The organism is Rhizobium sp. BK661, assembly GCF_024808825.1.
Classification (GTDB): domain Bacteria; phylum Pseudomonadota; class Alphaproteobacteria; order Rhizobiales; family Rhizobiaceae; genus Rhizobium.
Genome location: NZ_JANTYT010000005.1, coordinates 280,470 through 369,766 on the forward strand (window position 1 = coordinate 280,470; position 89,297 = coordinate 369,766).

Consider the following 89,297-nt stretch of genomic DNA (forward strand, 5'->3'; position numbering starts at 1 on the left):
ATGCCTTCCGAATACAGTGTCTTGAACTGCGAGGATGAGGCAGCGCGACCTGCAAAACTGATCGTGTTCAATCCAAGCTCTGACATTTAAATAGTCCCTGTTGCACGCATCTACTTATGGTCAGGTAACGTCGACCGAAGGCAAAAGGTTCTCCGGCCGCTCTTTATGCTTTTAAGATGGTAGCTTTAGCGGAATTGCGCAAGGCGTTTCTTAAGAAAGGGTTAACTTCCACAGTTTCATGGAAATGGTCCCCAACGCAATAAAAAAGAAGAGCCGCAAAAGCGGCTCTCAAGGTAAAACAGGGAGAAAAATCAGACCAATTCACCGCATGGAAAACTGTCTGAGATCCAGAGAAGATCTGGATGAGTACAGTAATACCTTATAAAGCTTAATCGCGGCTTAAACCTGTCCCGGTTTAGTCCTTTCCGGCGGCATGATTTGCTGCTTTAGCCAACCGGCGATCAGGAGCGGAAGAGGCTTTCGGCCGCTGATCTTGTCGAGGTCTTGCTGGCCACCTCAGCTTCGATTCTCGCGATCTCGGCCTTGAGCAGCTCAATGCGCGATCTCAATTCGTCGACCGAGACGGCGGAAAGATCGCCACCGATCTCATGCGCAACCTTCTTCTGCGGCCGGTCGTCATCGATGAAGCTCATCTCAATCCTCCCTTGTCTGCCTCAGTTATATTTTAGGGCAGGATCGCCGGTTTCGGGAGTCTTGGCGGTTCCGCGGTCGGCAAGCGACATGCTTTCGGGCGTTAGCGTTTGTGAGGTGGCAGTCGAAAGAGTCGTAAACGCGTCGCGGTCGCCGACCGGAACGGCGGCGCGCATGCGGCTGCGGATGATGGCATAGGCGGTGATCAGCACATGGGCGATCGCCGTCACTAGGAAGAGGGCATGCGGGTTGATCATCGACATCACGGGCCCGCCGATGGTCGGGCCGATGATCGTGCCGATGCCGTAAAGGAGCAGCAACCCGCCGGAGACTTTTACGAAGTCCTCTGCGGAGGCAAAGTCGTTCGCGTGCGCAACGGCGATCGGATAGAGCGTGTTGGCAACAGCGCCATAAAGCACGACGAGACCGATAATGAAGTAGGGCGAGTCGGGGTGCAGGATCGCCAGCAGCAGGCCGGCGAGAGCGGCAATCGCCGACATTGCCGCCAAGACATAGCGACGGTCGATACGGTCCGAGAGGCGGCCGGCCGGCAGTTGCATCACGGCGCCGGCGAAGATCGTGGAACTCATCATGATCGCGATACTCGTATCGGACAGGCCAGCGCCAGCACCAAAGACGGCGCCCAGCGTACCGTAGGCGCCGTTGGCGATACCGACGAGGAGAATGCCAAGGCAAGAGACGGGAGAGTTGCGGTAAAGGGCCGGCAGATCGAGCTTGACGGCCTTCAGCGGCTGCGGGGAGGCCGCGGTCGAGAGCGTCGTCGGAAGCATCGCGATGCAGTAGAAGATGCCGCAGATCATGAAGAGCACGGGCGTGCGCACATCCTCCAGCGGAATCATCATCTGGCCGGCCACGACGCCGAAGAGCGTGATGGAGATATAAAGCGAGAAGATCGCGCCGCGGCTTTCGTTGGTGGCGCGCTCGTTCAGCCAACTCTCGATGATCATCGACGTGCCGGCTGTCGCAAAGCCGGTTACGGCGCGCAACAGGACCCACCAGACCGGATGGATGATGATACCGCTTACGAGCGCGATAATCGCGATAATCGCAATGAAGCCGGAGAAGGCGCGAACGTGGCCGACACGGCGCACCAGTTTGGGGGCAACGAGGCAGCCGATGACGAAGCCGGCCGCCCAGGAGGTGCCGAGCAGCCCAAGGGTGGTCGTTGCGTAACCTTCCAGGTTGCCACGCACTGGAAGCAGGATGCCCTGCAAGCCGTTGCCCATGAAGAGAAAGAGCGTCCCGAAAAGAAGTGAGGCGACGGACAGCAGATTTCTTTTCATATACCCAGACTCTATGCGTTGAATGTCAAAGGACATATGGCAACACACGGGTGTCGCCCAGCCTCGAGAAGATTGATTGTGCCCCCAAATGCCTTTACGGCATGAATAAATGCAGTCGTGACGCGAAAAAATGTCGGTCCTGTGACAATCAGAAGAGATGGAAAAATAAAGACATGACCAAGCTGATCGCCCTGCTGCTCATCCTGGCGATGGCGATCCAGTTGATCAAGCCGCTGGGTGTCCCAGGGCTGCGTCGGCGCATGGATTTCTGGAAGATCGCGCTGATCGCCTTCGCAATCTGGGCGCTGGCGCTGATCGGCCGCGACCTCTTCGTCTAATACGCGATTTCGCCGCGCATGACTGGCGCGCAGCTTCCGGAAATCGTGACGTCGGTGACCGTCCCCTCCTGCTTGACCACGTCGATCCCGATGAGGCTGCGGCGTCCCATTTCGACGCCTTGCTCTATGGTCAGCGAAACGCTCATAGTCGCATCCGGCTCCAGCGAAACGAGGTAGGCGCCCAAGGCTGCCGAGGCGCTGCCGGTTGCCGGATCCTCCGGCACGTTGTCGAGCGGCGCAAACATCCGTGCGCGGATCATCCACGGGTTTTCCTGCGAGCGGACGTAGACGAACAGCGAGAAGTCGTGGTTGCCTTCAATGGTCGACCCTGCCGCATCCTGAAAATATGAAAGGTTCGGTCGGGCGCGGCCGAGGGCGGCAAGGTCCGCGAGTTCGGCGACTACGAAACTCAGCCCAACCGATAGGACAACAGGTCCATGCGTGGACACGCGGATTTCGTCTGGTTCGATGGCGATGCAGCGGGCAACGGTGTGCCCCGAGATTGTGTCGCCGACAGCAAGCGGTCTCGGCGCGCGAATGGATGCGGACAGCACCTCGCCACGGTCCCGCTTGAGGTCAACTTCGACGAGTCCCGCCTTCTCCTCGAAGCGCAGCTTGTCTCCGGTGGGCCGACCGAACACCTCGCCCTGCCGCCCAAGCACATAGGCGGTACCAACGTTCGGATGGCCCGCAAAGGGCACCTCCATGGTCGGCGTGAAGATACGGATACAGGCGGTATTGGCGGGATCCTCCGGCGGCAGCACGAAGGTGACTTCCGAATAGCCGAACTCCGCGGCGATGCTCTGCATGTCGGTATCGGTCAGACCACGCGCGTCACTCATGACAGCCAGCGGATTGCCTTCGAAACGGGTGGAGGTGAAAACATCGACGGTCGTGAAGGCAACGGTTTTCATGGCGGCTCCGAACGGGCTGATGCCTTGATCCTTACTTGCGAACGGCTGGCTGCAGAAGCTGGAAACTTGTCGCTGTTACAATAGAAAAACCGGCCGCTTTGGGCGACCGGTTCTGTTTGTCTTGTAAGCCGAGAAGGGCTTAAGCGGCCTGTTCGAGGTCCTTCTTCCAGCTGCCCTTGGCAGCGAGGCTGTTCATCTCGGCGCGGTGGGCGAAGGCACGTTGTCCGGCGGCGACATTCTCCGCCTTGCCACCCCAGGCCTTGAGGGCCGTATCCTGCAGGGCGCGGCCATAGGAGAAGGTGACCGCCCAGGGCAGGTCGTAGCCCGAGTTGATCGCAGATAGATGCGCCGACGCTTCTTCGGTCGACTGGCCGCCGGAGAGGAAGGCAATGCCGGGAACGGCGGAGGGAACGGTGCGCTTCAGAACTTCGACGGTACGCTCGGCGACTTCGGCGACAGACGCCTTGCGGGCGTTCTTGCCGTCGATGACCATGTTCGGCTTCAGGATCATGCCTTCGAGGCTTACACGGGCATCGGCCAGTTCCTCGAAGACGGTGCGCAGCGTCCATTCTGTGACCTCCGCACAGCGGTCGATGTTGTGGTCGCCCGGCTTGCCATCCATCAGGCATTCCGGCTCGACAATCGGAACGATGTTGGCCTGCTGGCAGAGTGCGGCATAGCGGGCAAGCGCGTGCGCATTGGCCTTCATGGAGCCCCAAGTCGGCAGCGAGGAGGAAATTGCGATGACGCCGCGCCACTTGGCGAAGCGAGCGCCGGCTTCATAATACTTCGCCAGGCGATCTGCGAGGCCGTCCAAACCTTCGGTGATGGTTTCGCCGGGATAGGCTGCCATCGGTTTTGCGCCGATATCGACCTTGATGCCCGGAATGCTGTCTGCTGCGCGGATGATGTCAACGAAGGGCGTGCCGTCTGCGGCTTTCTGGTGGAGGGTCTCTTCGTAGAGAATGACGCCGGAAATATACTGACGCATCGCCTCGTCGGTACGGAACAGCATCTCGCGGTAGTCACGGCGGCTCGTTTCTGTCGATTCAAGTCCAATCGTATCGAACCGCTTGCCGATTGTGCTCGTCGATTCATCCGCTGCAAGCAGCCCACGGCCACCAGTTACCATACGCACGGCAATGTCTTCCAAACGTTCGCTCATATCGTTCTCTCCACAGCAAAGAAAAATCGTCAACCGGTGAATATAGGTCGCGGATAACAGAAGTTTATGGTCGGGAAAACGGCAGCAAAATTCTTTGAAACGTTTGAATTTTTTTTAATCGTTTGAAAGTTCGGGCTTTTGTTCTTGCTTTGAGCAAAAGACCGCGGCGCTTCCGCGCCACGGTCTATCTACATGTAAAATCTGTTAAATTCGACTGTTCGGATCATTTGGCCTTGTTGAGGACCGCGACGCCCGGAAGGACTTTCCCTTCCATCCATTCAAGGAAGGCACCACCCGCGGTCGATACATAGCTGAAATCATCGGCAACGCCGGCATGGTTCAGCGCGGAGACCGTATCACCACCACCGGCGACCGAAGTCAGCTTGCCAGCCTTGGTGCGCTCGGCCGCAAACTTCGCTGCCGCGACGGTTGCCTTGTCGAACGGTTCGATCTCGAACGCGCCAAGCGGACCGTTCCAGACGAGCGTATTGGCGCGCTCGATCCAGGCCTTGATCGCCTCGACCGACTTCGGACCGACGTCCAGCACCATCGCGTCGCTGGGGATCGCATCGATCGCGACCGTCTCGTTGGCGGCGTTTGCTTTGAACTCGCGGGCAACAACGCCGTCTTCGGGGAGAATGATGGCGCAGCCCGCCGTGGCCGCTTCGATCATGATCTGCTTTGCGGTGTCGGCAAGGTCGTGCTCGCAGAGCGACTTGCCGACATTCGTGCCACGCGCGGCGATAAAGGTATTTGCCATGCCGCCGCCGATTACCAGCGCGTCGACCCTCTTTACGAGGTTCATCAAGAGATCAATCTTGGTCGAGACCTTAGCGCCGCCGACGATGGCAACGACCGGTCGGGCCGGATTGCCGAGGCCGGTCTCAAGTGCTTCGAGCTCAGCCTGCATGGTGCGGCCGGCATGAGCGGGAAGATGATGGGCGAGGCCTTCCGTCGAGGCGTGCGCACGGTGGGCGGCGGAGAAGGCATCATTGACGTAGATGTCTCCCTGCGCGGCTAGCGCCTTGACGAAATCCGGGTCGTTCTTCTCTTCGCCCTTATGGAAGCGCGTATTTTCCATGAGCAGGATGTCGCCGTTCTTCATCGCCGCAACGGCGTCGCTAGCCACGGCGCCAATGCAGTCGTCGGCGGTCGAGACCGAGTGGTCAAGGACTTCCTCGACGGAGGGCGCGATCAGGGACAGCGAAAGATCTGGCGACGGGCCATCCTTGGGGCGACCGAAATGCGCGAGCAGGATGACCTTGGCGCCCTTCTTCGACAGTTCCAGGATCGTCGGGGCAACACGCTCGATGCGCGTGGTGTCGGTCACTTTGCCGTCTTTGACCGGGACGTTCAGGTCAACGCGAACGAGGACGCGCTTGCCGGCAATGTCGTTGAGGTCGTCGAGGGTCTTGAAGGAAGGCATGGAGAAGTCCGTTCGTTATTGCCCAAAAGATGCGGGGACCATACCAAGGATGACTGGAGACGCAAGGCGGTCATTGCCGCTTTTCATCACCCTTGCCGGACGTCGCTGCGGCGGCTGCTTCACGGTTCTTGCGACCTTTAAAGCGGTCACGGACGCGGTCGATGATGTCATGCAGATTAAGGAAGATCGGCAGGGCGGTGGCGGGCTCGAGAGCCTCGAGCGACATGCCGACCGAAGTGATGTGGTCCTGGTCGTCGAGATCGCGGACGATCAGGATAATGGAGCCGAGGCGCACCCGGTCGGCATAGTCGGCCTTGCCACCGAGACGATGCTTCATCAACTCGGCGATCGTCAGTCCCTTCTCGGATTCGTTCAGCAGTCCAGGGCCATAGGCGGCGTCGAGATCTGCGGCGGGGCGAGCCGGTGAAAGTGCGAAGGCGCCGAAGAAATCCGCATCGTCCTCCTCGACAGGAACTCGGCTGGCAAAGAGCTTGTCGAGCAGCCGCGAATAGGAGGGAACTACGAAGAGATAGACGAGATCGTTTTCGCGCAGCCGTCCGGCATACTGATAGCGCATCGACTTGCCATCTCGGATGACGAGCGAGGGCGTTGCCCAACGCGGGATACGCTCACCGCGCAAGACCGGGCTATCCTTGACGACGCGGTAGGAGAGAAGCTCATGGTTTGCCGCGCCCGGCAGATCTACTTCCACCTTGTCGACGGCACCCATCCGCGGTGGGGTGATGAGCCCGAGCTTCTTGGCAACCGGTTTGATCGTCCACCCCTGTACGAGCAGCGAGACGAGCACGATGATGAAGGCGGTATTGAAATAGACCTGGCCATTCTCCAATCCACCAAGGATGGGCATGATCGCAAGCAGGATCGACACCGCGCCACGCAACCCGACCCATGCGACAAAGCCAATCTCTTGCTGCGTGTAGTCGAAGGGCAGCAGAGACAACCAGATGGCAAGCGGGCGCGCAACGAAGATCAGGAACAGGGCAAGCAGTATCGCTGGAATGGCGATCGACGGAAACTGCGACGGTGTTGCAAGGAGCCCGAGAACGAGGAACATAATGATTTGTGCAAGCCAGGTCATGCCGTCCTGGAAGCGCTTGATGGCGGCATAACCGTGGAGTTTGCGGCTGCCCGCGTAGATGCCGGCAACGTAGACGGCGAGGAAGCCGCTGCCGCCGACTGCGCCTGTCGCTGAAAAGACCAGCAGCGCCAGGGCCAGCACGAAGATCGGTGTCAGGCCGCGATCCGTCTCCAGCCTGCTGACGATCAAAACGATCATCATGCCGCCGAGCAGGCCGAGGATGACGCCGAGGCCCATCTGCTGCACGAACATGGCAAGCATGCCGATGTTGATGCCGTGATACCGTTCGCCGCTAGCAAGAACCTCAACGAGCGCAATAGTCAGGAAGATCGCCATCGGGTCGTTGGAGCCGGATTCCACTTCAAGGGTCGACCGCACTTTGTCGCGGATATTGATGCCGCCGATGCGCAGCAGGAAGAAGACCGCTGCCGCGTCGGTAGAGGCAACGATGGAGCCGAGCAGCAGACCTTCCAGCCACGTAAAGTTCAGCAACCACATGGCGACGACGCCAACCAATGCCGCCGTTATCAGGACACCGACCGAGGCGAGTGTCAGCGAGGGCATGGCGGCGAGCTTGAACGACTGCACTGGCGTTCCAAAGCCGGAGTCGAACAAGATGATCGCGAGCGCGATGGAACCGAGGATATAGGCGAGATAGTTGTTGGTGAATTCGATGCCCAGGCCATCCGTTCCGGCAAGCAATCCGATCGCCAGGAAGAGCAGGAGGAGGGGCGCGCCGAAGCGGAACGCGAGCAGGCTGGAGAACGCGGCGAGGAGCACGAGCGTCGTCGACACCAGTACGACGATATAGAACGCTTCCATGCCTATCCCCTTACCTGCAATTCAATGCAGACCACCCCCGGTCCCGCAGCCCATTCCCAGTCACCCTTTCGTCGTCATCCAAGCTTGCTGCGAGTAAACGGCAAAACAAACGGGATGGGTAGGCCTTGCGGTCGAACCCCTGCTGTTTTGCGGCTTCATGCTGCTGTTTTGGCGTGCCGAACGGCAAAGCTGGATGAGCGCTCACGAAGGAGCTTGAAAGAGTGTATGAGCAAATCGGGCGATAGCAGGGCAGAAGCGGCGCTCGCGCGCTTTTCCTGGCGATCAGTTTCTTGTCGGAAGTGAACCGCGTCGAGGCCTCAGATCAGATGTCGTCGTCCTCATCGCCTTCGTCATCGCCGATGTCGGAAATTGGGACCAGGAAGACGACGAATTCGTCATCGATGGTGCGCTCCGGATCGTCGTCGAACTCGTAGGCGTGCTCGACTTCGCTCGCCTCTTCGGCGGTTGCCTTGCGCAGGCTGAGCGGAGCAACTCCGTCCCAAACCGGCTTGCCTTGAGATTGCAGGACCGTGAGATCCTCCCGGAAATCCTCAGCCTCGAAGAAGGTCTTGGCATCGTCGGCGTCCTCGGAGCGGAAGCTTGCGACTGGTTGTCCATCGATTTCGATCGTAAAGTAGTCCATCAGAATTCCTTCGCCTGCGCACCATCCGCTTGACAGCGACAGTACGGTGATCGAACACCCCGCGCCAGCACTATCCTTTAAGGATAACGATTATCGCGGTCCCATGACCTGCGTGGACGCCAGCAGCGGTTGCCCCTCCGCGATCTGCTTGGAACTGCGACCGCCAACGAGGCTCAAGCTCAACACGCTCGCGATCATACAAACAACAATGATCGTCATGAGAATTTTCATGGGGGACTCGTCGGCAATCCGGCATCTCTTATGCCTGTGACGCTAGCCAGTTTGACGATGGGACGCAAGCGGAAGGACCCACTCGCCACGGCCATCGGACTGGCCATAAGAAAAGCGGCCCGATTGTCCGGGCCGCTTTCCGAGATAATTCGGCAGGGCTGTTAGATGAGCTTCGCGAAAGCGACGGCCGTGTCGGACATGCGGCTGGAGAAGCCCCACTCGTTGTCGTACCAGGACAGGACGCGCACGAAGTTGCCTTCCATGACCTTGGTCTGATCGGTCGCGAAGATCGAGGAGTGGCTGTCGTGGTTGAAGTCGCGGGAAACGAGCGGCTCGTCGGTGTAGCCGAGAATGCCCTTCAGTTTGCCGTTTGCGGCCGCCTTGATCGCTTCGTTGATTTCGCCGACCGTCGTGGCCTTCTTGGCGACGAACTTGAAGTCGACGACCGAGACGTTCGGGGTCGGAACGCGGATCGACGTACCGTCAAGCTTGCCCTTCAGATGCGGCATGACGAGGCCAACGGCCTTGGCTGCGCCCGTCGACGTCGGGATCATGGACAGGGCTGCGGCGCGGGCGCGGTACAGGTCCTTGTGCATGGTGTCGAGCGTCGGCTGGTCGCCGGTGTAGGAGTGGATCGTGGTCATGAAGCCGTGGTCGATGCCGACCGCGTCATCGAGAACCTTCACAACCGGTACGAGGCAGTTCGTCGTGCAGGATGCGTTGGAGATGACCAGGTGCTCCTTGGTGAGCTGGTCGTGGTTGACGCCGAAAACGACGGTCAGGTCAGCACCGTCGGCAGGGGCCGAAACGATGACGCGCTTGGCGCCTGCAGCCAGGTGCAGGGCAGCCTTTTCACGCGAAGTGAAGATGCCGGTGCATTCCATCGCGATGTCGACGCCGAGTTCCTTGTGCGGCAGCGTCGCCGGGTCCTTGATCGCCGTCACCTTGATCGGCTTGCCACCGCCAACAGTGATCGTGTCGCCTTCGACCTTCACCTCGGCTGGGAACTTGCCGTGGATGGAGTCGTAGCGCAGCAGGTGGGCATTGGTCTCGACCGGGCCGAGGTCGTTGATCGCGACGACTTCAATGTCGGTGCGGCCAGATTCGACAATAGCGCGGAGAACGTTGCGGCCGATGCGGCCGAAGCCGTTGATGGCAACCTTTACAGTCATGTGCATTCACTCCCTAGAGATGGGGCTTGCGGATTGAATTGGAGAGCGCTTGTGCGCTCCCTTTATAGCTTTGCTTCTGCGGCCGCGACCACGGCGTCCGCGGTGATGCCGAAATGTTCGAAGACCTTCTTTGCAGGGCCCGATGCGCCGAAGCCCTTCATGCCGACGAAGCTACCTTCCGGACCGATGAACGCATCCCAGCCTTCGCGGACGGCGGCTTCAACGGCGACCTTGACCGGCGAGTTGCCGATGACTTCCTTGCGGTAGGCCGCCGGCTGGTCAAAGAACAGTTCCGTGCAGGGAACCGAGACGACGCGGGTGGAAACACCCTTGCCTTCGAGCGTTGCGCGGGCCGCAACGGCCAGTTCGACTTCGGAGCCCGAAGCGAAGATCGTCACCTTCGCGTCGGCATTACCAGCCAGCGTGTAGGCACCCAACTCGCAGAGGTTCTTTTCGCTGTACTCGGTACGCACCGGCGTCAGATTCTGGCGGGTCAGCGCGAGGGCGGACGGGTGGTCTTTCGTCTTGATGGCGATCTGCCAGCACTCGGCCGTCTCGGTCGGGTCGGCCGGACGGAAGACCCGCAGGTTCGGAACGGCACGCAGGCCGGCGATCTGCTCGACCGGCTGGTGCGTCGGGCCGTCTTCGCCGACGCCGATCGAGTCGTGCGTCAGGACGTGGATGACCCGGATGCCCATGAGGCTGGCGAGGCGGATCGGCGGGCGGCAATAATCCGAGAAGATCATGAAGCCGCCGCCATAGGGAATGAGACCGCCGTGCAGCGCGATGCCGTTCATCGCCGAAGCCATGCCGTGCTCGCGGATGCCCCAGTGCATGTAGCGTCCGGCGAAATCCGTTGGCGTGATCGAATGCATCTGGCTGGTCTTGGTGTTGTTCGACGGCGTCAGATCGGCCGAACCGCCGAGCGTTTCCGGTAGGAAGCCATTGATAACTTCGAGGGCGTCTTCCGATGCCTTCCGAGTAGCGATGACTGGCTTGGTCTCGATGAGCTTCTTCTTGTAGTCGCTGATCGCTGCGTCGAAGCCTTCCGGCAGGTCGCCGGCAAAGCGGCGAGTGAACTCAGCCTTGTGTGCGGATTTGGCGAGACCGTCTTCCCACGACTTGACAAGGTCAACCGAACGGCTGCCGGCTGCGCGCCATGCGTCGAGGATGTCAGAGGGAATGACAAAGGGCTCGTATTCCCAATTCAGCGCCTTGCGGGTGGCTGCGATTTCATCGGCGCCGAGCGGGTTGCCGTGGACCTTGTGAGTGCCCTGCTTGTTCGGAGCGCCGAAGCCGATGATCGTCTTGCAGGCGATGAAGGTCGGACGGTCGGATTTGTGGGCGGCTTCGATGGCGGCGGAGATGGCAGCCTGGTCGTGGCCGTCGATCTCGATCGTGTTCCAGTGAACGGCCTTGAAGCGGGCAATCTGGTCGGTCGAGTCAGAGAGCGAGACAGCGCCGTCGATGGTGATCGAGTTGTTGTCCCAGAAGAGAACGAGCTTGTTGAGCTTCAGGTGGCCGGCAAGCGCAATCGCTTCATGGCTGATGCCTTCCATCAGGCAGCCGTCGCCGCAGATCGCATAGGTGTAGTGATCCTGCAGTTCTGCCCCGAACTCCTCGCGCAGCTTGCGCTCGGCGATCGCCATGCCAACGGAATTGGCAATGCCCTGGCCAAGCGGTCCGGTCGTCGTCTCAATGCCGGTCGCATGGCCATATTCCGGATGGCCGGCGGTCTTCGAGCCGAGCTGGCGGAACTGCTTCAGGTCTTCGACCGTCATGTCGGGATACCCGGTCAAATAGAGCAGCGAGTACAACAGCATCGAGCCGTGGCCGGCCGACAGCACGAAGCGGTCGCGGTTTGGCCAATGCGGCTTCTTCGGGTCGAACCGGAGATACTTCGTGAAGAGGATGGTCGCTACGTCGGCCATGCCCATCGGCATGCCTGGGTGCCCGGAATTTGCCTTTTCGACTGCATCCATGGCGAGGAAACGGATCGCATTTGCCATCCGGTCGTTTTGTTCAGGAGAGGTCATGGCTGTTCCACGGGGTTCCGGTGTCGGGGGATGGCCTCAAGCCTGTGGAGACCATCAATGAGAGCGGGTGACACATAGCAGTTGGAACGGCCAAGTCAATAAAATGAAGGCGTAGCAAAAGCTGCTCCAATCGATTTTAGACATTTGACCATCAATTTTTACAAAAGTTGAATGCCACACGCGGCAGCGATTGATTTTTGTCATCCACAGAATAGGTCTGCGGCTGCGGTACCGGCTTTATTGACGCGCCGTTGGCGAGGTGCGTATCCTTTTGAAAATACTGAATCGGGCGCACGCGCCGATTCGCGGGTCTTGCGCGGGGAACCGGAGAGACATGACGCCTACAGGCAAAATCATGGAAGCGGCACTGAACGAGCTGCGGCAAGCGATATCGGGGCTCGAGAACGCAGTCGACATGCGTATCGAGCACCAGCGAGAGCAGGGCGAGGTCGAAGGCGAGGTTCGCCGGATCCACGCGGATCGCTCTAAGCTTGCCCAGGAATTGGACCAAGCCGAATTCCGCGCGAACCGGCTGGAAGAAGTCAATCGCGAGGTCTCGCGGCGGCTGGTGACGGCCATGGAGACTATTCGCGCGGTTCTCGACCGATAGAAAGGCGCGGCAGATGGCGCAGGTAACGGTAACGATCGACGGCAAGGCCTACCGGATGGCTTGCGAGGAAGGGCAGGAAGATCACCTGACGGATCTCGCAACGCGCTTCGACAATTACGTCGGCCACCTCAAAGGCCAATTCGGTGAAATCGGCGACCTGCGCATCACCGTCATGGCAGGCATCATGGTCATGGACGAGATCTCCGAGTTGACCCGCCGGATTGCGGACCTTGAATCCGAACTGGGCGCCTTGCGCAACAGCAGCGATACGGTGCTGGCGACGAACGCCCGCACCGAAGAGACGCTTGCGGCCGCGCTCGGCGAGGTGACGAGCCGCATTCGCGGTATCACCGACAAGCTGAACGGCAGAGCGCCAGCCGAGCTCAATTAAATCGGAAGGGCGCTCCGGGTCCCCTCTGGCGCGCCGCGGAAATCAGTCTTATATATCGGGTGCGGTCTGCGCCTCTCGACAGGAACCACAATCCCTGGGGCCATACTCGATCCAAAGGGAGCTGTCCCTGACCAGGCTCGTGGGCCTGGACACACGGTGCCCACCTACGTTTGTAGGCACCCAGGATCGTAAACATCCATCGGTTGCCGTGGATCGCGCTTCCCTCTCCATCTCCGTTGCTTTTTGCGCGTGTGCCCGCACGACCCGTTCGTCGAATACGGCATCAATCTGCGGGAAGGTTTCTTCCTCAGTGAGATGCGGGGCGAGCAGGCGACCGCGCCGGAATATTGAACGGCGAGACCGTGCCTCCCGCCTTGGAATTCTGTTGTTTCAGGTCGGTCGCCCGAATTGTCTGATCCATGCGACAGAGAGTTCGCTTGCTTGCTGCATAGCGAGTGCTAGTTTCCGCATCATATCGATTTAATTTCCAGGAGATTTGAGATGCAGCTTGGGATGGTAGGTTTGGGCCGCATGGGCAACTACATGGTTCAGCGATTGATGCGCGGCGGCCATGAATGCGTCGTCTACGACGCCAAGCCGGAGAGCGTTGCCGATCTCGTTGGCAAGGGGGCTGTCGGGACAGCCTCGCTTGAGGAATTCGTCTCGAAGCTGTCGCGCCCGCGCGCGATCTGGCTGATGCTGCCGGCGGCGATCACGGACAAGGTCATCGCCCAGATCGTGCCGTTGCTGCACGACGACGACATCATCATCGACGGCGGCAACTCGTACTATCACGACGACATCCGACGTGGCGCCGAACTCATCACCAAGGGCATCCACTATGTCGATGTCGGCACCAGCGGCGGCGTATTCGGTCTCGAACGCGGCTATTGCCTGATGATCGGCGGCGAGAAAGGAATCGTCCAGTCGCTGTCGCCGATCTTTGCATCCCTGGCGCCCGGGCAGGGAGATATTGCTCCTTCGGCGGGGCGCAGCGCGCATCCGGAGAGCACTGCCGAACAAGGCTTCCTTCATTGTGGTCCGCACGGCGCCGGTCATTTCGTCAAGATGGTGCATAACGGCATCGAATACGGCCTCATGGCCGCATATGCGGAAGGGCTGAATATCCTGAAACATGCGAACATCGGTGCGACGACCCACGAGGTTGACGCGGAAACCGCCCCATTGGCCCACCCCGAGTATTACCGCTATGACCTCAACCTGCCTGATATTGCCGAAGTATGGCGTCGTGGCAGCGTGATCACATCCTGGCTGCTCGATTTGACCGCCGACGCGCTGCATGCCGATCCGGTCCTCACCAAGTATGCCGGTCGCGTTTCCGATTCTGGCGAGGGCCGCTGGACGATCATGGCGGCAATCGATGAAAGCGTGCCGACGCCGGTGCTCAGCGCCGCGCTGCACGGCCGGTTCTCGTCGCGCGACAATGACGAGTTCGCCAACAAGGTGCTCTCCGCTATGCGCGCAGGTTTCGGCGGGCACGTCGAGAAGCCGAAGAGCTAGGTCGCAACTTTTCGTTTTCCACGCCCGCGCAGCGATGCCTGTGCGGGCTTTTCTTTTAAACAGCACGATATATTGTCGGGGGATCGCATCGAGGGGGCAAGGAATGATGGGTCCTGCAATTGGCGCACGCGGCATGATGCAGCTGCTGGTATCGATGATGTTCCTGTTCGCGTTTGCCGGCGCCTCCGCCGCCCAGACCGCTCCCGCTTCAACACCCTCCGCGGCGACCGCTGCCGAACCGCCGGCGGAAGTGCGGCAAATACTCGAACTGATGCAGAAACCGCAGGTGAAAGAGTGGATGGCGACGCAGACGAAGCCTGCGCCGACCGCACCCACACAGCCGCAGACCGGCGAAATGTCGGCGCTTTCCGAGCTTGTCGGTCACGCCCGCCGTCATGTCGAGATGGTCTCGGACGCGGCGATGGAGTTTCCTGGCGAAGTGGAAACCGCCTCTGAGGTCGTTGAACGCGAGGTCGTTCCCAGCGGCTGGCTGCTGATAACCGCGGAGGTCGTTGCTCTGTTCCTTGCCGGCTTGGCTGTCGAGCTGGTCTTCCGCCTTATCGTGCCCAAGCCACGGATCCGGCAGACAGACGACGGGGCTGTGACCGTTGCCCACCATGCAACGGCAAATCTGCTTTATCGCATTGTTCCGGCGATCGTCTTTGCCATTGCGACGCTTGTTCCGCTGCTTGCCTTCAGTTGGCCGCCGATCACGCGCTCCATGGCGATCGCAATCGCGATCGCGCTCATCGTCGCCCGCTTTACCGTCGCATTGGGGCGGCTGCTGGTAGCTTTGGTCACCTTGCCACGCGCGGATGGCGAACGCCAGATCTCACGGGCACGGGCGCTTTTCTGGTTCCGCCGCTGCGCGGTCTTCGTCATCTACTTCGCCTTCGGCTGGGCAGTGATCCAACTCATGGCGCCGCTCGGCTTTTCCGAAGGCGCGCGCTATTTCGTCGGCTACATCCTCGGTCTTGGACTGTTTGCTATCGCGGTTGAGGCCGTTTGGTCCCGCCCTGTGGAAGAGGGAGAGCACCGTAGCCTGTCCCTTTCCTGGGGGCTGACTCTCTATTTCGGTCTGCTTTGGCTTCTGTGGGTTTCGGGATTCAACGTACTGCTTTGGATCGGCATCTATGTCGTGCTTCTGCCGCGTGCCCTTAGTGTTGCGACGCTCGCCGTTCGTTCCCTACATCAGGCGGAGGCAGGCTTTCTTGCAGGGCGACGCATCGCTACTGTACTGCTTGATCGCGGCGTTCGCGCCCTCATCATCGCGGTCGCAGCTTTCTGGCTGGGGCGCATGATCGGGCTTGCCGCCGACAGGATGGCGGCGGGAGAAACAATGATCGATCGGATCGCCCGTGGTGCGATCGGTGGCATTGTCATCCTGCTTGCTGCCGATCTGCTGTGGCATCTGGCGCGGGCCTACATTAACGGCAAGCTCGACGACTCTCGTATCGACGGGGCGCTGACAGATGAGGACAAGGCCAGCCGTGCGAGGTTGCAGACGCTGCTCCCGATCTTCCGGAATATTCTCGCCGTCGTCATCGCCGTCATTGCTGTGCTGATGGTGTTGTCGGGCCTCGGTGTCGAGATCGGTCCGCTGATCGCCGGTGCCGGGGTGGTCGGCGTTGCCGTTGGTTTCGGCGCGCAGACCATCGTGAAGGATGTGATCAGCGGTATGTTCTACCTGTGGGACGACGCCTTCCGCGTCGGTGAGTATATCGAAAGCGGCAGCCACAAGGGTGTCGTTGAGGCCTTCAGCCTGCGATCGGTTCGGCTCAGGCATCACCGTGGACCACTGACGACGGTACCGTTTGGTGAGCTCGGCGCAGTCAAGAACCTGAACCGCGACTGGACGATCGACAAGATCACCCTCAACGTGACCTACGACACCGACCTCGTGAAGGTGAAGAAGGTGATCAAACAGATTGGGCAACAACTGCTGGACAATCCCGATTACAGCCCGCACATCATCGAAACGTTGAAGATGAAGGGCGTGGAGCAGTTTGGCGACTTCGCAATCGTCATCCGGCTGGCAATGATGACCAAGCCCGGCGAGCAGTTCGTCATACGACGTAACGCATTGGCAATGATCCGCAACGCCTTCAAGGAAAACGGCATCGAGTTCGCTGTGCCGACCGTGCAGGTATCGAGCGAGAGCCACGAGGCTGATCATGCGGCCGCTGCCCGCCATCTGTCGCAGCTCTCGGGCTCGGGTGAGCCAGCGGCATAGCCCGGCGCTCAGCCCCAGTCCGATCAACCTTACGAAATTGCAATGCGCAGAGCTGCGTCTTGCGCCAAATTTGCCCCAATTGGAGATGAAGGAGGCGACAACGGACGGGCTTGGGTCGGGGCAGACGCGCATTCATAGAACTTGCATGCCGCCTATGTTACGTGCTTCGAACATCATCCGCTAAACAGGAAATTGTGACGGTACGAGATGTCGGGGCACGGCAAACTAGACGAAATCGAAGACGCCGACGAATCTGCAATACGCGGGTTCTTCAGGCGCTATCGCGCGCACCTGACGGCCCTGGTGACGCTCGCCCTCTTCTGTCTCGTCGGCTTCGCGATCGTGCAGCTCACGAACGAAGTGCGTTACGACGACGTTGTGCAGGCACTGGCCGACACCAAGGTCAGCTCGATCCTGTTGGCCCTGGTGTTCACTGGCCTGAGCTTCCTTGCCCTTGTTTTCTACGACGTGAATGCCATCGAATATGTTGGCCGGAAGCTGCCATTTCCGCAGGTGGCACTGACGGCCTTCAGCGCCTATGCGGTTGGCAACACGGCGGGATTCGGTGCGTTGAGCGGCGGCGCGATCCGGTATCGTGCCTATTCGCGCCTTGGCCTGACGCCGGAAGAGATCGGCCGCGTCATCGCCTTCGTGACACTGTCTTTCGGGCTCGGGCTTGCGGGGGTCGCGGCGATCGCGCTTCTGATCATCGCCGATGAGATTGCGCCTCTGATCGATGTCGGTAGCCTTACGCTGCGGCTGCTGGCCGGTGCGGTGATCGCCGGCTTGGGCGTCATAATGTTCATGGGGCGCGACGGGCGCGTAATTCATCTCGGTCCGGTCGAGGTCCGGTTGCCGGACTCGCGGACATGGTCCCGGCAGTTCCTGGTCACCGCTTTCGACATCGCCGCCTCGGCGACGGTCCTCTACGTCCTTCTGCCGCAGGCGGCGATCAGCTGGCCGGTGTTCCTGGCCGTCTATGCGATCGCCGTCGGGCTTGGCGTCCTAAGCCACGTGCCGGCCGGTCTCGGCGTATTCGAGACCATTATCATCGCCTCGCTTGGCAGTGCGGTGAACATCGACGCAGTGCTCGGCTCGCTGGTGCTCTATCGCCTCATCTACAATGTTCTGCCGCTGCTGATCGCGGTCCTTGCCGTTTCGGCGACCGAACTTCGTCGGTTCGCGGATCATCCGGTTGCCTCGGGTATCCGGCGGATCGGGATCCGGCTGATGCCGCAGTTGCTCTCGACGCTGTCGCTGCTTCTCGGCGTCATGCTCATCTTCTCGAGCGTCACCCCGACACCCGACCAGAATCTCGAGTTTCTTGCCAACTACCTTCCCCTGCCGATCGTCGAAGGCGCGCATTTCTTGTCGAGCCTGCTCGGGCTAGCGCTGGTCGTTGCCGCCCGCGGCCTCGGCCAGAAGCTTGACGGCGCCTGGTGGGTATCGATTCTGTCGGCCGCGGCCGCGCTCACCTTGTCGCTACTGAAGGCGATCGCGCTGGTCGAAGCCTGTTTCCTTGGCTTCCTGATATTCGGCCTTTTCGTCAGCCGCCGGCTGTTCCGTAGGCATGCGTCCCTTCTCAACCAGACGCTGACGGCCTCGTGGCTGACCGCCATTGCCGTGATCTGCGTCGGCGCCATCGTCATCCTGCTCTTCGTCTATCGGGACGTCGAGTACAGCAGCGAGCTGTGGTGGCAGTTCGAATTTGCCGGCGAGGCGCCCCGCGGCCTGCGTGCCGTGCTCGGGTTGACGATCATTTCCTCGGCAATCGCGATCTTCAGCCTGCTTCGCCCTGTAGCGATCAAGCCAGAGCCTGCTTCGGCGGACTCTTTGCAGCGGGCGGTCGAGATCGTCGAAAAACAGCGATATGCCGACGCCAATCTCGTGCGCATGGGCGACAAAAGCATCATGTTCTCTGAGAAGGGCGACGCCTTCATCATGTACGGACGGCAGGGTCGCTCCTGGATCGCTCTCTTCGATCCGATCGGCGAGCGCAGTGCGATTCCGGAACTCGTCTGGCGCTTCGTGGAGTCGGCGCGCGCAGCCGGCTGTCGCGCTGTGTTCTATCAGATCTCCCCGGCGCTTCTTTCCCACTGCGCTGATGCGGGGCTGCGGGCCTTCAAGCTTGGCGAGCTTGCCGTCGCCGATCTGAAGACCTTCGAGATGAAGGGCGGCAAGTGGGCGAACCTACGGCAGACCGCGAGCCGTGCGCAACGCGACGGCCTGGAATTCGAGGTGATCACACCGGAAAACGTTCCGGCAGCGATGGATGAGCTCGCTGCGGTTTCGAATGCCTGGCTTGAGGACCACAATGCCAAGGAGAAGGGCTTCTCGCTCGGTGCGTTCGATCCGGACTATATCCTTGCGCAGCCGGTTGGCATTCTCAAGCTCGAGGGCAGGATCGTGGCATTCGCCAACATCCTGATAACGGCCGCGAGGGACGAGGGCACGATCGATTTGATGCGCTTCTCTCCGGATGCGCCGAAAGGATCGATGGACTTCCTCTTCGTCCAGATCATGGAGTATCTGCGCGGCGAAGGCTTTGCGCATTTCAACCTCGGCATGGCGCCGCTCTCGGGCATGTCGAAGCGCGAGATTGCGCCGGTGTGGGACCGTGTCGGCAGCACCGTCTTCGAGCACGGTGAGCGCTTCTATAACTTCAAGGGTCTTCGGGCCTTCAAATCAAAGTTCCATCCACACTGGCATCCGCGGTATCTTGCGGTTTCCGGTGGAGGCAATCCGATGATCGCTCTCATGGACGCGACATTCCTGATCGGCGGCGGATTGAGAGGGGTAGTGAGAAAATGATGAAGAGACACCTTCTTGCAGCCGTCTTCGCCCTGTCTTTGTCCGCCCCGGCGGCAATGGCCGCGACCGAGACGACGCAGAGCTTTGAGACAGGGACAATTCCTTCCCCGCACATCTTCCTGCCCGATGGAGATGTGAAGGGGGCGGTCGTCCTGATTTCCGATGGCGCCGGCTGGGGCGACAACGAGAAAGCGGAGGCTGATCGGCTCGTCCAACAGGGCGCCGTCGTCATTGGCATCGACTTTACGACCTACATGGATGCGCTCAGGAATTACGACGTCAGCCAGAATGACGGCTGCATCTACATGGTGTCCGACCTTGAATCGCTGAGCCAGCAGGTGCAGCGCGCGGCGGGCAACAGCGCATACCATCTGCCGATCGTTGCCGGCGTCGGCGAGGGCGGCGCGCTGGCACTGGCGATTGCGGCGCAGACCCCGGATGCGACGATCGGCCAGACGCTGGCGATCGATCCGGCTGCCGGCATTCCGCTCACCAAGGAACTATGCACGCCGGCTAAGAAGCAGACGGTCGGCGATCGCATGGTATACGGGCTTAGCGATATAGCTCTTCCGGACCCGATCATCGCTTCGTTCACAGCGTCGGCGAACAAGGACGGTCGTGCGCACGTCGAAGAACTCAAGAAGCAGCACTCGGGCATCGATATCCGCGATTCCGGGGACGATGCCCAGACGACGCTCGCCGATACGCTCTCGGACCTGATCGATGCCTCCGGCAGCGCCGACAATCCGCTCGGTTTGCCGCTCACCATTCTCGATGCCAAGCCTGCCTTCGACACAATGGCGATCATTTACTCCGGCGATGGCGGATGGCGCGATATCGACAAGGAGGTCGGTGCGGCGTTGCAGAAGCAGGGCGTCCCTGTCGTTGGCATCGACTCGCTGCATTACTTCTGGTCGGAGCGCCAGCCGCAGCAAACGGCAGACGATCTCGGCAAGATCATCGAGCTTTATCGCAAGCAGTGGCAAGTGAAGCATGTTCTGCTGATCGGCTATTCATTCGGTGCCGATGTCGTGCCTGCTGCCTATACGCGACTGAAGCCGGCTGCGAAGGGTTCCATCGCGCAGATGTCGCTCCTATCGCTCTCGCATGAGGTGGATTACCAGATCTCCGTCATGGGCTGGCTCGGCCAGAAGACGGAAGGTGCAGGCGGCGATCCCGTTGATGACCTGAAAAAGGTCGACGCGAAGATCGTCCAGTGCATCTACGGCAAGGAAGACGACGACGAGGTGGCTTGCCCTGACCTCAAGGATAGCGGTGTCGATGTGATCGCGCTTGCCGGCGACCATCACTTCGATGAGAATTACGAACTCTTGAGCAAGACGATCATCGACGGACTGAAGGCGCGACTTCAGGACTAGGCTGCACTCCGCGCCTTGCCGCTAGCGCATCAAATAGTCTTCACTCCAGCCGAGAGCGGCGATATCGGCGCTCCGGAAGCGGCCATCATCGGCGACAATGAATTCATCGAGTTGTGGTGGTGATACGCTCGTTCCTGCCAACATGGCATGGACCTGGCCGCGATGGTGTGTCTGGTGCTGGAACAGGTGGTTCAAAACGTCTTCCATCCGCTCGCGCTGAATGCGCCCAGAACGATGGAGCTCGGTCGTCGATGCCAGCTTTTCCGGCGTTGCCGCCTCGCAAAGGGCAACCAGCCGACAATCGACCTTGGCCTGCTCTGCGGCAAGCGCCGCGATGTCGCCGAATGGCTCCTCGACGTCCCAGGCGGCAGGCCCTAGTGTGCCGCCTTCTAAGGCATCGACGTAGAACCAGTCGACGGTCAGAATATGGTTGAGCGTTGCCTTGATCGACGGGAAGAAGCTTACCCGAGTTGCCTCGAACTCTCCCGGCATCAACTTGCTACAGGCTTCATGCAGGCGATGGTTCGCAAGCGCATTGTTGTAAGCGAGCTTGCGTGCGGTTCTACAGGGGTCGAACGTGGGCATCGGTTAACTCCGTTTTGACGCCCTTCCGCAGCATCAGTCGTCTTCCTGAAACAAGCGGAACTGCGCGGCCTCGAGATCCTTTGGGGGCTGCATGCCGAGGTGCTTCCAAGCAGTTGCCGTGAGCACGCGACCGCGCGGCGTACGCTGAATGAAACCTTGCTGGATCATATAGGGCTCGATGATGTCCTCGATCGCATCGCGCGGTTCGGAAAGACCGGCGGCGATGGTTTCGATGCCAACCGGGCCGCCGCCGAAGTTGACCGCGATCATGTTGAGGTAACGTTTGTCGAGCTGGTCGAGGCCCATGTTGTCGACGAGCAGGCGGGTCAGCGCCTCATCGGCAATCTCGCGGGTGACGGCTTCGGCCTTCGCTACTTCGGCGAAGTCGCGCACACGCCGCAGCAGGCGACCGGCGATACGCGGCGTGCCGCGGGCGCGCCGGGCAATTTCGCGCGCACCCTCGTCGGTCATCGGCAGGTTCATCAAGCGCGCGCCGCGACGAACGATCAATTCCAGTTCCTCTACCGTGTAGAAGCTCAGGCGGACGGGAATGCCGAAACGGTCGCGCAGCGGCGTTGTCAAAAGGCCAAGGCGTGTCGTTGCGGCAACGAGGGTGAATTTGGACAGGTCGATCTTGACGGAGCGCGCCGCCGGACCTTCGCCGATGATCAGGTCGAGCTGGAAGTCCTCCATCGCGGGATAGAGGATTTCCTCGACGGCCGGATTGAGTCGGTGGATTTCATCGATGAAGAGCACGTCGCGCTCTTCGAGATTGGTCAGGAGGGCTGCGAGATCGCCCGCCTTGGCGATGACTGGGCCGGAGGTCGAGCGGAAATTGACGCCGAGTTCCTTGGCCATGATCTGCGCCAGCGTGGTCTTGCCGAGGCCGGGCGGGCCAACGAAAAGGACGTGGTCGAGCGCCTCGCCGCGGTTCTTCGCCGCCTCGATGAACACCTTCAGGTTTGCGCGTGCTTCCGCCTGGCCGGTGAACTCGTCCAGCGATTGCGGCCGCAGCGTCACATCCAGGTCTTCGCCTCGTTTCTCGGCCGATATCAGGCGCGCGGCTTCACTCATGCTGGCATTTCCCAATCTTCAAACGCTCGTGACCAATACACCAAGCCGAACGCTTTTGGCACCCGCTCGGGCAATTGGATCAGCGAGCCAGTTCCTTCAAGCCGAGACGGATGAGCTTGGCGCTGTCGGCACCTTCACCGGCGGTCTTCATGGCCGCTGCAACGGCGTTGGCCGCCTGATCGCGGGAATAGCCGAGATTCGTCAGTGCGGAGACCGCGTCGGCGACCGGAGCAGCTGCGACGCCTTCGCCCAACTCCTGCTTGAGGCCGATGGTACCGGACGCTTCACCGGCAAAGGCCGGCGCCTTGTTCTTCAGTTCGGTGACGATACGCACTGCGACCTTGGGTCCGACACCCTGAGCGCGGGCGACTGACGTGCGATCCTGCAGCGCAATGGCGTTCGCCAGTTCGCTTGGAGGCAGCGTCGAGAGCACGGCGAGAGCCACCTTTGCACCAACGCCTTGTACGCTTTGCAGGAGGGTGAACCATTCCCTCTCGAGCGCGGTCATGAAACCGAAGAGTTTCAACTGGTCTTCGCGAACATAGGTTTCGATGAAGAGCACACAGGCTTCGCCCACCGAGCCGAGGCGAGACAGGGTGCGCGCCGAGCAGAAGGCGACGTAGCACACGCCGTGGACATCGACGAGGACATAGTCGTCGCCGATTTCTTCGATGGTGCCTTTGAGCTTGCCGATCATGCAAATGGTCCGTTCGGTGGGTTGTCAGTGAAGATTAGCCGGCAAGTGCTGCCTGCCGCATGCGGTTGCTGCCGCGGTTGTGCGCATGGCAAATTGCGATCGCCAACGCGTCGGCGGCGTCGTTGCCTTTGAATTCGACCTTGGGCATCAGGATTTTCAGCATCATGTGGATTTGCTGCTTCTCGCCGTGGCCGACACCGATGACTGCCTTCTTGACCGCGTTCGGCGCGTATTCAGCGACCGGCAATCCGGCACGGGCAGGGACCAGCATCGCAATGCCGCGCGCCTGACCGAGTTTCAGCGTCGCGACGGCATCCTTGTTGACGAAGGTCTGTTCTACAGCGGCCTCATCCGGCTTGTAGCTATGGACGACATCCGCCAGACCGTCATGCAGTTGGCAGAGGCGCGAAGCCAGGTCCATGTCGCCATCCGAGGTGACGGTGCCGGACGCGACAAAGCGCAAGGAATTGCCGAGTGTGTCGATAATTCCCCAGCCGGTGCGGCGCAGGCCCGGATCAACGCCGATGATGCGAATCGTATTTTGCATGCTTCACCCTATTGCACTCGCAAAATAACTGCCATCGATATGTGAACAAAACAAAAACATTCCTTGTTTTTCAGCCGCGCTGTTTACGGCAATTTAAGCTCCGTAGCCGACTTTTGATCCACAAAATGTCAGAGGAGCTCCCTTCTTCAGGAGGTAAGGCTCCCGTGTTCTGTTTACAGGTCAGCCGGCAGGGCGTTCCCGTTCCGCCGGTATGAGCCGTTCCGGAAGGGTTCGTCGTTCATGGTTCAGAGATTTCAATCCCTGTCCTTTAAGGTCATTGCTACATTCATTCTGCTCACCGCGCTGTCGATCGCGGTCATCAACGTCCTCGCTTATTTCGCCAGCAGCCGCATATCCGGCGAGCAGGCGCTCAAGGCAAAGGAGAGCGTGCTGATCTTCCGCGGCGACATGCTGCAGGATCAGCTTCAGCAGCTGGAAAACCAGGCGAACTCGATTGCGCGCATCGAAGCGCTGCAGATGTCGATCACGAGCCTGAAGAGCGGTTGGAAGACAATCGAGAAGACGTCAGGCGATGCGCGCGCCGAATTGAAAAAGGTGTTCATCACCAGCAATCCCAATCCGGCAGACCAGCGCGAAAAACTGATCAAGCCGGAAGCTCCGAGCGGCTTCTACTTCTCCAATCACGAAACGACGCAGGGCGAGGTGGCCCGCGACCTCGAGAACACCGCCTTCAGCGACCTGCTGATTGCCGATCTCGATGGCAACGTTCTCTATTCCTACAAGAAGAACGACGACTTCGCCGAAAACCTGAAGACCGATGCGTGGAAGTCGACCGGCGCCGGTCTCGCCTTTGCCAAGGCCATCGAGAACACCGCCAAGGCGAAGGACGATTCCGCGCCGACCGGCTTTTCAGGTCTTCGCGTCGATGCAGCAAATGGTAAGTCGGCAATCTTCTACGCCGTGCCGATCGTCAAGCTCGGCGCTCCCAAGGGCGTGATGCTCTTCAAGGTGCGCGATGACATCATTACCAGTATCCTCGCCAAGGGTATCGTGGCCGGCAGCACCGCACAGGCCGCGATCATCTCGGAAGATGGCTCGGCTGTTGGCGTGAACAGCGCTGGCCAGCTTGTCATGCTGGATACGGCGCCGTTCACGTTCGCTAAGGACGCGCTTTCGGCAAAGGGGATGACGGTCGACGACTTCGATCGCGCCGATGGTCAGGCGCGCGCCTATGTCCGTGGCATCGACTATCAGGGCTCCCGTTTCCTCGTCGTGGAAAGTGTGCGTCTCAGCGAGCTCAACGCCGGCTCGCTCGAAATCGCGACCCTGCTGACGATGATCGCATTTGGCGTTCTGGTCGTCATGGCGGTGGCGACCTGGATGATCACCAAGCTGCTGTTCTCGCCGCTCGCCCGTCTTGCCGGCGTCACCCGCGACGTTGCCGATGGCAACCTCGACGTCGAGATCGGCAGCCAGAACCGCGGCGACGAGATCGGCACGATGGCCAAGGCCCTGGCGCGGTTCAAGCAATCGCTGGTCGAAGGCCGCGAGCTGGAAGCTGCCAGCAATGAAACGCGGGCGCGCGCCGAGCGGGATCGCCAGCAACATATGGCCGAGCGCGAGGCCGAGGCCCAGACACTGCAGGAAGTCGTCCAGGCGATCGACGAGGGTCTGCACCATCTCGCCAATGGCGATCTTGCCTATCAGATCGAAACACGCTTCCCGAGCGAACTCGAGGGCCTGCGCGTCAATTTCAACGAGGCGCTGGCAGCGCTCAGCGAAACGATGACGGCGATCGGCGGCAACTCCATGGCGGTACGCGCGGGCTCCGAGGAAATGCGCACCGGCGCCGACGAGCTTGCCGGTCGTACCGAGCGCCAGGCCGCTTCGATCACCGAGACTGCAAACGCAATCGATGCGATCACCCAGTCTGTCCGGGTTCAGATCGAGCGCGCCGAGCAGGCCGAACGCATTGCCCGTGACGCCAAGCGCGAAACGGCCGGCTCCAGCCAGATCATGCAAGAGACGATCGCTGCAATGGAAGCAATCCAGGCATCGTCGCGCCAGATCAACTCTATCATCGCCGTGATCGACTCGATCGCCTTCCAGACGAACCTTCTGGCGCTCAATGCGGGCGTCGAAGCGGCGCGAGCAGGGGAGTCCGGCAAGGGCTTCGCTGTCGTCGCCATGGAAGTGCGCGAACTGGCGCAGCGTTCGTCGAGTGCAGCAAAGGAAATCGGGAGCCTGCTACAAAAATCCACGCATGAGGTTGAGCTGGGCGTATCGCTCGTCGAGCGCGCCGGAGACGCGTTGACCGGGATCGGCAGCCACGTCGAGGCGATCAACGGCCAGATCAGCGAGATCATGGAAACGACTCGTGAAGAGGCGGACACGCTGCGCCAGATCAACACGGCGGTGTCCGAGCTGGACGCGATGACGCAGCAGAATGCGGCAATGGTCGAGGAAACCACCGCGGCTATTCACCGGCTCGCTACGGAAGCGGTCGAAATGGATCGGCAACTGGCGAATTTCACACTGGCGCATGAGCATCAGAGCGCTGAGGTGCACGGGCTAAGACGTCGGGCCTGAACCGAGCGTTGACAAAACAAGGGGCCGGGTGACCGGCCCTTTTCTTTGCCGGCCCGTTTGGAATGGAAGAAGAGCACACCTACATAGACGTGTCCTTCCAACCACCGACAGGCTTCGCCATGGTTCCCTTTTCCATTCTCGATCTCGCTCCGGTGCCAGACGGCGGGACGATCCGCCAGTCGCTCGAGAGTTCGGCGCGCATGGCGCAGAAGGCCGAAGAGTTCGGGTACAAGCGCTTCTGGCTTGCGGAGCATCACGGCATGCCGGGGATCGCCAGCGCAGCGACGGCGGTTGTCATCGGCCATGTCGGCGCGGCGACCAAGCGCATCCGTATCGGCTCCGGCGGCATCATGTTGCCGAACCACTCACCGCTTGTCATTGCCGAGCAGTTCGGAACGCTGGAGGCGCTGTTTCCAGGGCGGGTCGATCTCGGTCTTGGACGCGCGCCCGGCACCGACATGCGAACTGCCCAGGCGCTGCGCCGCAATCTGGACGCCGGGGCGCAGAGCTTCCCGAATGATGTGGTCGAATTACAGCAGCTACTCGGAGCGCCAATCGAGAACCAGGCGATCCTCGCTGTCCCGGGCATGAATTCCAATGTGCCGATCTGGCTGCTGGGCTCCAGCCTCTATAGCGCACAGCTCGCGGCAATGCTCGGGCTACCCTATGCCTTCGCTTCGCATTTCGCGCCGGATTCGCTGCTTGATGCGATCGATATCTATCGCAGCCGCTTCACGCCGTCCGCCGTGCTCGACAAGCCCTATGTCATGGTCGGAGTCATGGGTTCCGTTGCTGCGACGGACGAGGAGGCACAATATCATTTCACCTCTGCCCAGCAGCAGTTCGTCAATCTGCGCCGAAATGTGCGCGGCCAGTTCCCGCGCCCGGTCAAGGACATGGAGAGCTTCTGGTCGCCGATGGAGAAGCTGACGGTGGAACATACGCTGCGGTACGCCGTCGTCGGTTCCCAGAAAACGGCAGAGGCGAAGCTCACCGAGTTCCTGGCGGAGACACAGGCCGACGAAGTCATCATCTCGATGCCTATCCACGACATAGAGGCGAGATTGACGTCGGTGGAGCTTTTTGCCGGGCTTGGAAACTTCCTTCGCGCTGCGGCGTAATGCCGCGCGTCCCGGCCAGGCCGGGCCCCACAGCCATTTGTGCGAATTGACTTAACGCAGTCGCACCATAGCTTCGTCTGATTGCACTATCGTTCGTAGAGTTGCGGCGATGCAGGTGCGATGGGACGGCGCGCCAAAAATGGCGCGGCCGGTTTCGAGCAACCTTTGGAGGATGAGGATTGCTATGCGTTACCGTGGTCTTGCTGTTTTGATTTCACTGCTCTGTCTTTCCACCTCGGCTGCCATTGCCCAAGAGGGTGATGCGGCGGCCGGGGAAACGGTATTCAAGAAATGCGCGGTCTGTCACATTGCCGACACCGACAAGAACAAGGTCGGACCGTCGCTGAACCACGTGTTCGGTCGCACCGCCGGAACCCATCCGAACTTTGCCTATTCGTCGGCCATGAAGGCTGCGGGCACAGCCGGATTGGTCTGGGATGACGCGACGCTGCGCGATTATCTTCACGACCCCAAGTTGAAGGTAAAGGGAACGAAGATGGTGTTCGTTGGCCTAAAGGATGATGGCGAGATCACCAATCTGATCGCCTACCTTAAACAATTCTCGAAATGAAATCAGCCGATTGCGACCGAGCCCACTGATTTGGGAGGCTCGCTCGCGCCATTGCCGTGATGCATTGTTTATGAGATAGTCCTAACGCAACTGCCGACGATTGCGGGTAATTTCCGCACATTGTGGCGGTTTGGGAGGAACGCATGGTTGTCGTGCTGGTTCTCGTTCTGATCGTCGTCGGGTCGGTGGCATTCCATCTGCTCAGCCCGTGGTGGTGGACTCCGATCGCCTCGAACTGGAGCTACATCGACCACACCATCACCATCACGTTCTGGATCACTGGCTTTGTCTTCGTCGCGGTGATCTCCTTTATGGCCTATTGCATCTTTCGTTTTCGCCATCGGCCGGGCAACCGGGCGGCCTATGAACCAGAAAACAAGCGTCTGGAATGGTGGCTTGCCGGCAGCACCGCTCTCGGGGTGGGTGCGATGTTGGCACCTGGTCTCTTCGTATGGCACCAGTTCGTGACTGTCCCGGCGGATGCTGGGGAAATCGAAGTCGTCGGGCAGCAGTGGCTGTGGAATTTCCGGTTGCCGGGAGTGGATGGTAAGCTTGGCAGGGCTGACAATCGAGCGGTGACAGCAGACAATCCGCTCGGCGTCATCAGGAGTGATCCGGCGGGCCTCGATGACATCATCATTTCAGGTGGCGAACTGCATTTGCCGATCGGAAAACCGGTTCGCGTGCACCTGCGATCGGTTGACGTCTTGCATGATTTCTATGTTCCCGAGTTCCGGGCGAAAATGGACATGATCCCCGGCTCGGTCACCTATTTCTGGTTCACACCGACGCGGACGGGCACATTCGAAGTGCTATGCGCGGAGCTTTGCGGTGTTGGACACCCGCAGATGCGAGGGACTGTCGTTGTCGACGAGGCGAACGCCTATCAGGCGTGGCTCGCGCAGCAGCAGACGTTCTCGCAGCTGATGGCAGCGGTTGAACCGGCCAACTAGGCCGGCGTTGCGACCGGGGGAGCGGTCGTAACGGGAGGAGGAAGGAAAGCATGCGATGGTTGATATTCCAACCAGTGCCGCCGACGTCATTCCGCCAGCCGAAGTGGCGGATGTAGAACTTTACCATCCGAGGAGCTGGTGGACGAAATACGTCTTCAGCCAGGATGCCAAGGTCATTGCCATCCAGTATTCCATGACGGCGTTCGCGATCGGTTTCGTGGCGCTCGTCCTCTCCTGGCTGATACGTCTGCAGCTCGGCTTCCCCGGCTATTTCTCCTTCATCGACGCCGACCACTACTATCAGTTCATCACGATGCACGGGATGATCATGGTAATCTATCTGCTGACCGCACTCTTCCTCGGCGGCTTCGGCAACTATCTCATTCCCCTGATGGTGGGCGCTCGCGATATGGTGTTCCCCTATGCGAACATGCTGAGCTACTGGCTCTACCTGCTCGCCGTGATCGTGCTTGTCGCCGGTTTCTTTGCGCCCGGCGGGCCGACGGGTGCTGGCTGGACGCTCTATCCGCCGCAGGCATTGACATCAGGTACGCCGGGCGGGCGCGACTGGGGCATCATCCTGATGCTCTCATCGCTGATCATCTTCATCATCGGCTTCACCATGGGCGGCCTGAACTACGTCGTCACCGTGCTGCAGGGAAGGGCGCGCGGCATGACTTTGATGCGGATGCCTTTGACCGTCTGGGGCATCTTCACCGCCACCGTCATGGCGCTGCTGGCTTTCCCGGCATTGTTCGTCGCCGCGGTCATGATGCTGTTCGACCGGCTGCTCGGCACCAGCTTCTTCATGCCTGCAATCGTCGAGATGGGCGAACAGCTGAAATCGGATGGCGGAAGCCCGATCCTGTTCCAGCACCTCTTCTGGTTCTTCGGGCATCCGGAGGTCTATATCGTGGCGCTTCCGGCATTCGGCATTGTCTCAGATCTGATCAGCACGCATGCGCGCAAGAACATCTTCGGCTACCGCATGATGGTTTGGGCGATCGTGATCATCGGGGCGCTGAGCTTCATCGTCTGGGCGCACCACATGTATGTTAGCGGCATGAACCCGAATTTCGGGTTCTTCTTCGCCACGACAACGCTCATCATAGCCGTCCCGACGGCGATCAAGGTCTACAACTGGGTCTTGACGCTTTGGCGGGGGGATATTCACCTGACTTTGCCGATGCTGTTTGCCATCGGCTTCATCGTGACGTTCGTCAATGGTGGGTTGACTGGGCTTTTCCTCGGCAATGTGGTGGTTGATGTGCCGCTGTCCGACACGATGTTCGTCGTCGCACATTTCCACATGGTGATGGGCGTTGCACCCATCATGGTGGTCTTCGGCGCCATCTACCACTGGTACCCGAAGATTACCGGGCGGATGCTCGACGAGGTTCTCGGGCGGATCCATTTCTGGGTCACCTTCATCGGCGCCTACGCGATTTTCTTCCCAATGCATTATGTCGGTCTTGTCGGCGTGCCGCGCCGCTACTTCGAGCTTGGCGACACGGTATTCATTCCACCGTCAGTGCACGATTTGAACATGTTCATTTCTGTCGCAGCGCTAATTGTCGGCGCGGCTCAACTCGTTTTCCTGTTCAATGTCGTCTGGAGCCTGTTCCATGGTCGAGAGGCGGGTGGCAATCCGTGGCGGGCGACGTCGTTGGAATGGCAGACGCCCGAGACGCCGCCGGCCCATGGCAATTGGGGCAAGGAGCTGCCGGTCGTCTACCGCTGGGCATACGACTATAGTGTCCCCGGCGCTGCCGAAGACTTCATACCGCAGAACCAGCCGCCAACGGCTGGACTGTCGAGGGCGCCAGCATGAGCGTCGTGCTGATTTTCCTCGCAGGCGTTGCCGCCATCGTCATTTGGTGGATGTCCGGACAGCGGTTGATGTCGAAGCCATGGTTGGAGGTCGGCACGCTCGACGATATCCACCAACCGGCTAAGCCGCCGATCCCGACGGCCAAGATCGGCCTCGGTATTTTTCTTGCGGTTGTCGGGGCCCTCTTTTCCTTGCTGGCAAGCGCCTATCTCGCCCGGATGAGCGGCGCCGATTGGTGGGCGATCCCCATTCCACGGCTTCTTTGGGCGAATACGGCGGTGCTGATCTTGAGCTGCGCGGCGCTGCAGTGGACGGTGGTTCAAGCGCGGCGGGGCGCCGATGACGGTGTACGACTGGGCCTCGATGCAGCACTGGCGACAGCAGTGCTGTTTCTTGCGGGGCAGATCGTTGCCTGGCTGCAACTCGTTGCGGCCGGTTATGTGCTTGCCGATAACCCGGCAAACAGCTTCTTCTACATGCTGACTGGGCTGCACGGTCTCCACATCCTCGGCGGGCTGGCGGTCCTTGCACGGACGCGGGTGAAGCTGCTCGCGGGCAGCGCCACGGCGCCCGCCAGGCTGCGCCTCGGCATCGAGCTCTGCGCCACCTACTGGCACTTCATGCTCGTCGTGTGGCTGCTTCTCTTTGCGCTCTTTACCGGCTGGGCAAACGACTTTGTCGACCTCTGCCGTCAACTCGTTTCTTAAGGGGCAGACAATGGCCGAACTCACCCGAGTTGAAACAGAACCCGTCGCCCATGGCAGCCATACCGGCGGTCTGAGTGGTGTGGCTGCGGATTTTGCCTCGGATCAACGAGCGTTCAAGAACGTTTCCTGGGGCAAGGCCATGATGTGGATCTTCCTCCTCAGCGACACCTTCATCTTCGGCTGTTTCCTGCTTGCCTACATGACGGCTCGGATGTCGACGCCGATCCCATGGCCCAATCCGAGCGAGGTTTTTGCACTTGAGATCGGCGGGCAGCAGGTTCCGCTGATCCTCATCGCCATCATGACCTTCATCCTGATCAGCAGCAGCGGCACGATGGCCATGGCCGTCAATTTCGGTTATCGCCGCGAGCGCGGGAAGACGGCAGCGTTGATGCTTTTGACCGCGCTGCTCGGCGCCTCTTTCGTCGGAATGCAGGCTTTCGAGTGGACAAAGCTTATCACCGAAGGCGTGCGCCCCTGGGAGAACCCATGGGGTGCGGCGCAGTTCGGATCATCCTTCTTCATGATCACCGGGTTTCACGGTACGCACGTGACCTTCGGCGTGATCTTCCTTTTGATTACCGCGCGCAAGGTATGGCGCGGAGACTTCGATACGGGCCGGCGGGGCTTCTTCACAAGCCGCAAGGGCAATTATGAGATCGTCGAGATCATGGGCCTCTACTGGCACTTCGTCGACCTCGTCTGGGTTTTCATTTTCGCGTTCTTCTATCTGTGGTGAGGCGCATCATGGCACAGGCACAAGCGCATTCCGGCCAGCAGCATCCAATCAGGCTTTACCTCGTGGTGTGGGGGTTGCTGTTCGTCCTCAGCACGTTCTCCTATCTGGTCGATTATCTCGGCATCCAGGGCTACCCGCGCTGGACGCTCATCATCGTTTTCATGATGCTGAAGGCCGGCCTGATCGTTGCCATCTTCATGCATATGGCCTGGGAGCGGCTGGCGCTGGTCTACGCAATCTTGCTGCCACCGCTGCTCGTCCTGGTCTTCGTGGCGATGATGGCATCGGAGTCGCATTATACGATCTTCACCCGGCTGACATTCCTCGGCGGCGCTGGTCCCTAGGTGGACCATGGGAGGGTTAGATGATCTTCTCGTTCGGAAACGGGGCACGCGAAGCCCCGTTTCGCGCCCGACGAACCGTTGGACCTGATCGACTGTTGCGGGGTTGGAGCGGCTGATGTCGGTTGGCTGGCGAGCATGATGCCGAGCAAGCAGCCCGCAGCCAGCACGCCGAGCCGGCGTGCTGTGGGGTATCGTGACATGGCTTAGTTGCAGGTTGCCATGCGCTTCAGGGCCGCGGTCACCCCATTCAAGGAATAGGTGTAGGTCGTCGCAGTGCCGCGCTGGGAGACGGCTTCGACCGTCATGTCGCTACCGGAGCGCATGGCGCCGATGACGTCAGGTTCGCGGGACTCTTCAAGCACCCACGCGGACTTGCCCCTGGTGAACATCGTGAACGTCTCGTCGCCGATCGCGACCTTGACCCGCGAGCCCGGCTTCAGTTCGTAGCCCATGATTGCCTGCGGCTCATACCCGGCACTCGGCGCCCGGCCGATCACGAAGAAATTGCTGCCATGATCGACGCTTGCCGGTTGCTTGGTTGTCGGAACAGTCAGCAAATAGCACACTGTCTGCCCGCCCTTGCTGTAGGAATAGACGCCCCAATCCTCGAACTGCTTGACCATTGTCGGCTGCGCGTTGGCGGAGATTGCACCGGCAAGTGTGAAGGAGAGTACGAGAGCTATTCTTTTCATGGGCATTTTCCCCGCCGAAAGTGTGAGAGGTGCTGGCCTTGGAACAGACCGGCTGGAGCGAACGCGGGGCATTCAAGGCGGAGAGGGTTACCGAGACCTTAATGGCGGGTTGGGGGTAACGAACGTGTGACCGATCGATCGTCTGATGTGAATGGAAAGCCCAAAAACAAAAGAGCCGGCCACGTTTCCGGGACCGGCTTTGAATAAATGGTTGAAATAGATCAGGCCGAAAGCTTGGCCAGAACCTCTTCATCCACTTCGAAATTCGAGTAGACGTTCTGAACGTCGTCGTCGTCTTCGAGGCTGTCGATCAGCTTCAGCAGCGACTGGGCCCGTTCTTCGTCGACCGGCACGTTGTTCTGGGCGCGCCAGACAGCCTTGACGGTTTCGGCTTCGCCGAGCGAGGTTTCGAGCGCCTTAGCGACTTCGCCGAGGGCTTCGAAGCCGCAGGTGATGTAGTGGCCTTCCTCGTCGGTCTCGACGTCGTCGGCACCGGCTTCAATGGCGGCTTCCATCATCTTGTCGGCATCGCCTGCCTCAAGCTTGTAGGTGATTTCACCGACGTGGTCGAAGGAGAAGGAAACCGAGCCTGTTTCACCAAGAGCGCCGCCGGCCTTCGTGAAGATCGAGCGGACGTTGGAGGCGGTGCGGTTGCGGTTGTCGGTCAGGGCCTCGACGATGATCGCCGTGCCGCCCGGGCCGTAACCTTCGTAGCGGACTTCATCGTAGTTCTCGCCGTCGGCGCCCGCAGCCTTCTTGATGGCACGGTCGATGTTATCCTTCGGCATGGACTGCGCCTTGGCGTTCTGGATCGCAAGACGCAGGCGGGCGTTCATCGAAGGATCAGGCAGACCGGCCTTGGCGGCAACGGTGATTTCGCGCGCGAGCTTGGAGAACATTTTCGACCGCACGGCATCCTGACGGCCCTTGCGATGCATGATGTTTTTAAACTGTGAATGGCCAGCCATGGCACCCCTGTTCACGTCATATTGTTAGGAATGGGCCGCCTTATAAGAGCGAAATGGGCCGTATTCAAGGGAAAACGGCTCCACCGCGCGTGTTGCTCATACAGCCCGAAAGGCGGAACAAAGCCCGGAAGCTGACGTTTCAAAGCACGGACCCTCGAAACGGAAGGAAGTGCTATGGCCAGTTTCAACGAAGCGCGGGAACACCCGGCACGCCAGCTCTGGGACCAGGTGAACGACATCCATGCAGGCATGCTCGGCGTGGATGGAGCGGACATGCACATGCAGCCGATGGCGCCGAATGCTGATCCGAAGACGAATACGATATGGTTCTACACGAAATCGGACGCAGCGATCGTGCGTGCCATCAAGCCGGGTACGCGGGCACATTTCTGCGTGGTCGGCAAGGATCACGACTACCATGCCTGCCTCGCAGGCAAGATCGAGGTGCGGCCCGACCCGTCGAAGATTGACGAATATTGGAACTCAGTTGTCGCCGCCTGGTATGATGACGGCAAGAAGGATCCGAATCTCACGATGCTCGCAATGCATGTCGACGACGCCGAAATCTGGGTTTCGACGGGTAGCAAGCTGAGGTTCGGCTGGGAGATCGCCAAGGCCAATCTCGACGATGACAAGATGCCCGATGTCGGCATCAGGCAGCACTTGCAGTTTGCTTGAAAGAACAGACCCGGCGCAGTCCGGGTCTTTTATTGCATGCCCTTTGCGACATAGATCAGCGGCTTTTTCGGCAAGGTGAGCAGCGAAACGGAGATCGTGTTCGTCGGCGCGTAGCTGATGTCGAAATCGGGTCCGAACATCGACAGGAAGCTTTGCAGCGGGCGCGGTTGATGCATCGGCAGGATCAGCGAGGCGCGCAGGCGCTTGATGACGCGGCTCATGCTGTCGGAGCCCATTGTCAGGCCACCATCCACTGGCACCATCACGACATCCAGTCGGCCGATTTCCGCGTAGTGGGTTTCCGTCAGTTCGTAGTGCAGATGGCCAAGATGGCCGATGCAGAGGCCGGCAACCTCGAAGATGAAGATTGAGTTCCCATCCTGCTGCGGCGCGCCGAAACCGCCCCTGATATCGGTGGTGACATTGCGAATGTAGGTGTCGCCGACTACCAGGTTGATCTTGGCTTTTTCGCCCGGCACGTCACCCCATCCATGCAGCACATACTTGATGGCCGGGTCGGTCACCAGAGTATAGTGCGAGGAATGGGCGCGGTTCATGGTGACGACCATCGGCGCCTGCGGCGGCGAGTACCAGCCGCTGTAATCGGTCGCGATCGTCACACCGCCCGGCGTTTCAATGAGGAAGGTGGAGTGCCCAATGTAGGTCAGCGTAACCGATTGATTGATGGCGCCGGCGTCGATGACTGGGGCCGGGCCTGTGAAACTCGCAAAGGTCGCTTGTGGGATCGATTGGGCGATAGCCTGGCACTGGCTGACGTTTCGCCGTTCCTCCTGAGCGGCGGCCACTTCCACGGCAACCAAGACCATCAGGCAGGCGATTGCGAAAACAAGAAAACGCGGCTTCATGCCACTTCCTCCAGCGCGCTCACGGGTAGGCTCGGGAGGATGCGGCAAGGCGCCGCAGTGGTCCAGTTGAAATGCCGGGACCGCTGCTCACTTTTGCGTCATGGCAGACGCCTGCCTGAACTAGCGCCAGAACTCCGGAATGGTCTCGGCAAGCCGCGGGCCGAGCCGCAGTGGAGCGATCTTTTCAGCCAGGCCGGTCGTATCGGAGATCTCGACGCCGACGCCGCAGATGGTTGCCGGGCCGGTCGCCGCCTCCATGCGGCCTTTCGGCATCTTCGAGATGAACCGGTTCAGCGGCTCCTCCTTGTCCATGCCGAGCGAGGAATCGTAGTCGCCGCACATGCCGGCGTCAGACATGTAGGCGGTGCCGCCATTCAGGATCTGATGATCGGCGGTCGGGACATGGGTGTGCGTGCCGACGACGAAGCTGGCGCGGCCGTCGACGAAATGGCCGAAGCACTGCTTCTCGCTAGTCGCTTCGGCGTGGAAGTCGAAAATGATCGCATCGGCCTGTTCCTTGAGCGGGCAGGCGTCGAGGATCGCTTCGGCGGATTTGAAGGGATCGTCGAGTTCGGGATGCATGAAGACGCGGCCCATGACATTTGCGACAAGCACGCGTGCGCCGTTGCGGGCATAGAACAGCCCTGAGCCGCGACCCGGCGTGCCCTGCGGGTAGTTCGCGGGCCGCAGGAACTGGTCGTGACGTCCGGCAAAGGCGACGGCTTCCTTCTGGTCCCAGACGTGGTTGCCCGTCGTCACGACATCGGCGCCGGCATTGATCGTCTCGAGGAAGATATCCTCGGTGATGCCGAAGCCGCCGGCGGCGTTCTCGCCGTTGACGACGACGAAATCTAGCTTGAGGTCGGAAATGAGGCCGGGGAGGCGGTTCCAGACGGCGGTGCGTCCGGTCTTACCCACCATGTCACCCAGAAAAAGCAGTCGCATTGCTATCCAATCCAAGAGGCAAAAAAGCGAAGCCCGCTTTCCGTCAGGAGGGCGTCTAGGCTGACATCGTGCGGCTCGTCGGGCACATGTGCCACTTCCTGGCAGTCGAATGCAATGCCGATCAGCTTGGGATGCTGGCCTTTTTGCCGCAAACGCTCGATGGCACGGTCGTAATAGCCGGCGCCGTAGCCAATGCGGTGACCGCGATTGTCGAAGGCGGAGAGCGGCACCAGCATGATTTCGGGATCGAGCACGGCGGCGTCCGCCGGCGGGCCGGAGGTGCCGAAGCCCGTGCTGACCAACGGCGCGCCGCGCACAAGTTCGCGAAACACTATCGTCTGCTTGTCGAGGATGGCAGGCACGCAAAGCCGGGCTCCACGTGCCTGGAAGCGCGCCAGAAGCGGCCGGATGTCGGCCTCCGAACGGATCGGCAGGAAGCCGGAGACGACAGTGCCCGGATCGAAGGCGACGGCCTCGCCGGCATGCTCGGCCATGGCCAGGCTCATCTCGATGCGCGTGGCCTCCGGGATCGCGTCGCGCAGTGTAAGCCGGCCGGCTCGCATTTCGGCTTTCTGTTCTTTTGGGGTCATACGGTCCATCGCGCTGTTTTCAGCAGACGATAAAGGTCCTGCCGATCATTTCAACGGGACAATACGACCTTTGACCGCCCGCCTTAGCCAATCGGATCAAATCGTGATGCTGGTCGGCATGACTGAGGTGTCGGCCTGCGCCTCAAACGAGTAGGCGTTCACTCCGGATGCCTGCTGGCCGGTTCTCTCGCGCAAGTCGCGCATCGCCTTGTCCATCAACTGACGAACCTCCTGCAGGATGGCCTTGAACTCTTCCATCGTCTTTCGGTCTTCGGTGGAGATCCCTGCGGACGCCTGCTGTCCGTCTTCGACGACGCTCTGGTAGGCGTTGCGCGCCGCAGTTGCGCCGTCGGGTTCGTCCGCTTGGGGGGCGCTCGTGTCGGAGCTGTCCGCCGCCGCGGCCGCGTCTGTGCCTGATGTATCGGTTGCGGCATCTGCCGACGCCGCTCCGGTATCGGTCGTTGCCGCAGAGGCATTGGCTGTGGAAGCGATGTTTGTTGCACTGGCCGCAACAGCCGAGGCAAATTCCGCCGCAGCGGCGCTGATCTTGTGGGCAAGTTCGGCTGCAAGCCGGGCAACGACCTCCGGTGGGTAGCCGCCACTCTTCAGCATTTCGAGCTGCTGCTTGGCTTCCTCAAGCTTGCGTGCCGCACGGGCTTTGGCCGCTTCGGCCGATGTCGCCATGCTCTCACGCAGGCTTTCCTGTGCCCTTGCCGCATTCTGCAAGATCTTCAGGCGCGCGCTGGTGCTGTCGGTCGACGTAGTGAGATTGTCGGAGGAGTAAGTGGTGCGCAGGATGTTGAGCGCTGATGCGGAACCGACTTGCATACTATCCTCCGGATTGCACGATCCGGCGTAGTCTGCAACTTCAGGCTTGCGTGGGCCTGTGCCACCTACGTACGCGTGGCGAGCGTATGGATCGTTTCATTGAACAGCGGCATGCCGCCCGGTGACCAACCGAGGGCGCGGATTTTCGCCGTGTCCATCGGCGTCAGCTGTGACTTGTCGGCAGGAAGCGGCAGCCTGTTCAGGCAATCGCGCTCCCAGCGAATGTGTTCCAGGATGTCCCAGGTATCGAGTGTGACATCGGAGACGTTGAAGGTCTCGCCTGATATACGCGCGGTGTCCGCTTCCAGCATCAGCCGAACCGCGCCGCCGACGTCTCTTCCGTGGACCTCGGTGCCGGCACGTGATGGCAGATGGCGGCCGGCGAGGTAATCCTCGATCAGCTTGTCCCATTTGTTGGGCCGAAGGTCGCCGTAGACGCCGGTCAAGCGCAAGCTGGTCGTTGCGAAGCCGGGCGCCGCGAGATGCGCGAGGCTGCGTTCGGCGTCGAGCTTGACCTGACCGTAGAGGGTCTCGGGCTTCTCAGCCATGCCTTCTGTCAGCGTGGTTCCCGGAGGGTGCTCGCCATAGGCGGCGCGGCTCGAAATGAAGATGCAGCGGCGTGTGCCGGCGCGTTTGGCCGCTTCGAAAAGCCGGACGCTGCCGTCAAGGTTAAGGTGCTTGAACGTCTCCGGGTCATCGCCCTCGCCGCCGCGGTAGTTGCCGGGCAGGTGGTGGAAGGCGGCGTGCACGAAGAAATAGGCGTCGTCAAAGGCTTCGATATGATCACGCGTCGGATCGAGCGAGAGCGGGGCGAATTCGACCGGTCTTGAAAAGAAGCGGGGCAGGGGAGCGTGGCGACCGCCGATGATCACGGTATAGCCGGCGGCGAGCAGTTCTTCGACGATATAACGTCCGACGAGACCTGTTCCCCCCGATACCAATACCTTCATGCCGCCTCGTCAGGGTTGGACATTGTCGATGGATCCGGCAGGTCATCGCCGGCATAGAATGCATGCCAAAGGTCGATCAGCGGCCGCAGTTTATCGGCCTTCGGATGATTCGTCTCCCACGGCTTCTCATACTGGTAATGCAGGACGGAAATACTCTGCCAGTCCCAAAGCCGGGGCATGGTGAACCACACGTACTGGAGCATGTTGAAATAGACGGGCAAGCCGTGCCAATCCGGGAAAAACTCCTGCAGGAAGGTCTGGTCCGTCCGCTTCCAGAACACCCCCGGCCGATCCAGCCGTTCCAGCATTCGCTGGAATGTGTCTTCGGACGGCTGCGCGACGAAGACGCCGGAATTCAGCCGGTGGAAGTCCGCCAGGGACTCATAGACGTTCGGGGCGGCGGAAAACTCCGGATAGCGGAAGAGCTTGTCGATGTTTCGCAACACGATCGCGTCGGCGTCGATGAAGACGCAGCTGGCGTATTCGGTCAATTGCCATAGGCGCAGCTTGCAGAAATTGTCGAGCGGGGAATGAAACGCAGGCTTGCGTCCCTTCGTAAAGGGAGCGGCGGCGTGCAGACTGGATCGAGCATGACGCTCATTGAACTCCGCTGACAGGGGCAGATGGTCGACCGGCACCAGGCGACAGCCGAGTTGCAGAAGCAGGTCAAGACTGGCTTGGTCGGCGCCTGCCGTATGGAGGATGACGATATCCGCTGGAGTGGCGGTTCGGCGCAACGATACCGCAAGCGCCTTGGCGCCCATGGCGTAATCGTGGTTGGTGACGAGAGTGACATAGGCGTGCCGAGGCTCACTCATGAAACGGACTTCAGCCTCCTACCTTCCGGATCACGGTTGATCGTCGCCGCAATGTCTTTCGTCCAGGCAGAGATCGCGGGGACGCGCGACCGATCGACGCGGTAGGCAAATTTCTTGGCGACGTCGACGATCTCGCTCAGAAGACCTGTCTGCAGGGTGATCGGATCGAGACCGAGCTTGCGGAATTTCTCGTTCTTGACGATGAGTTCGTTTTCCGGCGCCTCCTTGCGTGGGTTCGGCAGCCAGGCGATCTCGCCGCCGCTCAGCTTGGCGATCATTTCCGCCAGATCTCGCACCCGATGCGTTTCGGTCATCTGGTTGAAGATCTCGACGCGGGCGCCTCGGGCAGGCGGGTTGTTCAAGGCAAGCTCGATGCAGCGGACCGAATCCTGGATGTGGATGAAGGCGCGGGTCTGGCCGCCGGTGCCGTGGACTGTCAGCGGATATCCGATCGCCGCCTGGATCAGGAAGCGGTTCAACACTGTGCCATAATCGCCGTCATAGTCGAAGCGATTGATCAGCTGCGGATGCCGACGCGTCTGCTCGGTGTGGGTGCCCCAGACAATGCCCTGGTGCAGGTCGGTGATGCGCAGGCCGTCGTTCTTGGCATAGAAATGGAAGAGCAGCTGATCCAGGCACTTGGTCATGTGATAGATCGAGCCTGGATTGGAGGGGTAGAGGATTTCCTGGCTAACGGTCTCGCCGTTCGCCGTCTCGATGCCAACCGGCAGATAGCCCTCGGGGATCGCTGCGCCAACTGTCGAATAGCCGTAGACGCCCATCGTGCCGAGGTGGATCAGATGCGCGTCGAGTTGGTGTTCGACAAGCGCATTCAGGAGGTTATGGGTGGCGTTGACGTTGTTGTTTACCGTGTAGTTCTTGTGGCGGTCGCTCTTCATCGAGTAGGGCGCCGCGCGCTGTTCGGCGAAATGAATGATGGCATCAGGCCGGTTCTCAGCTAGCCACTTCTTCAGCAGTTCGTAGTCCTTGGCGAGGTCGATCAGGTTGAAATGAATGCGCCGGCCGGTTTCGGCGTGCCAGATGCGCGTTCGCTCCTGGATCGAGTCCATCGGGGTCAGTGACTGAACCCCAAGTTCAGTGTCGATCCAGCGCCGCGAGAGGTTGTCGAGAATGTGAACGTCGTGTCCGGTGTCGGAGAGATGCAATGATGTCGGCCAGCCAATGAATCCGTCCCCGCCCATCACTGCAATCTTCATCGCGTCGTCTCCTGCTTGAATGTCTCTGTCAAAAATTACTTAGGAAGCGTGACAATTGTTCAATGCTTGCAAGGCGGAATGTCTTCCGCCAAAGAGGGCGCGTGACTTTGGAGAAAATTATGGCGGACAACGGTTTTTCGATTTCGGGTGAACTCACGGAAACGGGTCACCGGCTCCTGCAGCGGGTTTATTACGAGGACACCGATTTTTCCGGCCTCGTCTACCATGCGCGTTATCTTCACTTCCTCGAGCGCGGCCGCACCGATTACCTCCGTTGTCTCGGCGTTGAGCAGCGGGAGCTGATCAATGCCGACGAGGAGGGGCTTGTCTTCGTCGTCCACCGCATGGAGATCGACTTCAAGCAGCCGGCGCGGATGGATGATATCCTGACCGTCCTGACCCACACCGAAAAAGCCGGCGGGGCCAAGATGGTCCTCAATCAGGAGATCCGGCGCGGCGAAACGCTGCTGATCGCCGCCAAGGTGATCATCGCCGTCATCAATGCCAATGCCAGGCCGCGACGATTGCCGGAGACACTCGCCGAGAAATTTCTTGAAGGCAGCAAGCCGCTCCGCGGGCCCTGAGCCCTTGCCGCGCTCAATGTGATCGACACGGTTTGCGTGCGGCGATTCGCTTGGATTGATCGTGAACGCTGAAAAGACGCGGGATTCCGGCCTTGCATAAACATGAGTTTTGTGTGAAGGAATTCACGCGCTGGAAGATAAGCGCTGTTGTGGTCATCGAGCTAGATCTGACCAAGTAATCCAAGGGATAAATCTTTCTCCGATAGTTTCGCTGTCATGATCCGGCGCTAACGAACTGTTAACCATAATAGTGTCTTACTCGGATTGTCAGAGTTTGTGCGGTGCACGCCTTCCTTTGACCAAATTTGACGGCAAGGAAGGCGGATAAGAGCTTGGAAGCTTGACCAGGGCTTTGGGCGGCGGCCGCCAGACACTTCTTGCGAGATCACTTTGTGCCGCCCGGTCAAGTGCCGGGCGTTTGGATTCGGGGATTTTGGATCAATGGAACAAGTAGGATTGGCAGCAGCAACGGCCGACGTCAGCCTCTGGTCGCTGTTTATGCAGGCAGGTCTCGTCGTCAAGCTGGTCATGCTCGGGCTCATCGCAGCCTCGGTCTGGACCTGGGCGATCGTCATCGACAAATATCTGGCCTACGGCCGCGCACGGCGCCAGTTCGAGAAGTTCGAGCAGGTATTCTGGTCGGGCCAGTCGCTGGAAGAGCTTTATCGCACTCTATCGGAGCGCAACAATACCGGCCTTGCCGCGATCTTCGTTGCGGCGATGCGCGAATGGAAGAAGTCGTTCGAGCGCGGTGCGCGCTCCCCGATCGGTCTGCAGATGCGTATCGACCGCGCCATGGACGTGACATTGGCGCGTGAATCCGAATTCCTCTCAGCCCGCCTCGGCTCGCTGGCAACGATTGGTTCCGCCGGTCCGTTCATCGGCCTGTTCGGTACGGTCGTTGGTATCATGACCTCGTTCCAGGCAATCGCCGGCTCGAAGTCGACGAACCTCGCGGTCGTTGCTCCCGGTATCGCCGAAGCGCTGCTTGCAACCGCAATCGGGCTTGTTGCTGCTATCCCGGCCGTTATCGCCTACAACAAGTTCACTGCCGATGCCGGCAAGCTTTCGGGCCGCATGGAAGGCTTCGCGGATGAATTCTCCGCCATCCTTTCGCGCCAGATCGACGAGAAACTGCAGCCGCGCCAGGCCGCGCAGTAATCGACGGGAACGGAGTCAACGATATGGGTATGGGTGCTCCAAGCGGTGGCGGTAGCGGCGGTGGTCGCGGTGGTCGTCGTCGCGGTGGCCACAGAGGTGGTGCCATCTCCGAAATCAATGTGACGCCGCTCGTCGACGTCATGCTCGTGCTTTTGATCATCTTCATGGTGGCAGCACCGATGATGACGGTCGGCGTGCCCGTCGACTTGCCGGAAACACAGGCCAAGGCGCTGAATTCTGAAACGCAGCCGATCACGATCTCGGTGAAGAACGACGGCCAGGTGTTCCTGCAGGAAACACCGATCCCGGTCGAAGAGATTGCCGCGAAGCTCGAGGCGATCGCAACGACCGGCTATAATGAACGCATCTTCGTTCGCGGCGACGCGACCGCGCCCTATGGCGTGATCGCCGACGTCATGGCTCGCATCCAGGGTGCCGGCTACAAGAACATCGGCCTCGTGACGCAGCAGAAGAAGGACCAATAGCGAACGCTATGAAGGCCAGTATCGTCACATCTGCGGCTCTGCACTGTGCACTGCTTGCCTGGGCGCTGATCTCGATCGGCTCCCCGGAGCAGTTCAAGGTCGAGGATTTCGAGGCGATGCCCGTCGACCTCGTGCCCGTCGAAGAAATGACGCAGATGCAGCAGGGCGACAAGACGGCCAAGCCGAGTGAAAAGCCGGCGCCGAAGCCGACGGCCAAGCCGACCAATGTCGAAAACGCCGAGAACATGGGCGAGAACAAGGTCGACCTCAAGACGCCGCCAGTCCCGAACGCCAAGCCCAACAATAACGAGAGCGCTGCTGCCCCCAAGGCCGTTGAAAAGCCTCTTCCTCAGAATGATCCCGTGCCCAACGAGGTGAAGGAGATCATGAAGGAGGAGACGGACGTCGAGCCGAAGCAGGTCGCGTCCATTACGCCGCCGAAGCCCGAAATCACCCCGCCGACGCCGCCAAAGCCTGAGGAAACGCCACAGGAACAGCCGGAGCCACCGAAGCCGGACGCCGAGGCGCTGCCGGACAAGGTTCCGACTCCGGTCGTGAAGCCGCAAGCCAAGCCGCCGGAACAGAAGCCGGCCGAAAAGCCCCCGGAGAAAAAGACCGAGGATCAGGCGAAGGCGGACGAGAAGCCGACGGACAAGAAGAAGGCCGACAAGAAGCAGGAGAAGGCCAAGTCCGCCTCCTCCAAGCAGAGCGACTTCAACGCCGATGATATCGCGGCGCTGCTGAACAAGCAGGACCCGTCGAATGGTGGCGCCAAGAGTTCGACCGAGGTTGCGTCGCTCGGTGCCAAGAAGGCTACCGGCGGCTCCAAGCTCTCGATGAGCGAGATGGATGCGCTGCGCAGCGCGATCGCCGGCAACTGGTCGGTTATCCCCGGGATGGAAGGTGCCAGCGACGTTCGCATCAAGGTCCACATGAAGCTGGACCCGGATGGCAACATCATCGGTTCGCCCGAGGTCGAAGCGGTTGGCGGCACCAACGAGGCGACGCGCATGGCGTTGGCAAGCGGTGCCAAGCGTGCCGTCATGAAGTCGTCGCCCTTCACGACTCTCCCGAAAGACAAATATGACGCCTGGGGCGAGGTTATCGTCAATTTCGATCCCAGCGATCTAGCCCTTTAAAATGCTGAAAGGCTTGTCCTCCATGACCAAGTGTTCCCTCATTCGCGCCTTGATGGTCGCCGTCGGCATGATAACCACTGCGGTTGTCGCCACGCCGGCCAACGCGCTTGTCGAAATCAACATCAACAAGGGCAATGTCGAGCCGTTGCCGATCGCGATCACCGACTTCCTGCAGGGCGACATGGGTGCGCAGGTTTCGCAGGTGATTGCCGCCGACCTTCAGCGCTCGGGCCTTTTCAAGCCGATCGACAAGAACGCCTTCATCGAGAAGATCTCCAATCCGGATGCCGCTCCGCGCTTCGAGGACTGGAAGGTCATCAATGCGCAGGCACTCGTGACGGGTCGCGTGACGCAGGAAAGCGACGGACGTCTGCGCGCCGAGTTCCGCCTCTGGGATACGTTTGCCGGCACGCAGATGACCGGGCAGCAGTTCTACACGCAGCCGGAGAACTGGCGCCGCGTTGCTCACATCATCGCCGACGCGATCTACAAGCAGATCACCGGCGAGGAAGGCTACTTCGATACGCGTGTCGTGTTCGTTTCGGAGTCCGGCACCAAGCAGGAGCGCAAGCGCCAGCTCGCCATCATGGACCAGGACGGCTTCAACGTCCGCATGCTGACGAACGGCAGCGACCTCGTTCTCACGCCGCGCTTCTCGCCGAACCGCCAGGAAGTCACCTACATGTCCTTCGCCAACCAGCAGCCGCGGGTCTACCTGCTGCAGCTCGAGACGGGACAGCGCGAAGTTGTCGGCAACTTCCCGGGCATGACCTTCTCCCCGCGCTTCTCGCCGGATGGCCAGAAGGTCGTGATGAGCCTTCAGCAGGAAGGCAACGCCAACATCTACACGATGGACCTGCGTTCGCGCACGACGACGCGCCTGACCTCGACGGCGGCCATCGATACCTCGCCCTCCTATTCGCCGGACGGCGGACGGATCGTGTTCGAAAGCGACCGCGGCGGCAAGCAGCAGATCTACGTCATGAATGCCGACGGCTCCGGCCAGACGCGTATCTCCTTCGGCGACGGCAACTACTCCACGCCGGTCTGGTCTCCGCGTGGCGATCTGATCGCCTTCACCAAGCAGTCGGGTGGCAAGTTCTCGATCGGCGTGATGAAGCCGGACGGTTCGGGCGAGCGCATCCTGACGACGGGCTTCCACAACGAGGGCCCGACCTGGGCACCAAATGGCCGCGTCATCATGTTCTTCCGCCAGGCGGCCGGTGCTGGCGGTCCGCAGCTCTACTCGATCGATCTGACGGGCTATAACGAGCAGCTCATCAAGACCCCGACCTACGCTTCCGACCCCGCCTGGTCGCCGCTTCTCGAGTAGAAAAGCCTGTGGATGTGCCTTTTTGTCGCCGCAAAAATCCCTGATTGGGGCGACTGAGGGACAAATCAACCATCTGTTAACCATAATTCTTGAATGCCGATTAACCCAATACGGTTACAGTCCGGCAACCTTAATCAAGTCGCAAGGAGACCGGCCATGAGCCGAATTCACACCCCGGCAATGAGCCGCATGCAGAATTTCGCCCGCAACCCCGTCATGATCGCGCTTGTCGCCGGTCTTGCTCTGGCCGGTTGCGCCAACAAGAAGAACATGGCCAACAGCGCCGGTGATCTCGGCCTTGGCGCCGGCGCCGCAACGCCGGGTTCGGCTCAGGACTTCACCGTCAACGTCGGCGACCGCATCTTCTTCGACACCGATTCCACCTCGATCCGCGCGGACGCCGCCCAGACGCTCGACCGTCAGGCTCAGTGGCTCGCTCGCTATCCGAAGTATGCCATCACCGTCGAAGGTCACGCCGACGAACGCGGCACGCGCGAATACAACCTTGCCCTCGGTGCTCGCCGTGCAGCCGCTACCAAGGATTACCTTGCTTCGCGCGGTGTTCCGGCTCAGCGCATGAAGACCATCTCCTACGGCAAGGAACGCCCGGTCGCCGTCTGCGACGATATTTCCTGCTGGTCGCAGAACCGCCGCGCGGTCACCGTTCTGGGTGGCGCCGGCATGTAATTGCCGGGAAATATTACAATTTCGAAAGGCGGCTCCATTGCGGGCCGCCTTTTCTTTTTGAACACACTTTGGCCAGTTTCCGTTGCTTTTTGAAAGCAATTGGAAAAATCTCCTGTTCGTGCCAAAGGGTGCGAAGAATCACTGGGACAGGACGAACCATATGAAAAAACTTGTCGTTGCGGGCATGCTGTGCCTCGCGGCCGTGGCCGGGGCGGGCCAATCGGCGAGTGCGACGTCGATTTTGGGTTGGCAGATCGGCGGCAAAGCCGCGGATCGGCAGGCTCAGGCACCGGTCGTAAACGTGCAGGCCGGCGGAGCTGAAGTTCGCGTCCAGCAGCTTGAAGAGCAACTGCGCCAGCTGAACGGCCGCATCGAGGAGATGAGCTTCCAGCTGCTGCAGATGCAGGAAACGATCCGCAAGGCGCAGGAAGACAACGAATTCCGCTTCCAGGAGCTGGAAAAAGGCGGCGGTGGCAGCAGTGCCGGCGGTAGCACCAAGACGATGAAGAAGAGCGAGGCCGATGTGCCTCCTCCGGTTCAGGGTCAGAGCGGCGATGATGTCGCCCGCGTGATCCAAGCACCACAGGGAGCCGAAACGGCTCCCTCGACCGATGTTCCGACAAACGAGGGTCTCGGTCAGCCGCCGAAGCAGCTCGGCTCGATGGAGTTCGACAAGAACGGCAATCCGGTCGGCGGCTCGGTCAACGAGAATGCCACGGTTGGATCAGGCCCGGTTCCGGGTGTCGATTCCGGTCGTTCGTCGCAGACTGCGTCGCTCGGCAGCGAAGCCGATCAGTACAAGGCTGCCTACGGCCATGTTCTGTCCGGTGACTACTCGACGGCAGAGCAGGAGTTCACCCAGTATATCGCTCAATATCCAAGCAGCGCACGGGCAGCCGACGCGAATTTCTGGCTTGGCGAGGCGCTTTACTCGCAGGGCAAGTATAACGAAGCCGCCAAGCGGTTTCTGGATGCGCACAAGAAGTACGGCAGCTCTGAAAAGGCGCCGGAAATGCTGCTGAAGCTCGGCATGTCGCTCGCAGCGCTCGACAATACGGAAACCGCATGCGCCACGCTGCGGGAAGTCCCGAAGCGTTACCCCAAGGCTTCGCGTGCCGTCATAACCAAGGTCGCCAGCGAGCAAAAACGCCTCGCCTGCTAAGGTCTTCCGGTTTTGTGCCCGGACGGCCCCCTTCTACCTGAGACGGCAGCGCGCCGTTTTCTTGCATCGCTGACCAAACCCACGCGCATTCTTGTCGCGATTTCAGGTGGAAGCGATTCAACCGGCCTGCTTCTGGCGCTTGTTGAAGCCCTCAAGGCCATACCCAATTCAAAAATCTCTCTTTGTGCGGCAACTGTCGACCATACCTTGCGGGCAGAATCGGCCGAGGAGGCGCGCGAGGTTGCAGCCTTCTGCAGCTCTCTTGGTATCCCGCACTTGGTCAAGGTGTGGCAGGGTGAGAAGCCCAAATCAGGCATCATGGCGGCAGCACGCGACGCTCGCTACCAGCTGCTTGCCGATGTCGCCAAAAGCCTGAAAGCCGACATTGTCGTGACCGGGCATACGGCAGACGACCAGCGCGAGACGCTTGCCATGCGCAAGGAGCGCTCTGAGCAAGCGAGCACCGGTATTGCGGACCTCGTCCTTTTCGATCGAAGCCTCTGGATAGCCCGGCCACTGCTCGGCTGCAGACGGCAAGCTATTCGCGACTTTCTCCGTGCGCGACAGGTTGCCTGGATCGATGACCCGAGCAACGACGATCCGAAGTATGAGCGCGTTCGGGTGCGCTTGCGGCTGGCGGGGGAAGCGGAGGTCGCGTCTGGTGCGGACGGGGCAATTGTGCGCGCGGCGCTCGCCACTTCGGCGGGCCGATGGTTGCATAGGTATTTTGCCCTGCATTCTCCTTGGATAGGTCAGGTGATGCCGGCCGGGCTCGCCGATCGAGAGACGCTTTGTTATGCCGTTCCACGCCTTGCGGCAGTGTTCGGCGGACAGGCATTCCCGCTCGGGCGAAAACAGACGGATGATGTGCTCGGTCTCGTTGAAAGTGGGAAGCCGGGCCGGATGACCGCGGGCAGGGTGGTCTTCGATCTTCGGCGCGACGGGCTCTTTCTTGTCCGCGAAAGCCGCGGCATTTTGCCGTTGACGTTGACGCCGGGTGCGCGCGGTCTCTGGGACAGCCGGTTCCTCGTTGAAAACGGATCTCCGGACGACATCACTATTCTTGCAGGTCAACACGGGCCCGTCAGCGGTCGACTGCCCAGGGATGTTGTTCGGCGAGCCTTGACGGCGGCACCACGCATCGTTGATTTCGCAGGAGAAGATCCACTTGCCAGTGTTGGCGAGAAAGTAAGGATCACCCCCTATTTTTCGCCCTTCGACCGTTTTTTGACACGATTTGATTTCATCTTCGCAGATAGCCTTGCGGCTGCCTTTGGTACACGCCCCTATCCAAAACCGCCTTTAGGTCTTATTGACGGAAAATCTATCTAACAGTCCAGTTTGCCTTGGCATTCACCTGAGGCAATCCTATGTTAGAGGCCAAATAAGACGGTCGCCATGAGGCGGCTGTTCCAGTGCTGGGGAGTTCGATGAACCCTAACTTACGTAATTTCGCCTTGTGGGCAATCATAGCTCTGCTGCTGATTGCTCTGTTCAGCATGTTCCAGACGTCGCCGGCGCAGACCAGCTCCCGCGAAATCCCTTATTCGCAATTCTTGCGTGAAGTGGATGCGGGCCGCGTCAAGGAAGTCGTCGTCACGGGCAACCGCGTGTCTGGCAGCTATGTTGAAAATGGCACCACCTTCCAGACTTATACCCCTGTCGTTGATGACAACCTGCTCGATCGCCTGCAGCAGAAGAACGTCCTGGTTTCGGCGCGCCCGGAAACCGACGGTTCGTCGGGCTTCTTGAGCTATATCGGCACGTTGCTGCCGATGCTGCTGATCCTGGGCGTCTGGCTGTTCTTCATGCGGCAGATGCAAGGGGGTTCGCGCGGCGCGATGGGCTTTGGCAAGTCCAAGGCTAAACTTCTGACTGAAGCGCACGGCCGCGTGACCTTCGATGACGTCGCCGGCGTTGACGAAGCCAAGCAGGACCTCGAGGAAATTGTTGAATTCCTGCGCGATCCGCAGAAGTTCCAGCGCCTCGGCGGCAAGATTCCGCGCGGCGTGTTGCTGGTCGGCCCTCCTGGCACCGGTAAGACGCTGCTCGCCCGTTCTGTCGCCGGCGAAGCGAACGTGCCGTTCTTCACGATCTCGGGTTCCGACTTCGTTGAAATGTTCGTCGGTGTCGGCGCATCCCGTGTGCGCGACATGTTCGAGCAGGCCAAGAAGAACGCGCCTTGCATCATCTTCATCGACGAAATCGACGCCGTCGGCCGCCATCGTGGCGCCGGTCTCGGCGGCGGTAACGATGAACGCGAGCAGACGCTGAACCAGTTGCTGGTCGAGATGGACGGCTTTGAAGCCAACGAGGGCATCATCCTGATCGCTGCGACCAACCGTCCCGACGTTCTCGATCCGGCACTGCTGCGTCCGGGCCGTTTCGACCGCCAGGTCGTCGTTCCGAACCCCGATATCGTCGGCCGCGAGCGCATCCTGAAGGTCCACGCCCGCAATGTGCCGCTGGCACCGAACGTCGATCTCAAGGTCCTGGCTCGCGGTACGCCTGGCTTCTCCGGTGCTGACCTGATGAACCTCGTCAACGAAGCTGCCCTGATGGCTGCACGCCGCAACAAGCGCGTCGTCACCATGCAGGAGTTCGAAGACGCCAAGGACAAGATCATGATGGGCGCCGAGCGCCGCTCTTCGGCGATGACCGAGGCGGAGAAGAAGCTGACGGCCTATCACGAAGCCGGTCATGCCATCACCGCGTTGAAGGTTCCCGTTGCGGATCCCCTGCACAAGGCAACCATCATTCCGCGCGGCCGTGCGCTGGGCATGGTGATGCAGTTGCCTGAAGGCGACCGCTACTCCATGAGCTACAAGTGGATGGTGTCGCGCCTCGTCATCATGATGGGTGGTCGCGTTGCAGAAGAGCTGACATTCGGCAAGGAAAACATCACCTCCGGCGCATCGTCCGATATCGAGCAGGCCACCAAGCTTGCGCGTGCAATGGTCACGCAGTGGGGCTTTTCGGATGCGCTTGGCCAGGTCTCCTACGGTGAAAACCAGCAGGAAGTGTTCCTTGGTCACTCGGTTTCGCAGTCGAAGAATGTTTCCGAGGCCACCGCTCAGACGATCGACACCGAAGTCCGTCGCCTGATCGACGACGCCTATTCGGAAGCGCGCCGCATTCTCACCGACCACCACGAGGAGTTCGTGGCGATCGCCGAGGGGCTGCTCGAGTACGAAACGCTGACGGGCGAAGAGATCAAAGCGTTGATTCGCGGCGAGAAGCCGTCGCGCGATCTCGGCGATGACGCGCCGCCCAGCCGCGGTTCGGCCGTGCCGAAGACCGGCACGCGCCCAGCGACAAAGGGTGACGAGCCGGAGGGTGGCCTGGAGCCGCAGCCGCATTGATTTCTCTTGCAGAATGACCGAAAGGCCGGGTCCGTTAGGACGCCGGCCTTTCGCGTCGGTAACGCGATGTAATGGGTTTTCTTGCTAATTTACGTGATGGACACCGCGATTTATGTCATGCCGGTGACATAGCGAGGCCTCATTTGGGGCTCTTGTAGCGATAATTCCGCCTGTGGCGGCTCATTTTTTGCAAGTGGTAATGCGCAGCCTGTAGGCGCGCCAAGGCACAGGGGTGCATATGAAAAGACGCTATTTCGGTACGGATGGCATTCGCGGTCAATCCAACGTGTTCCCGATGACACCGGATCTTGCGATGCGAGTTGGTATCGCAGTTGGAACGATCTTCCGGAGAGGCAACCACCGTCATCGCGTCGTCATAGGCAAGGACACCCGCCTTTCGGGCTACATGCTCGAAAACGCAATGGTGGCCGGCTTCACCGCTGCAGGCGTCGATGCGTTCGTTCTCGGTCCTATACCGACACCGGCCGTAGCTATGCTGACGCGGTCCTTGCGTGCTGATATCGGTGTCATGATCTCCGCCTCGCATAATCCCTACGAGGACAACGGCATCAAGCTCTTTGGGCCGGATGGCTACAAATTGTCCGACGATCTGGAGTCGCAGATTGAGGATTTGCTTGAGAAGGATCTGTCCTCGCAGCTTGCGAAGTCGGATGACATCGGCCGCGCCAAGCGCGTTGACGGCGTTCACGACCGCTACATCGAGCACGCTAAGCGCACGCTGCCGCGCGACGTGACGTTGCAGGGATTGAGGATCGCGATCGACTGCGCAAACGGCGCTGCCTACAAGGTGGCTCCAGCTGTCCTCTGGGAACTCGGTGCCGACGTTGTGACCATTGGCAACGAGCCGAACGGCACGAACATCAATCTCAATTGCGGTTCTACCAGCCCGGTCGCGCTGCAGAAGAAGGTCGATGAAGTGCGCGCCGATATCGGCATTGCGCTCGACGGCGACGCCGACCGCGTCATCATCGTCGACGAGAACGGTGCGGTTGTCGATGGCGACCAGCTGATGGCTGTGATCGCCGAAAGCTACGCCGAGAGCCAGCAGCTTCGCGGCGGCGGCATTGTCGCGACCGTGATGTCCAATCTCGGGCTCGAGCGCTTCCTCGACGACAAGGGACTTGGTCTCGTGCGTACGATGGTCGGTGACCGCTACGTTGTCGAGCACATGCGCCAGCACAACTACAATGTCGGCGGTGAACAGTCCGGACACATCGTGTTGTCGGACTATGGCACGACGGGCGACGGTTTGGTGGCTGCGCTGCAGATCCTTGCTGCGGTCAAACGGACCGGCAGGACCGTCAGCGAAGTATGCCGTCGCTTTGACCCCGTGCCGCAGCTCCTCCGCAACGTCCGTATCTCCGGCGGCAAGCCGCTCGAGGATATTCAGGTGCAGAAGGCGATTGCCGATGCGGAGGCCGAGCTCGCAAAGAATGGCCGCCTGGTCATCCGCCCGTCCGGTACGGAACCGCTAATCCGCGTCATGGCCGAGGGCGATGACCGCTCGCAGATCGAGCGGATCGTCAACGAATTGATCGGCACGATTTCGAACGTGCGCTCCGCAGCCTGAAGTCGACATGCACGCTTTTTGTCGGGTGCCGCCAGCTTCCCAGCTGGCGCGCGTCCGTTCCCGTAACATCATGATAAATATCTTGTAAATTTAATCGGACATTAACTCTGATTTGTAAGAGTCCAGGCTGAATAAAGGTCAGACGCGGTCTAGTGGCGCGTGCTGGGTATTGATTGTTCCTGGAGAATACTATGAAGAGATTTTTGATTGCCGCGGCTGCGGCGCTGATGGGAGGTGTCCCAGCTCTCGCTGCCGATCTCTATGTCGACCCGGCGCCGCCACCAGTTCCCGTCTTTGGCGGATGGTACTTGCGCGGCGATATAGGCATGACCAATCAGCGTCTTGGCAGCATGCAGCACGAGCTGTTTGACGACGTGGATTTTCGCGAATTTGTCGATGACGGCAGCTTTGACAGCGGGCCGCTCGGTGGACTTGGTGTTGGCTATCAATTCAACCAGTGGCTTCGTGGCGATGCGATCGTCCAGTATCGCGGCAAGACTGATTTCTCTGCGCTTGATCGTTATGGACACACCGATGCAACGGGCACGGCTGTCTGGGATGCCACGAATGACTACGACGGTGCCAAGTCGGAATGGCTGTTGATGGCCAACGCCTATGTCGATATCGGCACCTGGGAGGGCATCACGCCGTATGTGGGCGCCGGTATCGGTGCGTCACGCAATACGATCTCTCGTTTCCGCGATGTTAATGTCCCTACGCTCGGAGTTGCATACGGGGACAGCGACTCCACTTGGAACTTTGCATGGGCGCTGCATGCCGGGATCGGCTATCAAGTGACCGACCGCCTGACCGTCGATTTCGGCTATAGCTATGTTGACCTTGGTGACGCAAAAAGCGGCCGGCTCCGCTCCTATGATGACACCGTTAACACCGGCCCGATGCACTTCAACAACATTACCTCGCACGACTTCAAACTCGGCCTGCGCTACTCGCTGCAATAGCCAATTCGTTCATCGTTGGAGGAGCTTTCGACTTCAAGGCCGCCGTCACGGCGGCCTTTTTCGTGGTTTGAACCTCAATCGAAGTTAACAAATATGGTTAACCGCGCGTTAGCAACTCGCTGGAATAATACCGCATGGTCAGTCATGCGGGCACCGCTTTGCCCGGTCGGGAATTGCAATGAAATCGTCCATCACGATCCTCGCCACTGCGGCAAGCCTTGTCCTGCTTGGTGGGCGGGCGATGGCGGAGGAGCCCCCTATTGCTGAGGCACCGGAGATAAGCATTCCGGGCGACTCGTCCACGACCGGCTGGTATCTCCGCGGTGATCTTGGTTATGCTCCATGGACCGGCAACGAAACGCCGGACTACCGCTTCGATGATGGGGCTATCCACGAGTTCGATTCGGCACGCTTCTCGAAGCCCGTTTCTGGCGGTGCGGGGATTGGCTATCAATTCACCGACATCTGGCGCGCCGACCTGACGGGGGATTTCTTCAAAAGCGATTTTACCGGCACGGCCAACACTGATCTGCCTTGTGCCGCATCCGCGCCTGCCGGGACCGGCTGCACCTCCGGTGTGCGCGCCGATCTTCGGGCCTATGGCGTCATGACCAACGGCTATGCGGACCTTGCGACCGTTGCCGGCTTCACCCCGTATGTCGGCGCCGGCATAGGGGTAACCAACGTCAGATGGGGCAGCGTACGTTCGCAACCCGAGTGCGTCGATGGTGGTTCGGCCTGCTCTGGGGTCACGTTTCCGCCCCAAGATTTCAATGGCGAAAACAACTGGCGCTTCACTTATGCACTGATGGCGGGCCTCAGTTATGAAATCACCAACAACATCAAGGTCGATTTGGGCTATCGCTTCTCCGATATCGCCGGCGGCAGCATGTTTGCCGGCCCCTCCGGGACCAGCGGCCGCGACGACGGATTGACGCGGCACGAGATTCGTATCGGCTTGCGTATCGCCGGCTGGTAGTCCGCGACGCAATGACGCGTGTAGACCAAAAAATCCTCCAGTTGCGACGCTTGCCCGTTGACTATGTCAGGCGCGATCTATATCCACGGCGGCGGGACACCTCTCCCCAACGAGAGGCTAATTACCTGGAAGGGTATACATATGGCCGCTGCCACCGCAAAGCCGGACGTCCGTCCGAACAACACTCATTTTTCTTCTGGCCCTTGCTCGAAGCGTCCCGGTTGGTCGCTCGAAGCCCTTTCCGACGCGCCGCTTGGCCGTTCGCACCGCGCGAAGATCGGAAAGATGAAGCTCAAGCAGGCCATCGACCTTACCCGTGAAATTCTCGAAGTGCCTGCCGATTACCGCATCGGCATCGTGCCCGCTTCCGACACCGGCGCCGTCGAAATGGCGCTCTGGTCGCTGCTCGGCGAGCGCGGCGTCGACATGGTCGCCTGGGAAAGCTTCGGCGCCGGCTGGGTCACCGATGTCGTCAAGCAGCTGAAGCTGAAAGACGTCCGCAAGATCGAAGCCGGTTACGGCGAGCTGCCGGACCTTTCGACCATCGATTTCGACCGCGACGTCGTCTTCACCTGGAACGGCACCACCTCGGGCGTTCGCGTTCCGAACGGCGACTTCATCCCGGCCGACCGCAAGGGCCTGACGATCTGCGATGCCACCTCGGCTGCTTTTGCGCAGAACCTCGATTTTGCCAAGCTCGACGTTGTCACCTTCTCCTGGCAGAAGGTTCTCGGCGGCGAGGGCGCTCATGGCGTCATCATCCTGTCGCCGCGCGCTGTCGAGCGTCTGACGACTTACGCACCGGCCTGGCCGCTGCCGAAAATCTTCCGCATGACCTCGGGCGGCAAGCTGATCGAGGGCATATTCACCGGCGAAACCATCAACACGCCGTCGATGCTCTGCGTCGAGGACTATATCGACGCACTGCTCTGGTCGAAGGATGTTGGCGGCCTGAAGGGCCTGATGGCCCGCGCCGACGCCAATGCCAAGGTCATCGCCGACTTCGTCGCCGCCAATGACTGGATCGCCAACCTGGCCGTCAAGGCCGAGACGGCTTCCAACACCTCGGTCTGCCTGAAGATTACCGATAAGGACGTTCTGGCACTCGACGCCGACGGCCAGGCGAACTTCGCCAAGGGCATCGTCAGCCTGCTCGACAAGGAAGGTGTCGCCTACGACATCGGCCATTACCGTGACGCTCCGTCTGGCCTGCGCATCTGGGCCGGCGCCACGATCGAAACTGCAGACATGCAGAAGCTGATGCCGTGGCTTTCCTGGGCGTTCGAAACGCAGAAGGCGACGCTTTCCCAGGCTGCCGCCTGAGTTGATCGCATCCGGCTCCGCCGAACGGGCGGAGCCTCGCAATCCCGATTACATTCCATCGTTGAACCTTTTGAAGGAAGCCCCCAATGGCACCTCGCGTTCTCGTATCCGACGAACTGTCGGAAACTGCCGTCCAGATCTTCCGTGATCGCGGCGTCGAAGTCGATTTCCAGCCGCAGCTCGGCAAGGACAAGGACAAGCTTGCCGAAATCATCGGCAACTACGACGGCCTCGCTATCCGCTCCGCCACCAAGGCAACGGAAAAGCTGATCGCCGCCGCGACCAACCTCAAGGTCATCGGCCGCGCCGGCATCGGCGTCGACAATGTCGATATCCCGGCCGCTTCCAAGCGCGGTATCATCGTCATGAACACGCCGTTCGGCAACTCGATCACCACGGCCGAACACGCCATCGCTCTGATGTTCGCCGTTGCCCGCCAGCTGCCGCAGGCAGACAGCTCGACGCAGGCCGGCAAGTGGGAAAAGTCGAAGTTCATGGGCGTCGAAATCACCGGCAAGACGCTCGGCGTCATCGGCGCCGGCAATATCGGCGGCATCGTCTGCAAGAAGGCCATCGGCCTCGGCATGCATGTTCTCGCCTACGACCCCTTCCTCTCGGCCGAGCGCGCCCAGGAGATGGGCGTCACCAAGGTCGAGCTGGACGAGCTGCTCGCCAAGGCCGACTTCATCACCTTGCACGTACCGATGACCGACAAGACGCGCGGCATTCTCGGCAAGGAAAACCTCGCAAAGACCAAGCCCGGCGTTCGCATCATCAACTGCGCCCGTGGCGGCCTGGTCGATGAGGCAGCACTTGCCGAGGCCATCAAGTCCGGTCACGTCGCCGGAGCCGGTTTCGACGTTTTCGAAGTCGAGCCCGCCAAAGAAAGCCCGCTGTTCGGCCTGCCGAACGTGGTTTGCACTCCGCATCTCGGCGCGTCGACGACGGAAGCCCAGGAGAACGTGGCCCTGCAGGTTGCCGAGCAGATGTCGGACTATCTGGTGAAGGGTGCCGTTTCCAACGCCATCAACATGCCCTCGATCACTGCTGAGGAAGCACCGATCCTCAAGCCGTTCATCCGGCTCGCCGATGTTCTCGGTGCCTTCGTCGGCCAGGTGACGGAAGAGCCGATCAAGGAAATCGAGATCCTCTTTGACGGTGCGACGGCTGGCATGAATACGCGGGCGTTGACGAGCGCGCTGCTTGCCGGCCTGATCCGGCCGCAGGTCGCCGATGTCAACATGGTCTCGGCTCCTGTTATGATCAAGGAAAAGGGCATCGTCCTCTCCGAGGTCAAGCGCGACAAGACCGGCGTCTTCGACGGCTACATCAAGCTCACCGTCAAGACCGACACGATGACCCGATCGATCGCCGGCACGGTCTTCTCGGACGGCAAGCCCCGCTTTATCCAGATCAAGGGCATCAATCTCGATGCCGATGTCGGTTCGCACATGGTCTACCTCACGAACACCGACGTTCCCGGCATGATCGGCTTCATCGGCACCACGCTTGGCGCTGCCGGCGTCAATATCGCGAACTTCCAGCTCGGCCGCGACAAGCAGGGCGGCGATGCGATCGCGCTGCTTTATGTCGACGGTCCGATCGGCGACGAGGTCCTTGCCAAGCTGACGGCAAATCCGGCGATCCGTCAGGCAAAGCCGCTGGTTTTCGCAGTCGACTGAGTTTTGCTCCCAAGGCAATGAGAAAACCCGGCGCGGGAACCTGCGCCGGGTTTTCTCGTTTTGCCTGTTGATCACTCGCGTTGATAATCACTGTCGCGAGCGACTATCGTTCCTTTCACCTATTCGGGTGCGTCCATGACAAAGTCAGCCGTGATTATCGTCCTTGCGCTCTCATCTCTTGTGAGCCTGTCATCCTGCGCAAATACGGCGAATGGTCTTGCCAAGGACGGCCGGGAGGCGAGTAGTGCGCTGGATCAAAGCACGCATCGTATCCTCAGGGCCGGCGCGAACTGAGAGACGCTGCCGGCCTTCTACGCCTACGAAGCATCTGCCCGCCAGACCAAGCGGGCTTGCCGTTACTGCGGCGTGGCCGGAGCCGGAGCAGCGGGGGCCGGAGCGGCTGGAGCGGCAGGGGTCGCCGGAGCGCTCGCGGGCGGGTTTGCTGCAGGCGGTGATGCTGGTGCAGTCGACGCAGGCGGCGAAGCTGGCTCGGACGCCGTCGGCGCTGGTGCTGTCGCTGTCGAAGAACTCTGTGATCTCGGCCAATATGTAGCCGCCAAGGCAACGATGACAACGATCGCTGCGAGCACAATCCAGATCGTCCTGCTCTTCGATGCCGATGTGTTCACCGGGTTCGGCTTGTTGAAGTCATTCGTCATGTTAGTCCTCCTCTAAACGTTAACTCCCAGACGGGTAAAATGTTCCGATACGCGCAAATCTCCGTGAAGGTTATGTGAGCCGCCAGGATGACGCGCTCGAATCCGCGAATGCTCATGGGCTTGCCGGTCCCATTGCAGTCAATTTTACAGTAACGTACTTCCAATTTACGCCTGCTCGTGTCTCGCTAAGATCGCCTCTTCGCGTGGATTTGGATCTCGAGGGCGAGGCCGCGACCGGCTTGAGAGCCGTTGCAGAGAACCTTTCGATGTTGGAGGCCGGGTGCGAACGAGCATGATGGCAATTCCCTTTGCGGCCCTCTTCGCGCGCCACGTACATGCACGCCTGCATGCCGCATTTCACCGGGGGCACTGGGCATTCGTCGCCGTGATGCTTTTAGCAGCGATGGGGAGCGAAAACGCTCACGCCCAAATGCCGCAGCCGTCCGACAGACAAGAGTTTCCACAGCGAGAGCTGGTGATCGGCACCAAGGAGGCGCCACCCTTTGCGATGAAGGATGCCGACGGAAATTGGACAGGTATTTCCATTGACCTCTGGCGGGAAGTTGCCGAGAAGCTCGGACTGAAGTTTCGCCTCACCGAGGAACCCAACGTCCAGAAACTCCTCGAAGCGACATCGCGAGGCGACTACGATGTTTCCGTGGCGGCGATCACCATCACCGCCGATCGCGAGCGGATCGTCGATTTCAGTCAGCCTTTCTACGATACAGGGCTGGGAATAGCTGTTTCGGTCAATAGCGTATCAGTATGGCGCGAGATCATCCGGACAATGATTTCGGCGGGCTTCCTGCAGGCGGCAGGAGCGTTGATCGGCATCTCTCTGCTTGTCGGCGCGTTGGTGTGGCTGTTCGAGCGGCGTCATAACGACGACTTCGGCGGGCCGCTTGGACGTGGTTTGGGAGCAAGCATCTGGTGGTCGGCGGAGGCCATGACCCAGGCAAGCACCGGTCACCGCGGGCCGATCACAATCGCGGGCAGGGCGCTCGCGATTATTTGGATGGTGGTCTCGATCATCACGATCGCGGTCTTTACGGCCAGCGTCACCTCCGCGTTGACGACAAGGCAGATGCGCGGGCTGGTCAACGGCGTCGAGGATCTGCCGGGCGTGCGCGTCGGGACGCTTGCCAACTCGGCGACCATCGGTTTCCTGGACGGCGAACGCATCAAACATCGGACGTTTCCTCAGGTGGCCGACGGGCTCAAGGCGCTGGAAGCAGGATCGATCGATGCTTTCGTGTACGACAAACCGTTGCTTGCCTGGACCGTCGAACAACGCTTCTCCAGCACGGTTCAAGTGCTGGATGTCGATTTCGAACCTCAGAGCTACGGGCTCGCGATGCCCCTTGGACGGCCCTATCGCAAGGCGATCGATGTCGCCGTCCTTCAGGCAGTTCACGATCAGCGTTGGAAGCGGACGCTGTTTCAATATCTGGGGGAGAAGCAGTAGCGCGGGCGACCGACGTCTCCGTTATTGCCGTTCGCCGCGCGGTCTACTTCGCCGGCTTCAGGAGCCTCAGTGCGTTGATTGTGACGAGCACCGTCGCACCGGTATCGGCCAGGATCGCGGGCCACAGGCCGGTGATGCCAGCGATGGTCGTCACAAGGAACACCGCCTTCAGGCCCAGCGCGATGCTGATGTTTTGGACGATATTGCGCATGGTGCGCTTCGAGAGTTCGATCATTGCCGCCACATCGCTGACACGTCCATGAAGGATGGCGGCGTCGGCCGTTTCCAGCGCCACATCGGTACCGCCGCCCATGGCGATGCCGACATCGGCGGTCGCAAGGGCAGGGGCGTCATTGATGCCGTCGCCGACCTTGGCAACGATCAAGCCGCCGCGCTTCAGCTCGTTCACGATGCGCTGCTTGTCCTCCGGCATCAGTTCGGCTCGGACTTGGATGCCGAGTTCTTTGCCGATGGCCTCGGCAGCGCGGTGATTATCGCCCGTGAGCATGACAGTCTTGATACCCGCTACAGTCAGCGCTTCAAGACCGGACTTGGCGTCGTCGCGCGGCTCGTCGCGCATGGCGATCGCTCCTGCCAGCGTGTCGCCGACGATCAGCACCGAAACTGTTTTCCCATCGTCATTGAGTGCCGTGATACGCGCGGTCTGATCGGATGAGAGCGGAACTTGCTCGCCGGCAGCTTTCGGAGATCCGAAGAACACAGGCTGACCCTCGACTGTCCCGGCGATGCCTTTCCCTCCCAGGGCCTTGGCGCCGTTCACTGCGGGTACCGGGATACCCACAGCTGTTGCCCGTGCCAGGATCGCCAGCGCCAGCGGATGGCTCGAGCCTGTCTCAAGGGCGGCAGCATACCTCAGGACATCCGCCTCATCCCTTGCGAAGGCGATTACATCGGTCACCTGCGGCTTGCCTTCGGTTAGCGTGCCTGTCTTGTCGAGGGCGACGGCGGTGACTTTGCCGAGCGTCTCGAGCACTGCGCCGCCCTTCAGCAGCAAGCCGCGGCGCGCTCCCGAAGAAAGCGAGGCGGCAATCGCGGCCGGGGTCGAAATCACAAGGGCGCAGGGGCAGCCGATCAGCAGTATGGCGAGACCCTTGTAGATCCATTCGTCCCAAGCAGCTCCCATAAGAAGCGGCGGCATGATGGCAACCAGAGCAGCAACGACGACCACACCCGGCGTGTAGTAGCGCGAGAAACGATCGATAAAGCGTTCGGTCGGAGCCTTCGACTCCTGTGCCTCCTCCACCAGTCGGACGACACGCGCGATTGTGTTGTCGGCGGCCGCTGCGGTCACCTTGACCCGAAGTGCCGCATCACCGTTGACCGTGCCGGCAAAAACCGTTTCACCTTCACCTTTGCGTACCGGTGTGCTTTCGCCTGTGACCGGCGCTTCGTCGATTGCACTCTCGCCAGACAGGATGGTGCCGTCCGCCGCGATGCGGTCACCAGGTCGAACCAGAATAATCGCGCCGACGGCGAGGCTTTCGGCCGGCACTTCCCGGGTCGTGCCACCTTCCTCGATAAAGGCTCGTTTGGGAACCAAAGTCGTCAGGGACTGGATGCTTGCCCGTGCCTTGCCTGCGGCGACGCCTTCCAGCAGTTCGCCAACCAGAAACAGGAAAACCACGGTTGCGGCTTCCTCGCCGGCATGAATGATCACCGCGCCGACTGCCGCGATGGTCATCAACATTTCGATCGAAAACGGTGTGCCCGACAAGGCAGCCGTGACTGCGCGACGAGCGATCGGAACAAGCCCGACGAGCATCGCAACGACGAATGCATAAGGCGCAATGGAAGGCACAAGGTGGCCGATGACGTAGGCGACCACGAGCGCCACACCGGAGAATATGGTCAGGCGACCTTTCCTGCTTTGCCACCAGGGACCAACCATCGGCGCGTCGTGGCCGTGGAGCCCTTCCAGTGCATCCGGCGCCTGCTCCGCCGCATGATCGTGAGCCTGATGGTTGTGCCCGGCGTGATCGTGGTCACCATGGTCATGGTCATGGTCATGGTGGGAACGGCCTGCCTGCTCCGTATCCGCCGGCAACCTGCCGGCCGCTTGCGAGACGCTATAGCCTAGGCTCGTGACTTTCTTTTCGATGGCGACAAGGTCGCTGCTGCCGTCGTGGCGTACGGTCATCGTTCCGGCGGTCACCGAAACCGAAACGTCTTCGACGCCGGGCATACGTCGGACGGCCGTGTCGATCTTGGCTGCGCAACTGGCGCAATCCATGCCGCCGACCCTGTATCGCTTCTCGACCGTTTCGCCCATGATCCGCTTCCTTGTCAGTTCGAAGCATCTTTCCTACATCCTCTAGCGACTAGAGGTGCAAGAGGAAAATCATGAAAAAGATCACGATCGGGGAAGCGTCCCGGAAAAGCGGCGTCAAGGTACCGACAATCCGCTACTATGAGAGCATCGGCCTCCTTGCGGAGCCAAATCGTAGCGAGGGCAATCAACGCTCCTACGAGCCGGCCGATCTGCGCAGGCTTGCCTTCATCCGTCACGCCCGCGAGCTTGGGTTCGAGGTGGAGGCGATCCGCACTCTCCTCACCCTGCAGGACGATCCGCACCAGTCCTGCGCGTCCGCAGATGCGATCGCCAAGGCTCGCCTAATCGAAGTCGAGCAGAGGATCCGGAGCTTGATGGCGTTGAAGGCTGAGCTTGAGCTGATGGTTGAAGGCTGCGGGCACGGGCGCGTCGATCAGTGCCGCGTCATCGAGGTGCTGGCCGATCACGGTCAGTGCAGTCATGCTCATCACTCGCGGTGGAATGAAATCGGAAGGCTCCAGGGAGCCTGAATCTTTCAGCCTTGCACAATACGCAGGCGTTTCGCCTATAGCTTCTGCGATTTATAATTTTGATCGTATTTAGATTTTCTGTGCACGCCCGACCGATCCCTGCTTTTAGGATCAAAACCGAAGAGCAGTCGCAGAAGGTACCGCTGAAGGTGCATGGCTCCTACTGGGCCGCCGCCCGATGCTGCAGGCTGAGACGAAGTTTTGATTGACGGCAGCGTATTTACCTCTGGTCGCCGGCATCGGCTGCTGACGCCATAGCGTCAAACGCGTCCGCCGCCTTGCTGCGGTAGCGCTCCTGATGGCGGAGCAGAAAGAACGGCCGGGGCAAGGGAGGAATGTTCGCTTCCTTAAGAGTTCCGGCCCGGAGAAACGGGGTGGCGATGCTTCGTGATATCAGCGTTGCACCCAGTCCGGCCTCGACAGTGCCAATCACCGTCTCGTTGCCCGGCAGAGACATGGGAACATCCAGCTTCGCGACCGTCAGTCCGGCTGTTTGGAGAAGGCTCTCGAAAGCGCGTCGGGTTCCGGAACCTGTCTCGCGCAGGATCCACGCGGTTTGGGTGAAATCTCTGATGGTTCGCGGTTTTCCGTCGGCCCAGGCGTGCCCGGGCGCTACGACGACAATCATCTCGTCGGTGGCAATCTTTCTCATCGACAGGCCCCGGCGATGCTGTGGCCATTCGATGAGGCCGATTTCTGCTCGCCCTTCCGCTACAGCATCCGTCACTTCCTCCGTATTGCCGATCTTGACGTTCAACGCGATGCCGGAATGATGCCTGCGATATTCCGCGAGACGCGGTGCAAGCCAGTAGCCGGCGACAGTCTGGCTCGCCATGATCGATAGTTCGCCGTGCATCAGGCCGGAAAGATCCATCAAGGCCGCTTCGGCGGCGCGTGCGCTCGCGAGGACCGCGTGCGCTTCCTTGAGGAACATCCGCCCAGCTTGGTTCAGCACGATCGAGCGACCGACACGGTCAAACAGCGCAACGCGATGCCTGCTTTCGAGCGCGGTGATTGCTGCGCTGACGGCCGATTGCGTCATGTTGAGGTCGGCAGCCGCCTGAGTGATGTGCTCTCGCGCGGCGACTGCAACGAAGATTCGAAGCTGTTCAAGGGTCAAAGGAATACCGATCCTAAATTAATCATTCGATTTTGTCGAACAAAATTACAATTATAATTCGTTGGAGTCGATTGATTTAGCGGCGTATCCAAGAGCGATAACGAAGGATACAGCCATGACCGCATTTTCCGTTCCAGGCATTCGACCCACGCCGTCCGAAGGACACTGGCGCATCCTGCATTTTACGCCGAACTGGTTCGCGGCAACGATGGGTACGGGCATTTTTGCCATCTGTCTCGCGCAGTTCCCGAATGCGCCGGCATTGTCGATCTTCGGGGAAGTGTTGTGGCTGGCGAACATCGTGCTGTTCGCCAGCCTTTCGGCTCTATATGCAAGCAAATGGATCCTGTACCCGCGGGATGCCCTGCGTGTGTTCGCCCACCCTGTCGTGTCGATGTTTTTTGGGTGCGTCCCGATGGGGCTGGCGACCATCATAAATGGAACGGTGATCTTTGGCGCAGCGTGGTTTGGCCAAGCCGCCATCTCGGTGGCGGTTGGCCTGTGGTGGTTCGATGCGGCGCTTGCGGTGCTTTCCGGTCTTGCGATTCCGTTCGCGATGGTCACCCGGCAGACGCATGTGCTCGAAGAGATGAGTGCGGTGTGGCTGTTGCCGGTGGTTGCCTGCGAAGTCACCGCGGCAAGCGGCGGGTTGCTGCTTCCTCACATTCCCGGCGCGGGTAACCAGATGACGGTGCTGTTTGCGAGTTACGTGCTCTGGGCCGCTTCCGTGCCGCTGGCGCTTGGGCTGCTCAGCATCCTCTTCCTGCGGATGGTGCTTCACAACTTGCCTCCGGCCAGCATGGCGTCGACCGCTTTCCTGTCGCTCGGCCCGATAGGGACCGGGGCGCTCGGACTGATCCTTTTTGCGCTGAACGGGAACGCGGTGCTCGCCGCCAATGGTCTCGGCCTCTTTGCCGGCGCAATGTCGGGTGCCGCATTCCTCGGCGCGATCTTGCTTTGGGCCTATGGGTTGTGGTGGTTGGGCATGGCGCTGGCCATAACTGCCCGCTACGTGGCGAATGGCCTGCCATTCAACCTCGGCTGGTGGGGATACACCTTTCCGATCGGTGTCTACGCGGTTGCAACGCTGCGTCTTGCGGCGGCGGTCCATTTTCCGGCGCTCGCGATGCTCGGTGCCGTTCTTGTGATCGTGCTCGCGGCGATCTGGATTGTCGTTGCCGTCAGAACCTGCTTCGGGGCCGTGGACGGCACACTATTTGTAGATCCTAGTTTGGCTGACGGGGCTCCGTCGGGCCTCACTCGGTAAGGCTTGAGTTCATCGGTCGAAGCGACTCACCTCGATTCCGCTGCCGACCGGCAAAAGCACGCTGGTAATGCCGGGCCTGGCCCGGATCGCCTTGCCGTATTGCCTGACGTTCTCGTCGCCGGGACGGAGCATGTTGTCCGCAACGACAATCGCGCCGGGATTGAGCTTGGGATAGAAGGCCTCGAGGCAAGGCAGATACAAGTCCTTCCAGAGATCCACGAGGACAAAGTCGATGCCATCGGTGAGGTCACCGATCATTTCGACCGCGTCACCGATCCGGAAATCGATCCAGTCCGCGAGCCTAGCCTTTGTCGCCATCTCTTTGGCATGTGCCGACTTATACTCGTGCAACTCCATGGTGATCAGCCTGCCGCCTGCCGCCCGCGCCGCTTCCGCCAGCCAGATGCCGGAATAGCCGAAGGAAGTGCCAAGCTCGAGAATGACCGGCTTTTCGAGGCTCTTGGCGAGAATGTTGATAAGTTGCCCGGTTTCCCGACCGACCGCGCGCAAACGCATGTCCTGCCCTCCGTCGCGGCCGCCGGGCACAAGCTGGCGAGGGCTGTTCTGCTCCTCGCGGATCATGACATGGTAGGTATCAAGCACGTCTTGAATCTTGCTGTCCATCTTCGACTCCTCGAGGGGTGCCCGCGTTGAGACACCCACATGCGCGGCCCTGCTGACAAGATTTGCTCGGTAGTCGCCGGCATGAAAGTTAAACTTTGGCAACAATCGCCATTTACCGCCAAGCGTTGTTGCACGGCCCTGAGATGTCGGTTACATCCGGCGCGTCAACGGTCGGGCGTCGCTCGGCCGCGTAAGCGTTAACGTCACTCAACGCGTATGATCGAACGGCTCTGCGGCTTCGATCTGCGCGACTGTGTCCTGCGGATCGAGGTGAAGAGCCTCTGAAGGACACGATGGATAGCAATCAGAACTCAACTTACAGCCTGCCGGCTCCACAGATCGAACGGGTTCGTCATGAACTACGTCGCCGCTCCCTGACGGTCGCCGAAGTCACGGACATCACGCCGGGCATGCGCCGCATCGTCCTGACGGGCGACGACCTTGCGGACTTCATCAGCCTAGCGCCGGATGATCACGTGAAAGTCTTTGTGCCTGCGCTCGAGGGCGAGGCCCGTCGCGACTATACGCCACGGCGGTACGACAACGATGCCCGCACGTTGACGATCGACTTTGCCTTGCATGAAGCCGGCCCGGTGACCCAGTGGGCGATTGAGGCATCCGTGGGCGATACGCTTGCGATCGGCGGGCCGCGAGGCTCAGCGGTGGTGTCCTCAACCGTGACCCGGTGGCTGCTGATCGGCGACGAAACCGCGCTGCCTGCCATGGGACGCCGGATCGAGGAAAGCGATGTCGGCATGGTGATCACCGCGATCGCGGCGGTGGCAGGGCAGGCGGAGAGGCAGATCTTCGAAACCAAGGCGGATCTACATATGCATTGGGCGGAACGATCGCCTTCGGATGCGACGGATGCCGGACCGCTTCTGAGCATATTGCGGGGAGTCGATATTCGGCCGGAAACTTTCGTCTGGGTCGCAGCCGAGGCGTCGGTTACCCGCGCAATCCGCGCCTATCTTGTTACGGAGCGGGGCTATCCGTTGCACTGGATCAAGGCTTCCGGGTACTGGGTCAAGGGCAAGGCCGATACCACGGAGAAGTTCGACTAGGTTCTGTTCAGGAGGCGCGCGCGTCACGCAGACGCCTCGCTCCCTGCTCCTACGGCCTCTGAAGGGCCCTTTCCAGCGTGAAATCCGTGTTCGCAACGTCGCTGCATCTCGGATCTTCGCAAGCAACGCGCGGTTGGAAAGTGTTTGACACACCCGGATCCACCATGGATCATACGCCTCATGGGGTCGCGATCACCCCACGAGGCGCCAGCCGAAGAGTCGCGTCCAACGAAGCCGCTAACACGGAGGGACGCGCGATGCCGTCATTCACCGAAATCTCAGCCGACAAACTCAACCGCCTCATTGGCACGCCCGGTGCGCCGGTGTTGATCGATGTGCGCAACGATGAGGATTTTTCTGCCGATCCTCGTCTCATTCCCGGGTCAATCCGCAGGCCGTTCAGGGAGGTGGACCAATGGGGCCATGAAATCCAGAGTCCAGCGGTGATCATCTGCCACCATGGCGCCAAGCTCAGCCACGGCGTTGCCGCGCATCTTCGCTTCATGGGCGTGCAGGCCGAAACGCTGGAAGGCGGGTTCGAAGCATGGATCAAGACGAGCGGCCTTGCTGTGCCCTCGGAGAAGTTGCCGTCTCGTGATGCCAAGGGACGAACCGTTTGGGTCACGCGCGCGCGCCCGAAGATCGACCGTATCGCATGCCCCTGGCTGATCCGTCGCTTCGTCGATCCGTCGGCCGTCTTTCTGTTTGTTCCGACCGCGGAGGTCTTGATGGTCGCCGACCGTTTCGGGGCGACACCCTTCGATATCGAGGGTGTCTTCTGGAGCCATCGCGGCGATCGCTGCTCCTTCGACATCATGGTGGAGGAATTTGCCATTCAATCCGACGCGCTCCTCAGGCTTGCGACGGTTGTCCGGGCGGCCGATACCGCAAGACTCGATCTTGCGCCTGAAGCGGCCGGATTGCTGGCGGCTTCACTCGGGCTTTCGCGGATGTTTGCCGACGACCTTGAGCAATTGGAAGCAGGCATGACCCTATACGATGCCTTCTATCGATGGTGCCGGGACGCGACCGACGAGACGCACAATTGGCCCTCGGCGAAGAAGGGAAGCTGAGATGGCCAACCTTGTCACGGATACACCCGCCGACAACATGACGGGCGGGACGGGTCACGGTGTCTCCTTCGGCGAAGCCTTCCGCGTCTGGTTGCGGGTGGCGGCGCTGAGCTTCGGCGGCCCGGCCGGGCAGATCGCCGTCATGCACAGGATCGTCGTCGACGAAAAGAAGTGGATCGGCGAGCATCGTTTTCTGCATGCCCTGAACTACTGCATGCTGTTGCCGGGACCAGAAGCGCAACAGCTCGCCATCTATATCGGCTGGCTCATGCACAGGACGGCAGGCGGGCTTGTCGCCGGCATCCTTTTCGTTTTGCCTGGTTTCCTGTCCATCCTTGCCCTCAGCTACGTCTACGTGCTGTTTGGAAACGTCGACGCCATCGAAGGCATGTTCTTCGGTCTCAAGGCGGCTGTTCTTGCGGTCGTTTTGCAAGCCGTCATCCGGATCGGTGGTAGAGCGCTGAAAAATCCGGCGATGGTCGCCATCGCGGCCGCGGCGTTCGTGGGGATCTATATTCTGCATATCTCGTTCCCGTTGATCATCCTGGCGGCGGCGATCATCGGCTTTTTGGGTTCGGCAACCGGCTCGAAGCCCTTCCAGACAGGCAATGGCCATAAGGCCGCTGCCGGTCGCGTGCTGGCCGACGTCGATTCCGCGCTCGGAAAGGAAACGCCGCTCCACGCGCGGCCGAACCTGCTATGGTCGTTGAAGATTTCGGCCGTCATGCTGGCGTTGTGGCTCGGACCGCTCTTGCTGCTTTACGTGCTCCGAGGCGGCGATGATGTGTTTACGCAGATCGGCGTCTTTTTCAGCAAGATGGCCGTGGTGACCTTTGGGGGCGCGTACGCCGTGCTTGCCTATGTCGCGCAGGAGGCGGTTCAGCATTATGGCTGGCTGCGCCCAACGGAGATGCTGGATGGGCTCGGCATGGCCGAGACGACGCCCGGCCCCCTGATTATGGTCCTCCAGTTCGTCGGCTTCATGGGAGCTCACCGCGATCCAGGCGGTCTCGATCCGATGGTGGCCGCGACGCTGGCCGCAATCCTCACGACCTGGGTGACCTTCGTGCCGTGCTTCCTGTGGATCTTTCTGGGTGCGCCGTTCATCGAGAAGCTTAGGGGAAATGCAGCGCTCGCAAGCGCGATGTCGGCCATTACCGCTGCTGTGGTCGGCGTCATCCTGAACCTCGCAATCTGGTTCGGCTTGCATTTCCTGTTTACCGAGACGCGCATCCATCGGCTTGGCCTCGTATGGATTGAGGTACCCGTCTGGTCATCGCTGGCTCTGCCGTCGCTCGTTCTCAGCATCGCGGCTGCCGTTGCCATCTTCCGGTTCAGACTGTCGGTGATCCCCACATTGATCGCTTGTGCCGTGGCCGGAATGCTTTGGAAGCTACTCGGGGCGGCGCTGTAACAGCGGCAGCACAAGGCATGTGCCAAGCGACACTTCACTGATGAAACTTGCATCCTCTTGCGCCGGAACCCAATCCTTTCTATATCCTCGCCAACGAAAGTCCGGCGGCCGATCCCGCGCGGACGCATGAAATCCGCCGCATCTTATGGGTGGATCACAACAAGCTTAGAATTGGCAGTCACCCGTGAACACACTGGATTTTGAAAAGAAGCCGGAAGATACCCGCGTTGTCGTCGCCATGTCCGGCGGCGTCGATAGTTCCGTGGTGGCAGGCATTCTCAAGCGCCAGGGCTATGACGTGCTCGGCATTACGCTGCAGCTTTACGATCACGGCGCCGCAGTTCATCGCGCAGGCTCCTGCTGTGCCGGCCAAGATATCGACGATGCCCGTCGGGTTTGTGAGACGCTCGGCATTCCTCACTATGTACTGGACTATGAGAAGCGCTTCCGCGACACGGTGATCAATCCATTCATGGAAAGCTATGTCGCCGGCGAGACGCCGATCCCCTGTGTCTCGTGCAATCAGACGGTCAAGTTCGCGGATCTGCTGGCAACGGCCAAGGAGCTCGGCGCCGATGCACTTGCGACCGGCCACTACATTCGCTCGCGGCCCAATCCGGCGCCTGGCGACCCCGGTCGTCGCGCGCTCTATCGTCCGGCCGATTCCGATCGCGACCAGAGCTACTTCCTTTTCGCGACGACGCAGGAGCAGATCGACTATCTGCGCTTTCCGCTCGGCGGCCTGCCGAAGGCCGAAACCCGAAAGCTTGCCGAGGACATGGGTCTTGTGGTCGCCAAGAAGGCGGACAGCCAGGACATCTGTTTCGTGCCGCAGGGCAAGTATTCCGACATCATCAACAAGCTGAAGCCGAACGCGGCGCTCGCAGGTGAGATCGTCCATCTCGACGGCCGCGTTCTCGGCCAGCATGACGGCATCCTGCACTACACCATCGGCCAGCGCCGCGGCATCGGCATTGCCACCGGCGAGCCGCTCTACGTGGTCTACCTTGATGCTCGCTCCCGCCGGGTCATTGTCGGCCCGAAGGAAGCACTGGAGACTCATCGCGTCTACTTGCGCGATGTCAACTGGCTGGGCGACGAGCCGCTCGCCGCGGCTGCCTCGGGTGAAGGCTTTGCGTGTTTCGCCAAGGTCCGCTCCACGCGCGCACCGACGCCCGCGGTGTTGCATGCCGATGCGAGTGGGATTTATGTCGACCTCGCAGTCGGCGAAGCCGGTGTTGCACCGGGCCAAGCCTGCGCGCTCTATTCGGCGCCCGGCGACGACGCACGCGTCTACGGCGGTGGTTTTATCGAACGCTCCGAGCGCGAACCGGCGGCGGAGGCTTCGCTGAAGGCGTTGCTGGCAAGCCCTATCGCGGCCTGAAAAAGCCTGTGGTATTTTCTCGATCATGCGCTTGACACAAAGCCGAGGCGCACCTTATAAGCCGCTCATCCCACGGGCCGCCGCAACGCGAACGGCACCGTTGACCAGTGGCGGAGTAGCTCAGTAGGTCAGAGCAGAGGAATCATAATCCTTGTGTCGGGGGTTCAAATCCCTCCTCCGCTACCATCCTTATCAACGACGGCTCCGTATCAGCCCACTTGGACAGTAGCCGTTAATCCGACTTAGTAGTGCTTGCTTGTTGTCGGTCGGTTGGACGACAACGGCGGCGCCTTCCTACCGATGGTAGTGGTGCGGAACTGTAACACTCTTCTTCCGACAGGCACTTAACGGCAACTCGCGTCTTCTTAGTGGAAGACATCCCACCAGTCTTTCTCTTCCGCTTCGTTCATGATTTCCAAACTCTCGATTATCTCGATTAGCTTGGCGGCCGTCATATCTTGAACCTCAGAGATTGTGTCCTCGCTGACAATCATGACAGTCCAGGTACCATCAGAGTACCGGAATGCGAGAAAGGCGGGTTTGTCGTTCACGACTGTTTCTCCCTCTGACTTGCAGGATGCGCAGGACAGCAGGCCAGATCAAGGATATCTACTCGCAGTCAAAAAGGCGGTTCCCGGATACTGTGGAGGGATCAGTCCGCAATATCCGGGATGCACTGTGTCCTAGGGTATGAGGACGTTTGGAAGGCTACAGTATCAATGGCTCCTTGCCGTCTTTCGAAAGTCGAACGATTTGTTCGACTTAGGTCGGAGCGAAAGTCGCCCTAGGCCTCATTTTCAGACTAAACAGGGCGCCATCGTTATTTGCCTGGTCTTAGTGGCAGTGCGGTCTGCTCGCGCGGCCGCAAGAGCCCGATTTCGCGCAATTGATCGGTCTGCGGCTGGTTACCCTCCGGTGACGCGGCCCGAACCAGGCGATCGAGCGTGACGAGAAGCCGCACTGGTAGAGCACTATGGATCGTCCCATCTCTAAAGCATGAGTAAGAAGCAATTCGTCGGTCTAAGCATTACGGTGTTGGTCGGTCTTACCTGCGTGCTGTTGGTGACGGCTTCGATCCTCGGCCCTACGGTCGCGGTTCCGCCTCTCTAACGGCATCGGTCAATTCATTCTGCCGATATCGCGCAGCCAGACGCCGTCAATCTGCCTCGGAACCTTCATGACGAAGGGTGCGGCGCTGATGTTGCGGCGGCGGATCGTCGTGGATATTGAGACGATGGATATCCGGTAACAGCTATGCACGCACCTTGCTGCCCATGGTAAAGCTAATCCCTCTTGGGGCTGTGGGCTCTCTTCATCAGGGTGGATTTGACAGTCAGTAGTGACAGCTCGAAGGGGCGCCCGGTTTGAAGCCTTGGTCGCAAACCGGATTCATCGGGCGCTTGCGATCCATCATTCGGGGAGTCAGAAACCGATTGGTCATCGGTGTGGTGGATCCAGTCGTTTGCTTGCTCACTGCTGTTGGGGTGCCTTTCTTCGCAGCCGATGACGCCGCCGCAGCAGGCGCAAAGTTCGAAAGACCAAAGAGTGCAGCGACCGCTGCAGCCATGAGAGCGCGGTTCATTGGCATTCTCCTTCGTATGACGGTTATCAGCACGCTATCACCGCATACGCGCAGTCGGATCACCATACGCGGGCAGCCCATGGTGCCAACGGTGTATGAACTAATGATGTCACCGGGAGGCAGCCTTGGCCGCAACGCGGTTGCCAAGCGGATGTTTCCGCCTATCTCAAAGGGTCCGCAAACAAGGAGTTGGCATGAATAGTCGTAACGGTCTCTTCCTAATTATCGGTGCTTTGCTCGTCGTCGTGGTGGGCCTGGGGGTCTACATTTATCGCGAGCAGAGCAAGCCCTCGGGCGTGGACATTTCTATTGGTGAAAAAGGAATTTCGGTCGAAGAAAAATAGGGATTGGGGTCCAGAATACTCCGGTGCGCCCGCGGGGGCAATCCGGAGCATTCCGGTGTCCATGGGTTTGGACAGCGCACGATTACGTCGTCTAGGCTCGATTGGATAGTTGGACCAAAGTCCCGAGAGTTGCAGCTCACATAGTGCTCCCGGAGACATTCAGAAATCTATTTCAATTATTTTGGAGGTCGCTAATGTGACCTCATGGCAAACCGAACGGTGCGGCTTACACAGGGCGCAGCGGGGACCGAGCATCCTGTACAGGACGAAATCTCGAATGCCAGAGGGAGAGAAGCTTAGCTCTTCGGAGGCAACGCCTGAGCTTCTCTCCCGATCATGGAACTGAGGCTCTCAGCAAAAGCGACGACGGCACTCAGAATTACCTTCAGCTACGAAGCCACGGCCGCATGTCCAGGCCGCGCATTTCTACGCAAAAGGGACCAAAGGTCGAAGCTTGAGAATTTGCGTGCGTTGATTGACCGGGGTTTGATCGCTGTATAGCCCGGCTCGCACCCGCCTGTGTAAAGCACCGCATATTCTTCCGTGGAACCTTCAATAAACTTCGGCCGTACGCCTTTCTCATTCGGCCACGATATGCACGATAGCAGCGCGCAACACAGATCGGGTTTGAGAATGGCAAAGAAACCGAAACTGGAACATTCCGAGCTCGCCGGCGAGTTTACCGAGGATGGTGTGACCGTACTCGTCGATATCTTCCGCCCGGCCGGCTCGAACGGCGACTGGAAGATGGAGGTGGTGACCCAGCACGAGGATCTCATCGAATGGGAAGAGCCCTTCGCGACCGATCGCGAGGCTTTCGACGAGTTTCTGGCCACGGTCGCCCGTGAGGGGATCAAGACATTTCTGGAAGACGAAGACCCGTCGGTCCACTAGCTCCTTTGGGGTCGTGTAGGTATGCGGGTGGCTAGGCAACGGAGGATCACGCCCCAAGAATAGCGCGCGGCGTGGCGGCAACCAGGGTGGCAACAGCCAGGGTGGCGGCGGCTAAGTCGGCGGCGGCCAGGGTGATGGCAGCCGCGGTGGAAACCACTAGACTACGAACGGACTGCCGTTTACGGCGACCGCTGTCAAGTCAGAGCCCGGGCATTCGCCCGGGCTTTGTCATTTCCTGCCACTTGCTTGGGCCGGCGCTCTCAGAATTTGTAGCCAACGCCGACGGTCACGACGTTTTGGTTGAAGTCGGTATCGACGCCGCGAAGGTCCTTGCTGCCATAGTCGTTGTAGCGATATTCGACCCGCCCGAAGATATTGTTGGTGAAGGCATAGTCGAGACCGGCTCCAACGGTCCAGCCGGAGAACGTCGCATCATCATCGCCAACAGGGGTGCTTACGTGGCCCCTGGCGCCGGTCCAGCCGGCAGCGACATAAAACAGCGCGTGATCGAGAGCGTAACCGACGCGGGCGCGAACGGAGCCTGTCGTGTCGAACTTGTATTCATTGCCGCCGACCGTTTCCTCGTCCCAATTGTAGGAAGCGTCGCCTTCGACACCGAGGACGATGTTGTTGTCGAGTTGCCAGTTATATCCGGCAAAGCCGGTGACAAGGCCGCCGTTGAGGTTGGCGTCGCCGATACCGGAGAAGTCACCGTTGCCCCACGCGCCGCCACCCTGCAGGCCTAGATAAAAGCCGTTCCAGGTGAATGCAGGCGCCGCTTCGGCAACCGGGGCCGCCGGCGGTTCGCTGACAAGGTCCGCGGCGGATGCGGTTCCCGCGAGAGCGATCATAGCTGCGGAGACGCCAACTATACGGAAATACATGATAAATCCCTCTCCTATGACAAGGGTCCACTCAAGTTACACGCCGACCAAGGCCAGCCCCGATCGATAATCGTGGCCATGCGGCATGCATTACACTTTCAGTGGAAATGTCCGCCCACAGGACCAAGGCGCTAACGCCGCCCTATCCGAGAAGGTTCCATCACGAATTTCTGATGTGCGGGAATGCTAGCAGTACGGATGTGGCGTACGTTGCGCGGCGCTCATCCGTTCGCCAGCGTCACATCGCGATCGAAGATGAAGGAGTGTGTGTCTTCGGCGGGCATGGGTTTTCCGAAGAGATAGCCCTGGCCAACATCGCAGCCGAGCTGAAGCAGGTGACCGAGTTGGCGATGCTCCTCGATGCCTTCGGCGGTCGTCTGTATGTTGAGGCTGCGACCGAGGCCAAGCATGGCGCGAATGATCTTCTCCTGGCGCTCGTCATCGCGGTAGGTCGCAATGAAGCTCTTGTCGATCTTGATCTTGTCGAACCGGTATCGGGCGAGTTGGGCGAGGCTGGAATAGCCCGTGCCGAAATCGTCCAGGGCGATCTGCACGCCGGCGTCGTGGAGTTCATCCAGAATGATGGCGGCAACCGCCGGATCCTGGATCAGCGCATTCTCGGTGATCTCGATCTCCAGGCGGCGTGGCGGCAGGCCGTTTGCCGAGAGCACCTTGAAGATGCGCGAGGCTAGCAGCTTGTCCTCCATCTGTACCGGAGAGACGTTGAACGACAGCATGACGTGATCATCCCAAGCCAAGGCATCGCGGCAGGCATGCGCAAGAAGATCCTCGAAGAGCTCGGTGATCATGCCGGTTTCTTCGGCAATGCTGATGAAGACCGGCGGCGGAATGGCAACGCCATCTTCATCCGTCCAGCGCGCCAGCGCCTCGAAGCCGCAGACCGTGCCGGTCTTGAGATCGATCAGCGGCTGATAGAACGGCCGGATAGCCTTCTTTTGGATCGCAATCCGGAGCTTCGATTCCAGAGTAGCGCGTTTTGCCACCTTATCCTGCATCGAGGCTTCAAACGCCATGTTCTGATTGGGGCCGCGTGACTTCGCCTCGTACATGGCGAGGTCGGCACGGTGGGCGGCGTCCTCCAACGGCTCCCGACCCTGTTGCCAGCGATCATAACCCACACTGGCGCCGACTTCGACGGCAAAGCCATTGATATTGATGGGGCGCGTTACGGCCTGGATAAGCAGGCACGCGAAGCGCTCCTCGTGCCGCGGGGAGAGGCCGAGCGCGACGACGACGAACTCGTCACCGCCAAAACGGTAGACGCAATCAGCGTTGCCGATCGCGCAGATGCGCTTTGCCACTTCGATCAGCAGCGCATCGCCGCCATTGTGGCCGACAAGGTCATTGACCTTCTTGAAGCCATCAAGGTCGACGGAGAAGATTGTAACATTCTGCTCCCATTCGTCGCCCTCGACATCGGTCTTCGTCCTTCGCGGAAGGACTTTACGCTCGAAGGCATAGCGATTGGGAAGCTTGGTGAGGTGATCGTGGGTTGCCGTCCAGTCGGCCTTGGCCTGGGCGCTGGCCCGCAACTCCATCTCCTTGCGAAGGTCGACGATGCGCAGGATCGAATAGACGAAGCTCATCGCGCCGCCGATGCCGAGCGCGAGGACGAGTTTGTCCGCACCATAATTCTCGTAAGCGCCGACGAAGGCGACGAGCCAGTTATCCAATTCCAGGATCGCGCCGACAAGCCACAGCGTTACTCCCAACGCCATGACCAACAGGCATTGCCTTCCGGCTCTGCTCTGGAAGAATACCGGCATGCTTCACTCCATCTCCACCCGAGCGCCGGTGTATCATTGAAGTCTGAAGCGTTTGTTGAAACCAAAGGGCGAATTCTTGGTATCTGCGCCTACCGTGAGAGGAGGTCGGCTCGAAAGGCGAGCGGTACCACCGCCCGCCTGTCGCTCTCAACGGATCAATAGGGATGCGCCAATGATGAGCAAGAGCAGTGTGACGGCGGCAGTCGTGCGTAGCAGGCGCGTGCGCCGGATCTGCGCGCCGCTCCAATCATAAGGCATTTGGTCCTCCTTGGGGCAAGGAACACGGCCCGACTGTGTCGGGTCGGAAAGCTATGGCATGGTTCGCTTGCGTAAGGCTGATCTAAATTAATGCTCAGAAAATTAGGTTGCCGGGCCTTCCACGCGCAGCGACCACCGGCTGCCATTGCTGGTCATGTGGACAATAGCGAGAGGTTCGATATCGGCGATCCAGAAGGAGGACACCGGAGCTTGTAGCGTGTTGATGATTGCTGCCCTGATGACCGCGGCATGAGTGATGGCGACGCTATGGCCACCGGCCTGCAGGCGCTCGCTCATCCAGGTGTTTACACGCATGCACACGGCGGCGATTGCCTCGCCACCGTGCGGCGCTTCTTCCGGTCGCGCCATCCAAACCGCCAGATTTTCCGGTTCCGCCTGCTGGATCTCCGCAATCGAGCGTCCTGCCCAGCGGCCAAAGTCACAATCGGCGAGCGCCTCGGAAAATTCCGGTTGTAGGCCAAGCGCCTCGGCCGTCTGCCGGGCGCGCAATGCCGGGCTGGCAACCACGCTATCGGCACGCCGGAGCCGAGGGACGATTGCCTTCGTCGCAATGATTGCCTTGTCGTTCAGCGGTTCGTCCTGCGGGAACCGCGCCTCGCGATTGGCGGCTGTCGAACCATGGCAGATCCAGGTGAGGCGCGTCATCACGTTGATCGTCTCCGGATAACGGGGAAGGGGACCTGCCGCTCTATGAAGTTTCGTTGACAGGCTCGAAGCCGCAGATATAACGGTTATGTTGTGGGTTTGGAAACCGGTGAAATTCCGGTGCGGTCGCGCCACTGTGATCAGGATGAGGATACCTCGGACTGGAAGTCAGACCCTGCCACGCAACAATTCTCGACTGAACGCGTCATTCCAGGAGGAATACATGTCTGACTCTACTTTTGCGCCCGTCGCCATACCCGCTCCGATTCCGGTTGGTGAGCTTTTGCCCTGGGCGATCTTCGGCGGTCTGCTGATGCTCATCGCCATCTATTTCGTCGGCACCGAAGAGGGCGCGATGGCGCTTTTCAACGGTATGTACGTGCACGAGTTCGTGCATGACGGCCGGCATCTTCTCGGCTTCCCCTGCCACTAAGGGAGTTCCGAACATGGTTGGAAATCTTTTGCTTCGCGGGATGCTCGCGGGCCTGATCGCTGGCATCCTCGTGTTTGCCTTTGCCCACACCTTCGGTGAGCCGCTGGTAGACCAAGCGATTGCGTTCGAGGAAGCCGCAGCGCAGGCAGCCGGCGAAACGGCCGAACCCGAGATCGTCAGCCGCGCCATGCAGGCCGGCATTGGTCTCTTCACCGGCGTGATGGCTTACAGCATCGCTGTCGGTGGGCTGTTCGCACTGGTTTTTGCCTTTGTCCAAGGCCGCTTCAGTGGTCTCGGGGCACGTGGAACGTCGGCAGTCATCGCGGTTGCGGCCTTCGTCTCCGTTGTTATCGTGCCGAATATCAAATACCCGGCCAATCCGCCGGCGGTCGGCAATCCGGATACGATCGGCGTCAGGACTGAGCTGTTCTTCCTGATGATCGTCGTTTCGATCGCCGCGCTCGTTGCCGCAATTGCGTTTGCACGCCGTCTCACTCCACGGTTCGGTGCCTGGAACGCAGGAATCTCAGCAGGTCTCGCCTATGTCGTCTTCATCGGTGTCGTGCAGTATCTGCTCCCGCCGATCAACGAGGTGCCGGAAGACTATTCGGCGGCGGTCCTTTGGCGTTTCCGTACGACCTCGATCGGCATGCACCTGATCTTGTGGAGCGTCCTCGGTGTGGCCTTCGGTGCGCTCGCCGAGCGCAAGCTTGGCGCCGTTGCAAAGCTGCGCGCTCACGCGCCGGCCTTCCATTGATCGGAGGGGCTCCGGAGCGATCCGGAGCCTCATTCAAACGATGATCTTTCGGCACTCAATTTTCCTTTTGTCCCTGCTCGCGTTGCTACAGTTTTGCTCGGTTGCGGAAGCACACCAGCGCAGCGGCAGCGGACCTCATACCGGCATTGCGATTGCCGAAATCTCACATGGCGAAATGATCATGTTCGCCGAGTATCGCGATCGGATCATCGGTCTCGCGGCCCGCGCGACGGACACGACAGAGCCATTCCGGCGTGTGCTGAACTACGCCCAAATCCAGCATGCCTACTGTTTGTGGGGCAAAATGCCTGGTGGGGTGACCGACGAGGCCAGCCCGTTCAACGAATGCTCGCACGCCTATCTCGCGGCAACGAAGGCCGCGCTGCTATCGATGCGGAGCATGGGCGGCGAGGCTGTCGAAGCCGAGGCCATCGTCTCGGCAATCGATGCCGGCATGGTGCTGCGCGGCTTGGCGTTGATCACCTGCGAGTTTAGCGGAGAGGCGTTCAACACTGCAGATATCGTTCGTCCCTCCTGGAGCGCTGTTCCGCTGCATCCCGCTACTCTGGCGACGTTGACGGCGCTTGCGGCGGCGCTGCTGGCTGCGGTCTATGGCGGGCGGCGCCTGCTTCGACGGATCGCACCCTAACTTTTCTCGACATCGCGGTCGAAGTGCGTTGCAACCAGCATCGCCGTAAGGTGCACGGTGTTCTTCGCGCCGTAGCGCTCTTTCATGCGCTCCAGCCGATGTTCGACGGTTCGATGCGAAATACCGAGATCAGCCGCGATCTCCTTGGCCGTAGCCCCTTCGGTCAAAAGCTGGATCACCGCTTCGTCGGTCGCATCCATGCGAGCCTGCTGCTGAGGCGGGTTGAACATGAACCGCCCGTTCGAAACTGTCAGCAGCCAGGACGGGCGCCGCGCCATTGTCTTTTGGGGAAGGATCAGTCGCTCATATCCGAGATTGACGCCCAGGACCCTCGTTTTGACCAGTTCCATCGACGGTTTCTGCGTCGCAATCACCTCACGATAGCGCGGGATGACAGCCGTTTCCATGTACGTACGGTCCTTGAACTCGCCGATGCGTTGATCAGCGAACAGCTTATTGATGTTCAGCAGGCGTGAGCTGAAGCCAGAGGAGCGTACGACCTTGAGATACCATTGCAGCGGATCCTCTCCATCGAGAACCACAAGTGTCATCCTCATTCTGATCGTTAGGAGATCCACAACGTCGCGATAGATGTCTTCCGGCGCAGCAGGCGGCTGCGGCGTGGTATGCAGCCACGCGTCCAGCAGTTTCTGCGTGACAGTGTGAAATGAGGTGTGCTTGTTCATCAACTCATACGCGATATCTGGAATCGGCATGCAACAACAACCTAAAATGGGTGCAGGTTCAATAGTGACAGCATTCAAATTGTCATAAGGCATTAATTTGAAAATGCATTACTTCCAATCTCTATTCTGGGGTGAATTTCGGTTCGCGCCAATTGCCCGCTATGCGGGTCTTACTTGTCGGTTTGAGGAGGCCCCGAGAGGGCGTCTCGCGAAACTATAGCGAGCAAGCGAGAGGCGCTGTCCTGTCGTCCCGCGCGGAGTAGCAATCGCTACTGGTATCAATCCCCAGAATAGCGCTGCTCCCGCCACGGGTCGCCATGCATATGATAGCCGTTCTGTTCCCAGAAACCCGCGGCGTCGGCCGGCAGCAGCTCGATACGACGCAGCCACTTCGCGCTCTTCCAGAAATAGAGGTGCGGAACCACGAGCCGCATTGGGCCGCCATGGTCACGCGTCAGAGGCACGCCTTCCCAGGATGTTGCCAGGATCGCATCCTCGGCGGCGAAATCCGCGAGCGGCAGGTTCGTCGTGTAACCGTCATAGCTCGTCAGCATCACATAGGAGGCTTCCGGCTTTGGCATCGCCTGATCGAGCAGATCACGGGTCGACACGCCCTTCCACTTGTTGTCATAGCGCGACCACGTCGTCACGCAGTGAATGTCGGTGACCTTGACGCTTTGCTCCAGCGCGTGGAAGGCGGCCCAGGAAAGATCAAGCGGCGTTTCGACAAGCCCCCGGACTTCAAGGCGCCACGTATCCGTCGAGATGATTGGCTGCTGACCCAGATCAAGGACCGGCCAATTCTTGACGAGATGCTGGCCGGGTGGCAGTCGCTCGGCTTGCGGGCGGCTGATGCGGCCGGTGAGGAACTTTCCTTCTGCTGCCCAGCGGCGCTTCGACGTCGTGAGCTTGCTGTCAGTCGGGGTTTGATCGTCGCTCATTGCTGGCCTTTCGCGTTGCAGCGATTAGGCCATTCACCTCCGCGCACTGTCAAGCGTCGCTCCTAGATCGTCGCATGGATCCGGGCCATCGGCTGCGGCGAGAGCATCGAAGAGGTTGAATTTCCGGGGTATTTGCTGAATAAGAGGGACCACCATGGCGCAGTTTTGACGCCTGCGCGCTTTTACAGGACGTCCGGCACATGCTCATTCCCGCCCGGATCGAGAACGATCTGCCATTCTTGACCTCGCTGCGTCGCGATCTGCACGCGCATCCCGAACTTGGCTTCGAGGAGGAGCGCACGAGCGGCATCGTCGCGCAGCTATTGGAAGAGGCGGGCATCAAGGTTCATCTGGGCCTAGGCCGCACCGGCGTTGTCGGTACGTTGCAGGTCGGCAGCGGGACGCGCACGATCGGGCTGCGTGCCGATATGGATGCGCTTGCAATGCCGGAGACCGCGGATCGCCCGTATAAATCCAAATTTGCGGGCAAGATGCATGCCTGCGGGCATGACGGACATACGACCATGCTGCTCGGCGCGGCACGGCATCTGGCGGCAACGCGCGCGTTTTCCGGAACCGTGCATTTCATCTTCCAGCCAGCCGAGGAGGGCAGAGGCGGGGCGCGCAAGATGGTCGAGGACGGCTTGTTTAAGCACTTCCCATGTGATGCCGTCTATGGCCTTCACAACATGCCTGGCCTCGCCGTTGATGAGATCGCCGTGGTCGAAGGGCCGCAACTGGCGTCTTCGGACAGTTGGCGTGTGACCTTCCGGGGTACCGGAACGCATGGTGCCAAGCCGCACCTCGGCAAGGATCCGATCACGGCAGCCGGCACCTTCCTGACCTCGTTGCAGACGATTGTCGGACGTGTCGTCGATCCGTTGCAGCCGGCGGTCGTCAGCGCCTGTTCGCTGCAGGCGGGCGATCCCAAGGCGTTGAACGTGATCCCCGATATCGTCGAAATCGGGGGGACCGCCCGCGCCTATTCGCCTGAGGTCCGCGACCAACTCGAGGAAGAGATCGGACGGCTTGCGAAGGGCACGGCGGCGATGTTCGGCATTGCTGTTGATTACCAGTTCGAACGGCGCATCCCGCCTGTGGTCAACGACAGCGATGCGACCGCGCGTGCGTTAGGCGCTGCCGGAGCGGTGTTCGGGGACAAGGTGCGTACCAGCTTCCCGCCGTCGACGGCAGGCGATGATTTCGCCTTCTTCGGCCAGAATGCGCCGGGATGTTACGTCTGGCTCGGGAACGGTCCTGCCGTCGATGGCGCCCTGCACCACAACACCGCCTATGATTTCAATGACCATGCGCTTGGTTATGGCGCGGCCTTCTGGACGGCTCTGGTCGAGCGTGAGCTGAAGGCTACGCTGTAGATCGTTTGAGCGATTGATAGATTGAGCAGGCGGGCAGCAGTGCCCGGATGCTGAGGTTATTCGCTCTCGAGAATCTCGATTACGGGGCTTTCGAGCACTTCGCCGGTCAGAACGTCGGATATCCCTCGATCCGTCTGATGCGGGCCGACGTTGCAGGCAAGCGTGGCGCCGAAGCATGCCTTGAAAACTAGGTAGGGCGGTTTCCAGTCAACGATCTTTTCCATCGCCTTGCGGATCGCTCGGAAGGACGCCGCCGTTTCTGCCAATGGGGCTTCCGTCACGAGGCCCGACACCGGCAGCGGCAGAAGCGCTTCGATCTGGCCATCTTTGGCGACGGCCATGCCGCCGCCCGCTGATATCACCGCGTTGGCGGCGACTGCCATGTCGCGAGCGTTGCCGCCGAAGACGGTAAGGTTGTGGCTGTCGTGCGAGACAGTCGTGCAGAAGGCTCCTCGCCATTCTCCCCAACCGGTGAGGAAGCCGACGCGTGGCCTGCCATCGACCTTGCCGTGCCGATGCGCGACCGCGATCATGGTGCTTCCGGCCGGCGGAACGACGAAACCGCCGTCGACGCCAGTTTCCGCCTCGCCCCACTGGGTGAAACGGGGGCGGTCAATCGTGGCGACACGAACGCGCTTGCCGGTGGCGGGAACCCTGAAGTCATCTTCCGTCAGGGACGTCAGCTTGACCGAGTTCTGCAATGCCTGCGTCTCGAACGAGCGCAAGTGGGCGTCCATTTCACCCGATGTTGAGACGATTGCGCCATTGGCGATGACGGCTTTCGTGGCGAAGCCAATGAGGTCTTTGAAGAGCACGAGATCCGCGCGGCGACCGGCAGCGATCAGGCCGAGATCCGAGCGCTTCAGTCGTTGTGCCGCGTTGAAGGTGGCGGCTCTCAGCGCCCATTCCGGCTTCATCCCATAGCGGACGAGCCGGCGGATGACGTCGTCGAGACCGCCGCCGTCCTTCAGTTCGTCCGGGAAGACATCGTCGGTGCAGAGCGTGACCGTCGATGGCAGATGGCCGATACCGTTGAGAGCGGTTACGAATTCCTGCAGCAGATGGTCATGCGAGCCGCGCAACTCGATGGTCAGCCCGGCGGCCAGCTTCTGCAGCAGGTCGGCGCTGGAGGTCAGTTCGTGATCCGAAGTGACGCCGGCGGCCATGAAAGCATTCAGGTCAGCGTCCTCGAGCCCACGGGCATGGCCGCAGACCAGTTTCCCGGATGCGAGGCCGGCATTCACAATGTCGGTCATGCGCGGATCGCCGTCGATGACACCGCGCATGTTCATGACTTCGGCAACACCACCTACACCAGGCCACCGCAGCATTTCGGTGATAACAGATGCGTCGAAATCCGCGCCGGCGACTTCAAGCCCCGGAGCGGAAGGAACGCAGGAAGGCGCGAGAACGATGGTCCGGAGCGGTAGGCAGCGGGACGCTTCGATTGCCCAGCGTACGCCGTCCAGGCCATGCACGTTGCCGAACTCGTGCGGATCCCAGACAATGGTCGTCACGCCGCGCGGAACGACGGCTGCCGCATAGGCGGCGGGCGTCACCATCGAGCTTTCGACATGCATGTGCGTATCGATGAGACCGGGCGAAACGATGCTGCCTGCTGCGTCGACGGTCTTGGCAGTGTCGGTGCGGCTACCTGGTGCGTGAACGCTTGCGATCAGCGGTCCAACGACGCCGATGTCGGCGTCGCGGGTCAGGCCGGTGACGACATCGAGCAGGCGTCCGCCCGAGATCAGCAGATCGAAGGGCGCGTCACCGCGCGCGGCGGCAACGGCGCGGGCGCGAAGTGCGGGATCGTTGAGATCTTTCGGTTCGGTGACGCTCATCGGCCGGCCTCATCGATCAGTGCGCCGAGGATAAAGGCGCGGGCCTTTTCGGCGTCGATACCGATGGCGTATTCGGCGTTGAAGGTTGCATGCGTCGCCCGGGTCTCGACCACGGTGCGGCCACGGGTATGCTGGCCCTGCAATTCGGCATCGATGCGCGCCGGACGGAACGTGACAATCTCGGGCGCGACGAAGGCAACTGCGGCTGACGGGTCGTAGATCGCCATTCCCGATCTGCCGCGGCTGGTTCCGATGCCGATGTAGCCGTCGAGCATATCGGCCAGCAACGCGGCATTGTGACCGCCAGCGTCTCGCACCGGGCCGACGTCGTCAGGCGTCGCGATAACCTTACGGCAAAGATCGAGATCGACCATGAGTAGCGGCAGATTATGGGCGAGAACGATGGCAAGCGCTTCCGGGTCGGCCAGCGCGTTGAACTCGGCGGACGCCGTGTGATTGCCCGCCGTGACGCCGCCGCCCATCCAGGTCAGTTCGGTGATGCGGGCGGCGAGGTCCGGGCGTGCCAATGCGAGGGCAGCGAGATTGGTCAAGGGACCGAGCGCGAGGATTCGATGGGGGCCATCGGTCTCCAGCCAGCGGCAGAGGGCGGTGAACGCGTCGCTCTCCACCAGCGGTGCGGCGGTGGGCAGGCTTTGGCCTGATGTCGGAATGCCTGTCTCGCCGAGGATCGCCTGCGCGGTTTCGAGCGAGCCGAGGACGGGCATGGCGCGACCGCTGTGGATCGGGAAGGTCCAGCCGAAGGCTTTGGCGGCGCCTGATGCGTTGACGCGCACCTGCGGCAGCGGCGTATTGCCGAAGACGAGCGAGATGCCTGATATGTCGAGCTTTGCGTGCGTCACCACGAGGATCGCGGCGATATCGTCAAAGCCCATATCGGTGTCGATCCAGACGCCCATGATGTTACCTGTAACGTGAGAGGGGCGCTGCAGCGGCAAGCGGCAGATCGAAGGCATGCGTCGAGCCGATCGCATGCGTCGGAAGTTCGGCATCGACCTCGGCCTTGATCGGCCCAAGCGGCGTGTCGAGCAGGTATTCGCGGGTGTTGCCGGCAAACGAGGTGCCGCGCACGGTGCCTTGGAAAGGACCTGAACCAAGGATCACCATGCGCGGACGCCAGGCCAGGCCCTTTGCGGCCTGCGGCGCCGGACCGGAAAGCTCGACTGATGTGGTGGATGTCGCGAGCTTGCCGTTTTCCAGCGCAAAGACGTTTTCGAAGCCGACGAAATCGGCGACGAAGGCCGAGACGGGCTTGTTGTAGATTTCCTCCGGCGTGCCGATCTGCTCGATGCCGCCGTTCAGCATCACCACGATCCGGTCGGCGAGCGCGAGGGCTTCGATCTGGTCGTGGGTGACGAAGATCATCGTGACGCCGGTTTCCTTCTGGACGCGCTGCAGTTCGGCGCGCATTTCAAGGCGCAGGCGGGCGTCGAGGTTGGAAAGGGGCTCATCGAGCAGCAGAACCTTCGGCTCCATCACCATTGAGCGGGCAAGGGCCACACGCTGCTGCTGGCCGCCCGAGAGTTCGACAGGCTTTCGGTCTGCGAACTTGGCCAGGCCGACGGACTTGATGCCTGATGTGACCTTGGTATCGAGATCCTTGCCGCCTATGCCCTTCAGGCGCAGGCCGAAGGCGACGTTCTCGTAGACCGTCAGATGCGGGAACAGCGCGTAGGACTGGAAGACCAGGCCGACATTGCGCTTGTTGGCGGAGACGCGGGTTATCTCGGTTCCATCGAGCGTGATGCGGCCGGATGCCGGAGCAAGCAGGCCGGCGATCGAGCGCATCGTCGTCGTCTTGCCGCATCCGGAGGGGCCGAGCAGGGCGACGAGCTCGCCCTTGGCGATCGTAAGATCCAGATCCTTGACCGCGACCGTATCGCCGTAGGCAAGCGTCAGCTTGTCGAGTGTGAGATAGGCGTCAGACATAACGAGAGAATCCCAGGAAGCGTTCGGCAAGGAAGACGATGCCGATGGAAAGGAAGGCGAGCAGCGAGGAGAGCGCCGCGATCGACGGATCGTAAGTGGTCTCCATGTAGCCCAGCATGTCGATCGGCAGCGTGCGCACGCCGGGACCGGAGAGGAAGAGCGAGACCGGCACCTGATTGAAGCTGGTCACGAAGCCGAGGATGAAGGCGGCCAGGATGCCGCCACGGATATTCGGCATGACGACGCGGAAGAAGGCGCCGACGCGTGAGGAACCGAGCAGGACGGCTGCTTCCTCCATATCCGAGCGCAGGTTGTTGAGGCTGGCTGAGACGACGCGCACGGCGTAGGGCAGCACGAGCGCCGTGTGCGCCATGAACAGGGCCAGCGTGATGTTGAAGCCGAAAGGCACGACGAGGTAGCGCAGCAATGCCAGACCGACGATGATGCCGGGTACGATGATCGGCAGCGACACGATCGTACGGACGGTTTCGCCGAAGGGGAGCTTGTAGCGCGAGAGCGCATAGGCAGCGGGGATGCCGAGCACGAGCGCTGTCAGCGTACCGAAGACGGCAAGGAACATCGACATGGCGAAGCTCTCGCGGAAGCTGTCGATGGTGAAGACCTTGGCGACCCACTTGAGGGAAAGGCCCTGTGGCGGGAAGGCCAGCGTGTCACCGGCCGAGAGCGATGCGGCGATGATGATCAGGAACGGGCCGATCAGGAAGATCAGCAACAGGCCGAGGACCAGCGGAGAAAGAATGCGTGCGGTCATCGCTTGTTCCTCGCCGTGGCAAGGCGCTTGAGCAGGATGTTGGCGGCAAAGCTCATGACGATCAGCATGAAGGCGATGACGCTTGCCGAGACGAAGTTGTTGGCAACCGACACCTGCTGATAGAGCAGCGTTTCCAGCATCAGCACCTTCGAGCCGCCAAGAACGGCGGGGGTGATGTAGGCGGTCAGCGATCCGGTGAAGACGAGCGTGCCGCCGACGACGAGGCCTTCGCGGGTGAGCGGCAGGATCACCTTCCAGAATACCTGGAACCAGTTGGCGCCGAGCACGCGGGCGGCGGGAATGGCATCCTTCGGCATATTCTCGAGCGCGCTGATCAGGGACAGGATCATCAGCGGCAGGAAGAGCTGCAGCAGGCCGATGAAGACGGCGGTCTCGGTGAAGAGCAGCCGCAGCGGGCCGTCGCTGAGGCCGAGGCCCTGGATGGCCTGGTTGACGATGCCGGTGCGGCCGAGAATGACGATCCAGGCATAAGTGCGGGCAACCGGCGAGATCATCAACGGCAGGGTGATGAGGCCGATCATCCGGCCCTTGCCCTTCGGTGGCAGGTTGACGATCGCGAAGGCTGCGGCATAGCCGATCACGGCCGAGACAGCCGTAACCTCAAGCCCTAGGCGAAAGGTCCGCAGAAAGACGGTGCGATTCAGCTGCTCGGAAAAGAAGCCGGTATAGGCGCCAAGCGTCCAGCTGCCGTCGATGCGGTAGCCTTCGGAGAGGAGGACGACAACGGGCAGCAGGAAGACCAGCGCGGCAAAGACTGCTGCGGGCAGGGCAAGCGCCAAGGCTTCTGCGCGGTTCTGAAACATGAAACGACTTTCGACGGATTGAAGGGCCGGCTCCGGCAGGTTCCGGAGCCGGCCTCGAAATTACTGACCGACCTTCTCGTTCCATTCCTTCAGCCAGGCATCGCGGTTGTCGAGCGCGGCTGCTGATGGGATGAGCTTCAGGCTCTTGGCGGTTTCTTCGCCGTAGGTGAGGTTGTTGGCGGCTTCCTCGGAGAGCTTGACCTCCTTGTTCGCCGGGCTGTCGACGAGCTTTTCAGCAAGCTTCGTCTGGATTTCGGTGGAGAGCCAGAAGTCCATGAACTGCAGGGCGAGATCACGGTTCTTCGAGCCCTTGGTCACGACCATCACGTTCATGCCGCCGGTCTGGCCTTCCTTAGGCGTTGCCCATGCGACGGGAACGTCGAGCTTGGTGAAGCCGGCCCAGGAGAAGCGGCCGATCGGGGCGGCCCAGATTTCTTCCTGCTGCATCAGCTGCACCAGCTGCGAGGATTTCTCATAGAAGGTGACGATCTCGTCCTTCTTCTCGCCGACCGCCTCGATCGGCGTCTTCAGATCCGGCTTGTCGCTGCCGAGCGCCTGTCCGAGCATGAACAGCGCCGGAGGGCCCTGGTTGGTGGTGACGTTCGGGAAGGCGACATGGCCGACATATTCAGGCTTCAACAGGTCTGCCCAGGACTCGATCTTCATCTTGTCGGAGCGATAGGCGATCGAGGTGGCGTAGAAGGTGTAGCCGACGCTCATGCCGTCGCCGTTCGGGTCCTTGGCGAGGTCATAGAGCTTGCCGAAGTTGGAGAGTTTGGAGGTGTCGACCTTGTCGATCAGATCCTTGCGGGTGGCCGACAGGGCATCGGCCATGGAGACGACGGCCATGTCGATAACGGGGCTCGCCTTGTTGGCCTCCATCTTGGCAAGCCGCTCGACGCTGTTGCCAGTCTCGACCACAAGCTTGCAGCCGCACTTGGCCTCGAAGGGATCGTAGACGATCGACTTGAAGTCATCCTGAGCAAAGGCATAGACGGAAATCGTAAGCGTCTTTTCTTCTGCCTTCGCGGCGAGGGGCGACAGCGCCAATAGCGCGGCCGAAGCGATGAGGGCATTCTTCATGTCAGCTGTTCTCCGTCTGTCAGGATATTCGTGTCGGGTCCGCCGGCCCGGAGGACTGGCGAACGATCAGTTGCATTGGAACTCGGTCGGTCTCAGACGTGACAAGCACGCCCTCGCGGCTGCCGCGCGTCTGTATGGTCTGCAGCAATGACGTAATGGCGATCTCTGCGATGGTATGCATGTCCATCGCCACCGTCGTCAGGGATGGGGTGATGACGGGTGACCAGATGAGGTCATCGAAGCCGGTTACGCTTGCGACGCTTGGCACATCAATGCCGTCGCGCTGCAATTCTGTGAGGGCTCGCAAGGCCTGCAAATCCGACAGCGCTGCGAACGCCGTGTAGCCCTCGCGCACTTTCTCAGCGAGTCCCAAACTGCACCCGCTGCCGTTTTGCCGCTCCAGCGTCTCGATCCAGAGTGTTGCCGAACTCATTCCGGGGCGGAGACCTGAGCGGATGCCGCCCACGCGGTCGTTTTGAACATTTGAGCCGGGATTGTTGCCGATGATGAGGATGCGCCGATGTCCAAGCTCGGCCAAATGGTTGGCGATCGCCCAGCCGCCCTGCATGTGATCGGCAGCCACGGTGTTGCCAGGGGTGGAGGCTGTGTCGATGACGGCGACCGGGCAGGCGGCGGCGGAAATTCGGGTCGCGCGGCGCGGAATGATTACCATACCCTCGACGCCGCGCTCGACCAAACGGTTGATCGCCTCGGTCTGGGTGGCGACGTCCCCCCGGGAGTCGGCGATGAGCACGCCGTAACCGGCGGCAGTGGCGGCGAATTCGATCGCCTGGGCGAGCTTCGGGAAAATTGGGTTGGCGATGTCAGGCAGAACAAGGCCGAGGACGCCGCTGCGCCCGGTACGAAGCGCGCGTCCGGCCTGGCTCGGAACGTAGCCGAGTTCGGCGGCATGTTCCTTGATCCTCTCTGCCAGTTGTTCGGAAACGCGGCCTTTGCCAGAGAGCGCATTGGAAACCGTCGCGACAGATACGCCAAGCGACGTCGCAATCCTGCTCAGGTTCGGTCCAGGTCGCGTTGGAGGCATGGTTTCCGACATACGGAGATTAATCGTTTAATCACTGCGTACATCAGGCCGGCGAACTTGTCGAATCCAAAATCGCCGCTGCCGTCATTATCGGCTTTGGCTACCGATAGCGGCCATAAAAAAGCCCCGCGATTGCGGGGCTTTCTGTCTCGTGTGGCTCAGCTCGCC

The 89,297-nt window shown here is 60.5% G+C and carries 85 protein-coding genes, 1 tRNA gene, 1 other RNA gene and 1 riboswitch (1 of these 88 only partly in view); of the genes, 46 read left to right on the forward strand and 41 right to left on the reverse strand.

Features of this window, described 5'->3' with window-relative positions:
* The 3 genes from FHX16_RS13875 to FHX16_RS13885 form a co-directional block, all read right to left on the reverse strand.
* Positions 1–86, reverse strand: partial view of a DUF1465 family protein gene (locus FHX16_RS13875; RefSeq protein WP_016557168.1) — the beginning only. Its footprint begins 430 nt before the window's first position; only the first 86 of its 516 coding nucleotides appear in the window; the start codon lies at positions 84–86; the stop codon falls past the left edge of the window.
* Positions 87–461: 375 nt separating this feature from the next.
* A complete protein-coding gene (locus FHX16_RS13880; protein ID WP_183862150.1) occupies positions 462–653 on the reverse strand; it encodes a DUF1192 domain-containing protein in 192 nt (63 codons plus the stop codon).
* A 21-nt stretch (positions 654–674) separates the two neighbouring features.
* On the reverse strand, positions 675–1,955 hold the full coding sequence (locus FHX16_RS13885) for an MFS transporter (RefSeq protein ID WP_183862148.1): 1,281 nt from the start codon (positions 1,953–1,955) through the stop codon (positions 675–677).
* Positions 1,956–2,128: 173 nt separating this feature from the next.
* Between FHX16_RS13885 and FHX16_RS13890 the strand changes: the two genes are divergently transcribed.
* Positions 2,129–2,293 (forward strand): hypothetical protein, encoded by a 165-nt coding sequence (locus FHX16_RS13890; protein WP_016557171.1) that lies wholly within the window; start codon positions 2,129–2,131, stop codon positions 2,291–2,293.
* Here the strand turns inward: FHX16_RS13890 and FHX16_RS13895 are convergent.
* From FHX16_RS13895 to tkt, 8 genes are all read right to left on the reverse strand, one after another.
* Positions 2,290–3,207: a PhzF family phenazine biosynthesis protein gene (locus tag FHX16_RS13895; protein WP_183862146.1), complete on the reverse strand. Its 918-nt coding sequence runs from the start codon at positions 3,205–3,207 to the stop codon at positions 2,290–2,292. The genes FHX16_RS13890 and FHX16_RS13895 overlap by 4 nt on opposite strands.
* Before the next feature lie 139 nt (positions 3,208–3,346).
* Positions 3,347–4,372: a class I fructose-bisphosphate aldolase gene (locus tag FHX16_RS13900; protein WP_183862144.1), complete on the reverse strand. Its 1,026-nt coding sequence runs from the start codon at positions 4,370–4,372 to the stop codon at positions 3,347–3,349.
* A gap of 223 nt (positions 4,373–4,595) precedes the next feature.
* Positions 4,596–5,798, reverse strand: coding sequence for a phosphoglycerate kinase (locus FHX16_RS13905; protein WP_183862142.1), 1,203 nt, complete (start codon positions 5,796–5,798; stop codon positions 4,596–4,598).
* A 70-nt stretch (positions 5,799–5,868) separates the two neighbouring features.
* Positions 5,869–7,719 carry a potassium/proton antiporter gene (locus FHX16_RS13910; protein WP_183862140.1) on the reverse strand — a complete coding sequence of 617 codons (1,851 nt, stop codon included), beginning with the start codon at positions 7,717–7,719 and terminating at the stop codon, positions 5,869–5,871.
* A gap of 322 nt (positions 7,720–8,041) precedes the next feature.
* Positions 8,042–8,362, reverse strand: a complete 321-nt coding sequence (locus FHX16_RS13915; protein WP_183862138.1) for a hypothetical protein — start codon at positions 8,360–8,362, stop codon at positions 8,042–8,044.
* 90 nt (positions 8,363–8,452) lie between these two features.
* The gene (locus tag FHX16_RS13920; RefSeq protein ID WP_183755976.1) at positions 8,453–8,593 is read right to left on the reverse strand and encodes a hypothetical protein; all 141 of its coding nucleotides are present in this window, start codon (positions 8,591–8,593) and stop codon (positions 8,453–8,455) included.
* Between the two features lie 161 nt (positions 8,594–8,754).
* Positions 8,755–9,765, reverse strand: a complete 1,011-nt coding sequence (gene gap / locus FHX16_RS13925; RefSeq protein ID WP_183862136.1) for a type I glyceraldehyde-3-phosphate dehydrogenase — start codon at positions 9,763–9,765, stop codon at positions 8,755–8,757.
* A gap of 62 nt (positions 9,766–9,827) precedes the next feature.
* Positions 9,828–11,801 (reverse strand): transketolase, encoded by a 1,974-nt coding sequence (gene tkt, locus FHX16_RS13930; RefSeq protein WP_183862134.1) that lies wholly within the window; start codon positions 11,799–11,801, stop codon positions 9,828–9,830.
* 334 nt (positions 11,802–12,135) lie between these two features.
* Between tkt and FHX16_RS13935 the strand changes: the two genes are divergently transcribed.
* The 7 genes from FHX16_RS13935 to FHX16_RS13970 all read left to right on the forward strand — a co-directional run bounded on the left by FHX16_RS13935 (position 12,136) and on the right by FHX16_RS13970 (position 20,746).
* Positions 12,136–12,411, forward strand: a complete 276-nt coding sequence (locus FHX16_RS13935; protein WP_114714520.1) for a DUF4164 domain-containing protein — start codon at positions 12,136–12,138, stop codon at positions 12,409–12,411.
* Between the two features lie 13 nt (positions 12,412–12,424).
* The gene (locus tag FHX16_RS13940) at positions 12,425–12,802 is read left to right on the forward strand and encodes a cell division protein ZapA (RefSeq protein WP_183862132.1); all 378 of its coding nucleotides are present in this window, start codon (positions 12,425–12,427) and stop codon (positions 12,800–12,802) included.
* 60 nt (positions 12,803–12,862) lie between these two features.
* A non-coding RNA gene (gene ssrS, locus FHX16_RS13945) (6S RNA) lies at positions 12,863–13,021 on the forward strand.
* A 282-nt stretch (positions 13,022–13,303) separates the two neighbouring features.
* Positions 13,304–14,323, forward strand: a complete 1,020-nt coding sequence (gene gnd / locus FHX16_RS13955) for a phosphogluconate dehydrogenase (NAD(+)-dependent, decarboxylating) (protein WP_183862131.1) — start codon at positions 13,304–13,306, stop codon at positions 14,321–14,323.
* 106 nt (positions 14,324–14,429) lie between these two features.
* Complete coding sequence (locus FHX16_RS13960; protein WP_183862531.1) at positions 14,430–16,556, forward strand: mechanosensitive ion channel family protein; 2,127 nt, start codon at positions 14,430–14,432, stop codon at positions 16,554–16,556.
* Between the two features lie 207 nt (positions 16,557–16,763).
* The gene (gene mprF / locus FHX16_RS13965) at positions 16,764–19,367 is read left to right on the forward strand and encodes a bifunctional lysylphosphatidylglycerol flippase/synthetase MprF (protein WP_183755726.1); all 2,604 of its coding nucleotides are present in this window, start codon (positions 16,764–16,766) and stop codon (positions 19,365–19,367) included.
* The gene (locus tag FHX16_RS13970) at positions 19,364–20,746 is read left to right on the forward strand and encodes a virulence factor family protein (RefSeq protein WP_183755725.1); all 1,383 of its coding nucleotides are present in this window, start codon (positions 19,364–19,366) and stop codon (positions 20,744–20,746) included. Before mprF ends, FHX16_RS13970 begins: the two co-directional genes overlap by 4 nt.
* Before the next feature lie 21 nt (positions 20,747–20,767).
* Here the strand turns inward: FHX16_RS13970 and FHX16_RS13975 are convergent, their stop codons facing one another.
* The 4 genes from FHX16_RS13975 to ruvC all read right to left on the reverse strand — a co-directional run bounded on the left by FHX16_RS13975 (position 20,768) and on the right by ruvC (position 23,649).
* Entirely contained in the window at positions 20,768–21,331 is a 564-nt protein-coding gene (locus FHX16_RS13975) for a DinB family protein (protein WP_183755724.1), read from the reverse strand.
* A gap of 33 nt (positions 21,332–21,364) precedes the next feature.
* A complete protein-coding gene (gene ruvB / locus FHX16_RS13980) occupies positions 21,365–22,405 on the reverse strand; it encodes a Holliday junction branch migration DNA helicase RuvB (RefSeq protein ID WP_007527359.1) in 1,041 nt (346 codons plus the stop codon).
* A gap of 79 nt (positions 22,406–22,484) precedes the next feature.
* Positions 22,485–23,102 (reverse strand): Holliday junction branch migration protein RuvA, encoded by a 618-nt coding sequence (gene ruvA / locus FHX16_RS13985; RefSeq protein ID WP_183755723.1) that lies wholly within the window; start codon positions 23,100–23,102, stop codon positions 22,485–22,487.
* Between the two features lie 34 nt (positions 23,103–23,136).
* Complete coding sequence (ruvC, locus tag FHX16_RS13990) at positions 23,137–23,649, reverse strand: crossover junction endodeoxyribonuclease RuvC (RefSeq protein WP_088693257.1); 513 nt, start codon at positions 23,647–23,649, stop codon at positions 23,137–23,139.
* Between the two features lie 240 nt (positions 23,650–23,889).
* Between ruvC and FHX16_RS13995 the strand changes: the two genes are divergently transcribed.
* The 8 genes from FHX16_RS13995 to FHX16_RS14030 all read left to right on the forward strand — a co-directional run bounded on the left by FHX16_RS13995 (position 23,890) and on the right by FHX16_RS14030 (position 32,465).
* Entirely contained in the window at positions 23,890–26,199 is a 2,310-nt protein-coding gene (locus FHX16_RS13995) for a methyl-accepting chemotaxis protein (RefSeq protein WP_183862129.1), read from the forward strand.
* Positions 26,200–26,318: 119 nt separating this feature from the next.
* Entirely contained in the window at positions 26,319–27,320 is a 1,002-nt protein-coding gene (locus tag FHX16_RS14000) for an LLM class flavin-dependent oxidoreductase (protein ID WP_183862529.1), read from the forward strand.
* 184 nt (positions 27,321–27,504) lie between these two features.
* On the forward strand, positions 27,505–27,891 hold the full coding sequence (locus tag FHX16_RS14005) for a cytochrome c family protein (RefSeq protein WP_183862127.1): 387 nt from the start codon (positions 27,505–27,507) through the stop codon (positions 27,889–27,891).
* Between the two features lie 143 nt (positions 27,892–28,034).
* On the forward strand, positions 28,035–28,844 hold the full coding sequence (locus tag FHX16_RS14010; protein ID WP_183862125.1) for a cytochrome c oxidase subunit II: 810 nt from the start codon (positions 28,035–28,037) through the stop codon (positions 28,842–28,844).
* A 55-nt stretch (positions 28,845–28,899) separates the two neighbouring features.
* On the forward strand, positions 28,900–30,675 hold the full coding sequence (gene ctaD, locus FHX16_RS14015; RefSeq protein ID WP_183755719.1) for a cytochrome c oxidase subunit I: 1,776 nt from the start codon (positions 28,900–28,902) through the stop codon (positions 30,673–30,675).
* Positions 30,672–31,382 carry a cytochrome c oxidase subunit 3 gene (locus FHX16_RS14020; protein WP_183862122.1) on the forward strand — a complete coding sequence of 237 codons (711 nt, stop codon included), beginning with the start codon at positions 30,672–30,674 and terminating at the stop codon, positions 31,380–31,382. Before ctaD ends, FHX16_RS14020 begins: the two co-directional genes overlap by 4 nt.
* Before the next feature lie 10 nt (positions 31,383–31,392).
* Positions 31,393–32,121 carry a heme-copper oxidase subunit III family protein gene (locus FHX16_RS14025; protein WP_183862120.1) on the forward strand — a complete coding sequence of 243 codons (729 nt, stop codon included), beginning with the start codon at positions 31,393–31,395 and terminating at the stop codon, positions 32,119–32,121.
* 8 nt (positions 32,122–32,129) lie between these two features.
* Positions 32,130–32,465: a cytochrome C oxidase subunit IV family protein gene (locus FHX16_RS14030; RefSeq protein WP_183755716.1), complete on the forward strand. Its 336-nt coding sequence runs from the start codon at positions 32,130–32,132 to the stop codon at positions 32,463–32,465.
* Between the two features lie 203 nt (positions 32,466–32,668).
* On the opposite strand, the gene FHX16_RS14035 is transcribed toward FHX16_RS14030, so the two are convergent.
* Both FHX16_RS14035 and FHX16_RS14040 read right to left on the reverse strand, forming a co-directional pair.
* On the reverse strand, positions 32,669–33,157 hold the full coding sequence (locus FHX16_RS14035; RefSeq protein WP_405049283.1) for an invasion associated locus B family protein: 489 nt from the start codon (positions 33,155–33,157) through the stop codon (positions 32,669–32,671).
* 221 nt (positions 33,158–33,378) lie between these two features.
* Entirely contained in the window at positions 33,379–34,125 is a 747-nt protein-coding gene (locus FHX16_RS14040) for a YebC/PmpR family DNA-binding transcriptional regulator (RefSeq protein ID WP_183755714.1), read from the reverse strand.
* Between the two features lie 174 nt (positions 34,126–34,299).
* Here FHX16_RS14040 and FHX16_RS14045 point away from each other — a divergent pair, with 174 nt between their 5' ends.
* Positions 34,300–34,803 carry a pyridoxamine 5'-phosphate oxidase family protein gene (locus FHX16_RS14045; protein ID WP_183862116.1) on the forward strand — a complete coding sequence of 168 codons (504 nt, stop codon included), beginning with the start codon at positions 34,300–34,302 and terminating at the stop codon, positions 34,801–34,803.
* Positions 34,804–34,832: 29 nt separating this feature from the next.
* Here FHX16_RS14045 and FHX16_RS14050 read toward each other — a convergent pair whose 3' ends face one another.
* The 7 genes from FHX16_RS14050 to FHX16_RS14080 form a co-directional block, all read right to left on the reverse strand.
* Positions 34,833–35,669 carry an MBL fold metallo-hydrolase gene (locus FHX16_RS14050; protein ID WP_183862114.1) on the reverse strand — a complete coding sequence of 279 codons (837 nt, stop codon included), beginning with the start codon at positions 35,667–35,669 and terminating at the stop codon, positions 34,833–34,835.
* A gap of 120 nt (positions 35,670–35,789) precedes the next feature.
* Positions 35,790–36,614 (reverse strand): TIGR00282 family metallophosphoesterase, encoded by an 825-nt coding sequence (locus FHX16_RS14055; RefSeq protein ID WP_183862112.1) that lies wholly within the window; start codon positions 36,612–36,614, stop codon positions 35,790–35,792.
* A 2-nt stretch (positions 36,615–36,616) separates the two neighbouring features.
* Positions 36,617–37,204: a 5-formyltetrahydrofolate cyclo-ligase gene (locus FHX16_RS14060; protein ID WP_183755711.1), complete on the reverse strand. Its 588-nt coding sequence runs from the start codon at positions 37,202–37,204 to the stop codon at positions 36,617–36,619.
* A 96-nt stretch (positions 37,205–37,300) separates the two neighbouring features.
* Positions 37,301–38,032 carry a hypothetical protein gene (locus FHX16_RS14065; protein ID WP_183862110.1) on the reverse strand — a complete coding sequence of 244 codons (732 nt, stop codon included), beginning with the start codon at positions 38,030–38,032 and terminating at the stop codon, positions 37,301–37,303.
* Between the two features lie 65 nt (positions 38,033–38,097).
* Positions 38,098–38,982, reverse strand: a complete 885-nt coding sequence (locus tag FHX16_RS14070) for an NAD(P)-dependent oxidoreductase (RefSeq protein ID WP_183862108.1) — start codon at positions 38,980–38,982, stop codon at positions 38,098–38,100.
* Positions 38,979–39,800 (reverse strand): glycosyltransferase, encoded by an 822-nt coding sequence (locus FHX16_RS14075; protein ID WP_183862106.1) that lies wholly within the window; start codon positions 39,798–39,800, stop codon positions 38,979–38,981. The genes FHX16_RS14070 and FHX16_RS14075 overlap by 4 nt, the downstream gene beginning before the upstream one ends.
* Entirely contained in the window at positions 39,797–41,017 is a 1,221-nt protein-coding gene (locus FHX16_RS14080; protein ID WP_259129015.1) for an NAD-dependent epimerase/dehydratase family protein, read from the reverse strand. Before FHX16_RS14080 ends, FHX16_RS14075 begins: the two co-directional genes overlap by 4 nt.
* A 119-nt stretch (positions 41,018–41,136) precedes the next feature.
* Here FHX16_RS14080 and ybgC point away from each other — a divergent pair, with 119 nt between their 5' ends.
* From ybgC to FHX16_RS14165, 16 genes are all read left to right on the forward strand, one after another.
* Entirely contained in the window at positions 41,137–41,601 is a 465-nt protein-coding gene (gene ybgC / locus FHX16_RS14085) for a tol-pal system-associated acyl-CoA thioesterase (protein WP_016557207.1), read from the forward strand.
* A 441-nt stretch (positions 41,602–42,042) separates the two neighbouring features.
* Positions 42,043–42,762, forward strand: a complete 720-nt coding sequence (gene tolQ, locus FHX16_RS14090) for a protein TolQ (protein WP_016557208.1) — start codon at positions 42,043–42,045, stop codon at positions 42,760–42,762.
* Positions 42,763–42,791: 29 nt separating this feature from the next.
* Positions 42,792–43,247: a protein TolR gene (tolR, locus tag FHX16_RS14095; RefSeq protein ID WP_025660914.1), complete on the forward strand. Its 456-nt coding sequence runs from the start codon at positions 42,792–42,794 to the stop codon at positions 43,245–43,247.
* 8 nt (positions 43,248–43,255) lie between these two features.
* Positions 43,256–44,386: a hypothetical protein gene (locus FHX16_RS14100; protein ID WP_183862102.1), complete on the forward strand. Its 1,131-nt coding sequence runs from the start codon at positions 43,256–43,258 to the stop codon at positions 44,384–44,386.
* A 22-nt stretch (positions 44,387–44,408) separates the two neighbouring features.
* Entirely contained in the window at positions 44,409–45,719 is a 1,311-nt protein-coding gene (gene tolB / locus FHX16_RS14105; protein ID WP_016557211.1) for a Tol-Pal system beta propeller repeat protein TolB, read from the forward strand.
* A gap of 156 nt (positions 45,720–45,875) precedes the next feature.
* Positions 45,876–46,406 (forward strand): peptidoglycan-associated lipoprotein Pal, encoded by a 531-nt coding sequence (gene pal, locus FHX16_RS14110; protein ID WP_040675631.1) that lies wholly within the window; start codon positions 45,876–45,878, stop codon positions 46,404–46,406.
* Between the two features lie 160 nt (positions 46,407–46,566).
* The gene (gene ybgF / locus FHX16_RS14115; protein ID WP_183862100.1) at positions 46,567–47,568 is read left to right on the forward strand and encodes a tol-pal system protein YbgF; all 1,002 of its coding nucleotides are present in this window, start codon (positions 46,567–46,569) and stop codon (positions 47,566–47,568) included.
* A gap of 12 nt (positions 47,569–47,580) precedes the next feature.
* Positions 47,581–48,900, forward strand: coding sequence for a tRNA lysidine(34) synthetase TilS (tilS, locus tag FHX16_RS14120; protein ID WP_183862098.1), 1,320 nt, complete (start codon positions 47,581–47,583; stop codon positions 48,898–48,900).
* A 98-nt stretch (positions 48,901–48,998) separates the two neighbouring features.
* Positions 48,999–50,930 (forward strand): ATP-dependent zinc metalloprotease FtsH, encoded by a 1,932-nt coding sequence (gene ftsH, locus FHX16_RS14125; protein ID WP_183862096.1) that lies wholly within the window; start codon positions 48,999–49,001, stop codon positions 50,928–50,930.
* A gap of 238 nt (positions 50,931–51,168) precedes the next feature.
* A complete protein-coding gene (gene glmM / locus FHX16_RS14130) occupies positions 51,169–52,521 on the forward strand; it encodes a phosphoglucosamine mutase (RefSeq protein WP_114714619.1) in 1,353 nt (450 codons plus the stop codon).
* 191 nt (positions 52,522–52,712) lie between these two features.
* Positions 52,713–53,483, forward strand: a complete 771-nt coding sequence (locus tag FHX16_RS14135) for an outer membrane protein (RefSeq protein WP_183862094.1) — start codon at positions 52,713–52,715, stop codon at positions 53,481–53,483.
* A 178-nt stretch (positions 53,484–53,661) separates the two neighbouring features.
* On the forward strand, positions 53,662–54,462 hold the full coding sequence (locus FHX16_RS14140; protein ID WP_259129053.1) for an outer membrane protein: 801 nt from the start codon (positions 53,662–53,664) through the stop codon (positions 54,460–54,462).
* A gap of 141 nt (positions 54,463–54,603) precedes the next feature.
* Complete coding sequence (locus tag FHX16_RS14145; RefSeq protein ID WP_183862090.1) at positions 54,604–55,785, forward strand: phosphoserine transaminase; 1,182 nt, start codon at positions 54,604–54,606, stop codon at positions 55,783–55,785.
* A gap of 86 nt (positions 55,786–55,871) precedes the next feature.
* Positions 55,872–57,467 (forward strand): phosphoglycerate dehydrogenase, encoded by a 1,596-nt coding sequence (serA, locus tag FHX16_RS14150; RefSeq protein WP_183862088.1) that lies wholly within the window; start codon positions 55,872–55,874, stop codon positions 57,465–57,467.
* A 366-nt stretch (positions 57,468–57,833) separates the two neighbouring features.
* The gene (locus tag FHX16_RS14160) at positions 57,834–58,142 is read left to right on the forward strand and encodes a hypothetical protein (RefSeq protein ID WP_183862086.1); all 309 of its coding nucleotides are present in this window, start codon (positions 57,834–57,836) and stop codon (positions 58,140–58,142) included.
* 276 nt (positions 58,143–58,418) lie between these two features.
* On the forward strand, positions 58,419–59,591 hold the full coding sequence (locus FHX16_RS14165) for a transporter substrate-binding domain-containing protein (RefSeq protein ID WP_183862084.1): 1,173 nt from the start codon (positions 58,419–58,421) through the stop codon (positions 59,589–59,591).
* A gap of 43 nt (positions 59,592–59,634) precedes the next feature.
* Here the strand turns inward: FHX16_RS14165 and FHX16_RS14170 are convergent, their stop codons facing one another.
* Positions 59,635–61,881 carry a heavy metal translocating P-type ATPase gene (locus FHX16_RS14170; RefSeq protein WP_183862082.1) on the reverse strand — a complete coding sequence of 749 codons (2,247 nt, stop codon included), beginning with the start codon at positions 61,879–61,881 and terminating at the stop codon, positions 59,635–59,637.
* Between the two features lie 71 nt (positions 61,882–61,952).
* On the opposite strand from FHX16_RS14170, the gene FHX16_RS14175 reads away from it, so the two are divergent.
* A complete protein-coding gene (locus tag FHX16_RS14175; protein WP_183755696.1) occupies positions 61,953–62,411 on the forward strand; it encodes a helix-turn-helix domain-containing protein in 459 nt (152 codons plus the stop codon).
* 220 nt (positions 62,412–62,631) lie between these two features.
* On the opposite strand, the gene FHX16_RS14180 is transcribed toward FHX16_RS14175, so the two are convergent.
* Positions 62,632–63,531: a LysR family transcriptional regulator gene (locus tag FHX16_RS14180; protein WP_183862080.1), complete on the reverse strand. Its 900-nt coding sequence runs from the start codon at positions 63,529–63,531 to the stop codon at positions 62,632–62,634.
* A 115-nt stretch (positions 63,532–63,646) separates the two neighbouring features.
* On the opposite strand from FHX16_RS14180, the gene FHX16_RS14185 reads away from it, so the two are divergent.
* A complete protein-coding gene (locus tag FHX16_RS14185) occupies positions 63,647–64,798 on the forward strand; it encodes a TDT family transporter (RefSeq protein WP_183755694.1) in 1,152 nt (383 codons plus the stop codon).
* A gap of 9 nt (positions 64,799–64,807) precedes the next feature.
* On the opposite strand, the gene FHX16_RS14190 is transcribed toward FHX16_RS14185, so the two are convergent.
* The gene (locus tag FHX16_RS14190) at positions 64,808–65,422 is read right to left on the reverse strand and encodes an O-methyltransferase (RefSeq protein WP_183862077.1); all 615 of its coding nucleotides are present in this window, start codon (positions 65,420–65,422) and stop codon (positions 64,808–64,810) included.
* A 293-nt stretch (positions 65,423–65,715) separates the two neighbouring features.
* On the opposite strand from FHX16_RS14190, the gene FHX16_RS14195 reads away from it, so the two are divergent.
* From FHX16_RS14195 to FHX16_RS14215, 5 genes are all read left to right on the forward strand, one after another.
* Entirely contained in the window at positions 65,716–66,486 is a 771-nt protein-coding gene (locus tag FHX16_RS14195; protein ID WP_183862075.1) for a siderophore-interacting protein, read from the forward strand.
* A 257-nt stretch (positions 66,487–66,743) separates the two neighbouring features.
* Complete coding sequence (locus tag FHX16_RS14200; protein ID WP_183862073.1) at positions 66,744–67,559, forward strand: sulfurtransferase/chromate resistance protein; 816 nt, start codon at positions 66,744–66,746, stop codon at positions 67,557–67,559.
* Between the two features lies 1 nt (position 67,560).
* Positions 67,561–68,973 carry a chromate efflux transporter gene (chrA, locus tag FHX16_RS14205; RefSeq protein ID WP_183862071.1) on the forward strand — a complete coding sequence of 471 codons (1,413 nt, stop codon included), beginning with the start codon at positions 67,561–67,563 and terminating at the stop codon, positions 68,971–68,973.
* 184 nt (positions 68,974–69,157) lie between these two features.
* On the forward strand, positions 69,158–70,357 hold the full coding sequence (gene mnmA / locus FHX16_RS14210; RefSeq protein WP_183755690.1) for a tRNA 2-thiouridine(34) synthase MnmA: 1,200 nt from the start codon (positions 69,158–69,160) through the stop codon (positions 70,355–70,357).
* A 109-nt stretch (positions 70,358–70,466) separates the two neighbouring features.
* Positions 70,467–70,543 (forward strand) — tRNA-Met (locus FHX16_RS14215).
* Between the two features lie 179 nt (positions 70,544–70,722).
* On the opposite strand, the gene FHX16_RS14220 is transcribed toward FHX16_RS14215, so the two are convergent.
* Both FHX16_RS14220 and FHX16_RS14225 read right to left on the reverse strand, forming a co-directional pair.
* Entirely contained in the window at positions 70,723–70,908 is a 186-nt protein-coding gene (locus tag FHX16_RS14220; protein WP_183755689.1) for a hypothetical protein, read from the reverse strand.
* 782 nt (positions 70,909–71,690) lie between these two features.
* On the reverse strand, positions 71,691–71,939 hold the full coding sequence (locus FHX16_RS14225) for a hypothetical protein (protein WP_183862069.1): 249 nt from the start codon (positions 71,937–71,939) through the stop codon (positions 71,691–71,693).
* Positions 71,940–72,133: 194 nt separating this feature from the next.
* On the opposite strand from FHX16_RS14225, the gene FHX16_RS14230 reads away from it, so the two are divergent.
* Both FHX16_RS14230 and FHX16_RS14235 read left to right on the forward strand, forming a co-directional pair.
* Positions 72,134–72,283 (forward strand): hypothetical protein, encoded by a 150-nt coding sequence (locus FHX16_RS14230; RefSeq protein WP_183755687.1) that lies wholly within the window; start codon positions 72,134–72,136, stop codon positions 72,281–72,283.
* Between the two features lie 633 nt (positions 72,284–72,916).
* On the forward strand, positions 72,917–73,177 hold the full coding sequence (locus tag FHX16_RS14235; protein WP_016557240.1) for a hypothetical protein: 261 nt from the start codon (positions 72,917–72,919) through the stop codon (positions 73,175–73,177).
* A gap of 260 nt (positions 73,178–73,437) precedes the next feature.
* Here the strand turns inward: FHX16_RS14235 and FHX16_RS14240 are convergent, their stop codons facing one another.
* The 3 genes from FHX16_RS14240 to FHX16_RS14250 all read right to left on the reverse strand — a co-directional run bounded on the left by FHX16_RS14240 (position 73,438) and on the right by FHX16_RS14250 (position 76,772).
* The gene (locus FHX16_RS14240) at positions 73,438–74,061 is read right to left on the reverse strand and encodes an outer membrane protein (protein WP_183862067.1); all 624 of its coding nucleotides are present in this window, start codon (positions 74,059–74,061) and stop codon (positions 73,438–73,440) included.
* Positions 74,062–74,282: 221 nt separating this feature from the next.
* Positions 74,283–75,848, reverse strand: a complete 1,566-nt coding sequence (locus FHX16_RS14245) for a bifunctional diguanylate cyclase/phosphodiesterase (protein WP_183862065.1) — start codon at positions 75,846–75,848, stop codon at positions 74,283–74,285.
* Between the two features lie 360 nt (positions 75,849–76,208).
* Complete coding sequence (locus FHX16_RS14250) at positions 76,209–76,772, reverse strand: histidine phosphatase family protein (RefSeq protein WP_210296686.1); 564 nt, start codon at positions 76,770–76,772, stop codon at positions 76,209–76,211.
* A gap of 43 nt (positions 76,773–76,815) precedes the next feature.
* Positions 76,816–76,967, forward strand: a riboswitch (cobalamin riboswitch).
* Between the two features lie 28 nt (positions 76,968–76,995).
* On the opposite strand from FHX16_RS14250, the gene FHX16_RS14255 reads away from it, so the two are divergent.
* The 3 genes from FHX16_RS14255 to FHX16_RS14265 are packed head-to-tail and all read left to right on the forward strand — an operon-like array spanning position 76,996 to position 78,611.
* Positions 76,996–77,205, forward strand: coding sequence for a CbtB-domain containing protein (locus FHX16_RS14255; RefSeq protein ID WP_183862061.1), 210 nt, complete (start codon positions 76,996–76,998; stop codon positions 77,203–77,205).
* Positions 77,206–77,218: 13 nt separating this feature from the next.
* Complete coding sequence (locus tag FHX16_RS14260; protein WP_183862059.1) at positions 77,219–77,962, forward strand: CbtA family protein; 744 nt, start codon at positions 77,219–77,221, stop codon at positions 77,960–77,962.
* A 40-nt stretch (positions 77,963–78,002) separates the two neighbouring features.
* Positions 78,003–78,611: a hypothetical protein gene (locus FHX16_RS14265; protein ID WP_259129080.1), complete on the forward strand. Its 609-nt coding sequence runs from the start codon at positions 78,003–78,005 to the stop codon at positions 78,609–78,611.
* Here the strand turns inward: FHX16_RS14265 and FHX16_RS14270 are convergent.
* Both FHX16_RS14270 and FHX16_RS14275 read right to left on the reverse strand, forming a co-directional pair.
* Positions 78,608–79,390, reverse strand: coding sequence for a helix-turn-helix transcriptional regulator (locus tag FHX16_RS14270; RefSeq protein WP_246712604.1), 783 nt, complete (start codon positions 79,388–79,390; stop codon positions 78,608–78,610). The two genes, FHX16_RS14265 and FHX16_RS14270, sit on opposite strands and share 4 nt — an antisense overlap.
* Positions 79,391–79,575: 185 nt before the next feature.
* Positions 79,576–80,238, reverse strand: a complete 663-nt coding sequence (locus FHX16_RS14275) for a sulfite oxidase-like oxidoreductase (RefSeq protein ID WP_183862055.1) — start codon at positions 80,236–80,238, stop codon at positions 79,576–79,578.
* Positions 80,239–80,438: 200 nt separating this feature from the next.
* On the opposite strand from FHX16_RS14275, the gene FHX16_RS14280 reads away from it, so the two are divergent.
* On the forward strand, positions 80,439–81,614 hold the full coding sequence (locus FHX16_RS14280; protein WP_259129092.1) for a M20 aminoacylase family protein: 1,176 nt from the start codon (positions 80,439–80,441) through the stop codon (positions 81,612–81,614).
* A 56-nt stretch (positions 81,615–81,670) separates the two neighbouring features.
* On the opposite strand, the gene FHX16_RS14285 is transcribed toward FHX16_RS14280, so the two are convergent.
* The 7 genes from FHX16_RS14285 to FHX16_RS14315 are packed head-to-tail and all read right to left on the reverse strand — an operon-like array spanning position 81,671 to position 89,129.
* On the reverse strand, positions 81,671–83,458 hold the full coding sequence (locus FHX16_RS14285) for an adenine deaminase (RefSeq protein WP_183862051.1): 1,788 nt from the start codon (positions 83,456–83,458) through the stop codon (positions 81,671–81,673).
* The gene (locus tag FHX16_RS14290; protein ID WP_183862049.1) at positions 83,455–84,375 is read right to left on the reverse strand and encodes a nucleoside hydrolase; all 921 of its coding nucleotides are present in this window, start codon (positions 84,373–84,375) and stop codon (positions 83,455–83,457) included. The genes FHX16_RS14285 and FHX16_RS14290 overlap by 4 nt, the downstream gene beginning before the upstream one ends.
* 4 nt (positions 84,376–84,379) lie before the next feature.
* Complete coding sequence (locus FHX16_RS14295) at positions 84,380–85,405, reverse strand: ABC transporter ATP-binding protein (RefSeq protein WP_183862047.1); 1,026 nt, start codon at positions 85,403–85,405, stop codon at positions 84,380–84,382.
* The gene (locus FHX16_RS14300; protein ID WP_018859249.1) at positions 85,398–86,177 is read right to left on the reverse strand and encodes an ABC transporter permease; all 780 of its coding nucleotides are present in this window, start codon (positions 86,175–86,177) and stop codon (positions 85,398–85,400) included. Before FHX16_RS14300 ends, FHX16_RS14295 begins: the two co-directional genes overlap by 8 nt.
* Positions 86,174–87,001 (reverse strand): ABC transporter permease, encoded by an 828-nt coding sequence (locus FHX16_RS14305; RefSeq protein ID WP_183862045.1) that lies wholly within the window; start codon positions 86,999–87,001, stop codon positions 86,174–86,176. The genes FHX16_RS14300 and FHX16_RS14305 overlap by 4 nt, the downstream gene beginning before the upstream one ends.
* A gap of 60 nt (positions 87,002–87,061) precedes the next feature.
* Complete coding sequence (locus FHX16_RS14310) at positions 87,062–88,084, reverse strand: ABC transporter substrate-binding protein (RefSeq protein WP_183862043.1); 1,023 nt, start codon at positions 88,082–88,084, stop codon at positions 87,062–87,064.
* A gap of 19 nt (positions 88,085–88,103) precedes the next feature.
* Positions 88,104–89,129 (reverse strand): LacI family DNA-binding transcriptional regulator, encoded by a 1,026-nt coding sequence (locus tag FHX16_RS14315; protein ID WP_183862041.1) that lies wholly within the window; start codon positions 89,127–89,129, stop codon positions 88,104–88,106.
* Between the last annotated feature and the right edge of the window lie 168 nt (positions 89,130–89,297).

Bases quoted from the DNA above. Each gene is read 5' to 3' on its own strand.
- FHX16_RS13880 (WP_183862150.1), bottom strand. From the start codon at position 653: ATGAGCTTCATCGATGACGACCGGCCGCAGAAGAAGGTTGCGCATGAG.
- FHX16_RS13885 (WP_183862148.1), bottom strand. From the start codon at position 1,955: ATGAAAAGAAATCTGCTGTCCGTCGCCTCACTTCTTTTCGGGACGCTC.
- FHX16_RS13890 (WP_016557171.1), top strand. From the start codon at position 2,129: ATGACCAAGCTGATCGCCCTGCTGCTCATCCTGGCGATGGCGATCCAG.
- FHX16_RS13895 (WP_183862146.1), bottom strand. From the start codon at position 3,207: ATGAAAACCGTTGCCTTCACGACCGTCGATGTTTTCACCTCCACCCGT.
- FHX16_RS13900 (WP_183862144.1), bottom strand. From the start codon at position 4,372: ATGAGCGAACGTTTGGAAGACATTGCCGTGCGTATGGTAACTGGTGGC.
- FHX16_RS13905 (WP_183862142.1), bottom strand. From the start codon at position 5,798: ATGCCTTCCTTCAAGACCCTCGACGACCTCAACGACATTGCCGGCAAG.
- FHX16_RS13910 (WP_183862140.1), bottom strand. From the start codon at position 7,719: ATGGAAGCGTTCTATATCGTCGTACTGGTGTCGACGACGCTCGTGCTC.
- FHX16_RS13915 (WP_183862138.1), bottom strand. From the start codon at position 8,362: ATGGACTACTTTACGATCGAAATCGATGGACAACCAGTCGCAAGCTTC.
- FHX16_RS13920 (WP_183755976.1), bottom strand. From the start codon at position 8,593: ATGAAAATTCTCATGACGATCATTGTTGTTTGTATGATCGCGAGCGTG.
- gap (WP_183862136.1), bottom strand. From the start codon at position 9,765: ATGACTGTAAAGGTTGCCATCAACGGCTTCGGCCGCATCGGCCGCAAC.
- tkt (WP_183862134.1), bottom strand. From the start codon at position 11,801: ATGACCTCTCCTGAACAAAACGACCGGATGGCAAATGCGATCCGTTTC.
- FHX16_RS13935 (WP_114714520.1), top strand. From the start codon at position 12,136: ATGACGCCTACAGGCAAAATCATGGAAGCGGCACTGAACGAGCTGCGG.
- FHX16_RS13940 (WP_183862132.1), top strand. From the start codon at position 12,425: ATGGCGCAGGTAACGGTAACGATCGACGGCAAGGCCTACCGGATGGCT.
- gnd (WP_183862131.1), top strand. From the start codon at position 13,304: ATGCAGCTTGGGATGGTAGGTTTGGGCCGCATGGGCAACTACATGGTT.
- FHX16_RS13960 (WP_183862531.1), top strand. From the start codon at position 14,430: ATGGGTCCTGCAATTGGCGCACGCGGCATGATGCAGCTGCTGGTATCG.
- mprF (WP_183755726.1), top strand. From the start codon at position 16,764: ATGTCGGGGCACGGCAAACTAGACGAAATCGAAGACGCCGACGAATCT.
- FHX16_RS13970 (WP_183755725.1), top strand. From the start codon at position 19,364: ATGATGAAGAGACACCTTCTTGCAGCCGTCTTCGCCCTGTCTTTGTCC.
- FHX16_RS13975 (WP_183755724.1), bottom strand. From the start codon at position 21,331: ATGCCCACGTTCGACCCCTGTAGAACCGCACGCAAGCTCGCTTACAAC.
- ruvB (WP_007527359.1), bottom strand. From the start codon at position 22,405: ATGAGTGAAGCCGCGCGCCTGATATCGGCCGAGAAACGAGGCGAAGAC.
- ruvA (WP_183755723.1), bottom strand. From the start codon at position 23,102: ATGATCGGCAAGCTCAAAGGCACCATCGAAGAAATCGGCGACGACTAT.
- ruvC (WP_088693257.1), bottom strand. From the start codon at position 23,649: ATGCAAAATACGATTCGCATCATCGGCGTTGATCCGGGCCTGCGCCGC.
- FHX16_RS13995 (WP_183862129.1), top strand. From the start codon at position 23,890: ATGGTTCAGAGATTTCAATCCCTGTCCTTTAAGGTCATTGCTACATTC.
- FHX16_RS14000 (WP_183862529.1), top strand. From the start codon at position 26,319: ATGGTTCCCTTTTCCATTCTCGATCTCGCTCCGGTGCCAGACGGCGGG.
- FHX16_RS14005 (WP_183862127.1), top strand. From the start codon at position 27,505: ATGCGTTACCGTGGTCTTGCTGTTTTGATTTCACTGCTCTGTCTTTCC.
- FHX16_RS14010 (WP_183862125.1), top strand. From the start codon at position 28,035: ATGGTTGTCGTGCTGGTTCTCGTTCTGATCGTCGTCGGGTCGGTGGCA.
- ctaD (WP_183755719.1), top strand. From the start codon at position 28,900: ATGGTTGATATTCCAACCAGTGCCGCCGACGTCATTCCGCCAGCCGAA.
- FHX16_RS14020 (WP_183862122.1), top strand. From the start codon at position 30,672: ATGAGCGTCGTGCTGATTTTCCTCGCAGGCGTTGCCGCCATCGTCATT.
- FHX16_RS14025 (WP_183862120.1), top strand. From the start codon at position 31,393: ATGGCCGAACTCACCCGAGTTGAAACAGAACCCGTCGCCCATGGCAGC.
- FHX16_RS14030 (WP_183755716.1), top strand. From the start codon at position 32,130: ATGGCACAGGCACAAGCGCATTCCGGCCAGCAGCATCCAATCAGGCTT.
- FHX16_RS14035 (WP_405049283.1), bottom strand. From the start codon at position 33,157: ATGAAAAGAATAGCTCTCGTACTCTCCTTCACACTTGCCGGTGCAATC.
- FHX16_RS14040 (WP_183755714.1), bottom strand. From the start codon at position 34,125: ATGGCTGGCCATTCACAGTTTAAAAACATCATGCATCGCAAGGGCCGT.
- FHX16_RS14045 (WP_183862116.1), top strand. From the start codon at position 34,300: ATGGCCAGTTTCAACGAAGCGCGGGAACACCCGGCACGCCAGCTCTGG.
- FHX16_RS14050 (WP_183862114.1), bottom strand. From the start codon at position 35,669: ATGAAGCCGCGTTTTCTTGTTTTCGCAATCGCCTGCCTGATGGTCTTG.
- FHX16_RS14055 (WP_183862112.1), bottom strand. From the start codon at position 36,614: ATGCGACTGCTTTTTCTGGGTGACATGGTGGGTAAGACCGGACGCACC.
- FHX16_RS14060 (WP_183755711.1), bottom strand. From the start codon at position 37,204: ATGACCCCAAAAGAACAGAAAGCCGAAATGCGAGCCGGCCGGCTTACA.
- FHX16_RS14065 (WP_183862110.1), bottom strand. From the start codon at position 38,032: ATGCAAGTCGGTTCCGCATCAGCGCTCAACATCCTGCGCACCACTTAC.
- FHX16_RS14070 (WP_183862108.1), bottom strand. From the start codon at position 38,982: ATGAAGGTATTGGTATCGGGGGGAACAGGTCTCGTCGGACGTTATATC.
- FHX16_RS14075 (WP_183862106.1), bottom strand. From the start codon at position 39,800: ATGAGTGAGCCTCGGCACGCCTATGTCACTCTCGTCACCAACCACGAT.
- FHX16_RS14080 (WP_259129015.1), bottom strand. From the start codon at position 41,017: ATGAAGATTGCAGTGATGGGCGGGGACGGATTCATTGGCTGGCCGACA.
- ybgC (WP_016557207.1), top strand. From the start codon at position 41,137: ATGGCGGACAACGGTTTTTCGATTTCGGGTGAACTCACGGAAACGGGT.
- tolQ (WP_016557208.1), top strand. From the start codon at position 42,043: ATGGAACAAGTAGGATTGGCAGCAGCAACGGCCGACGTCAGCCTCTGG.
- tolR (WP_025660914.1), top strand. From the start codon at position 42,792: ATGGGTGCTCCAAGCGGTGGCGGTAGCGGCGGTGGTCGCGGTGGTCGT.
- FHX16_RS14100 (WP_183862102.1), top strand. From the start codon at position 43,256: ATGAAGGCCAGTATCGTCACATCTGCGGCTCTGCACTGTGCACTGCTT.
- tolB (WP_016557211.1), top strand. From the start codon at position 44,409: ATGACCAAGTGTTCCCTCATTCGCGCCTTGATGGTCGCCGTCGGCATG.
- pal (WP_040675631.1), top strand. From the start codon at position 45,876: ATGAGCCGAATTCACACCCCGGCAATGAGCCGCATGCAGAATTTCGCC.
- ybgF (WP_183862100.1), top strand. From the start codon at position 46,567: ATGAAAAAACTTGTCGTTGCGGGCATGCTGTGCCTCGCGGCCGTGGCC.
- ftsH (WP_183862096.1), top strand. From the start codon at position 48,999: ATGAACCCTAACTTACGTAATTTCGCCTTGTGGGCAATCATAGCTCTG.
- glmM (WP_114714619.1), top strand. From the start codon at position 51,169: ATGAAAAGACGCTATTTCGGTACGGATGGCATTCGCGGTCAATCCAAC.
- FHX16_RS14135 (WP_183862094.1), top strand. From the start codon at position 52,713: ATGAAGAGATTTTTGATTGCCGCGGCTGCGGCGCTGATGGGAGGTGTC.
- FHX16_RS14140 (WP_259129053.1), top strand. From the start codon at position 53,662: ATGAAATCGTCCATCACGATCCTCGCCACTGCGGCAAGCCTTGTCCTG.
- FHX16_RS14145 (WP_183862090.1), top strand. From the start codon at position 54,604: ATGGCCGCTGCCACCGCAAAGCCGGACGTCCGTCCGAACAACACTCAT.
- serA (WP_183862088.1), top strand. From the start codon at position 55,872: ATGGCACCTCGCGTTCTCGTATCCGACGAACTGTCGGAAACTGCCGTC.
- FHX16_RS14165 (WP_183862084.1), top strand. From the start codon at position 58,419: ATGATGGCAATTCCCTTTGCGGCCCTCTTCGCGCGCCACGTACATGCA.
- FHX16_RS14170 (WP_183862082.1), bottom strand. From the start codon at position 61,881: ATGGGCGAAACGGTCGAGAAGCGATACAGGGTCGGCGGCATGGATTGC.
- FHX16_RS14175 (WP_183755696.1), top strand. From the start codon at position 61,953: ATGAAAAAGATCACGATCGGGGAAGCGTCCCGGAAAAGCGGCGTCAAG.
- FHX16_RS14185 (WP_183755694.1), top strand. From the start codon at position 63,647: ATGACCGCATTTTCCGTTCCAGGCATTCGACCCACGCCGTCCGAAGGA.
- FHX16_RS14190 (WP_183862077.1), bottom strand. From the start codon at position 65,422: ATGGACAGCAAGATTCAAGACGTGCTTGATACCTACCATGTCATGATC.
- FHX16_RS14195 (WP_183862075.1), top strand. From the start codon at position 65,716: ATGGATAGCAATCAGAACTCAACTTACAGCCTGCCGGCTCCACAGATC.
- FHX16_RS14200 (WP_183862073.1), top strand. From the start codon at position 66,744: ATGCCGTCATTCACCGAAATCTCAGCCGACAAACTCAACCGCCTCATT.
- chrA (WP_183862071.1), top strand. From the start codon at position 67,561: ATGGCCAACCTTGTCACGGATACACCCGCCGACAACATGACGGGCGGG.
- FHX16_RS14225 (WP_183862069.1), bottom strand. From the start codon at position 71,939: ATGAACCGCGCTCTCATGGCTGCAGCGGTCGCTGCACTCTTTGGTCTT.
- FHX16_RS14230 (WP_183755687.1), top strand. From the start codon at position 72,134: ATGAATAGTCGTAACGGTCTCTTCCTAATTATCGGTGCTTTGCTCGTC.
- FHX16_RS14235 (WP_016557240.1), top strand. From the start codon at position 72,917: ATGGCAAAGAAACCGAAACTGGAACATTCCGAGCTCGCCGGCGAGTTT.
- FHX16_RS14240 (WP_183862067.1), bottom strand. From the start codon at position 74,061: ATGTATTTCCGTATAGTTGGCGTCTCCGCAGCTATGATCGCTCTCGCG.
- FHX16_RS14245 (WP_183862065.1), bottom strand. From the start codon at position 75,848: ATGCCGGTATTCTTCCAGAGCAGAGCCGGAAGGCAATGCCTGTTGGTC.
- FHX16_RS14250 (WP_210296686.1), bottom strand. From the start codon at position 76,772: ATGACGCGCCTCACCTGGATCTGCCATGGTTCGACAGCCGCCAATCGC.
- FHX16_RS14255 (WP_183862061.1), top strand. From the start codon at position 76,996: ATGTCTGACTCTACTTTTGCGCCCGTCGCCATACCCGCTCCGATTCCG.
- FHX16_RS14260 (WP_183862059.1), top strand. From the start codon at position 77,219: ATGGTTGGAAATCTTTTGCTTCGCGGGATGCTCGCGGGCCTGATCGCT.
- FHX16_RS14265 (WP_259129080.1), top strand. From the start codon at position 78,003: ATGATCTTTCGGCACTCAATTTTCCTTTTGTCCCTGCTCGCGTTGCTA.
- FHX16_RS14270 (WP_246712604.1), bottom strand. From the start codon at position 79,390: ATGCCTTATGACAATTTGAATGCTGTCACTATTGAACCTGCACCCATT.
- FHX16_RS14275 (WP_183862055.1), bottom strand. From the start codon at position 80,238: ATGAGCGACGATCAAACCCCGACTGACAGCAAGCTCACGACGTCGAAG.
- FHX16_RS14280 (WP_259129092.1), top strand. From the start codon at position 80,439: ATGCTCATTCCCGCCCGGATCGAGAACGATCTGCCATTCTTGACCTCG.
- FHX16_RS14285 (WP_183862051.1), bottom strand. From the start codon at position 83,458: ATGAGCGTCACCGAACCGAAAGATCTCAACGATCCCGCACTTCGCGCC.
- FHX16_RS14290 (WP_183862049.1), bottom strand. From the start codon at position 84,375: ATGGGCGTCTGGATCGACACCGATATGGGCTTTGACGATATCGCCGCG.
- FHX16_RS14295 (WP_183862047.1), bottom strand. From the start codon at position 85,405: ATGTCTGACGCCTATCTCACACTCGACAAGCTGACGCTTGCCTACGGC.
- FHX16_RS14300 (WP_018859249.1), bottom strand. From the start codon at position 86,177: ATGACCGCACGCATTCTTTCTCCGCTGGTCCTCGGCCTGTTGCTGATC.
- FHX16_RS14305 (WP_183862045.1), bottom strand. From the start codon at position 87,001: ATGTTTCAGAACCGCGCAGAAGCCTTGGCGCTTGCCCTGCCCGCAGCA.
- FHX16_RS14310 (WP_183862043.1), bottom strand. From the start codon at position 88,084: ATGAAGAATGCCCTCATCGCTTCGGCCGCGCTATTGGCGCTGTCGCCC.
- FHX16_RS14315 (WP_183862041.1), bottom strand. From the start codon at position 89,129: ATGCCTCCAACGCGACCTGGACCGAACCTGAGCAGGATTGCGACGTCG.